Genomic DNA, 115,343 nt, shown 5'->3' with positions numbered 1-115,343 from the left:
CAGATGAATGTTTCTAGGGCGTTGTTTATCGTCAACACTTTAAAGATATTAATAGAGGAACCCTGTATTTTGTTATGAGTAAATTTACTGAGCCAAGATTTATTAAATCATTATTACATCCTCGTTACTGGCCGGTACTAATGTTAATGGGAGTGATGTATCTGCTTAGTTGGCTACCATACTTCATCCAATTTCGATTAGGACAAGGTGTCGGTCGATTAGCGATGAAGGTTATGTCAAGTCGTCGTGAAACAATTAAGCAAAATATAGAACTGTGTTTTCCTTCTTTACCTGTAGATGAGCAGCAACAGTTAATTTCGCAAAATATGGATAATACTGGGTTAGCGTTGTTTGAAACAGCGATGGCGTGGTTTTGGCCTGATATTCGAGTAGAAAGACATGTTGAGGTTGAAGGACTAGAGTATGTTGAGCAAATACAGCAGCAAGGAAAAGGTATTTTATTAATAGCTGTGCATTCTTTGAATTTAGAGTTAGGTGCACGTGCTTTTGGTTTGAAAAAACCTGGCGTCGGTGTATATAGACCAAATAATAACCCCTGTTTTGATTATTTTCAGTTTAAAGGTCGTGTACGCTCAAATAAATACATGCTTGATCGTAAAAATGTTAAAGGTATGCTTAAGGGTTTAAAAGACGGAGAAATCCTATGGTACGCTCCCGATCAGGATTATGGTCGTGGCCGTAATTCAACCTTTGCACCATTATTTGCGGTAAAAGATGCTTGTACGACAACGGGAACCAGTTTATTGATTGACGCATCTGGTGCTGTTCCATTGCCTTTTGCGATGATCCGTAACAGTAATAGTGGCAAATATACGTTAAAGATATTTCCACCGTTAACTGATTTTCCACATAAGAAGCCTCATGATGCTGCTGTTTATATTAATAAAGCAATAGAGCATTCAATTATGGCGGCACCAAGCCAATATATGTGGTTACATCGGCGCTTTAAAACCCGTCCAGAGGGCGAACCAAATTTATATTATTAGTTAATAGTATTACTTTATTAGAAAAAAACCGAGTGTGATATCTCGGTTTTTTTATACGTGCTAATTAAAAATCATAGGTTAAGCTAACGGTGCTATAAATTTCGGAATGGCTTTTATCGGAAGCGACCTCTGTGTTATAGATATATTTAGAATCGAGTAATAATGAAACATTACCGATAAGTTTATTTTTAATATATCCATCAATAGAATAGTTAGTATTTGAAACACCGTAGTCAATACCACTATTAGCACCGACTGATAATGTGGGAGTAATGTGCTTTTCTGCATTTAGAAAGGCATTAGCAATGATATTGCGCTCAATTTGATTAGGGTGCTCAGGGTCATTTAGTTGGCGTTTGCTGTAACGGAAACCAGGACCACCACCGATCGTTAATTTGGTCGTCTTTGTATCATAAATTTTATAACCTAAACCTGTTGCAATAATATATTCATGACGATAGGTTTCAAATTGGTCATGATTATATTCATTACGTAAGTAAGTAAATTTATGTGCATTAATCATATAGCGGGTATCTAACGCAATGCTATATTTATTGACACCATCTTCTTCTTTTGTTGAATCAGTGTAATAAGAACTAAATTTAAGTTTGTTACTCCAATCTTCTGTGCTGTGCTTCAACGAGGCGGCAGAATTCATCGACATCGAAGTATTTGTCGTTTTAGAGTAAATAAAACCTAACTTTGCCGTGCCTTTAAAATCAGAAGAAGACTCTTCAATTGGTTGATTATCTATGTTTGTGGCGTAGGCGGCGTGGCAAAATAAAGTTGTAATGGGTACTAACAGTAATGCTTTCATTGTTTAGCCGTCGAATGTAATTTGAGGCACAATGTAAGCAATATAGCAGTATAAAATGTCATGGTTCTGTATGGTTGCTGTAAAGTGCTTGTGATGATGTTTAATGGGGTAGACGGCAGGTAACTAAAAATATTTATAACGATTTGGTTTAAATAAAAAAGGCTAGTGGTTAGTTAGCCTTTTTCTATAGTTTGTATAATTGTTATTTACTGTATTAATGAATAAAAAATAGCAGAGATAGACATTAAACCAATAATAGTTACGAATACATTACTGATAGCCCCTGAATACTTTTTCATAGCAGGTACTTTTTTTATTGCATACATTGGCATAATAAATAACAACATTGCAATAATTGGTCCGCCTAAGTTTTCAATCATGCCTAAAATACTTGGGTTGAGTGTTGCAACAGTCCAAGTGGTAATAAGCATAAATAAGGCAGTGAAACGATTAAGCGATTTGTCTGAAATAGTTTTATTCTTATCACGTGCGACTTTGTGAATGATGCCATTCAAACCTTCACTTGCGCCTAAATAGTGACCTAGGAAAGATTTTGTTATCGCGATAATTGCAACAATCGGTGCGGCATAAGCGATAACGGGTGTATCAAAATGGTTTGCAAGGTAAGTCAGAATAGAAGCGTTTTGTGCTTTAGCCTCTATAAGATCGGCTGGTGTTAAGCTTAATACACAGCTACATACAAAAAACATCACGGTAATAACCATCATAATATGAGCGCGTAATAAGATACGTGAGCCTTGACGCTCAGCATTAACGCCATATTCTTTTTCTTTAGCAACCGCGAATGAAGAGATAACGGGTGAGTGGTTAAAAGAAAAGACCATCACAGGTAGTATTAACCAGACAGCCATCATTACGGTATTAGTACTGCCACCTTGAGGAATGATGTCAGTGAAAATAGCACTGTTCCAATGAGGGACAAGGTATAACGCAAGCATCAGTAATACAGCAACAAAAGGGAAGACTAAAATGCTCATCGCTTTTACGATCAGTTGCTCACCTAAACGAACGATTGCCATTAATGCAATAATTAGGATTAATGCCAAAATTGCACGTGCTGGTGGCTCGATACCTAATTGAAATTTCATGAAGCTTTCAACGGTATTGGTTAAAGCCACGCTATAAACTAATAAAATCGGATAGATAGCAAAGAAATACAGTAGAGTAATAATTTTACCCATATTTTTACCAAAGTGTTCTTCAACCACATCAGTGATATCGGCACCAGGATTAGCACTAGATAATACAAAACGCATCATTGCTCGGTGAGCAAAAAATGTCATTGGTAATGCTAAAATCATCATGACGATGAGTGGGATTAAGCCGCCAACTCCAGCATTGATAGGTAAAAATAAAGTGCCAGCACCAACTGCTGTGCCATATAAACCGAGCATCCATACGGTATCACTTTTACTCCAGCCGAGCTTTTGAGTATTTTCGGTTGTTGTTGCAGCTGTTTTTTGTTGTGCGGTGCCCATTATGGACATCTCCTCTATTTTATTTCAGTCAATGTGTACTGAATAAGTTGAGTCACACAACAAGCGAATAAATATTTACAATAATTGTTATTGTAAAAAGTGAACGTTCCATGACCGTAATAAGCATATCCATGCTAGTTATCGTTGTTGCTGCTCTTTATCCTATTATGTTAGTAACAGAGAATGAAAAATAATTAACCATTATTGAAGTGGGTGAATTATAGGGTATAAGCATGCTGCGCAACAATTTTTGCAATTAAAAAAAATTTGTTTGCTTAAAAAGTATTCTTGGTTGTGATTGGGGTGTTAATAGTGTTGTATTACGGTTTTTTGAATGGTTTCAGATGAGGTGTTATTGTTTATTTAATGTGTTATTCTGCATTTGTATGACGTATTTCAATATAACAGTAAAGTATAAACTTAATAGTTACAGTTTAAATGTTATCATTATTTTTAAAGTTACTCAAAAATAGTTGAATATTTAAATCAAAAAAAAGGAAGCGTTGATACGCTTCCCTTATGATATTAATAGTGATTAATCACGAAAATTATCAAATTGGAATGGTTGACCAAGATCTTGCGCACGAACTAGTGCCATAGTAGCTTGTAAATCGTCACGCTTTTTAGCTGTTACACGTAATTTTTCACCTTGAATAGCCACTTGAACTTTTAATTTGGCGTCTTTAATCGCCTTAACTAGTTTTTTAGCATTAGTGGTTTCTACACCTTGCTTAAATTCAATGTTCTGTGATGCTGTTTTACCTGAGAAGTTTATTGCTTTACGCTCAAGAGCATTGGCATCAACACCGCGCTTAGCAAGATTACCACGTAAAATCGCCACAATCTGATCGAGTTGAAATTCTGATTCTGAGGTGATTTTTACGATTTCTTTGTTTAATTCTACGCTGGCTTCAACACCACGAAAATCAAAACGAGTGCTAATTTCTCGGATTGAATTATCTACCGCATTTTTGATTTCTACGGTATCGACTTCGGAAATAATATCAAAACATGGCATGCTATTGGCCTCTAATCTGAATGTGGGAAATATATCCCGTTATAAATTAACGCGTATATTATACCGTTAATTGAATATGAGGAAAGGAGCAACAATGTATTGAAGCTCCTTTATTGTATTAAGATGTTAAGATGAAATTACGCGTTGGCGTCTTTAATGGCATCAGCAAGCATATTAAGCATCACAACTGTATCACCCCAATCGATACATGGGTCTGTAATCGATTTACCATAAACCAGTTCAGTTTCCTTACCGCTAATTACAGTCTGGTTACCTTCTTCAATAAAGCTTTCGGCCATAATGCCAGCAATAGACTGACTGTCATTGCGAATTTGCTCACAAATTTCAGCTGTAACATTAAGTTGGCGTTTATGTTGCTTTTGGCAATTACCGTGGCTGAAATCAACGATTAACTTAGGTGTCAATTTAAATTCAGTTAAAGTAGCGCAAGCCGTCGCAATATCTTGTGGGTGGTAATTTGGCATTTTACCACCACGAAGAATAATGTGACCGTATGGGTTACCAGAGGTGCGATAAATCGTCATTTGACCATTTTTATCTGGTGAACAAAATAAATGTGATGCGCGTGTGGCTCGAATAGCGTCAATAGCAATTTTAATATTGCCATCAGTACCATTTTTAAAGCCAACAGGGCACGACAAAGCCGAGGCCATTTCACGGTGAATCTGAGATTCTGTGGTACGGGCACCAATGGCACCCCATGTGATTAGGTCAGCAATATATTGACCAGTGATCATATCTAAAAACTCAGTCGCTGTTGGTAGTCCTAACGCGTTAATATCAATTAATAGTTTACGCGCTTTATGCAAACCAGCAGCAAGGTCGAGGCTACCATCTAAATGAGGATCTGAGACTAGACCTTTCCAACCTACAACGGTACGCGGCTTTTCAAAATAAGTACGCATAACGATAAAAAGTTGGTCTTTATATGTTTCTTGTACAGCAACAAGGCGTTTCGCATAGTCAATAGCAGCATCGGTGTCATGAATTGAACATGGACCTACGATTACCAATAGACGTGAATCTTTCCCTGATAGGATCGCTTCAACTTGCTTACGTGCGTTATCAACATGCGCAGCAATAGCATCTGTCATTGGTGAGGCTGTTTCTACTTCTGCTGGTGTCGGCATTCGGCCGAGACTCATTGTGCGAAGTTCATCTGTTTTCATTGGCATAATAGTTTGCCTACCTTGGTATCTCTGTAATAACCCCGTTAAGATAGCCCAAATCACTGTTGGAATAAACCAAACTTGTGATAACAAATAGGTTTTTAGTAAGTAACTATAGATATTGATAGCTAAAATGGCGATTTTGCATCCAATTATTAATATTCATAAACCTAGTCGCATATGTCAGTGATGTTGAATAATTGTTGTTAAATAATGTTTTGTTCTTGCTTGAAAATTGAACACGCAGTAAGGTCATAAATAGTTATTTAATGGATTGATATTTATAAGCATCAGTCTTTTTAACACGGACGTATAGGTGGTGTATGACAACACAAACAGAATTAACGCTTACAACAACAACCGTATTGCGCAATACGCAACAATTAGCGACTATCTGTCATCAAGGGATAGGATTGGTATCATTAGATGATCTCATCGCAACCGCAATTGGTATTCATCCATTAGTTTTTACTCAGCAAAGCGCTTTATCAGAATTAACTCAGCAAACATTGCAACAAAAAATAGCTGATCAATATGGACAGCAATCCGTTGCTTTAGCTGAATATTATGTCGCTATGTTGACAGAGTTATTAGTGTCAGCGGCAAGGCAACAAGGGGCTTCGCCATTAAAAGTGCAATTGGTGGGCGCTGATTCTGGCACTCGACATCAATTATTAGGTGCGGAATTAGAAATTGCAGAAGTGAATCCTCAATTAGGGGTACGCGGTGCCAGTTTTTGTGCTGATGTAAATTACAGACCGAGTTTTGCGCTGCAATGTGAAGCGATTAAGCGTGCCCGTGCTGCCGCAGGCGGAGAACAGATTGAATTAGTGGTGCCGTTTGTACGTACATTCAGTGAAGCCGCAACCATGATTGATTTGTTGGCTGAGCAGGGGTTATGCCGCGGTGCTAATGGCCTGAAAGTGCATATGCTGTGTTCTGTACCTGCAAATGCATTATTAGCTGACACCTTTATTCATTACTTTGATGGTTTTGTGGTAGATGTTGAGCAACTGGCACAATTGGCATTAGGGCAAGATTTTTCTAATCCAAATCTTACTTACCGAGTTGATACCCAAAATGATGCAGTGGTGCAGCTATTAAAAATGTTATTCGCCACGGTGAGTAATACCTCTAAAGATTGTGATATTTATTATAATAAGATTACTCAATCACCACGTTTACAACGATGGTTGATTGATAATGAAGTAACGACTGTCATTTGCTGATAATACAAACCAGCCGTTATTATGCTAATAGCGCTGGTTTATTTTTGATTAAGGATCCGTAATTGAAGAATAAGTGCATCGAGTTGACAGATAAACTGGCGGGTTAGCCAAAAATAGCCATAAATGCCTAAAGCGTTGGCTGTATCATCAGGCGATATTTCTTCGGCCATTGTTGATAGAAGTTCAATATTGGGTAACTCATCGATATTGACTAAATTACTATGATTAACCGACGCCAACTCTAATTGATTTAAAATAGTAATAATATGTTGTTGATACTGCTTTAGATCTGTCTGGGCTAATAATTGACGACGGCTAATATCTGAACTCCAGTGGGTTTCAATTAATTGCTCTGTAACACTAATTAATGTGCGTTGTACCGTAATAATGGTTCGATAATGGCCTGCTAATTTGTGTCTTTCTTTTTGCACGTTAGGTAATAGGATTATCATTTTCATATGGCGTTCTAATACTTCACGTTTCATCGAATTAAGTTGTTTAATACTGAGCATATGAGCTGAAGCGTGAGCTTGATAAAGCTGACGTAATGCGCGTAAATTTTGATTAAACAGTGTATTCCAACTGGTTACAGCACGAATAGGTAATAACAATGAAAAGGCAATCGCAATTAAACTACCAATTAAAATATTAGCCACACGCCATAGCGCGACACTCACTTCTAAAGCAGTATCACCTTGATAAGAAACTATAATTAGCGTCATTACTGCTAAAAAGAAGAAATAAATATTCTTCCCATAAGATTTTAGTGACAGTAAAAAGACCCATGCCAGCATCCATACTGGGATCAGATAATTAAGCTGGTGGGGGAATAAAACCGTTAATAGTCCTAATAAAGCGCCTAATAAAGTACCGCCAATGCGTTGAAAACCTTTATAAACAATAGCTCCAGCATAAGGTTGCATCATAACGACGACTACGGTAACAGGCCCCCACATCGAATGCGGTACATGCACAATAGAATAAAAAGCGAGTGTAAAAGCAATAGCCAATGTTACCCGTAAAGCATGAGAGAATTGTGCATGCGATATTAATAATGCTTTAAGACGTAAATACATGGCGTAGCCTATAGCTATTTAATAAAAGAATATAAATATGAGTTATCTCGTATTTTTCCATTATTGTTATTATTCCGCAATAGAATAATAGTAAAAGTGTTAGCGATGAATAACTTGGCGCGGGATCACCTCTATATTTGGCTCATAAGTCCCTTTTATTGCATTTAACGCGAGTGTTAACGCATGTTCAGCAATAAGCTCAAATTGCTGTGGTAATGATTGTATTTTATTCGGCAAAAAATCGAGTAGACGATTATCACCAAAAGTTGCTAAACAAGTGTTACTCATCAATTGAGGATTTTTAAGTAGGCAATCAAGTACGCCCTCAAATAAAGTATAAGACGTGGCTAAAATAGCATCAGGAAAACAGTCATTATCAATCCATTGTTGAACAATTTGTTGGCCGTTTTGCTGACTAAAATGTTCACCATATCCAATGAGAGTTGTGATGGCGTTGGAATGATGATCTATAGCAGCGATAAAGCCTTGCTGACGTTCTTTAGATACCCCGAGCTCCGCTACAGCACCAACTAAACCAATGCTATTGATCGGTTGAGTTAATAGTGATTGGGTTAGCTGATAAGCACCTTCTAAATCTTCGCTAATGATTGATATAAAAAACTCATCATCTAAAGCGCGGTCGATAGCAATAACGGGCACACCATTAGCTTGAATTTTACGATAAAAATCATTATCGGCAGCTAACGCGCTGGCCACAATTAACGCATCAATGCGGCGACTAAGCAGAATATCAGCAACCTTCATTTCAGTTTCAGGATCATCATCAGAACAAGAGATGATCATTTGATATCCTGCTTTACGCGCATTACGTTCAAGTAGCTTAGCGATTTTGGCGTAACTGGTGTTTTCTAAATCAGGAATAATTAGCCCAAGAGAATAGCTATTGCCGATACGAAGAGAAGTTGCAGCATGATCGGGGCGGTAATTGTGTTGTTCAACAACTGCCATTACCTTATGTTGGGTTTTTTCGCTGATACGGTATTGTTTAGCTTTACCATTAATAACGTAACTAGCTGTAGTGCGAGAAACCCCTGCAAGTTTTGCAATATCATCCAATGTCATGGTGTTTATCCGTTGTTTATTTATATAAAGGGAAGCTTAAAAATGGTTAATTAGGCTGTTCATTATTTAACTGAATCTAATTTTGTGCGCTTGATCATATATTCATATGGCGTATGCTTAACAACGTTTGCAATTCTAGCTGAAACGATTCAGTATGCAAGCTGAAAGGTTTCAGCAGAAATTAAATGTGCATTTATTGGGTATAGAATGTTGTGTTAAGCATAACATTTTTATTTTCCTTTATGCTGAAACGATTCAGCTATTGATAAGAAAAGATTCCTATTAAAAAATAGATAGGGCTTATCAATAGTTATTAATGAATAGCACCATAAATAGCGATGATCTCACAGAGCATTGAATCGGAGAGTTAAATGTTATCACTGTCTAAAAATGATATTGCGATGCAACAAATCGCATCCAACAAACAAGACGCAATCAAATCGTTGGCAGCTGATCTTGAAGCAACAGGGTTAGTACAGACAGGGTATGTCAATGGCATGCTTGCTCGTGAACAACAAAATTCAACCTATCTTGGTAATGGTATTGCGATCCCTCACGGTACAACTGAAACCCGTGATTTAGTCAATCATACTGGCGTTAAAATTCATCATTTTCCACAAGGTGTGCCATGGGGCAATGATCAAACAGCTTATATTGCGATTGGTATTGCGGCTAAATCAGACGAACATTTAGGTATTTTGAAACAGTTAACCAAAGTGTTATCAGCTGACGGTATCGAAGACAAACTACGCCATTGTGAATCAGAGCAAGCTATCATTGCGTTACTTAATGGTGATGAACAGCAAGAAGCTGAATGTAACCCTGAACTTATTTTGAAGCAGTTTCCCGCACTAGATTTATTACAATTAACGGCAGTTGCCGCAGGGTTAATTAAATACCAAGGCTTTGCTGATACAGCTACCGTCACTGATGCGATAAGTCAGGGTCCGACTTATTTAGGCCAAGGCTTGTGGTTAGTGAGAAGTAATAAGCAGGTTAAGCGTACTGCGATTGCTATTGTGACGCCTCAAGTACCTTTTGAAGAATTAGGTCATCCCGTTGCCGGTATGATTATGGTTGCGGCTAATGATAACGCTCATAAAGCTAACCTTGAGTATTTAACGAACTTGATCTACCAAGGGAAAGTTAGCCAATGGTTAGCATCATCAGCTGTTGAAATGGTAACTGCATTGACGCAAGTGAGTTTAGAGGGGCATCAAGCTACATTCGCAATTCGTAACCCTCATGGTTTACATGCTCGTCCAGGCGCAATGCTAGTTAATACGACCAAAAAATTCGATGCAGATATTCAAGTGGTTAATGTTACTAGTGGTAGTAAACCTGTTAATGCCAAAAGTTTAATGAAAGTCATTGGGCTGGGTGTGAAATGTGGTAATGAACTGCAATTTACTGCGCAAGGTAGTGATGCTGAAGCGGCCTTAACCGCTATTGGTCAGGCGATTGCTGATGGTTTAGGTGAGAAATTATAAAAGGACAGTACTGATGACGATTTCAACCAATAATTCAGAGACAAACAACATGCAACAAGTGCTAAAACCGAAAGTCGTGACTGTCACACTTAATCCTGCATTAGACCTGACCGGAAGCTTACAGACCATTTCGCTAGGCACTGTCAATGTGGTTGAACAAGGCAATCTGCATCCTGCCGGCAAAGGTGTTAATGTCGCTAAAGTATTAGCAGAGCTTGGTGCTGATGTTACCGTGACTGGTTTGTTAGGTGCTGATAACCAAGAACCTTTTTGCCAACTGTTTGAGAAAATGGGCGCGACAGATAAATTTGTACGTGTCGCTGGTGCGAGTCGTATTAACGTTAAATTGGTTGAGAAAAACGGTCAAGTTAGTGACATTAATTTCCCAGGGGTTGCGGTTACAGCAGCCAATATTTTAGCGTTTGAAAAAACATTATTTGAGTTAGCGACAACCCATGATGTATTTGTGATTGCGGGGAGTTTACCGCAAGGGATCACTCCAGAAATGTGTGCTAATTGGTTAGAAAAATTACATCAATTAGGCAAGAAGGTGTTATTTGATAGCAGCAAGTCAGCATTAGATGCAGGCTTAGATGCTCATCCATGGTTAGTTAAACCTAATGATGAAGAGTTAGCCGAGTGGGCAGGACAAGTATTTGAAACCCCACAACAATGCATGGCTATTGCTGAAAAAATTGCAGCGAAAGGCATTACTAATGTCGTGGTATCACTGGGTGCGAAGGGTGTGATGTGGCTAAACCATGAAGGTTGGTTACAGGCTCAACCACCGAAAATGGACGTTGTCAGTACTGTTGGTGCAGGCGATACCCTTGTTGCTGGTTTGTGTTGGGGTGAGATCAATCAATGGTCAAAAACACAGTCGCTACAATTTGCTACTGCATTATCAGCTGTGGCTGTTACCCAAGTGGGTGTTGGCGTTGATGATATCAATAAAGTAAACAACATTGCTCAACAAGTCATTTTAACTCAATAACTTAATCGCATAATAATAAGAACGTGAAGCGATATTGACCAAGGTGTAAATATGAAAATTGCATTAGTAACAGCTTGTCCTAGCGGCATTGCAACCACCATTATAGCTGCAGGATTATTAGAAAAAGCCGCAGCAGAATTACAATGGCAAGCAAGTATAGAGTGCCAAACATCACTTAATAGTACTAAGATTTTGACACAACAGCAGATCGATGATGCTGAGGTGATCATTATCGCAGCGAGTACAGCGGTTGATACTACTCGTTTTGTAGGTAAAAAAGTTTATCAAGCTGATATCACTGCTTGTTTTGAAGCGCCAAAAGTATGGTTAGCTGATGCTGCAACCCATGCACAATTATTAATAGAAGCAAGTGCACCGTCTGTTACTGATGCAACTGACAATGCAGTTAAAAAGATTGTAGCTATTACTGCTTGTCCAACAGGGGTTGCTCATACCTTTATGGCGGCAGAAGCGTTGACAGAAGAAGGTCAACGTCAAGGTTATGACATTAAAGTTGAAACCCGTGGTTCTGTTGGAGCTAAAAATCAATTAACTGATGCTGAAATTGCGGCGGCAGATTTAGTTATTATTGCTGCTGATATTGAAGTCGATTTAGCGCGTTTTAATGGTAAAAAACTTTATAAAACCAGTACTGGTTTAGCATTAAAGAAAACTAAATCAGAGCTTGAAAAAGCCTTTGCAACGGCAGCGGTATATAATCATTCTGGTAATACCAACGCACAAAATACAGATGCTAAAACAGAAAAAGCTGGCCCATATAAACATCTAATGACGGGTGTATCTTACATGTTGCCATTAGTCGTGGCTGGTGGTTTATCTATTGCATTATCTTTTGTCTTCGGTATCGAAGCCTTTAAACAAGAGGGTACGTTAGCCGCTGCATTAATGACCATTGGTGGTGGTTCTGCATTTGCGTTAATGGTGCCTGTATTGGCAGGTTTCATTGCGTTCTCAATTGCAGATCGTCCAGGTTTAGCGCCAGGTTTAATTGGCGGTATGTTAGCAAGCTCTACTGGTGCAGGTTTCTTAGGCGGTATCGTTGCTGGTTTCCTCGCTGGTTACTGCGCTAAGTTCTTGGTTGAAAAGATCAAATTGCCACAATCAATGGAAGCGTTAAAGCCGATTTTGATTGTGCCATTACTGGCGAGTTTAGTAACCGGTTTGGTCATGATCTACATTGTTGGTGGCCCAGTATCAGCAGCGATGGCAGGTTTAACCACTTTCCTAAACAACATGGGTTCAGCTAACGCAGTATTACTGGGCATTATCCTTGGTTGTATGATGTGTTTCGACTTAGGTGGTCCAGTAAACAAAGCGGCTTATACTTTTGGTGTTGGTCTATTAGCTTCGCAAACTTATGCGCCAATGGCAGCAGTTATGGCAGCAGGTATGGTACCAGCAATGGGCATGGGTTTAGCGACATTCCTCGCTAAGCGCAAGTTCTCTAACAGTGAGAATGAAGCGGGTAAAGCTGCATTTGTACTAGGTATGTGTTTTATCTCTGAAGGTGCGATTCCATTTGCAGCTCGCGATCCAATGCGTGTTATTCCAAGCTGTATGATTGGTGGTGCATTAACGGGTGCATTATCAATGTTGTTTGGCGCAAAACTTATGGCACCACACGGCGGCTTGTTTGTATTGCTCATTCCAAACGCAATTTCACCAGCGTTACTTTACTTAGTCGCTATTGCAGCGGGTACGATAGTAACAGGCGTATTGTATGCATTCTTAAAGCGTCCTGAAGAAGGCTCTATTGCCGCTCAAACGGTAGCTGCTAAAGCTTAATTAACAGCTACAAATTATTAATTAAAAGCCGACTTAATTGTCGGCTTTTTTATGGGGAAAGGGAGGGAATAGGTTATAAGGGACGAGGGAGTAACAAGAGGGCATTAAAATTCCAAACAGTGAATACAAAACCCATCCGTCATTCTCTACAGTGAGGTTACGAACGCCGATAGGGAATCTAATTACAGCACGTTGAATCGTTATTATTTTGCGAGATGTATTTCTTTATGTATATAAGAAAGATAGACGCCATATCGTACCTTTTATACTGTTAATACATACAGAAATTAGTATTAGTAAAAAAGTGGCAATTAAAAGGCAGATGCCCGATTTTGTGACTTCTATCGGGCAACCAATGTAATAATGTTTTTGATTTATAATGACGAATGAAATACGGGCGCAGGTTCAAAGAACAAATTCGGGCAAGTTGTTAATATAATAAGTTGTTAGTAATTTATGGATATAATATGGATATTCCCAGAGCAAAAAGAGTTCGAAGGAGAGTCAAAAGAAGTCGCTTTCAGTTCAGTGATAAACTATCTATAGGAGCACATTAGCTGCTTTTCTATTCACCTTGTACTCTTTTTACTACTCTAATCTGCGCGTTGATAATGAAGTTGTAATTACCAATCCCTTAACTAGGTTTGTGAATACAGGAGCATTTGAATTTGATGTTTTATTTCACAATATAGGTAATAAAGATCAAGCTGTAGTGAGACTGTAAGCAGAAATAACCCATAGCGGTAGCAATGGAAATATTTTCGACAATGAAATTGAGCCTTTTATAGTTAAGGCGAATGAGATTGTTCAAAGAAAAGTTAAGCTCCAAGTGCCGGTTAATAAAGAAACACCAAAACCATGTGTTATTCCTCAACCGAAACAAGGGAGTTATAAGCTCAATTTAACTATTTTGACTTCTGATTCTAGTGTTATGGAGAAAGAGCAAAAGATAAAACTAGGCTCATTAAAAATTGATGGCGCACTCTTTGATTACAACAGCTATCCAGTCCATGATGATCTACATAAGCCACAAGGCGTTAAGCAAAAAACAAAAACGGGTATGGCTATACACATGTCTGGAATTAGCGGTATCGAGGAGCGCCCAGACTCATGGCGCATTATAAGTAGCCTTCCTGTCATTCTTGAAATGACATATGGTAATTCTATTTCGGTTAAAGACTGGATCGAACAGTGTGCAAAAAATCACTAATAAACTGTTTAAGAGTGATTCGCAGCGGGTGGTGTTTTCCCTATGCGTTGCGTTTGGTGTTTAAGGTGGTTGCGGCACAATCGGTATTGCGTTGCTTACACCTTAACAGGGCGTTATGCGCCAAAATAGAAATGGAGACAGCAATTATGGAAGATTTAGTAGGGGCATTACAGAGCGATGGTTTCAACGCCAAGCTTAAAAACAGCAAAATGGTAGTTAAGCTCGAAGGGCTTTCGAATTTTGTATCAATAAGCAAAGATATAGCTGCCGATGAGTACAAAATTAAAACGAATGACACAGCACTATCGATATTAGCTAGTTTCTTTTTGCTATTTGGCTTATACGGCATCAATCAAACTAGTGGCGGTAATTTATTAGACTTTGTACTAGTAACATTTTCTGTGTTGAGTTTCGTCATAGTGATACTCACGGAGGTTAAAGTAACCAAATTACGTGCTGCAATAGATAGATTGAACCGTGGAACAAGCGCATAACAAAATGTTTAAAAGGGATTCGCAACGCGTGGCATTTTACTATGCGTGCGTTTAGTGTTTAAGGTGGTATGCGGCGGCTTCAGTATTGCGTTACTCACCCCTTAACATGGCGTTATGCACTAGTGTTTTTCGATATCAGAGGTGTAAATTGGAATTACTTTTTAATAATTACTTATCAGAATTTATTGCAGTTTTATCTATTACTGTTTTGACTATTATTACCCCTGGACCAGACTTTTTCATCGTTGTCCGTAATAGTCTAACTTACACAAGACGCTCCGGTATTTTTACTACTCTAGGTGTCTCTTTTGCAGTTTGGATCCATGTTATATATACCCTTGCAGGTATCGGACTTATTTTGTCCAAATCTATTGTTTTGTTCACTATTGTGAAATATTTAGGGGCTGCTTATTTAATGTATTTAGGCTGGCAGTGCTTAAAAAGTAGACCTTTAAACTCTGAACAATATATTAAGCAAGAGAGAAAAATTTCAGATTATTCTTCTTTCAAGATGGGGTTTATTAATAACGCGTTAAATCCTAAAGCAACTTTGTTCTTTCTGAGTTTATTTACTCAAGTTGTAAGTGTTGAAACCCCTTTTGCGATTCAGATTATTTATGGCGCTACAGTTTCCTTATCTTGTTTAATTTGGTTTAGTTTGGTTGCTGTTTTTTTAAATCAGAAAAGCGTTAAAAATACCTTTGAATCTATTCAACATTATTTTGAAAAACTCATGGGGGTAGTGTTAATTACTTTCGGTATAAAAGTAGCGTTGGCATCGAAGTAAGCGCATAACAAGTTTCTTAAATGGACTTGTAACTTGTGTGATTAACACTGCTCGTTATTGCTGCACACATTAACTCCCCCTTAAGTGGCGTTATAGTCAAGGAGATAAAATGGAACTTATTTACCTAGAACGTACAGATGAGCTATATCAAGATGCATTAGATCTACGGTATGACTTGTTCTTTAGAACTCCCAGCCTTCCGCGAAAAATAATGTTTGATGAGCTTGAAAGTAGCAGCTTTCATATTGCAGCAGTAGATAATAACTCATTGTGTGCATATGGTAGATTAAGCGAGGAAAGCCCTCGAATATTTAAGATTTCGCAGATGGTCGTCCGCCCAAACATGCAAGGTCAAGGCTTAGGTACTCGCGTTCTAACAAAACTGACACACGAAGCTCTCGCAAAGGGAGCAGATGAAATATATTTAAATGCTAGGCTTCATGCCGTATCAATGTATGAAAAGTTGGGCTTTAAGACTTCAGGTCAATCTTATGTGGCTAATAGCACTGGCGTTCCTCATATCAAGATGATCAGGCGCGTCTAAATTGTCTATAACACGAGTTAAAGACGGATTTTCATACCTGATATTTTTGTGCTAAAACAAAGGGAAGCCATAACTTTGCACATCAACTATGCGGTATTAAAATTGATCTTGTTATTATATTAAAATACTCACTAAAAATTCTGATAGTGACTGTAAAACCCGTCCCGTCATTCCCTACAGTGAGGAACGAACGAGATAGGGAATCTATTATTAACGTGTTGTATCTTATTGTTTTCCACTCGTATCATTGATGGCCGATACGGAGAATAGCTCACGGTTATTTCATTACTGACTAATTTTGATATTAGATGTTGGAATTGAACAACAGGCTAATACCATTCCTTGTTGTTTATCATGATCATTTAATGCTGTGCTTGGTTGTTGTAAGACTTCACCTTCAATGACTTTAACCTTACAACGGCCACATAAACCTGCACGACAACCGTTTTTTATGGGTAAATCTGCGGCTTCAATTTGATCAAGTAAGCTAGCCTGGTTATTTCCAGTAAATTGTTGTTGATTAAATTGGATGTTAATTGAGTGCTGTTGTTCAGGTACTGCTAATTGTTGACTAAATTGCTCTTGGTAAAAGTGAGCGGCAGGTAACCCTTGATTTATTAACAACTCTTGTGTTGTTTGGCTAAAGCGTGCATTACCACAGACATAGGCATGATAGTTGGCGAGGGATTGAAGTGACACAAAGTGCTCAGCACAGATACGGCCACAAAAAGAATGAGTCGAATCCTGTTGTTGGGTTAAACAGATAAATATTTTTATTTCTGGATGCTGGCGTTCTATTGCTGCGAGTTCAGTGGCAAATGGAATATCAGCCTGTGTTCGACAGTAATGATAAAAAATGAGTCCCTGAGTGTTTTTTTCGGCGATCAAGCTACGTAGCATCGACATCATCGGTGTGATTCCACTGCCAGCAGAGATGAGCAATGTATTTTGTTCTTTTTGTGGTTCGAGATAAAAACTCCCTGATGGCGTATCACTCCATATGTTGTCACCGACCTGTAAATTATCATGAAGCCAATTAGAAACCATGCCTTGATCAACTTTTTTCACAGAAATAGTGTAATGCTGGTGTGTTAGCGGTGATGATGAAAGGGTATAGCAACGCTCAAAAATCTGATCATTGATCGAGATATGAATAGGTAAGTATTGCCCCGGAGAGTAAGAGGCCAAAGTTTTTTTTTGCTGCGCTTTAAAAGAAAAAGAAACAAAATCCTTTGCGATGGGCTCACGTTTGATACACGTTAAAGCGATACGTTGATCTTTATATTGCTCTGGTGTGCGATATGATAATACTTCAACGCTATCACCTTGATGTATGATTCCTTCTTTTACGACGATAGCATTCATACCAAAATTAACATTTGTTGGGATTGCATTGTCAGAACGAAAGGTCATCAGTGTTGCAAGCGGTTCGTTATTGACGGCTTTTTGTGCAGTTTGAGGGTCGTAGTTGACTAATACACAACGGCTGCATGGTGCTTTAATTTCAAGCTCTACTTCGCCAATTCGAATTCTTTTCCAACTATCTTCTGCAAAAGCTTCAACACCTGAAACGACTAAGTTGGCACGAAACTTATCTATTGAGTGAATTTGTTGGGTACGTGCATTAAGGTTATCTAAAGATGCTTCAGAGATAATCATGACTGGAAAATTATCAGCAAAACTGACCTTTACTTGTGCTTTTCCTCCTGTTCTTTGACTTTCAATGCCGTTATACAGTAATTGTGCAGGTTGGCCTATAATCTCACTAACCCATTGATTTGCTTCTTCTGATGTTGTGTAGGCTTGAAAGGAATCATTCCATACGACAGTTGATGTTTGTGTCTGCGTTAATTGTGTAAAATCCAAAGATAGTGGTGCTTTATTTGGAAAATTAAACAGTAAACCATGAGGTTGAATAACAGTAGTGAGCTGAAGTAATTGAGGATAACGTCGAGAGGTGATCATTGAACCATCAGTTAATGCGATCATAAAACGACGATCAATATCAATACCTGCGGATTTGACGATAGCGTGAGATAAAGAGAGTTTTTGAGTTGATTTAATAGGGTATATATTAATTTGAGAAAGCATTTTATTCACTGAGAATATCATCCTATGAGGTTAAATCGATACTTATTGCTTGAATAATGGAATTTCAGTGTTAGTGAAATGTCAGCTAATGACTGTTTATTAGTAAACTGTCTGTTTTTAGTGATTAAATGGGCGAAAAAGTGGATCTTATAATAGCTAGTGGTTTGTTGCTTTTATAAACCATTCTCTGTTGATTTTTTCTGGTTTTTATTAATTTTGTACTTATATGAAATTATATTGTTAGTTTGCATATAAATGTAGAAGTTATATGTGGAAAAGAATTGCTTGATGGTCAGTGTTATAATAATCCAGAATAATGTTAATTTATTAAACATTACTAAGAGTAATTTAAACACAAGGTATTTTATGTTTTCAGTGAATGACTATTAAGAATAGAAAATATGAGCTCGCGCTTTTAAGTGACATTTATTGATGTAATGATTTTTATTTTTTAAATCGTGATAAAGGAATATTTGGGTTGTATTTATATCACTTTCTACATTGTTTTTATTCTTATTTAAGAATTTACAGTGAAGGTTTATTTGGTTGAGTGTTATTTAGGGTAAGGTTATACCATTTTATTATTTTAAGGTGTTGATGTTTATTATTAGTCGGGTAAATTCGTTTAACTGATTTCATTTATACAATATTCAATAATAACTAATTTTATATTGATTCAGCTATCAATTTATTATTTTAAAGCTTGCACGAAAAAGATGACACCTTAATAATCGGCTGATTTTTTATTTTAAGGTATTGATATGATTAACTCTTGTCCTCCGCATTGTGGAACACCGACATACTTAAGTGATACATATTGCCCTATTTGTGGTGATACTCTCGATGAAAAGCGTGCGTTGAATAATGTGCAAGACTTGTACCCAGATGCTTTTAATAGGCTTAAAGCACATTATCCAAATGCACAGTTAATTACTGGCCAAATTACTAAAACGCATTTCTACAAGCGAACAAAGCATACCAAGAATAATACTAATAGTTGTGCATTATGGTTTCTGACGGTTGAAAGTACTGATGGTATTCAATATCTATTTAATGTTGATGCTGAGAATAAGATCCTTGTTAACTTGAAAGTCGGTGATGTTATCACGTTTGCTGAACCTTACGCGGTTAAGGTACCAATGGCGCGTGATAATAATATCCCAGATGCGATCACCAATGATATTTTGCTTGATGCTGTTGTTTTACATACTGGTGAGGGACAGTTTTTACAACATGTGGGTATTCACCAACCGATTAATCCAATCGAGAAAATCATTACATACTATTTTTTTGCTCTTCTTTTTGCGGTGATTTTGGGTGGGTTTATTACATTGGCACCACACGGTCTTAATTTTTTCAAAGGAAATTTTTGGATATCGGTACTGCTCATTGGGGCGCCTGCCTTGTACTTTTGCCATCGTAAGCACCGTGAATTTTCTCAGGTGTTTGAAGATGAAAAACGGGTATATCAGTCATTCCTTGATATTTTGCCATTGATGCAAGGTGTTAGTTTGACGGATCTAGGCTATCACCAGAAAGTACGTCCAAAGGGAAATGATGACATATTATGTGACTATTGTGATCATCGCTTATCTACGCAAGCACATTATTGTCCTCATTGTGGAAAATCTCAGCACAATAATGAAACGGATGTCGATACTGTGATAGTTGATGCCATGGTGGCGTCTCATGATGGTGAGCTGGGGGCGGAAAGTGCGTTAATGACAGCGCCTAGCGGGGAGAATGTCGTTACAACAGAGAATATTGTTATGGCACACGCTGCCACGGCAACTCTGGCTGTTGAACCATCGGTTACCGTTAAGCCTCGCCGAACTGTTATGGATGTCATTCATGCCAAAATGGCCGAGTTTCGTTACGATCATGAAGATAAGATAATATATCGACATGCTTTGGTTCCTAATGAAGAACTTAAAGTGACGGCTTGGTGTTACATGGCGCGAGTGATTGAGCGTGAAGCGAGTGTGGATATTAATCGTACTTCGGTGACGACGACGACGACTCGAACAGATCGTTATGGTGATAAAGATACCTGTATCTCTACTCATCATACGCGTGATGTTAGTTTCAATTCAAAATTGTTGATGCGTACCGAGCTGGGTCATGAATTTGAGTTGTGGTTACCCGAAAAAATGCGCAGTTATACTGATGTGGGTGACATCCTGATGGTGGAGGGAGTGAAACTTGAGGACAAGTCTGGTAAATCACACTATTACAACCCACATTATTTAAACATAACGAAAAAACGATATAACCGTGAGGGTTCAAATCTTGGTAGTTATAGGAATAAACCGATTTTACCTCAACTGATTCAGCTTTCTTTAGCTCTAATCTGTCTATGGGGATTTATTGAAATTGAACCGCAGATGTTGGCGATATTTCATCAGTGGGCGTGGAGTAGTGCGCTTATTAATCACTTAGGTTATACCATTTTTACGGCGTTACTTACTTTTGTTCCTTATATGCTGTTCTGTATCGTGATCAAGTGGCTGGATTCCCGTTCTCGTGATTGGTACAAAAATGAAGCTATAAGGATATATCAGCCAGTGTGGGCATTAAGAGATAAAGCGCTAGATGATATTGATGAACTACATGATTTGTTTACAAAGCTAAACTGATCGTCACTATATATGCCAAGTGTACTAAAGGTATAACAAAGTAATCTGTACGATACTAATGGCACTCATTGTTTAGAGTGTCATTGGTTAAAGAATTAAGTTAATAACAAATTTGTATTTCGTTTAGTCGGTATTATATGCTTGGAAAGGTTGTAAATTTAAGCAAACATCAAAGCAGAAAAGAGAAGCGGATCCTTATCTTTTCTGCTTTAATTTCACATTACTTATTTGCTACACTTTTTAAATAAGCTAAGATTTCATCTTTCAGTAAAAGCTTTTCTTTTTTTAATTTATCAATTTCTACTTCATCAAAACCATCTTTTGACGTCATTTTTTCAATTTCAACATCTAATTCATTATGCTTCTTGTATAAACGGTCAAAAGCAATATCTTTACCTTCTAATGAATCGATTAATGCGCTGTATTCTGTAAACATGATTTTATCCTCATAATTAGTATGTACTTAGTTATACGCATTATCTGAATGAAAAATAAGAGATATTTTACTCTATTTATGAAAACGAATTTTACTTTTTACGACTATTGAAATAAAACTTGGCAGCCATAATATTGCAGGTTTTGACAACAATGTTTATGCTCATCTCAGATATATTTATATTAGGATTTAATGTTACGTGATACGGTAAGTATCCTCATGAATTGAAACAATGCGTATTAGATTTATTTTGAGGACATAATGCAATTATCAAAGAAACAAATTGGTGTATTGAAAGGTATGGCGTTAGCAATGCTAATTTCTATTATTGTCATATCGCTAACAATTTTTTTAGATCCTTTTCATTATTCGACTATTAATCAACTATCACAAAAGTTGACGGTATTAGGGCTTTCTTTGATATTACCGACATTATTTTTAATCGTTTCAATTGGACGATTAGCTAAGTTTAGATTTTTTAGCCCAGAAGATATTGATGGCAGCGGGTTAACCTCGGCTACAAGTGAAGCAACTGTTTTACAAAGCTTACTTCAAAATACCTTAGAACAAATTGTTATCACATATGGTGTATATACTGCTTGGTGTCTATTAATGCCAGCGTCTTGGTTATCAGCTGTACCTTTGTGTTCAGTGTTATTCGCTATTGGGCGTATATTCTTTTTTAGAGGTTATAGCCAAGGTGCCCCAGCAAGAGCGTTTGGTTTTGCATTAACATTTTATTCAACAGTGCTAATGTTTTTGGTGCTTGTAATATATCAACTGATGGTCGTTATTAGCTAAAATCTTACCTATGACTGTTTATTATTAGAATAGGGTGTCATTGACATTGTTTTTATGACTGCCTATACCTAATAAACAGGGATGAATAATAGGTGGAATATATGACAAGTTTAAAGTCAGTGATTAAAAATATTATTCCTCCATGGGTTGTCACATATAAAACCGCTGAAAAGGGGATTTTATTAACCTTTGATGACGGCCCTGATCCAGATATAACGCCTCTCATATTAGACTTGCTTGAGCAATATCGAATCCATGCTGTTTTTTTTGTGTTAGGTAAGCAAGTGGCAAAGCACCCTAAAATTATTCAACGCATCGTCGCGAATGGACATTGTATTGGTAATCATTCTTTTAGACATAAAACTGCAGATGAGTTGAGTTTTAGTGATTATTCTGATGATCTCAATAAATGTCAGAATATTTTGAAACCGTTTATTACGTCAAGCCCAACATTATTTCGCCCGCCTGAAGGTCGGCTTTCATTTTTGGTTTGGTTTGTCATTAAATATCATCGTATGCAGGTGATGCTATGGTCGATTGAGTCGGGGGAGTGGGGGAAATATTCTCATGAAAGTGCCGATCAAATGTTCGACCGTTTAGTTAGTGATATTAAGCCACATGATATTGTTCTTATGCACGATAATAGCCGTAAGGTTTTATTATTACTAGAAAAACTATTGCCGGTGTTAGTTGAGAAGGGAGATGAATTTATTAATCCCAAACAGGCTTTCCCGTATTTACATCATCATTAACTGAACAGTACTGAGTATGTATCAGTTAGAGGTTTTATCTCAACAAGATTTACGACAAGCGCTTTGTTTACCTAATGAGGTGCGACAGGCCTTTATTTTAGGCCAAACTGTTATAGATAACTGTTTTAGATATTCAGTCTTGCAGTGGGAAGAGCATTGCACTGAATGTGCGATGCCTGCCTGTTATAAGACATGTGATCTGTATGAACCGCGCCGTGATGGTCATTGTCGACGATTTGTGAAAGGTATTGTTCCTCTTTCAATTGCTGAGCGTCAATATCCGGTAGTTCAAGTTGACTTCAAACGTTGGGGGGCATTGATGTCAACATCATATATTGGCGTATTTGATCCTCAACAGGCTGATATTATTAATCGCAAGGCATCACGTGCTGAATATATTGCTCAACATGCTGAATTTTCAGATGGATTATCTATTGCTGGACGACGGGGTATTGTTGTTCGAATGGCGACTCGGTATAAAAATTATTTAAGTCAGTCTATGATGCCTAAGCAATGTGCGGATGCTTTTCTCATTGAAATATATTGTGAAACGGAAGTAGATTTGAGCATTGTTATTCGAGCTATAAAAGGTAAATTGAATAAGATCCCATTTCAATATCGTCTACAAAAAGCGGCGGGTTATCATCAAGTTTTTATTCCTTTTAAAAGTATTGCTCCACATGTTGATTTTCAAGAAATGCACTTTATCAATATTATTCCTAATAGAAGTGAAGCCGAAGAGGAGAATCCATTAACCGTTGTTTTTGGGTTTGTCGGTTTTATTCAGCAGAGCTCTCAGTTACAAGAAAGAATATCGTTAGATGTATTACCTAATAAATCTATTAAAGTATTAGTTTGGGATTTGGATAATACATTATGGGATGGGGTTCTTGTCGAAGATGGCGAAGATCGAATTCAACTGAAAAAAGGTATAACTGATGTTATAAAAACCCTCGATGCTCGTGGCATTGTTAGTTCGATTGCCAGTAAAAATGATCATGATAGAGCTTGGGCGCATCTTGGTGCTTTAGGCCTTGCTGCATATTTTGTTTTTCCTGAAATTAATTGGGGGCCTAAAAGCCAATCAATTCAACGAATAGCTGAAAATTTTAATGTTGGTAAAGACACTATTGCTTTTATTGATGACTCCGCATTTGAAAGAAATGAAGTAAAGAACATACACCCTGAAGTAAGTATTTTTAAACATAGTGATTATATGACGTTAACTGAATTAGCGGCATTTAGTCCCCAGACTTCATCGGAATCAGCATTAAGACGTTCTTTTTATGTTGCTCAACAAAAACGATCAACAGTGCGCTGTGGTTTTGATGGGGAATATGGTGAGTTTATAAAGACGTGCAATATACAATTACAGATTAGATGCGCGCAACTGACATTTATCGATCGGATCCATGAATTAGTACAACGAACTAACCAAATGAATTTTTCAGCTACACGCTATGATCGTGAAATGTTGATGCAATTAATTCAAGATCAATCAGTAGCAACATTTTTTTTAAACGCAACGGATAAGTTTGGTGATTATGGAACGGTTGGTTTTTGTATCATTGATTTGAATCAGCGTCGAGTAACGGATTTGATGTTCAGTTGTCGTATTCAATCTAAACGGGTGGAACATGCTTTTTTAGGTTGGTTGTTAAATACGGCTTATTTGTCGGGTTGGGATTGTTTACAAGTTGAATATAAAGCGACAGCAAAAAATAGCCAATCTGAAAAAGTATTCTCTGATCTAGAATTTAAAAAAATCACTCAGCACCAAGGTGTAGCTGTTTACGGTAAAGAAACAACGAGTGAGGATATAAGTGATGATTTTATAACCATTGACGCGCCTAATATTGTTTTTACTGATCGTTAATCCTACGTTTTATATTATAGCTAACATAGTTGTATCGCTTTTTTTTACTTTTAATTATTATGATAGCAATGATGATTATTGAGGCTAGGGAATGGCGACATTATTTTTTAAATGTCTATTGGGTGCCGCAGCAGTATTACTGATTGCGTTATTATCGAAAAGTAAGAGCTTTTATATTGCAGGATTAGTGCCTTTGTTTCCGACATTTGCATTAATTGCTCATTATATTGTGGGCTCAGAGCGCAGCATGGAAGATCTTCGTATGACAGCCTTGTTTGGATTGTGCTCGTTAATACCTTATGCCGGATATTTAATGGCAGTGTATGTCTTGAGTTATTACTATAACTTAACCGCAACGTTATCGTTAGCAACGGTGGTATGGTTAGGTTGTGCTGGATTATTGTTAGTAGCGTGGACGCGTTGGAGTCCATTACTGATTGCTAATTCGCTTTAATAATGACGATCGCCATCTTAATGTCTTGCGCTAAGATGGCGATGTTATATTAATTACGCAGATTTAGGCTTGCGTGTACCGCGTGGAATACCGGTATCACGATCAGTGATTGGTTTACGGTTTCTTGGCTTCTTTGCCTTTGGTTTATCTGTGCTTGGTGTGTTGCTACGCGGCTTATCATTGCGACGTGGCTTACCATCAGTACTATTTTTATCTTCAGGTTTATTGTATTTAGGTTTGAAGTTTAAAATAGAAATTGGCACTTCTTTTGTTGGTACAAAGCCTTCAATTTCTTTACGAACGATTAAGTGACCTAATAGACGCTCAATCATGCATAAGTTTTTAAAGTTATCGCGTGATACAAATGAAATCGCTTCACCTTTAGATCCTGCTCGACCTGTACGGCCAATACGGTGAACATACTCTTCTGGTGGGAAGGGTAGATCATAGTTCACTACGCGGGTTAACTCATCAATATCTAGACCACGAGCAGCAACACCGGTTGCAATTAAGTATTTCACTTTACCCGCTTTAAAATCTTCTAAAACTTGTGCGCGTGCGCCTTGACTACGACCACTATGAATAGCTTCAGCAGCAATACCACGTTTTTCAAGTTGGCTAACTAATTTAGCTGCACCATGCTTTGTTTCAATGAAGATTAACGCCTGATCCCATTGTTGCTCATTAATTAAATGGCTTAATAGGGATGACTTCATGTCTTTATCGACAGTGATCAGGCACTGATCAATTTTAGGTTGTGATGCTTCATCTTTGGCAACACTGATCTCAACTGGATTACGAACTGCTGTTTTTGCCAGTAAACGCACTTGAGCAGATAGCGTTGCTGAGAACAACATGTTTTGACGATCAAGAGGCAAGCGTTCGATGATCTTATTAATGTCTTCGATAAAGCCCATATCTAACATACGGTCGGCTTCATCAAGCACTAAAATTTCAATGGCGTCGAAATGAATAGCACGTTTAGTGTACATATCCAATAAACGACCTGGCGTTGCAACCAGAATATCAACACCCTCAATAAGGCGGCGTTTTTGTGGTTCGTAATCGACACCACCGTACATTGCCATAGAGGTTAAATTGGTGTGTTTGCTGTATTGGGCAATATTTGCCTCAACCTGAACAGCAAGTTCACGTGTTGGCGCGAGAATTAAAGCACGCACTCGTTTAGCTCGTACTTGCTGACCATCATCAAGCATTTGCAGAATTGGAAGCACGAAACTGGCTGTTTTACCTGTACCTGTTTGTGCTGCTGCAAGTAAATTTTTGCCGGTTAGTGCCACCGGAATGGCTTTTTCTTGAATCGGCGTAGGAGTGGTGTAACCCATATCGGTTACTGCTTTAACGATAGCGTCGCTTAATCCAAGCTTAGAGAAAGGCATGTAGAATCTCAGATAAATAAATCAAATAACGGCTCTCCCTAGTGTTAGGGTAACAGCCGACGAACAATAATGCGGATTATAGCACGGGCGACATTAGCTCATTATATTATTTCGTATTAAGCCTCGGCGAACATTTTTACACAGTTTGCCAAACTGCCTAATTTCATCAAACTGTGGAGTAACCCCACGTTCAATCGCGTGCTCCCAATAACTGACTTCAGTATCGACTAACTCTAATAATTTTTTAGGACAGCCAATGCATTTGTTATCAGGACCACAAACAAAGGTTTCAGGATCATAAAGTGGAAACGCCTGCTTAACATCGCTTAGAAGTTGACGCATGGCTGTTTGACGATCAGGTTTTTTATTCATGGTGTGTATGTACCTGTGCTAAATCAGTATTCTAATTAAGCACAGTGTAAATAACCATATTTATATTATATCTGATATCACTTGATCTTTATTTGGTTGAATTAACACATGTTTCTTTTTAATCCGCTCATTGATAGTAGTCGAGTTGATATTTCTTCAACGGATAATGACGAGGTGTTTAAATAAGGAATGGCTTCACGGCGAAACATAGCTTCCACCTTATGCAGCTCGTCTTGACATTGTTCTAGACTGGCATATTCACTGTCAGCAAAACGCTCATTTCTAATTGCAACTAATCGTTCGATATCTATCGTTAGACCAAAAGTTTTAAAGCGGTAAGGCTCAATAGCTTTGGGGAGTTTTAATGCTGACATATCATCGGCAATGAAAGGATAATTGACCGCACGTAACCCAAACTGCATTGCTAGATATAAACTCGTGGGGGTTTTACCACAACGAGACACGCCCAATAAAATAATATCGGCTTGTTCTAAGTGGTTGAGTGATACGCCGTCATCATGAGCTAGAGTATATTCGATTGCTGCAATACGATCATGATAACTAGCAGAGTCTTTATTTATACTGTGTGAACGCTGTAATTGTGGTGTTGCTTTCATGGCTAAATCACGCTCTAAAGGTTCAACTAAAACCTTTAGGACATCATAAAAAAGCGCATCAGCTTGTTCTATGATCTGTTTTATTTCAGGTACAACCACAGAATAAAACACGAGAGGTTGTACGCCATGCTTTTCATTTGATTGATTTATAAGGTTTTTTACTTGTTTGGCGCGTTCAATTGACTCAACAAAAGGCAGGGTTGTTTGTTTAATATCGAGTGAAAATTGACCTAAAACGGCATGGGCGAGAGTCTCTGCCGTTATCGCTGTACCGTCTGAAATGTAAAACACGTCACGAAAATTGGTTTTATTTTGCATTGTATATTGAATCCTTCAAAAAAAGTTGCAATTCTGTGCTTCATAGGAATAGCGAAGAGATACGTTAACATAAAATGGCATATCTTTAACACCGTTCACGCAAACGATTGCTGGTGTCGCTCGTTTTAGCTAATGATCAAGGAGAACTACCGTGCAGCAGAATGTTATTTGGTACAGTGATCTGTCAATGAATGATGTTGATAGAGTTGGTGGCAAAAATGCTTCCCTGGGTGAGATGGTAGCAAATTTGTCTAATGCCGGGGTGAAAGTCCCTAATGGTTACGCGACAACCTCCTATGCTTTTAATCAATTTTTACAAGCTAATGGATTAAGCCAACGTATTTACGCTTTGTTAGATACACTTGATGTTGATGATGTGAATGCACTAAAACAAGCGGGTGCAACTATTCGTAATTGGGTACTTGAAAATCCATTACCAGCAGCGCTAGAAGATGATATCCGTACTTGTTACCAACAACTCGGAGAAGGTGATGAGATGCTATCTGTTGCGGTCCGTTCATCTGCAACAGCTGAGGATTTGCCTGATGCATCGTTTGCTGGACAGCAAGAAACATTTTTGAATGTACGCGGTATAGATGCAGTTATTGAAGCAACTAAGCATGTATTTGCTTCACTATTTAATGATCGTGCAATCTCATACCGAGTTCATCAGGGCTTTGATCATGAAGGCGTAGCATTATCTGCTGGCATTCAACGAATGGTGCGTTCTGATAAAGCCTCCTCTGGCGTGATGTTTACATTAGATACTGAGTCAGGTTTTGATCAAGTTGTCTTTATTACTTCTTCATGGGGACTTGGTGAAATGGTCGTTCAGGGAGCTGTAAACCCAGATGAATTTTATGTCCATAAACCAACTCTAAAGGCAGGAAATCCGGCGGTTGTGCGCCGTACTATTGGCTCTAAACTTATTAAGATGGTTTACGCTGATGGTAAAGATCTTGGAACCCAAGTTGAAATAACCGACACTACGGTCGTAGAACAAAGCCAGTTCTCATTAACTGATACTGAAATTATGGAGCTGGCTAAACAAGCACTGATTATTGAGCAACACTATGGCCGTCCAATGGATATTGAATGGGCAAAAGATGGTAATACCGGTGAGTTATTGATTGTTCAAGCACGCCCAGAGACAGTACGTTCGCGTGATGATCAACAAGTAATGGAACGTTTTCATCTTAATGATCAGGGACAAACCTTGATTGAGGGACGTGCGATTGGACAACGCATTGGTAGCGGTCCAGTACGCATTGTGTCTGATTTATCACAGATGGACCAAGTACAGCAAGGTGATGTGCTGGTGGCTGATATGACCGATCCTGATTGGGAACCGGTAATGAAAAAAGCGTCAGCGATTGTTACTAACCGTGGTGGGCGTACTTGTCATGCTGCTATTATTGCGCGTGAATTAGGTATTCCTGCTGTTGTAGGCTGTGGTGATGCTATGGCACTTCTACAAGACGGCCAAAATGTAACTGTATCTTGTGCACAAGGTGAAACGGGATATGTTTATGATGGCATTCTTGAATTTGAAGTACGTCGCTCTGAGGTAGAACAATTACCAACATTGCCATTAAAAGTGATGATGAATGTGGGTAACCCTGATCGTGCATTTGATTTTGCTTGTATTCCTAACGAAGGTGTTGGTCTCGCTCGGTTAGAATTTATCATTAATAAAATGATAGGTATCCACCCTAAAGCGTTACTAAATTATGATCAGCAAAGTGTCGAAATAAAGGCTGAAATAGACAAGCGAATTATCGGTTATGCAAATCCAGTTGAATTTTATATTGAGAAATTAACGGAAGGTATCTCAACATTAGCTGCAGCATTTTGGCCTCAGCGAGTAATTGTGCGGTTGTCAGACTTTAAATCAAATGAATACCGTAATCTTGTTGGTGGTGTTAATTATGAGCCAACAGAAGAAAATCCAATGCTAGGATTCCGTGGAGCATCTCGTTATATCGCACCACATTTCCAAGATTGTTTTGCACTTGAATGTGAAGCGATAAAGCGTGTTCGTGAAAAGATGGGATTGAAGAACGTAGAAATTATGATCCCATTTGTGCGTACTGTCAGTGAAGCTGCATCTGTGATTGACTTATTGGCTAAATTTGAACTGCGTCGCGGTGATAATGGCCTTAAAGTGATGATGATGTGTGAATTACCTTCAAACGCGATTTTGGCTGAAGAGTTCCTTAAATACTTTGATGGTTTCTCAATTGGTTCTAATGATATGACTCAGTTAACACTTGGTTTAGATCGGGACTCTGGTGATATTGCGCATTTATTTGATGAACGTAATGATGCTGTGAAAGCGATGCTATCGTTAGCCATCAAAGCAGCCAATAAAGCGGGTAAATACGTAGGTATTTGTGGTCAAGGGCCATCAGATCATGAAGATTTTGCTCGTTGGTTAATGGATCAAGGTATTGATTCAGTGTCATTGAACCCTGATACGGTATTAGAAACATGGACTTTTTTAGGTAAGCCTCACTAAATTGATGCTTAAAATAATACGCTAAATAAATATTAAGCCTGACTTTTATGTCGGGCTTTTTTTACGTTCTTTGCTACGCTTAATAAATACTATTATGAAACTGATGGTACTAAGTTTTACTTATAGCATTAGCAGGGATGAAAACATGATTAAAAATATAACGACAATATTCTATGTTGTAATTCTATTTTTTATCGGCTTAACAAAAGCTTATGCTAGTGAACGTCTGCATCAATGGGTGATAGATAGCACTTGGTTACAGCAACAAATTATTCAACAACAGCCAATTATTATTTTTGATGCTAGAGATAAAGACCTGTATCAGCAAGGGCACATAAATACTGCAATTAACTTTCCTACTGCATTAACCTATGTTGAAATTAATAATGCTTATTATGTGAAAAATATAAAAAAAATAGCGCCATTATTACAACAAAAAGGAGTAACGATCTCACAACAAATCATTATTTATGATCAAGGCGATCTCAAAAATGCAGCGCGTTTATTTTGGGTGTTAGAATTATACGGTATTAAAAATATTGCTATTCTTAATGGGGGGATTGATGCTTGGTCTGAGCATTATCCACTTACTGAAAAAAGTACAATAGCTCAACCGTCGCAGTATTTTCCTGTATTAAATCCCGCAGTTTATGCCAGTACAACAGTTGCTAAAGTGGCTGCTTATAGTGATTTATACCAGCTATATGACAGTCGAACATTAGCGGAATTTATGGGTGAGCGTTCAGCAACGAAAAAATTTGGTCATATACCGACAGCCAAAAATATCCAAAATAGTGTGTTTTTTAATACAACGACTGAGGGGACTAAAATACTGAAGTCCCCTAAGCAGCTTGAAAGTATCTTTGCCACCTTAGATAAAAGTCGTAAAAGTGTGACTTATTGTAATAAAGGTAGAGCCTCAACGTTGACGTATTTTTTAATGAAACAAGCTGGATTTAAAGTGTCTCATTACGATGGTTCATGGTTAGATTGGTCAGAGAAAGGATTACCCATAGAGAAGTAGATCGAGGGGTACTTTATGCAAGATACATCTGAGATTTATTGTATTAGTCAGCAACTCAAATCACAAAAAGGGTTGTTTCATAAAATTGCTTTAATGATGAGTGGCGTATTAATTTGTGTCATGTTAACAGCATTAACACTCAGTTATTATAGTAATACTCAGCGTTTAGTTAAAAACGTAAAAGTCATGATGAATGCACTAGCACCTGTGTTTATAGATACTATCGTATTTCAAGATACGGAGTCATCATTAGAATTTAATCGCTTAATTAGTCAGTATAAAGAAATTCGTTCATTATCTGTTTATGATTTTAATAATAAACTTCTCCATTATTATCATTCAGATGATGCCCAAGATCTTAATTTAAGGCCATTTCTTTATATATCAGGATTATCTAGATATAAACAGGATTATCTATTAAGTTATCCTGCTTATTTTAATGGGGACCCAATTTTCAAATATGTCGTTTATTATAGTTCTAGCAATATTATTAAAACGATAGTGATCCAAATATTGATTTATGTTTTACCTTTTTTGTTTTTTATTGTATTTATTCTTTTTTATATGTATCACAAAGTTACCCAACCATTAAATTATCTCATTCGTGAATTAACGAAGATGGGATCTGGTCGGTTAGATATTTCAGGATTGAAAAAAGATGATAGTGAAGTATCACTATTAGCGATCAAACTCAGTAAAGTTGATAACTATATTTTTGATAATGAAACCAAGCTACAAGGGTTGAACAATAAGTTACAGCAGCAAACTAACCAACTCAATGAAGCATTGCGAATAAAAGGTAATTTTATGGCAAATATGAGCCATGAAATTCGAACGCCAATGAATGGTGTTTTAGGGTTTGTACAATGTTTAGAGGATAAAAATTTAGATCATCAATCAAAACAGCAGGTTGAATATATTAAGCAATCAGCAAATGCGTTACTTATTATTATTGATGAAATATTGGACTATTCAAAATTAGAAGCGGGTAATGTTGAATTACGTTTTAATCATTTTCATTTAAAAACGTTTATTCACGGCTGTATTGCTCCTTTTGAACACCAGTTACGAGAAAAAAATATTCAGTTATACACGGATATTGATGCCAATATAGCTCCTTATTTTGATGCTGATGAAGGACGAATTCGGCAAATTTTAACGAATTTGTTAGGTAATGCTGTTAAATTTACCCATCGTGGAAGCATTGAATTGAGGGTGGGGTTATTAGACGATATTGATAGAAGCTCAACAACACCTCATGATCAGCTAGGGTTACACCAACAGCTATGTTTTAGCGTTAAAGACTCAGGAATAGGTATTGCTCCTGAAAGTATTGATACTATTTTTGATTCTTATACACAAGCAGATGGTTCTATCTCGCGTCAATTTGGTGGAACAGGGCTAGGTTTATCCATTTCGAATAGTTTGTGTCAGTTAATGGCGACGACATTAAATGTCACTAGCGAACTAGGTAAAGGTACAACATTTTGGTTTAATGTTAACCTTAAATGTTGCGATCATCCACAAGCGATGAGTTGCAGCGAAAATTTTAAAAATGATTTAAGTTTTTATGCAGATAAACGCATTTTGGTTGTTGAAGACAGTAAAGTAAATCAACAGTTAATCAAGGCGTTTTTAGGTTCTTTTGGTTTATTGGATATTAATATTGTTAGTGATGGTGTGTTGGCGATTGATTACATTCATGGTCATGTTACCGATGTGATTTTGATGGATTGCCAAATGCCCAATATGGGCGGTATTGAGGCAACGCAACGTATTCGTCGTATGGATATCGTACAGCCATATATTATTGCGTTAACGGCTAACGTGCTTGAACAGGAAAAACAACATTGTCTTGACGCTGGTATGGATGATTATCTATCAAAGCCAATAGATAAGAAAAACCTATCTCGAACATTAGAACAGGCCTTTTTACAAATAGGCACGCTACCATTACTACAAAAAAACCAGCAATAAGCTCTGTACTTACTACTGGTTAATATTAATTATTGATAACTATTGGCGACAATTAATTATAGCTTGTCCCAAGCATCAGCCCAGTATTGAGATGTACCTGGAGCATAAGATGCGTTAGCACACCAGCCAGTGTAAGGCCATGGTTTACATTGGTAAATATTACCATCGTTAGCTAATACTTTATCTCCAGCAAGATAGGCTTTACCTGCTTCATACGCAGGAGCATCAGTTACTGGCGGCTCAACGGTGCCTTTATCTTCAAGTGTAAAATCTAAACGTTGTTCTACGTTTTCATTGTTTGATGTTGCGATCATACGCAGTGAATATTTACCTGCAACGACATCGTTAAGTACCATATTAATCGTTTTGTTGCTATCTACACTATCGGTAAATTGCCCACCTGAAACAGGGTAGCCCATTGTATCAATAACATCGATCTGTACTGAACTCGCTTTATTAGCGTTGTAATTAAGGGTTAATTTTGCAGTGCCGTTAGTGATAGTGTAATTGCCATTAACACCGGTTAGGGTTGCAGTAAAATCAACATTAGGTTGCTCTGTACCGCCACCACAATCGGTATCACCAACTTCACGCCATACACCCCATTCGCCAGTTGTGCCTGGTTCATTACCTTGTGTCCACCAACCAGCTTGCCATTCTTTACCATTGTGACTTACAACATCACCTTCAACATAAGTAGCATCGGCTTGCCATGCTGGAGTACATACGATAGAGCCATCGTTAACAACCACAACACGTTTTACAGTTACGGTTTGGTTAGCACTGTCAGTAATGCTATAAACAAGCTCATATTGACCCGTAATTGCAGTGTTTACTGTGCCAGAGACTAATATTTTTGCCGTTAGATCGCCGTCTTCAGCATCTGTTGCTACAACGCCTGCCATTGGGTCAAAGTTTTCACCGACTTTAATAACGCTATTTGCTACGCCAGTGAAGGTTGGAAGGGCGCTAAATACAGTTACTTTACGTGGTGATACTGTTTCGTTGTTATCAGAATCTGTAACTGAATAAGTCAGTACATATTCACCAACACGTTGAATATCAACAGAACCCGTTACGGCAATAGACGATGTTAGATCACCATCTTCTTTGTCGTTTGCGGTTACGCCTGACATTTCATTAAATGTTGATTTATGTTGCACTCGAACATCAGCGATACCAGTAAAACTTGGTTTACCCGGTTGGACTACTGGTGGTGTTTGATTATGAATAAATGGACCATAGGTATCAATAAAGCTGCTGTTGTATGCTTTACCTGATGCGTCAGTGCCGATATCCCAGTTAATTGACCATGTCATTACACCACGAAGAGGTTGAGCTTGGTTCTCTAAACGTTTAAACGCATCAAACAGATCTTGAGGCTCTTTAATAAAGCCTGTCGCTGCAGCATCGATATTAGTTGGAATACCAAAAACTAACTTATCATGCGGAATTGTTGTAAAGCCGCGGGTACCGTTAACTAATGAATCAGCAATGTAATAGATGAATTCTTCTTTTAGCGCATCGTTGTTTTGCGCAATCCAGCCTGGGCCTTCAACATAAACACCGTCGCCACCTTGGTTATAAAACTGCGGATTGATCCAATCATAGTAACCGTCAAGTCCTGTGATATAAGGAACATACTTACCAGCAGCCGTTAAGTATGGGAATTCAGGTGCCATTGTGATCAGGAAGTTTTTACCTTGCTCACGGTAGTGATCTTTTACGATACGTAATGCTGCAGGGATAACAGTTTGGTTATCTTTAGCATCAATTGCCGCTTGCTCAAGATCGATATCTAAACCATCAAACCCGTAAAGATCGGTTAGACGAATAACTTCAGCAGCGAAAGCATCTTCGTCGCCTTTTTGTAATTCAACATGCGCATCAGCACCACCAAGCGCCAGTATTACTGCACGGCCTTGATCGTTAAGTAGCTTAATTTGAGCGATAAATTGTGATTCAGTTAAACCTGTTGCAGGATCTAAATGAAAAGTAGGGATACGGCCTTCAGCAAGGTCGTAAACTTTCATGAAAGAAACAGCAACCACATTATACATTGGGTTCGTTGCTTCTAGGGTCATTGCCGGGGCATTACCTGCTTTATAACCTCGGCCATCAGCCCAGTTATGCCAGTAACCTACAACAACACCGCCTTCAGGGTTAACCATCTTTTCGCCGGCATTAACGGCAAAACTCATCGAGGCTAACGCTAGAGCTACAGTGTTTAATGTTAAGACTGTTATTTTTTTATTCATTTATTTGACCCTGATATAAGGAGGAGTTGTTATAATCTAAGAGCGAATAAATGCTATCACAATAGGTATTGATTAGAAGTGTGATTTTGTAACAAAAAACTTTTAAAACAGATGCTTACAGTGTCAATTAATTGTCGAGGCAGTGTCAATATCTGACTGAATTTTGTCATTATTCAATCGTAATTGAACGGTGGGTTATTTGGGGTGAGGTTTTGAGCAGAAATAATATATAAAGTAAGCGCAAATATAAAAAACACTACACTTAAAGAGGAGATAACATCGAGATCAGTTATTACTAGATTATGAATACATATTAATAAAACGGTCTTTTTTTATTATGGTTTTAGTATTGAATTAGATTCACTTATTAGATTAATTGTTATTATCAATTGTTGCTGAGGCCATTTTCTAGGTAAAATAGCACCATCAACAGAATATACGTTGGGATTATGATCCTGAGCGTTAATCTGATAAGTTACTGCAAAGTAACCTAAATACTAGATTAAGTAAGAGATAAAATGGCAGTTTTAGAAATTTTAACCGAACCAAATCCAAAGCTACGCGTTCAAGCTGAAGAAGTAACAGATGTAAAAGCTGAACATATCCAAACGCTTATCGACGACATGCTACAAACCATGTACGAAACGGGTAATGGTATTGGTTTAGCAGCTCCTCAAGTAGGCCGCAAAGAATCTATTATTGTTATCGACTTATCTGAAGAGCGTGATGAACCACAGGTATTCGTTAACCCTAAGATCGTTCGTGGTGAAAACCCAGTGATTGGTCAAGAAGGCTGTCTATCAGTACCTGATTACTACGCAGATGTAGAGCGTTTTGAAAAAATCGAATTAACTGCGCTTGATCGTGATGGTAATGATATTCACCTTGAGCGTGATGATTTTCTTGCTATCGCACTCCAGCATGAAATTGACCACCTAAAAGGTATTCTTTTCATTGATTATCTTTCACCTCTTAAGCGCCAAATGGCAATGAAGAAAGTGAAGAAATTCTTGAAGACGCAAGCGAAGTAACTATTTAAACCGTAGCTATCGAAAGGCTGTTGAGAACTACTCAGCAGCCTTTTTTATTGGTAAATGATGACGATTTATTTACTGTGAAAGGGAGTTTGAATACATGTTGCGTATTCAGTCATGTCTAATCCCGTTGAATCTTGGTTACGTTGTAACGTGATACTTTCACCGAGAATAAAAGGTTGGTTATATTTTCCATGGCCAAAGAAAGGGAAGTAATAAACCGGCTTATCGTATTGCGCTGCAAATTGTTGTAATACCGCTTTATACATCATGCGTTCTTGGTCGGTTGGGTCTATGGAATAATATTGACCAAAAATAATTGCTTTTAAATTATCATCTTTTAGAAATAATAATTGTTGTAAATATCTATCTAGCTGACGAAAGGTGACCCCAATATCTTCAAGTATTAAGATCTTATCTTCAAAATCAGCTTGGTAGTGAGTACCAAATGTTGCAGCCACAAGCGTATGATTACCACCGATTAACGTACCACTGATAGATGCAGCCTGTTGTGCTAATGCATTAAGTGGTAAGACATTATCGTAAACAACGCCTCGCGTCATTAACGCTGTTATATCAGGCAAAGGCTGTAGATTCGTTGCACCCATCTCAAGATGATTATTAGCATTTACACCATGAATAGAGCGCCATCCTAGCTCGTTATTTAAAAAGCCATGAATAGCTGTCACATCACTGAATCCTACAATCACTTTTGCTGGAATTGCTAATAGCTGTTGTTTATAACGATGTAGGTATGGCAATAGGTTTAATGCACCGCCACCACCTCGATAAAACCATAACACTTCAATTGTCGGATCAAGGAGCGCTTGAATTAGGTTATGTGCTCGTGCTTGATCGGTATCAACGTAGCCAAAATCAGAGATATTTTGTTGTAAATACTGGCAACTGACTTGATAACCGTGTTGCGCCAAAATAGCCGTTACTTGTGGCACTTGTGAAGGCTCATATTGAGTAGAGCAAGCGATAAGGGTTAGATTTTTATATGGAATGTTTGCAGCTTGTTTATTCATGGCTAATTCTCATCAAAGGTAAATAATCATCGATAGATACGATGTTTAGTCTGCAGGATAAATAGCCCCTAATTGCGCTAAGCGACGAGCTCCTGTGACTTCGGGTAAATTACCAGATTGATGATGCATAGTACGGTATGCCAGCCATGCAAAAGCCATTGCTTCCATGTTATCAATATCGACACCCCGATCTGCGGTTGTCATAACACACCAGTTTGGGAGTAACTCTGTCAGGCGCTGCATTAAAATAGAATTATGAGCACCGCCACCACAAACTAAGAGTTCATTTGGATTAACGGTTGCTGTTAAGCCCGTTTTTTTAACCTCATTAGCGATGGTTTGGGCGGTATATTCAGTGAGTGTTGCTTGAATATCGCAAGCAGAAAGTTGCAGTTTCTCAATAGCAGGATCAGTTAAGTATTGTTGTAACCATGTGAGGTTAAACAACTCACGACCAGTACTTTTAGGTGCTGGTTGCTCTAAATAGGGTTCTGATAATAAAAGTGTTAATAATGGAGTGCTAATGCTGCCTGAACGTGCCCAGTTGCCGTCTTCATCATAATTTTTTTGCTGGTGGAGGTTGATCCATGCATCCATCAACATATTACCAGGGCCTGTATCAAACCCTGTTACAGCTTTATTGGGTTCTAATACGGTAATATTTGCAATGCCGCCAATATTTAAAATAACACGGGTACATTGGGTCGAGCTAAAAAGTTGTTGATGGAAAGCGGGCACCAGTGGCGCGCCTTGCCCACCAAATGCCATATCTTTACGACGAAAATCAGCAATGGTAGTAATGCCTGTTTTTGCGGCAATTATATTGGCATCACCAATTTGCATCGTAAATGCATATTCAGTATGTGGCGAGTGAAATACCGTTTGACCATGGCTGCCAATAGCTGTGACATCAGCGGCTTGAGTATTGGTTTTTTTTAGTAGTGCTAATACGGCATCAGCAAAAAGGTGACCTAAACGATGGTCGAGTTCACCTAATGTTTGTAAGTTAGTTGGTTGGCCTAAACAGATATCTAATAAAGATTGTTTGAGGTTATTACCCATAGCAAAGGGATGCGATCCAAGTAACTGAATATTATTGTTGTTAATTTCAACGAGAACAGCGTCAACGCCATCCATACTCGTACCTGACATTAAACCAATATATTTTTCCATCGCGATTCCCACTATATTTCAATTTAACAGCAGTGATTTTTACACTCGTTAAACCAGTTAATTATACTGATCACAGTATAAGGTATGCAGTCACTTTAATCAGAAGTGACTGAGAAATAAAGCGTAGATGGAATATTTAGTTTATTGCGATCAATGCATAACGGCACGTGAAGCTGCTAGGCTTTGAGATCCTTGCTGTTGAACAACACTGTTCATTTTATTTGCAAATTCAGCTAGTTCATGACTAACCGCAGAGCTGGCAATGATCGCATCATCAAGATCAAATATTTCAATCATGTGGCCGGTTGTACCATCGTCATAAGTACCTGAAACAAAATGAATCGCGGTATCAGTTAGAATCGAACGACCATACGTATTCTCGACTAAACGCATCCAGTGGATTAATTCATCATGATTTTCTATGATTTTTGAGTGCATGAACACTTATCCTTTTATCATTGGAGGCATACATTGAGAGGACCGATTGTCCTTTATTTTGTGATGACCTTTTATGCGTTAAGTCTATCAGTATTGTCAAAATGATAACTTTAGCATCACGACAAAAATGAGGCTTAAAAAAAACTAAAAGTGACAAAAACGCACATTTTCCTAATTAATCAATGATTTACGAGTTAAAATTTGCTATCACGTAGTCGATAAATGCTCTTAATCGTGCTGGCATAAATTTAGTTGGCGCATATTGTAGTGCAATATCACCGTGATAATTACCGCGGATTGTCCATGTGGGTAGCACTCGAATAACGCTGCCTTGTTGTAATGCATCCTTGATCACAAAATCAGGGAAGATACCAATACCTAAATTATCTTTTACCCCATTAAGTCGCATTTGAGAGTGATTAACCGCATAGCGACCACTGACTGTCACTCGATGTCGCGTTTGTTGTTGCTCAAATTCCCAAATATTGTCGGTGCTGGTTTCACCTAAATATAAGCAGTCATGATGGATAAGATCCAATGGTGTCGTCGGCGTACCACGCAGAGTAAGGTAATCAGGGCTAGCACATAGCATAAGATCGACTTTGCCGATCTGTTTTAAAACGAGATCTTCACTGGGTTTTTCAGTCAACCGAAACACCACATCAATCCCTTCTTTAAGGATATCAATTTCACCGTCGCGGGCTTTAAGCTTTAGTTGAATATCAGGATATTGAGTCAAAAATGGCGTGACTAGAGGTTGTAATACAATCGATAAAAATGCTTTTGGGGCAGCAACCGTTATCATTCCAGCTGGCACTATCGGCTCTGAATGTGATATTTCAATAGCCTTTTTGGCGGCATCAAACATCGTTGTGCATTGAGTATAAATGCGCTTGCCGGATTCGCTGATCATTAGTTTGCGTGTGGTTCGCTCTAATAATTTAACTGAAAGCGCAGTTTCTAAACGAGAGATTTGTTTACTCAATGCGGAAGGGGTGACATTAAGCTTTTTAGCTGCGGCGGTATAACTGCCTTCATCAACCACCACGATAAAAACAGCCAGATCTGGCATTAGTGCGATGAGCTTATTAGTTTCCATTCATTTGTGCCTAGGGGTCAATAATCATTTTCCATGGTATGGGATAATACTGTGATTGAGTTTGAATTAGAATGTTGAAAAGTAACCAATCAAGTTCTAGTTCAAAGAGTTGATAAAAAACACCAAATAATTGACGATTTTCAAATAAAAAAGGTGTAAAAGGAATTCTATCTACCTAGATTCCAATATTTAATGCTGCGATTGTAGTGTGCTATTGGTCTAGGAGAGTAGCTTTTAGGTTTTATTAGCGATTTAGCTTTCTTAACCATTCAATAAATCTGTGAGGAACACATGTCTTCTGCATTCTATAAGCAAATAAATCAGCAAATTGAAGATGTTAAAGCTGAAGGTTTGTACAAATCTGAGCGTATTATTACATCAGCGCAAAAAGCTGCAGTTTCAATTCAATCGGGTGAAGAAGTATTGAACTTCTGTGCTAACAACTATTTAGGTTTAGCAAACCACCCTGAATTGATTGCAGCTGCAAAAGCAGGCATGGATCAACATGGCTTTGGTATGGCATCTGTTCGCTTTATTTGTGGAACACAAGATGCGCATAAAGAGCTAGAGAAAAAATTATCAGATTTCCTAGGAATGGAAGATACCATTCTTTACACCTCATGTTTTGATGCTAATACTGGTTTATTTGAAACGATTTTAGGCGCTGAAGATGCGATCATTTCTGATGCACTAAACCACGCGTCTATTATTGATGGTGTACGTTTATGTAAAGCAATGCGCTTCCGTTACTCAAATAACAATATGGAAGAGCTTGAGCAACAACTGATCGCTGCTAAAGAAGCTGGCGCACGTAATACATTGATCGTTACTGACGGTGTATTCTCAATGGATGGTGTCGTCGCTAATCTGCCCGCTATTTGTGATTTAGCCGATAAATATGATGCACTTGTGATGGTTGATGACTCACACGCAGTAGGTTTCATGGGTGCTAATGGTCGTGGTACTCATGAGCACCATAATGTGATCGATCGTATTGACATCATTACAGGTACATTAGGTAAAGCAATGGGTGGCGCATCAGGCGGTTATACGTCTGGTAAGAAAGAAGTGATTGATTGGTTACGCCAGCGTTCACGTCCGTACCTATTCTCAAACTCAGTTGCTCCTGCGATTGTAGCCGCATCAAACCGTGTTATTGATTTATTGGCTGAAAGTGGTGATTTACGTGATAACTTATGGCTAAACGCAGCTCATTTCCGTACCCGTATGACAGATGCTGGCTTTACTATGGCTGGTGCTGATCACGCTATCATTCCAATCATGCTGGGTGATGCGAAAGTTGCGGCAGAATTTGCAGAGCGCGCATTAGCGAAAGGTATTTACGTAGTAGGTTTCTCATTCCCAGTAGTACCGAACGGCAAAGCACGTATTCGTACTCAAATGTCAGCAGCCCATACTCGTGAGCAGCTTGATAAAGCAATTGATGTCTTTATCGAAGTGGGTAAAGAGATGGCTATTATTTAATTCGTTTTTCGTTGTTAACATCGGCACGGCCTTAGCAATCTGTTAAGGCTATTGTATAGAACGCCTACAGTGGTTGTTCTAGCTTTATGGAATAAGTGTTATGAAAATCAAAGCTCTTGCTAAGTTAAAGCCTGAAGAAGGTATCTGGATGACGGAAGTAGATAAGCCGCAAATGGGGCATAATGATCTACTGATTCGTATCAAGAAAACAGCTATCTGTGGTACTGACGTGCATATCTACAACTGGGATGAATGGTCACAAAAAACCATTCCTGTTCCTATGGTTGTTGGTCACGAATATGTTGGCGAAGTTGTCGGCATGGGGCAAGAAGTACGTGGCTTTAACCTTGGTGATCGTGTTTCTGGTGAAGGTCATATCACATGCGGACATTGCCGTAATTGTCGTGGTGGCCGTACCCATTTATGCCGTAATACTATCGGTGTCGGTGTAAACCGTGAAGGTGCATTTGCAGAGTTTTTGGTTATTCCTGCATTTAACGCGTTTAAAATCCCTGATGATATTTCAGATGACTTAGCATCGATTTTTGACCCGTTTGGTAACGCTGTTCATACTGCTTTATCTTTTGATCTTGTTGGTGAAGATGTATTGATCACTGGCGCTGGTCCAATTGGTATTATGGCTGCGGCTGTTGCTAAACATGTTGGTGCTCGCCATGTTGTGATCACTGATGTGAACGAATACCGCTTGAATCTTGCGCGTGAAATGGGCGTAACTCGTGCGGTTAACGTTGCCAATGAAAACCTAACGGATGTTATGGCTGAATTAGGCATGAAAGAAGGCTTTGATGTTGGTCTAGAAATGTCAGGTAATCCAATGGCATTTAACAGCATGTTATCAAGTATGAACCATGGCGGTAAGATTGCATTACTAGGCATTCCACCATCAGATATGGGTATTGATTGGACTCAGGTAATCTTTAAGGGTTTGATCATTAAAGGTATCTACGGTCGCGAAATGTTTGAAACTTGGTACAAAATGGCAAGTTTAATCCAATCAGGCTTAGATCTAACGCCGATTATTACGCATCATTATAAGATTGATGATTTCCAGCAAGGTTTTGACGTAATGCGTTCAGGCATGTCAGGTAAAGTTATTCTCGATTGGGAATAAGCATTATTTAAATGATAAAAAAGCGAGCTTGATGCTCGCTTTTTTTATGCCTATATAAATAAGCGTTAATGATGGCGACTAAAACTTAATAGCGCGCCTGCACCAATAAATAATGAACCAAAAATTTGATTTTGTAATTTCATTCGACGCGCATCTTTTACAATTCGCATTAAACGGGTTGCTAATAATGAATAACCAATCATGACAACTAAATCAACAGTAATCATTGTTGAACCTAATAAGGTCAGTTGGTACCAGTGCGAACCTGTCGGTGTTAAAAACTGTGGCAGTAGGGCAACCAAGAACATGATGCTTTTAGGGTTGGTAATATTAACAATAACCGCTTTAGTAAACAATCGAGAATAAGAGGCGGTAACACTATTGGCTTGATCTAAATTAATGGTGCCAGCCTCTTGGAATTTTTGATAACCAAGGTAAATTAAATAGAAGACCCCGCCCCATTTTATGACGCTAAAAGCTGTTTCAGATTCTGCCAATAAAGCCCCGAGTCCTGCACCAACAATGATAATATTAATTAGATTGCCTGTTTGTAGACCAAGGTTACCGACCAATGTCGTTTTAAAGCCATGTTTAATGGTGTTTGACATGGTTGAAATAGCCCCAGCACCAGGGATGAGGGATAATAAAATAGCGGCACATAAAAAGGTTAACCAAATATCCATGCTCATTGTCGACTCCTGTAGCGTTGTATGCATAACGACTGATTGGTATTGTTTATGTGGTAAGGGTATCTTAAGCTAGTTAAATCATCAATATGAATGACAATTGAGCGTCAACAAGAGAAATCTTGTCTTTTTTATTGATGCGTAGTCAGTTATTACCAGTATAATAACCTTAGCACTCAGCCAATACCTGCTAGGAATAATGATGTCAGAGTTAGAACAACAACCACAACAACAAAAAGCGCCAAAAGAATTGACGCTAGAGCAGCAATTACTACAAAATAATCCATTACATGGTCTTAGCTTAGAGAAAATGATAACGGAATTAGTTGATCATTATGGCTGGGAAATTCTTGATACTGCAATGCGCATGAATTGTTTTAATACCAAGCCTTCAATTGCAAGTAGTGTGAAATATTTGAAAAAAACAGAGTGGGCGCGTGAGAAAGTAGAGGCATTTTATCTGTCTCGTTTTAAGCGTATGCCACGCGCATCAGCGGCTGAATTTGAGTTACCACCACGCATGCGTACTTTTGCTCATGGTATTACGCCAAAAACGCCAATGGAACTAACCGTTGAATCTATTTTGCTATCGCAAGCAAAAGCAGCATCAGCGCATAAAGAACGTTCAAATAATGGCCGTAATCGTCGCCGTTAAGCATATTGATATTTGATTAATATGATAATAAAAACACCTTAAATATTTCGTTATCAGCGATGTATTAAGGTGTTTTTTTATTTATCAATTAACGACGGCAATACAAGAACAGACCGGTATATTAGTCGCATTAAGCCCTGGCTCAGTACGATGGAAATCAAAACTAAGATTAACGTGTGGGCCAAAAATAAGACAGTGTGTTGAGCCACCACAGTGAAACATACCGAGTTGCTGACCTTTATCTACATGTTGCCCTTGAGTGACTGTGACTTCACAAGATGACACTTCTGCGATCCCTACAGCGATAAAACACATTAATCTAATATAGGGATTATCTGACTCTATAAAAATAATCGCACGGGTTGCGACCGCTGTGAGAAATGGTAGCGACGAGCTTGGCGCATAATCATAGCTGCCATTAACAATATCAATTTTTTTTATGGTGCCTGAAACGGGGCTGTGCCAGCGGTGATAACTTAATGCGTTTAAGTAAGCTTGGTATACGGTACCGCCAACAAACTGTTCAGCGAGAGGATCAAAATTCATCATATTTTTCAGTGAATAAGGATGTCCCTTCAGCCAAAATTTCGCATTTAGTTCTACATTCTCTACGACTTGTAATGGCGCTGATTCACACGGGTTAGCAATAATATCCTCACCTGCGGCGATAGGGCGAATACTTGAAGTAAATTTTCGAGTAAAAAAGTCATCCCACGATTTGAAACCGTAGAATTCATCATTTGGGTCACATTCAAAATAATGCTCAAATGGAAATGCTTTTAACGCGGGATCAAAGCTAGCTTGACAAGCAATGTCTATTATTTGCTCTTGAACGATTGGATTTAGCCATGCCAGTATCTGAGGCTCTTGATTAAGACAATCTTGTACCAACACATCACGTGATGCTTCACTTGTTAAATAAACCGACCAATAGGCCAATATTTTCTTAAATTGTTGACAGACTAGCTGGTTAGAAAAAAAATGCCGACTTGCAGTTGATGTTATAGCTGCCGTGAGCAAAGCATTAATCGGTAGACCTATAAAACCGCTAGGGTTAAATGCTTCAGCTGTGAGGTTATTAGAACGAATATAGGCTGGGGCTTGTGTCATGACTGCGTTGAGTAACACAATAAACTCATCAAAAGATTGAAGCACCAGCGTACTAAGTTGTAATTGTTGTGTTTGCTGAGGAGGACAAAACATCTGCTTTGAAAGTAACAGTAATTGTTTGTCTTGCTTAACCAATTCAAGTAATGCCTTGATCGGTGGTACTAAGAGGATTGGATTGTTATCTGCACGTTGCTTGAGGTGCTGTATCCAAGTATTTATTTGATGTTGATTTTGCGGCAACCCACTATCCAAAGACTGTCTGTGCATAAAAGTATCATCTTGATAAGTATAAACTTAAATCAATATACTATTTGGGCGACTTTTATCATCTAGTATTATAATAAAATCAATTTTCATTATTCTTATTTCGCCATCGTGGTTGGTTAAGTTATCGGTTATGTGTATATGGCTGCATGATGAAATAGCAGTAGACTGACTCGTTGCAGTATTATTTAGCTGATAATTTTGAGGTGATGTGTGTCACGAAAGCTGCTATACTATACAACAATTTAGAGAAAAGTCGCTTGTAAGAAGCGGCTTTTTTAATGCTCGATATATTCACAAATTTTGGAAACAGTACATTGATTTCAACAGCTAATATCACAATGCAATTTGGCGATAAGCCATTATTTGAAAACATCTCAGTTAAATTTGGTGGTGGCAACCGTTACGGCCTGATCGGCGCAAATGGTTGTGGTAAGTCGACATTCATGAAAATCTTGGGTGGCGAACTAGAGCAATCTGGTGGCACTGTTTCTCTTGATCCTAACGAGCGTATGGCTAAGTTAGGTCAGGATCAATTTGCATTTGAAAACTACAGTGTTGTTGACACTGTAATCATGGGCCATAAAGAACTATGGACTGTGAAAGAAGAGCGTGACCGCATTTACGCAATGCCTGATATGTCAGAAGACGACGGTATGCGTGTTGCTGATCTTGAAGTTGAATTCGCAGAAATGGACGGCTACTCAGCAGAAGCACGTGCTGGTGAACTTCTTCTAGGTCTTGGTATTTCAGAAGATCAACACTTTGGTCTAATGAGTGCTGTTGCTCCAGGTCTTAAAGTGCGTGTGTTACTTGCTCAAGTATTGTTTGCTAACCCAGACATTATGCTTCTTGACGAACCAACGAACAACTTGGACATCCATACAATTGCATGGCTTGAACAGCTTCTTCTTGCGCGTAACTGCACAATGATCATTATCTCGCATGACCGTCACTTCCTAAACAGCGTATGTACTCACATGGCTGACTTAGATTACGGTGAAATGCGTCTGTTCCCTGGTAACTATGACGAATACATGATCGCAGCAGAGCAATCTCGTGATCAGCTACAAGCAGATAATGCGAAGAAAAAAGCGCAAATGGCTGAACTACAAACGTTCGTAAGCCGTTTCTCTGCTAACGCATCTAAAGCAAAGCAAGCAACATCTCGTCAAAAGCAATTAGATAAGATTCAGCTTTCTGAAGTTAAGGCATCTAGCCGTCAATCGCCATTCATTCGTTTCGATCAGGAAAAAGAACTGTTCCGTAACGCACTTGAAGTTGAGAACCTAAAGCAAGGTTACGGCGATAATATTCTTATCAATGGTGTTAACCTATTGGTAGAAGTGGGTGAGCGCATTGCGATCATCGGTGAAAACGGTATCGGTAAATCAACTTTCCTTAATACGCTTGCTGGTCAAATGGAACCAATGGCAGGTATGATTAAGTGGTCTGAAAACAATAATATCGGTTTCTACGCACAGGATCACAGTGAAGACTTCGCTGAAGACATTACGCTATTAGAGTGGATGGGTCAGTGGAAGAAAGAAGGCGACGACGAGCAAGTTGTTCGTGGTATTCTTGGTCGTATGCTGTTCTCACAAAACGACATTAAGAAATCAGTTAAAGTGATTTCTGGTGGTGAGCAAGGTCGTATGTTGTTTGGTAAGCTAATTATGCAACGTCCAAACATTCTATTGATGGATGAACCAACCAACCACATGGATATGGAATCTATCGAAGCCTTGAACCTTGCACTAGAGAACTTCAAAGGTACATTGATGTTCGTATCACACGACCGTCAGTTTGTAACATCAGTTGCAACACGTATCATTGAGATCACTAAAGATGGCGTTGAAGACTTCCACGGCACGTACGATGAGTACATTGCTAAGAAAGGTCTTGTTGGTTAAGTTTCATTATAATGAAGCGGCCTAAGCCAAAGAATTAAATAAAAGCCGCCTTTATATAAGGCGGTTTTTTATATAAAATGAATAAAGGAATGATCAATGAAAATTTGGGTTGATGCAGACGCATGTCCAAACGTAGTGAAAGAGATTCTTTTTCGCGCCGCCGATCGCGCTAAAATACACGTAACGCTGGTGGCTAATCAATATATTCGTACACCGCCATCACCCTTTTTACGCTCGATTCAGGTAGAACAAGGCTTTGATGTCGCAGATAACTACATTGTGCAGCAAGCCGAAGTAGGGGATTTAGTGATCACTGCTGATATTCCCTTAGCTGATGAGCTCATCACCAAAGGCGCACATGCCCTAAACCCTCGTGGCGAGCTTTATACGAAAGACACCATCAAACAACGCCTACAAATGCGTGACTTTATGGAAACCATGCGGAGTAGTGGAATTCAGACAGGTGGACCGTCTGCATTAACGCAAGCTGACCGCCAAAATTTTGCTAATAAACTCGATGCTTTCTTAGCTAAAAACCATAAGATACAATAAGTTATAACTATGGAGGTGAACGCTGTTTTACCTCCTTTTCTCCCTTCAGTTGTATTCACATTTCTTCTTATTTTCCTGCTAAATCCCAATTGATAACGTTTTGCTAATATGAATTGCTAATATAAATGATTATTTTGTGTTTTTTCAGAAAACACGAATGCATAATTATCTAAAATAAGTGAATTTAATATGGTGGGGTTTAGCGATTTATTCTGGCTGTAATAGTCGAAATTGTTTATTTAGATAGGAGGGATTAATATGAAGTATTATAGTTTTTAGAAATGTAAGTCTATGGTATAGGTTAATAGGCTTGGTAGTTACAATACGACAGAATCGCTTAGTGATCACACTTAACTGATGCCACTTCGTAAATCAGAAGTGCCCCAAAGTTACTTAGAACAAATACCCATTCCTATCTTATTAACTCGTTTGGGATTAGTTTTATTTACTGTTTATTTGGACAGTTATAACGAGCTATGATGATTATAGCACTTGAGTTTCGTTTTTAATAAGAAATATTTATTATTGAAAGCGAAAGTTGCCTCATAAAAATATGAAAATTAAACAATTCTATTTTCAATTTTTGTTTAACAAGACTGATTAAGTAGATTTCTTGCTTTCTATATTTCTCATAAACACTTTGAAACATAATAATGCAATTAAGTTCATTATGCTTATGAGTCAAATGGAATATAATTGGAGAAATACATGAGTGTATTTAAGTAAGAATACTTATTAATATTCTGTTATATAAAATGGAGGCATAGGCGTTATAAAAGCAGTTAGATGTGATTTTTGATGATTTAGAGAGCGCGATATTATTGGAGTTATCAAAAGCAACTAAGTATGAAATTAATTATTTTGACTTGATAGAAAAAATTGAAAACGAATGAGAGCGGAAATAAACAAATATATAAAAAATATTTAAGGCAGATTCTCAACGTAGCATTTTCAGTTCAAGTTGGGGATAGTGATTACAAGTGGTAGTGTTGCTCATCACTTTAATTCGAAGAAGTTGGAAATATGAAATATACGAAAAATCAACATATGTTGTCTCAGTGGTTTTTAAGAAATTTTCGTAGTGATGACACGGCAAACTCACCAAAAGATAAGCAAAGAGTGTGGTGTCACACAGTTAATATATCAGATGATGGTGAGAATGATATTAAAGAAATTCCGTTACCAATATCATCAATAGCAATTAATAAAGATTGTTTTATGTTAATTGACGGTGACTCTAAAAAAAAATTTGATATAGAGGATGAATTATCTGAATACGAGAGGGATACCTCTGTTCTATTCAATGAATTAGTGCACAAGCATAAATTCCACAAACTACTTGATGTTAGTCAAAAAGGAAACGCATTAGAGAAAATGGTTAACTTCATGGTTATCCAAATGTTACTTGGTTTTTTTAATCCTCAAAATAAAATGGATGATAAAGAAGATCTCTTAGAGCATATTTTGCTCGATATAGTAAAAAATTATGAAAACATTAGAGAGCTAATCATTAATCCACCGAGCCACGTCCAACCATTTTTTACTCAAAGTATTTTTAGGAAAATGCTAAGAGTTATTGAATCTGACTCGGAAGTGTACGTAAAATGTAAAGCTATACTTTTTCTTTCTATGATAGCTGAAGCTAAAAATATTCCCTCACCACTAGGCTATTTAAATAGAGTTAGAAATGAAATGTTCTCAAAAATTCATATCACTGGTATTTACCATACGGGCTATGAATTCGATAGTACTGAAGTAAGACCCGTCTTTACAACAAGTCCTAATGTGGTAATGATCAATCAGAACAATAACTTCAATTTATTACCAATATCTCATAATTTAGCAATAGGGTTCTCTCTTGGAGTCGCTGAATATTATAACTCGCACTTGAACATATTTAGTGTTTATCCAAATCAGTTAAAATGCAAAAGTAGTAAAAATGTTAATATTTATCGTGTATCTCATGATTATATGGATAACATCACTGGTTGGGTAAATATGATTGGTGTAAGACAAACAAAAACAATGTATACGCCTTATGAACTGAAAGACATTCAGCATTACCTAAAGCATCAAAATGATAATTACGATCATCACTATTCACCTGAAGAACCAGAGTTAGTCGAAATATAAGCATAACAAATTGTTTGGTAGTGATTCGCAACGCGTGGCATTTTTACTATGTGTTGCTTTAAGTGATTAAGGTGGTATACAGCGGCTTAGGTATTGCGTTGCTTACCCCTTAACTGGGCGTTACCCTTACTTTTTCTAATATCTACCAGTCTAAATAGAGCAAGTAATCTAAGTAGTTTATGTCCACTAATAAGTTAGTGATCAGCTAACTCATTAATGCCTTAATATGATTGAGTATAAATACTCATTTACGGCTAGTTAATGTGTTTGCATTATTAAATGTTTATTAGCTGATATATTCAAAATAGTTAAATTTCGCAAGGAAAACTCATGAAACTAGATAAAGTACATAATAAATCTAAGCGTATAATGAAGAAGCTCTATTTAGGCGAATTTGCTGTATTTGGATTCGAGGTTACATTTAAAGTAAAAGTCGCTAATGATGTTGAATTTGATGCATTTATAGATGATATAATCGAAGTTGTTGAGAGTCGAAATCTCATAGCAGGAGGAGGTGGTACTTTAAATGATTATTCGCTATTTCTATGTGGTGACGGACGATATTCCTCAGCGTCAGAGAGTGATAGAGCTTATATGAAAAATTGGCTTGAGATAAATGCTTGTTCTAATTCTATAGTCATCGGAGATCTTGTCGACGGTTACTACGGAGTTTAATAAGTCAAAGCACTCTGGTGAGTAAGGTTGCATCTGCTATTGCAACAGTACCCATAGTTTTTCTAATATCAATTCACCGAAATAGAGTGAAACGTCTAACTTACTTTTGTACACAGATGAGCTAGAGTTAACGCTATAACCTCAACGCAAAAAGCCCTCACTTCAAGCAGGAGGGCTTTTTGCTATTGATCACTCTTTGGTTTATTAATACTTTTTAGGTTGAGTGGTGGCACCATATCCACTTTACGATCATAGGTATTAACTTGAGCGAATTCTTTATGGCCAGAGAACCGTTGTTTGTCTGCCATGGTCCCTTCGTAATCTGAAATACCTTTAGCTTTTAAATCATGAAACGTGAAATCCGTATTAATGCCATATTCTAAAGCGGCTTTCTTTTTTGCTGTTTGCCAATAATCTTGTAGCGAACGATCGTGAACTTTTTGACCATTAGGGCGACGAAGTACAAAGTTAGTTTGTTTTTCAGCTAAGGTTTCAGATAGGGTAATGGCTTCACGTAAGCGTTGTGACCACATCTTAATTTGTTTCTTGCCAGTTTTAGACTGAGTAATGAAAATACCATCTTCTAATAAATGCGAGTACTCAAGTTTTAATATGTCACCTTTACGAGCTGCACATAAATAGGCCAGTTCCATTGCAACTTTAGTGATGGCATTAGCGCATTGGTAAACAGCAAGATACTCTTCATCTGTAATATAACGATCACGTTGATTGGCTGAGAACTTTCTTACTCCACGACATGGATTTTTATTTATCTTGCCACGTTCGTATGACCACTGCATAACTTTGGAAAGTAATGAAAAGTCATTATTTGCCGTTGATATTGAATGTTCACCACGTTTATCCATAAATGCTCGAATATGTTTAGGTAATAAAGCGTTAGGATTCATGTTACCAAACACTTTTATTAATATTGGTACTCGTGCCAAATTAGAACGTTGTGTTGATGGTGCAAGTGCTTTAAATTGCGGTGAATCAAAATATTCATGAAATAATTCAGCGGTATTTCTTCTATGTTTATTAATCAGCTTTTCATACTCAAGCCATACTAATGATAAAGGGGATTCAATAGGGCATATAGCAATCGAACCACCTGATTTAGGATGCCAGCGGTATTTTTTACCATGAGCATAGACACGAGGTGGTAGTTTTCGATCGCCTTTGTTATTACGTTCTCTCATGCTAATGCCTCTAAGTTAAAGCCATCATTATTATTACTGTGCGAAGCTGGATGGTTAATGTGATACCAGGTTGTTCTTATACGACCATCTTTCCCTTCAACATAAAAGATGCCGTGGCTTCTTAAACAAGAAGCTTGATCTGCAGCGCGGCTATAACCTGTTAGTTCTACTAATTCAGGGGAGGTAATAATTAGATTCTGCATGATTAAATCCTTTTATTTGATGGTTGAGAAAGACGAACACGATTCATGGTGTGCCAGCAACGGGCATCACCTTTAAATAAGCCCCCCGCCTTTAATTTTGCACATCCTTCCGGTAATGACTCACCACAATGTTGGCAAGTACCAAGTGATTGTTTGATTTGTTCCATCTCGCCATGAATACGATGGATCATTAGTTGTAATGCTTCGGCGCTATCACAAGTTGTATTGGGATAAGAGAAAAATTTACAGATCTCATTTAGCCGTTCGATCTCCATATTATTTAATGGGAGAGGAAAACTGGTCACGCCATTGGTTTTGCGGTTATCTCTCAAACGTTGGGCGCGTTTACGTGCTTGTTCACGCTTTTTATCGCTGGTATTCATTGATCACATATCTTAGTGAAAAGTAACTATTGGTTAGTTTAGTTAAAATAAACACATTGTCAATAACCATTAGTTACTTTTGTAACTATCGGTTAGATAATATTTAATAGTGATTATTATTTGGAAATAAAAAAAATCCACGATAATTCGTGGAAAATTAGGATTAAGTATGAGTTATAGACGGTTATTCAGGATTATAACTACCGATAACAACTCCACAAATATGAATATCTTTTTCAAAGATAGGGTGATGCGCGGGGTTCAATGGTTTTAAATAAAGCTCACCAAATTCATTATGAGCTAATTGTTTAAATGTTTGTCCTTTAGCTGTTCGTGCGACTACACGTTTGCCTACTGATGGCTCTTTATCTGGATCTACAAAGATAATAGTTCCTTCGGGATAGGTACGCCCAAAAGGAGCGGTCATAGAGTCACCGACCACACGTAAAGCAAAGGTTTTATCTGATGCTGAAGGCTCTGGACATAGAATCATGTCACAGTCATAAGGTAATACTTGTGTTTCTGACGAACAAAAATCGCCAGCTTGTACCCAGGAGATGATAGGAACAAAACGTGCTTTGACTGGTGTAGTGTTTGTATCTGGTTTGATTGGTGTAACTGAAGGAGTTATGTTATCTCCTTGATTTCCTGATATTAACTCTTCAACTGTGCTATCTAGTAGAATAGCAATATCTGCGAGTTTTTTTGTGTCAGGAATTGATTCACCTATTAGCCATTTCCTAACGCCAACGAGTGATATGGTAAATGGAAGTCTTTCCTTTAGATAACCGGCGCGACCACGAACAGGAATCCCATTCCTATCGCAGATGCTATTCAGCCTATCTGCAAATTCTTTTGCTTTATCTTCACCGTAAACCATAGAGCCACCGATTAATTAACCAAAGGTTATTTTACATCTATTGACTATAACTATCAGTTAGTGTTTAATTTAATAACCAATAGTTACTTTTGAGGTTATTAACTTGGAAAATGTAGTTACTCACGTTAAGGCAACGTACTTTGATGGTTCTCTAAAAAAAGCAGCTGAATTTTTTGGTGTGTCTTCTGTTGCATTTCGGAAATGGGAATTAGAGAAAGAATTTCCTGCTAAATCAGGGCGAATGCAGCAAGCTCATGAATTAACCAAACTGGATTATGTTGTTTTAGCACCATCCATTTTTAAGTTACCAGCACTGAAAAATAGTAACGAAACAATCTGATTATAGATGATTGTCCATCTTCTGGTTATTTATACAGTTAAGGAAAACCCGCATGTCAATTCAGAGCCTAAAAAGCGTTATGCGTAACGCTGTAGAGGGATGGCGTACTGAAGTCAGTAAAGAGTTCATTGCTCAAAAAGTTGCTCGTCAATATCACAACATGGATTTACCGTTTGAAGTTGATGCACAACGAAAGCAATTGCTTAAACCGGTAGGGGCTGATGATAAGAACAACCAACAAAACTTTTTCCGTTATTTAGAACGAACCAGTATTGAAGCCAAAGCCACCATGATGGATTTGTTACCGGCTATTTTGGTTGCCTTACCCAAACAGCGAGCTTCTGATGCGCTCAATGCGTTTTTAAATCCACTCGGGTTTTCTGTAGCTGTAATAGGAATGGGGAGTGAAACACCTAAACGTGATCAGCTACTGGCGATGTTTAATAAAGAATCATCCGAAGCACTGTCATCGTTATTGTTGCTACCTGATAACGCCACCGTAGAACAGCTTCGTGCTGCTTACCGAGAAGTACAAGAAAGTGAAGGATCTCATAAACCTTTACTTGGGTATTTAGAGACTTTAATGACTGCTAAAAATCAAAAGGTTGGCAGCCATGAATAAGTGTTATCAAGCAATCAACACTACATCAATACAGGTACGGGGGCGGTATGTCAGGGTTATTTAACGCAATACGAGAGCTGTCAGGTAATGAAGCCAATATCAGTATTCCGCGTGTTTATATTCGCTTTTGTAAGGGTGATTTAAACCAAGCTGCAGTGCTGTCTCAGTTAGTGTTTTGGTCTGGTCGTACAACCAGAACAGATGGTTGGTTCTATAAACGTCATGAGCAATTGGCGGATGAATTAGGCTTCTCTATCGATCAAGTTCGCTATGCATTGAAGAAACTAAAAACACGCTTAAATGATTGCTTAGAGACGGCCCGTAAGAAGGCTAATGGTGTACCGACAGTGCACTACAAATTTAACGAAGCAAAGCTAATGGAAATCATCTTTTTTAGCCAATATTCCGATTCGGTAAATTTACCGAATGGAAACGGGAATATTACCGAATCCATTCGGGGATCTCACCGAAACCTAGGAAACGGGAAAATTACCGAATCCATTAACAGATCCAATACAGATCCGATAATACAGATCAATAACCCTATAGTCCCTTGTGAGGATGCTTATCAAGATTCTGAAATTACTGAGCAACCACTATCCGCACCACAGGAACGTAACACCAAGCCTGTTCGTACTCAGCGTAAATTGAAAACTGAACTGGCAGATGATTTCACCATCACCGAGTCAATGCAGCAGTGGTACTCAGCACAAGGTTTTACACTCGATGCACAAGCGGCAACGTGTCAGTGGGCGGATGCGATGAAAGCCCGTGATTGTAAATATTTAGATTGGGTAGCAGCTTGGCGTAACGGTATGCGCAATGCCAACAAATGGGCAGCAGAGCGTACTAACAAACAAATTTCAGCCACACAACGAATGGGTGCCAGTGATGGCAAATATGGTCCACCGGAGGATTACCTATGAACATCATGCAACGTTTAGCGCAAGCTATGCCAGCCCATGTGAAGCCATACACCTATGAGCAAATGCAAGCCATTCATCAGCGTGAAACGAGTGAGTTAGGTAGGAATGTCTATGAGCAAAATCAACAAACACGAGTATCAAAAGCATTAGGGCGTTCAGGTATCAAGAAGCGTCACCAACACTGTAGCTTTGATAACTTCGTGATTCAGAATGCAGGTCAGCAACATGCGTTCAATGAATCAAAAGTGTTCATGGATAATTTACTGAATGATCGTGCTTGTGGCGGTTTTATCTTTGCGGGTACATCAGGCACAGGTAAAAACCATTTAGCGTGTGCGATTGCTAATCAAGCACTTCAGCAACGCCGATCAGTAGTGGTGATCACCGTTGCCGAATTGATGCTTAAATTTCGTGATACTTACCGTCAAGACTCAGCAACCAGTGAAACAGCACTGATTCGTTTTCTGAGTAATGTCGATTTGCTGGTGATAGATGAATTGGGCGTTCAGCACAACAGCAATAACGAGCGAGTAATGATTAATCGCATCATTGATGAACGTTATACCCTAGAAAAACCAACAGGGGTGATTACTAATCTTCAGAGTGATGAACTTATAACAACTTTAGGCCGCGCAGCTGTCGACCGTATTATGGAAGACGGTAAGTGGGTAACGTTTAATTGGTCAAGTTTTAGAATTAACAAAGGAACACAACCAGCATGAGAATCGAAACCCTGTTGAGTAAATTTGCGATTAAAGGAATCAACTACGATCCTCAGTCTGGTGGCGGTAAAGCATTATTGTCTGCAGAAGAACAATTAGCGGTAGTCGGGCTATGCTGGCATGAATCGCCAGTAGGGTGGTTGGTATTGTTTGTTGAAGGGCTAAGAGATGTCCATGCACTTAAACAACTACAAATAGCGACCAGGGGTGAAACATTACGGTTAATGGAAGATTGGCGCGGTGTTTATCCTGATAAGGCATTAATAGCTTTATGTGCAACTGCGATTGCTGAAGCGACCCAACAGAACGGCCAAGTGTGTCCTGAGTGTAATGGTAGTGCAATTGTAGTAGATAAAAATCGCAATCGTCGTAAGTGCCAATGCTGTAAAGCCGGCCGTATCGTATGGACTCAAGAAACTCGATTTGCCTATTTTGCTCAAGTTTTGCCTGTGACTTATAGCCGCTTTAAGCGTTATAACATGGTGTTAAATCAGTTGGGATTATGGTTGGTAAAAAATAGGACTGTGGCAGTTATGGCAATGGAAGAGCAGGTTAAGAGGGAAGAGGGTAGGCTTGTGGCGTAAATTTATAGAGAATACAGTAATCCAATAAAGTTACATCGTTATTGGATTACTGATGTGATATTTTATGGCTAACAATAAAGATAGTGACGCTGGTTGTTATTTGATATGTAAGATATTATAGATAGAAAATTAATTAATAATACTTTCAATTATTTTATCAACTCTTTCTTGATTAAACTCTTTAAAGTCAATTAATCTTCCCATCAAAATTAATTGTTCTTTATGAGGGTATCGAAGTGTTCTTAAATCAGTTGCATTTACTTGAGTATGACCGTTCATTTGTCGGAAGTACTTATCTACAAGAGAACTATTTAAAAATAACCATAGTCCTTTAGCTAAGTCATCATCTAAAGGCTGACCTAGTGCATGAAAATAATTTGTTTTATTTTCGAAGCCAACAACGTCAACATCAGCTATATCAGCAGTATAGATTGAAGCGACGATTCTTCTTTTTTCTTCTTTGGCTGTTAATCTTCGAGTTAGGACATAAGTGCCATTTGGTACCATTAAATTAGCTGTATTATTATTATTTAATAGTGCATTAGGTTTTTTTGCATTTTTAATAGGCCAATTTATAGAGCAGTTCTGTAAGTGTTGAGGGTAAATTAAAGGCACAGAATCAGTAAGATAATCAGTACATAGATTATCACGTGTACGGAAATCAACAACTTTACCGGTACTAGCCTGAATGCCTAGATCTGCAAGAGAGCAAGGTAGTCCTCCTGCTTTAATGGCTATCTGTCTTTCATCTTCACTTGTAATGACATGAATAAATCGTTCAGGATTATTTTCACTGACGATTTCTTTAAAAGGTACTTCAAATACAATTGGATTAGGATCTTCAGCACAAGCGCTAGAAGTGACTATTACTGTTTTACGCTGAGGTTCACCTTTTGTTAGATGATAAACAATATTTTCCTGTAATACTTTATCTGCTTTAAATGCTGATTTGCGACTGTTAAAAACATGAATCTTGTTAAGAGAGCAGTTATTTAAAATTAATTTACGGAAATCATTAAAATATGGTCCATTACAGAATGAACGAGGAGTTATGGCTACTAACTCGCCATGTTCTTCTAATGATTTGATAGCTAAGCCTACAAAAGCAGAGTATAGATTACCTGTTGAAAATTTGACCTTATTCAGTAATTGTCTTTCGTTACCTTTAGCCGCTATCTTTAAATATGGAGGATTAATAATAACCTTATTAAACTTTGGAATATAATTATCTTGCAGTAAAGTCTTCACTGTATGCTCAATAAAATCATCTTCAATTACCTGCTGTATCCAAGTAATATTATTCTGGTTGCACGTATTTGAACAATTTTTTAATGTATCAGAAAGATAATGATTCATTACATTTGAAAGCTCGTAGCAAGTTGAGTCAATGCTGCTTGCATGTTCTCTTACACGCTCTACAAAAGCCGCAGTCAATGAACCAACACCAGCACCAGCATCGAGTAATCGATGTTCGCCATCTACATTTTCAAACATATTAGCTAGCAACTTCGAGACTGAAGAAGATGACATAAATTGCCCAAGTTTACCTCTTAGTTTTTCATCAAGTTGCTTGTTTGCTTCAAGCCTATTTGCATCTGCAATATCATTTAGGTTAAGAGATAAATTTCTTGTTAGTTCAGTCATACTTGATCATTTATACAGTAATTAATTTGTAGGGAGTATCGCAAAAAAAATGTTTAAAAGAAAGAAAGAAGCTGATGCTTGGTGTAGAGTAAATCAAGAATTATTTTAGTATCAGTAAATCATGATAAAAATGAAGACATTAAAACTGGAACAAGCTAAAGAAATCCTCAAAGCACTTGGGCTTCCAAGTCAACAATATAACGATAGATCTGGTTGGGTATTCTTATCATTAGCAAATGTTAGAGCTGAGGATGATTGGAGTGCTGCTACGGCTCCTCTATTACCAACTGTAAGCATAATGGATTTCATCCGTACGGAATATGATAAGGATTACAAACCAAACTCACGCGAAACTATTAGGCGTCAAACTCTTCATCAATTTGATCAAGCACAAATAGTTGATCGTAATAGGGATGATCCTGCACGAGCAACGAATAGCAAAGATAATAACTATTCACTTAATCAACCTATTATTGATATTTTGCACGCATACCCTAACGGTAATTGGAAAGAATTGGTAAAAGTATTTTCTGATGCTGTACCGACTCTACAAGCACAATACGAACGCACAATAGAAAAAGAGAAAATTCCAGTTAAGCTACCAAATGGTATGGAAATAAAGTTGTCTCCAGGGGCTCACAATCAACTTCATGCAGATATTGTTCATGAGTTCTGTCCTCGTTTTGTAAAAGAAGGAGGTAAGGTGCTTTACATCGGGGATACAGCTAGTAGCCGTAATGAAGGGGGCAAGCACATGATTCTAGAAAAAGAATATCTTGAATCACTGAATGTTCCACCTATGTCTCACGATAAACTACCAGATGTTGTTGTTTATGATGTGGAACGAAAATGGTTATTCTTAATTGAAGCAGTAACTAGCCATGGTCCAGTTAGCCCTAAACGTTGGTTGGAACTAGAAGAAGCTTTAAAAGGATGTAAAGTAGGGCGTGTTTATGTAACAGCTTTCCCTCATCGAAATGAGTTCAGAAAAAATGCAGCTGATATTGCATGGGAAACAGAAGTATGGATTGCAGATAACCCTGATCATATGATCCACTTTAATGGTGATCGTTTTATGGGACCGCACGAATAGCATAAAAAAGAAGAGAGGATAACCTCTCTTCTTTTTATAATAGATATTATTCTTCAGGAGGAAATATCTTATTTAATTTTGTTTTAATGTTATTCGAAACTAAATTAATATGAACTAGTTTTTTATCTTCGTTTTTTTGTAAATAAAACTCGTTTTCTGCAAAAATAGATAATTCATCTTTTATATAATCCATAATTAAAAATATTAAATCTCTTAACTTTAAAATACTGTCTCTATTGAGATTGAATGCTACTGATTCTGGATCTATTTTATTTCCATGACTAATTGCATTGCGTTGCGCTAATAATGTTTCATTTATATAGTTTTGTCTGCTTGCAATAAAATCAATATTACCTATACCAACTATTTTACAAAATGATCTTAGTGTTTTAAAGTTTAAATTATCATGAGTGTTAATGAATGTTTTGTCTTTTTCTGCAAGAATGGTATCAGGGATATTAAAGTTTTTATATATATTCCCATTTATTTTCTCAAGTAATGATATTTCATTTGATAAAGTAAGAGCATTATTACTATTTATTACTTCATTAACATGACCTTTCACCATAATAGCTTTGAAATTTGATGTTAATAAATTTGTTTGTATTTTATTTTTGGAAACATATAGTAAATATTGTTTGCAAGAGTTTTTTATATAGCCTTCCCAGTGAGAATAAATCATTAAAATCAATGATTTATTTAAGATGAACTCATTTGCATCTGAATGGCTAAGAAATAACATAGTTAGTTCTTGCTTTCTCCATGATAAATCATCTTCTAAATGATTAGTGAAAATATCTAACTTATCCATTAGTTTTCTTTTTATTCAAAGTAAGTTTTAGAAAAATTAGTAACATCTTTAAATCTTTTTATAGCTCTAACTCCGCGACCAAAACTAGTTTGAATTTCATTTGTAACATAGATTTCTTTAATTTTCGCAATTAATAAATCATTACCTAACTGTTCTACTTGAGTTATATTTGATGATATTCCAATTGTAAGCATTTCAAATACAGAAACATTAAACCCACCTTTGAATCGATCTTTTTGAATGTCGTATTTATGGAATGATTGATCAGCAAGGCAGTTTTTTAGCTTATCAAAAGTTCTTTTGAATATATCTTTGAATTTTTCTGTATCTGAATTTTTCATTAACCTTATAGTTTCTTTATCAATAAAATCACCCATAATAATAGAATGAAGAGAGCCATATTCTTCATATTTAACTTTATTTTCATAACCAATAAACATTCGAAGAATAAGTTCCATATGATTTTCTTTTTTATAATCATCTTCATTTAGTTGTAAACATTGCTTGAAGTTATCATAATCTTTCAATTCATTGATTACATCAAAGAATTCTGGATTAATCATTAACATTAAACAATTACGAACTTCTTGTGGAGATAGAGCACTTCCTCCCGTATTTAATCGCTGGAATAATTCATACTGTGCCTCATCGCTATTCTGAGTAAGAATAATACTTATTTTTATTTTAGAACGACGAAATGCTCGTTGAATTTCTATCGGCAAAGTCTTCCAAGATTGCCCTTCTAATGATGGGATATATTTACATGTTTGAAGTGTTAAAGGAGTATAAGTATCTAGTACGCCAGCTAGTTGTAATATTGTAGATAGGCGTTGAACACCATCAACGACATGCCATGTATTATCTGCTTTTTGGGCTACGAATATTTCAGGAATTGGGATTCCTATTAATATGGATTCTATAAGTTTAGTTTTTTGCTCATCTTCCCATCGGTATAATCTTTGAAAAGCAGGGTCGAGAATTATATCGCCATCACGATATAAATTGATAATTTCACCAATAGACATTGGATAACCATCAGTTTTTATATTTTGTTTGGCATGTTCTATTTCGCTAATTATATTGTCTTGTATTTCAGCTAATTGTACTATTGGATTGGTCATTGCTGTGCCTTTTTTTATGTATATTGTTGTATGGAATTATAGCGTATTTCGTTTTTTTTTAAATGACTAGAATTGACATTATTCGTTTTATGTTGCAATCTTTCCACATTGCAGAACCTCACCTACTCGGTGGGGCTTTGTCGTTTTAGGATCCCATTAAATCCATAACCGTCCTTTGAGGCGGTTTTTTTATGTCTGAAATTCGCCTATGAGAGAGAAAGTTATTAGCTGGTTTGCCTACCTGTGGGCAGGTTTAACCGGTGTAGCCTCTGGTCTTTCCATGAACGAAATAGGGGTGCTCATCTCTATTTTTGCCACCGTATTTACCGCGTTTATTAACTGGTTTTATCGACATCGAACCCTCAAAGCCCTGCAAAACCATCCAGAGGTGAAGAAAATTTATGAGCAAATTGAAGAAGACTAGTGGCGTTATTGGCTGCTTGGTCGCGAGTGTGCTGGCGGTTGTTGCTGGTACTCATCACGATTTAAAAACAAGCCCTGATGGATTAGCGTTTATCAGTAATTTAGAGGGGTGTTCATCATCCGCTTATCAATGCAGTGCTGACCGTTGGACTGCAGGGTTAGGCCATACCAAAGGAGTAAAACAAGGAGACAAAGCAACCACCGAAACCATTGCGGATTGGTACATTGAAGATATCAGTGCGGCGGAAAAGGTGGTTGATAGGCAAGTGACATTACCTGCTGGTCCTCAATACGATATGGCTGTGTCATTCGTGTTTAACCTAGGGGCTGGCAACTTTCGCAGTTCCACCTATCTTAAGAAACTTAAAGCAGGGCATTTAACCGCTGCTTGTAATGAGTTTCCACGCTGGGTGTATGTGAATGGTAAAGATTGCCGACTTGATAGCAGTCACTGTGCAGGTATTGTTAAACGCCGTTTAGCAGAGCAAAAGGTTTGCTTGTATGGCTATCAGTAAGTTTAAGCTAATCGGGGTTGTTGGTGTATTAACTGTGGTATCGATGTTGATGTGGAAGTATTCACATGTGGTGCAAAAGCTGGAAGCGGCTCAAGTACTGGTTGTGGAACAACAAACCAAATCAAATCAGTTAGTGGAAGTTAATCAGTCGATGCAATCTACCATTACCCGTTTAGAGCAAGCATCTCACCAAGAACGATTAGCCGCCGAGCATAACGAGCGTCAACGTCAGCAATGGCAACAACGGGCGTTAAAAGCGCAACGTCAAATCGATAAGGATATTGCTCATGAAAAGTGTGCTGATTTGCCTATCCCTAACGCTAGTCAGTGGTTGTACTACACCAAGCCCGCAAGTGGTGACTCAATACAAAATTGAATACATCAAACCACCTGCTGCGTATTTGATTAGCTGCAAACAACCATTTCATAAACCGCCCATGACTTGGGGTGAAGCTGCTAAACGTGATCCGGTGTGGTTACACCATTTCTCGCTGTGTGCTGCACAAATTGAAAATCTACGCCGTTGTTATAACGATCCAATACAATGTGCGGCGTTACCCATTACAGAGGGAGAGCCATAACCACGATTGAGAGTGCCATGAATAATGAAAAACGTTTTTGGAATACCACCGAACTTGAACAGTTTGGTAAACACCGTTCAACCATTCGTAAGAACTTAAAAGCGGCAGGGGTTTCTCCTGTCGCTTATAAGGGCAACACGCCACTTTATGATGTGGTGCAAGTCGCGCCATACCTATGCCAACAACCGCGTAAAGAATCAGATGCACCCGATTTAATGGGGTTTAAAACGGCAGCTGAATTACGGGCGTATGTACAAAGTGAACGTGAAAAGCTGATTTTGATGCGGGAATCTGGTGAGAGTGTCACCAAAGAAGATTATGAAAATGAAATTGCTGTCTGTATTGCCAGTGTTAAAGGCTTTAAAGACAAGGTGATCACCCGTATTGAATCCGCTATTCCTACCGCGACACCGCAACAACTTGAAGATTTAGAAACTCTGCTTAATTTTGATTTAAAGGCGGTCGCTGATGAGCTTGAGACAGTTTGATGCCCGTTTAGGGATTGAGTTTGCTAATGCCAAAGCTATTCGTCGCAGTTTTGCTTACTTGTGTGCACCCACGGATAAAACACCGGTGGAAGCAGCTGATGATGAACTGTGGATCTCAGATGGTACCGATGTGACTAAGTTCTTATCGTCACAAGTCCCGTATATGCGAGAGCCGTTAAATTGTTTGGCTCGACGTATTTATGAAGCAGTGATTGTGGTTGGTCCTGCGCGTTCAGGAAAAACCAAAGCGATGGTGGAAGGTTGGATAAATTATACCGTCACCCAAGCCCCTGGTGACATGCTGCTTATCTACAGTACCAAGACTAAAGCTACCGATATGTCGAAGGTTGATTTAGAACGAAGCTTTTCAGCTACCGTAGGCATTGCCAAGCTGCGAACAGGGCGTAAGGCTGATGACAATATCACCTCGAAGAAATTTAAAAATGGCATGATCTTAAAGTTGGATTCTGCCACTGAAACCAGTTTATCTGCATCTACGTATCGTTATGCCGGCGCGACCGATTACGATCGTGCTGATGATGCGGTAGGCCAAGAAGGTTCTAAGTTTGAACTGATGCTGATGCGTGTTCAAAACGCAAAATCATCCGGTATGGTGATGGCTGAATCTTCTCCTGGTCGTATTGTGCGTAACCCTAAACGGGTTGAAGACTTATCACCGCATGAATCTCAGCCTTGTGGTGGTATAGCTGACTTATATAACCAAGGTGATCGCCGCCGTTTCTATTGGCTATGCCAAGACTGTCATAGCTATTTTCGTCCTGATTTTGAAACCCTCAAATGGGAACAACATCCTGAGCCTTTAGAAGCCGCTAAAACCGCTTGGGTGGAATGTCCTCGTTGTTGCCATCGCCATACTGAATCACAAAAACAGACAATGAACCTTGAAGGCCGTTGGTTTCGTGATGGTGAAATTGACCAATATGGTGATGTTGTCACCGATGAATCAGCCATTCGAACCAGTAAATGGGCAACGTTTTGGTTTGAAGGCATTGTGGCAGCCTATGCCAGTTGGGAAAACTTGGTGTATCGCTTTCTTAATGCGGATGCCTTGTACAAAGACTGTGGTGATGAAGAGTCATTAAAAACCTTTATCAACGTCCGTATGGGGCGACCTTATGTGATGCAGTCGCGTGGTCAAGAAGTCGGTGCGCATCAGTTAATGGCGCGAGCTGCTGATCATGAACGTGGCATTGTGCCATTAGGTGGACGCTTCTTAATGATGTCCATCGATGTGCAAGGCGGCAAACAGAACCCACGTTTTGTGGTGCAAGCCCATGTTTATGGTGAAGGGCTGCAACGGTGGGTGATTGACCGCTTTGAAATCCTTACTAATCCCTATCGTAACAATGACCGTATTAACCCAATGGTGTATGCCGAAGATTGGGATTTATTGATTGAGCAAGTGATCAAGAAAACCTATCCCTTAGCGGATGGTTCAGGACGGGTGATGAAGCCGGTATTAACCCTATGTGATTCCGGTGGCTCAGGTGAGAAGAAAAAAGGTAAGCAGAAAAGCTCATCTGTTACCGATCATGCTTATCAGTTTTATAACCGCCTCAAAGGGCATGGCTTATCGCATCTATTCCGATTAGTGAAAGGGGCAAGCCGTGATATCGATGATCTTGTTAAAGAAACCTATCCCGATAAACGCAGTAAGTTGGCCAACGGTGAAATCCCATTGTTAATGCTGCATACCAACCGTTTAAAAAATCGTGTTGCTGCCAGTTTTTCACGATTAGAGTTTGGTGCGCGGTTCTTTCATTTACCGGGTTGGGCGGATCGGGTTTGGTTTGATGAACTTACCGTTGAATATATTGATGAGCTTGGCCATTGGCAAAAGCCTGATGGTGCACGTAATGAATCCTTTGATTTATGTGCCTATGCCGAAGCCGGTATGCATTACAAAGGCGGTGATGATATCCATTGGGATAACCCGCCAGCATGGGCTGCTGATTGGCAATTTAATAGCAATGTGGTTGATGCAGACCAAACGCCGAAGTTTGAGCGGGTGGCGCGTCGACGATATAACCACTCAAAAGGAATTTTTGGATGACAACCCAACGTGAACGGCTGCAGTGGTATCTCGATGCCGAGAAAAAGATCTTGATGCAACAAGCGGTTGAAACAGCAGAAGGGGAAAAGCTGACCTTTGCGAGTTTGGCAACGGTTCGCCGTGAAATAGAACGTCTGCAGCAGTTGATTAGCCGTGAAAATCAGGGAGGACGCCGCAGTATGATCCGGAGAAACTACCTTGAGTAAATTGAATATAGCCGATCGTATCATTTGTTATTTTAACCCTAAGTCGGGGGCTGAACGGCTTTATAACCGTAACCTGATTAATAAATACCAAGCTGCATTGCCTGCTAATCCTCATACCAAAAAACGTAATGCTCGTTCTACTGGCAAAGCCAACCAAATCAATAAAGATGCGAAATCTTTACGCGAACGTGCACGACATATGGATGAAAACACGCCTTATGTTACCGCCATCCTTGATGAACTGTGTGCCAATGTCGTAGGACCTAACGGCATTATGATTGAACCACAGCCGTTAGACATGAACGGTGATGTTCACACTGACTTTGCCCGTAAGATCAGCGAATGGTTTGAACGGTTTTCATTGCAACAAAACATTGATGGTGAGTTATCACGGGCTGAAACCGAATGGTTAGCCTGTCGAACGTGGCTGCGAGATGGTGAAGTGTTTGCCCGTTATTACCTAGGACGAGATGCAGGGATTGAATACCCATCAACAACGCCGTTTGGGGTGCAGCCATTTGAGCCTGATTACATTCCCCTGAATATCAACGAGCCTGAAAAGGGTATGTACGAAGGTATTCGTCGTAATGGTTTAGGTCAGATGGTGTCATTGCTGATCCAGCGTGATGCGCATGGTTTTTCCTTTACTGAAGTCGATGCGCGATTTGTGGCGCATTTAAAATTCACCCGTCGATTTCATCAAAACCGAGGGGTAACACTGCTGCATTCGGTTCTAGATTTGATTGCTGATATTGAAGATTACGATCAATCAGAGCGTGTTAGTGCACAGATTGCCAGTCGCTTTGCCTATTTCATTAAACGAGATACGGGCTCAGGTGAGGCTGATAACTTTGAACGTGGCGGCGATATCTTTCTAGGGATGGGGAACAGTTTTGAACTCGCCCCAGGTGAAGATGCCGGCATTGTTGAAAGTAAGCGCCAAGAAGCCATGAGCAGTCCATTTCGTGATGCTCAAATGCGATTAGCGGCATCCGGTGCAGGTGTTAACTGCTCAAGTGTCACCCGTCATTACACCGGTTCTTATTCAGCACAACGGCAAGAGCTGATTGATTCCTTTGCCCGTTATCGAATTTTACAACGTAAGTTCGTTACCAGTTGGACCCGTCCTCAATATCGAATGGCACTACAGATGGCGATTTTATCGCGGGAATTGGTAGTGCCTAAAGAAGTGGATGCGGTTTCAGTACTTAATGCTATTTATCAAGCGCCTGTGATGCCGTGGATTGATCCCGCTAAAGAGATGAGTGGTATTGAAAAAGGGACTCGTCTAGGGCTGCAATCACTCAGTCACTTCCAACGTGAACGCAACTATAACCCTGTTGCTGTACGCCGCGAGATAAAAGCCGAACGCCAAGCCATGAATGATGATGCCATTGTGAGTACGGCTGATCCTGCGCATAACGTTCAAACGAAGATCCAACACACAACCAAAGAGGCACAACATGCCAAAGACAACTAAATCGTGGTTCACGCTTAATAACCAAGGCGAAGGCCAACCGGTGAAGGTGTGGATCCATGGTGACATTGGTAGTTATGACATTGAAGCCATTGATTTAATCAAAGCCCTGCAGTCAGTTGGCTCGCAAGATGCTGAGTTCCGTATTCAAAGTTATGGTGGCTCGGTCTATGAAGGGCTGGCGATGTATAACGCCATTAAAGCCCATAAAGGTAAAACCATTGGCATCGTTGATGGGTTAGTAGCATCGATTTCTAGCTATTTCTTAATGGCTTGCGATGAAATTCAAATGCCCGAAAACGCTAAGCTGATGATTCATGATCCTGCTATTGGTGCTTGGGGTGGTGAAAATGAAATAGAAAGTGCGTTAACCCAACTAAAGAACGCCAAGCAGACCATAGCAGAAGCCTATGCCGAACGCTGTGGTAAGTCGTTAGATGATGTGCTGCAAGCAATGGCAAAAGAAACCTGGTTCACCGCCAACCAAGCGTTGGAGTTTGGTTTGATTGATGCGGTGATTGATGCTGTGGATTTATCCAATTGCCTTAAAAAAGTCTCTGCCACTGAGCTGCAAGCCAAAGCCTTTAAACATACCCCTGATGATTTATTGAATCAGCTTGTGCAACCGCCAGCAACACCGACACCTGAACCTCTAATAAACCAACAAAGTGATCCTATGCCTAAACCTATCGATAACGATGCATTACAAAATGCGTTAAAAAACGAGAACCAACGTCAATCGACTATTCGTGCTTTGTGTGCAACCCATAAGGTAAGTGACACGCTGCGTGATGAAATGCTCAATGATTTAAATTGCAGTGCTGAAGATAGTTCGCTCAAGATATTGCAATACTTGGGTTCGATTTCCATTAATGGCCAAGAGCCCAATGCAGAACAACCATCAACAGGGTTAACCAATACCCATATTCATGTGGGCAACGGTAATACTATTAAAGATGCGCTGCAAAATGCCCTAAATGCCCGTTGTGGTACGGGAGAAATTGAAAAAGATAACCCGTACCGCTTAAAAACCTTACTTGATATGGCTGAAATCGCGGTGGGTAAGGATGCTAAATATTGCGGTAACAAGAATGAATTAGTCGCTCGTGCGTTTAACAGCGGCGATTTTGCTGACATCATCACCGAAAGTGTACGAACGGTGATGCGAGATGAAGCACAAGTACGTGCACCATTATGGCGAGACTTGGCGAATACTGAAAACCTGCCTAACTTTAAAGAAACCGATTTAATTCTGATTAATGATGCGCCTGATTTAATGGCGGTATCAGAAGACGGTGAATACAAATCAGCCACTATCAAAGGCAGTGGAGAGAAAATTCAGTTAGCCAGTTTTGGTCGTGAAATTGCCTTTACTCGTCAAGCTATCATCAATGATGAGATTGCCTTGATCTCAAAAATCCCGCGTAAGTTCATGCAATCAGCTTATCGTTTGTCGGATAAGTTGATGTTTAACGCCATTCTGAGCGGAAAAATGGGAGATGGTAAGAGTGTGTTCCAAGCGGGTGGTGCCAATAAATGGGGTAACTTAGTCAATGATATTCCAGCTGCTGATTATCAAACCTTAGTGATGGCGCTGCATAAAGCCTTTGCGACCGCGACCACCTCTGAAGGGGATGCATTAGATTTACGCGGTGAAATCCTGTTAGCCAACCCTGACCATGCTTCATTCTTAGAAGCGGTACTTAATACGGCCAGCAAACCTGATACGTTTAATCCTGCCTATAAGAAGTTTGCCAAGGTGGTTGAAACCGCACGATTAGCAATGATTAATGGTGCGATTGCGTTAACCGGCAAAGATTTTGATTCGGTGGTGATGGGCTTTCTTGATGGCGCACAAGATCCTTGGTTAGAAACGGGGGATGGTTGGAGCAGTGACGGTGTGAAGTTCCGTATTACTTATGATGTGACCTCGAAAGTGCTCGATCGTCGTGGCATCGCTCAGGCAACATTTGCCGCCAAATAATATCTATTCTTATAGGGTGCTTCGGCATCCTTTTTTATAAGTGAAATAAACAACAGGGACAGAGAACACTATGCGTATTGCTGATGGTTCAAAGATTGATTTAAAAGCGCCAGTGGGTGGTTTTGTGAAAGATGTGCCAGTTAAGTACGGTGCGTTGATTGTGATACCGAACTATTCTGCGCAAGAAGGCCAAGTGGTGAGCTGTACTTACCGTGGTTTGTTTGATGGACCAATTAAAGCCGGCGATTCTCCATCATTTATCGGTGAGGCAGCTTATTTTGATAATGGGGTGTTTACTAAAACGTTACCTACGGGTGAAGGTGCTGTCACCGTACCTGTTGGCTCATTCATTGATAATTGCGTGTTGCTGATGGGTGTAGCTTTAATCAGTTAACTCACATGATAGGTGATCAATGAAGAGTGTATTTGATGATGCTCGGCAGTTGATTCGAGCCTCTATTCAGCAGTGTTTTGGCAGTGAATTAGTGGTGATGTTACCCGATGGCCAACAACGGAAAATTCAAGGTTATATCAAACACCAATCATCAGAAGGTCATGCTATTAAACGGTTATTAACGGCCAGTTGTTTGCCACCGTTATCAACCATGATGATAAAGGGTAAGCGTTATAGCTTGGCGTTCTCTGGTCATGAACAAGGCAAGGGTAACAAAGACAGTCAGCTGCAGCGTGAATATGTTTTAAATCTGTCTCAAGCAGGGATTAAACATGACTTCTCTGAATACTAACATGGTGTTGGACACCCGTTTTCTTGCCCGTCTTTCTTACCTTCCCGATGAATTAGCCAAAGCGGCTAAACAAGCGATGATCAAAACCAATCGCTGGTTAAGGGCGGCTTCAATGGCCGATTTAGGTTATGAACTCAGTATTGATTCAAAAGCCATGACCACCCGTTTTAGAACTTATAAAAACGGCGGTATGTCAAAGCTGTGGGTGGGGGTAAGAAGCCTTGGTGTGCATCGATTAGGGACACCGATTCAAAATGGTAAAGGGGTGCAAGTGGGTGGCCATTTCTATGATGGTGCGTTTATTTCACCAATGGACAGTGATCAACTGTTGGTCTTTCGTCGTGAAAATAAAGGTCGAAAATCCATAAAGTTAGTCACCATTGATATTAGTGAAGAAGCAGAAGATATCATTGATTCTTACTTACCCGATTTAAACCGTAAATTTGAGGAGTTTTTTCATCGTGAGTTCCAATTCATTCTTTCGGGCTCCAAGTGAATGGGTGATGACTGTCATTGAACGATTAGAACAGCGTTTACAGCTCGGCAAGATAGAAACCGCTTATCAACGTGAAGAAACCGAGCCAAGTGCACCTATCGTGCGTTACCAATGTGGTGAATGCCAATCCATTAATCACACTAATAATGATGGTCGTAAAATCCATGAAATTGAGCTGCGATTCTTGGTAGAAGTGCCGATTGCTCAAGCTAACTTTGATGTGGTGGCGCTGGACTTATCTAGCCGTATTGAGCGTGAGTTATTCAATCAACGCTTTGGTTGTGTGGATGATGTTGAAGAGGCGCGGTTGATTTCAAATCTTCCGCGTCGTTTTAATCCTGATAATGGGGTGTTCTTACGGGTTGTCACCATCAAGCAGCGTATTTTTATGGGGCAGATTGAACACGATTGGCATGAGATTATAGGGACGCAAGCCAATGTTGAGGGCATTAGTTGAACGGATCCGTTCGTTAGAAAAAGAAGTGATGGCTTTGCGTGAAGAAGTGGAAGAAAACCGCCGTTCTTCGGGCAATATTATTCGCTTAGGCGTGGTGGCTGCGACCTCGAATCAAGCCGTTGATGTTACCGCTGGCCAGAATAAGGCAACGCGGGTGCCGTTCTTTGTTCATAGTGCTGGGCGAGTCAGTCATTACCGCCGTCCTAGTGTTGGTGAACAGTGTATTCTAATTAACTTAGGCTGTGGTGATAACCTCAATAATTCCGTTGCTCTGATGGGATTACCTTCAACAAACTTTCCTTGTCCGACGACCGAAGAAAACCAAGTGATGACCGATTACGGCAACGGTATGACTGAGTGTTATGACTTAGATACTGGTGCATTAACGGCGCATTATCCTGGTGGTGTCAAAGTGGTGGGTGATATAGAACAAGAGGGTAATTATCGTGCTTCGGGTGATGTTGCTGATGGTACTCGTTCGATGGCTGCGGATCGTAAGATTTATAACGATCATATCCACATGCATGGAAACCCTAACACCAGTAAAACGGAGCAACAACAATGATAGGGATTGATCCTAAAACAGGGAAAACCGTCACGGGTATGGCTGCGTTAACCTGTCGGTTTGAACGGATCCTGACAACACAAATGACCTCACGCGTTAAGCGCCGCCAAATAGGCAATAAAGCCATTGCCCGTTTAGGTCGAATGCAAAACCCAACTGAAGCCATGATAGTGCAAAACCTATCACTCGAAGCATTGGCTAATCCAGCTAATGGCTTAACTCAATTTAAAGCCAAACAGTGCCAAGCGATACCAAGTGATGCGGGGTTTTCAGTGATGGTGAAAGGCGTGTGGCGAGGCAATGATATTGAATTACAGGTGCGGTTATGAGTTTACCTAAAGCGTTTGTGGTACCTGAATTTGAAACCTTACTGAATGAGTATATTGAAGCTGCAGTGGCGTATTGTGCTAAGTCAGATACCGATAAGGCGCAATTATTACACCAAGCCATGACCAACGATGGTGAGCTGCTGGCACAAGTGACTCAGGCGTTTGTGTTAAAGCGAGTGGCTGAAATTAGAGAGCAAAACCACCAAGCCTTACAGATGTTTCGTAAGTTCGTCACTGAATCCGACATGGTGGATTTGCTGGCATTGCAATATGGCTTAAAGCGGCAAGTATTAACGCCGAGTGATAACAGTATTTTTCCACCTAAACCCGCCATCATGGAATCAGATGCAAGCCTACTGCAGCGGTTTGATTTAGCGCCTTATCAGTTCCATACCACAGGTACGCGAATGGGGTATAAATTCCATGCACTGACTTTAGATGAACGACCTCTGATAAAGATTGAATCAAAACCCGATGCGGTGGTGATGCGGTATGAGTTTCAGCATTTAAACAGGCCGATGCCGGTGAAAGATGCAATTCCTAAAATGTTAGCGCCTAACTCTGGCAAAGTGTGTGTGGCAGTGCTAAGTCGAGAACATCCACAAGGCATTGCCAGTGCTGCGTTATTAAAGCGGGTGGCTGATTACCTTCAACGTGATGATATAGCTCAAGAGTCTGATGAAATCACCACGAAAAGTGCGGCTCCAAAGCTGTATCGAATTGTGGCCACAGTGTATACCGGCTCTGATCCAAGCTCGCATGTTGATAAAGCCCAAGCCGAACAAGCAGCATGGGCGTTAGCTGAAAAACGCCATAAGCTCAATGGCATTGTTGATAGAGAAGAGGTGGCACACATTCTTTATGAGTTAGGGGCAAAACGCGCCAAAGTCCACGAACCTGCAGCTGATGTTATTTGCCAGTGGGATGAAGCGCCGTATTGTACGGAGGTGATCATTGATGTTCGAGGTGACTGAGCCTTTTATTTCTGTTCAACCTGAAAATCGCACCCTGATTGAAGAATCCTTAGAGTATGCCTGGCATACCTTACTGGCTAACCAACGCGATCCCTTTCCAGAACTGAAACAACCACGATTAACCTCAGAGCACTTTGTTTCCTTACTCGCTGGTGAGCGAGGGGTAACCGATTGGCGACCTGAAGATTCATTAGAACAACAGCGTAAAACGGCAGATAACGCCTTTGAAATCCACCGAAAAGCGGGGACGCGTCATGGTTTAGCGGTGGCTATGGATGCGTTGGATTGTGATATTGAAGTTACCCCTTGGTATCAGATGGAAGCGCCGCCGGGTTCTTATCATATTGAGGTGGTAGCTTGGAAACGTAATGAGCCAGTGAATCAAAAAACCGCTAAACGAATGCTGACACGGATTGAAAACACCAAGTCTGAGCGTGACACCGTTGAACTGATTTTAGCCTTTGGTTTAGACACTGGGCTCACGTTCTTAGGGGCAAAACAGCCATCCGTTGTTGATTACGATGATTCAGCGACCGGCATCATGCCACCATCACCGTTGGTATTGGCTCCCTTTGGTGTTTCAGGTGGTTACTTTCATACCACGGTCGGTGATGAGTCGTATCAGGGATGCATGCCTAATGATACGTGGTGTACAGGAGGGAGCTATTTTGCAGGCGGTATGCGTATGGTGATGAGTACCGATATAACGTTAGGAGCAAGAACATGAGTTCACCCGTTGTTCAATTTACTAAAGTGGGATTGGCCGAGCTAATTAGCGCCAAAAACAAAGGCATTAAAGGGGCGATTAAATGGATAGCGGCAGGTGACCGCAGTTATCAGCCAACACCTGAACAAAAAGCGTTGTACAACGAAAGGCAACGTGAACTGATTTCAGATTGGGAAGAGTTGAGCCTAACACAACTACGTATGGCGGCGGTATTTAAAGGCAATCTGGAATATGAAGTGCGAGAAGTCGGATTCTTTTTAGAAACCGGCACCTTATTAGCGGTCTATTCAGTGCCTAATACTTTATTGGCGTATAAATCAGCCAATGCCAGCTGGTTGCAGAAGTTCACGCTAGATGTCTCTCCGTTACCGTCAAATAGCATCACGATTGAGGTCGGTAATGACAATATAAATCTGTTATTGGGTGAAGAGTTAACCACTATGGCAACGGCTCAAATTGGCAATATGTCGCGCCATCTTGAATTGCTATTTCGTTTTAATGAACTAGAGAAAAGAGTGTGAGGGATTATGGCATGCACAATGGAGGGACCGCTGTTACTGAGCATTATTTCCGGCACAACCTTTGGTTTTGATGTGAGTTGGACAACGGGGGATGACAGTAACCCTTATGTGAAATTGTTTGGGTGTACCGCTGTTTTTGTTGTTCGTTCGATTGAGGGTGAAGTGCTGGTACGGGGTACCACAGAATCTGGACATATCACCATTATTGAACACCCACAGCAAAGCGATGCACTTGATATCAAAGTGACTCATGATCAAACCCAAGGCCACCAACCAATAGCATGGGAGAACGCGAGTTATGAAGTGCGGGTAACCTTTCCGAGTGGTGATCCTTACAGCATATTACGCGGTCCTGCTGTACTGATAAAAGGGGCGGTTGATGATTAGCGCGAATGCAAAAGTGTTGGTCACGCTCAATACTGACCGCGTGATAACAGTGCGGTTACCTCAAGGGATTGCTGTCGTTCGAGAGCAAGTGAAACCCAACATTCAGGTGGTAACGGTTGGTCAGCAAGGGCCAGTGGGTACAGTTAGTGAAGAAGTCTTAGCGACAGCTGCAGAAGCCAAAGCATTAGCAGTAGCGGCTTCTGAAGTTACCCAATCAACCGCTTTATTGCTAGATAGCGTCATTAGTAATATCACCAATGGCTTTAACTTTCATGCGGGGGAACTTTCTGCTTAGGAGTGAGGGTGTTAAACAATAAAATTGACCAACTGATAGCGGCACTCAATAACGTGATGGGTGTGATTAATGGCAAGTTGCGATTAAAAGCTGACAAAACAGAAATCTATCCACGTTCTTATCTTGATGATCCGCTTTCTACCTTAGGCGCTAACACCGCAACGGCGAATAAACTCAAAGTCGCTCGCACCATAACCCTTGGTCGTGATGCTAATGGCTCAGTGTCATTTGATGGTTCAGGCAATGTCACACTGCAGGTCACCATTCCTGCACTTGATGATAAAGCTGACACGATTGATACCTTAACACCGGCACAAATTGATGCCCGTATTAAGCAATTGATAGGTGTGGCACCTGAAGTATTAGATACCTTTGAAGAGTTGGCCAAGGCACTGGGTAATGATCCGCATTTTGCTGCCACTATGACGGCAGAGCTAGCCAAGAAAGCCAATGCCTATCAGGTCTACAGCATCACGGCGGCGGATGCACAATTTCTAACTAAACGAGGTAAAGCGGCAGATACCACGCTGTTTGGTGGTAATGCGCCAGCTCACTATGCAACCTCAGGCCAAGTATCCATATTAGAGCAAGAGATTGCGGATGGTTTTACACGACTTGCAGCATCGTTTAATGATGCGGCGAATACAATTAATGGAAGTTAATCAATGAGTTTAGAACAACAAATAGGGGCATTAGTTAAAGCCTCCGAAAACTTAACTGGTGCCGTGAATGGCAAGATTGGGGAGATTGATAAAAAAGTTAATGTTGCGACTTCTGCAGTACCAGAGCAAATAAGAAAAAGTATGTATGTTACATGTTATGTTGATGCTATTAATGGGGATGATTCTCGAAGTGGTGATACACATGCAGCAGCCAAACGAACGATACAAGCTGTATTAGACTCTGCACCTTCTGGAGCTATTATTTGGTGTTCTCTGAAAGATGGACAAGAGCATTTAATTAATACAAAAATTAATGCTTCAAATAAAACGATTATTTTTTCATCGTGGAATTACTCGTCAAATAAGCCAACAATTCGAGTTGTATCTTATATAGATAATAGCAAATGTATGATTGGGACTATTCAGCAGCCGATGAGTGTTCATTGTTATTATGTGCATATTACAATCGATGATTATCTGGATACAGATAGCCCACTAGATATGTATGCTCGAGGGTTTGTATCAAATGGTGATCGTCCTGCTAATCCTACAGTTACAATATCTTCTGGCAATATTACACATTCTGGTTTTCCGTTACTGCATTCAGCTGGCCGACCAACTGAAGCCTCTGTTTTACTTTCTCGTTGTAGTTATATACGAAGGGAGAGTAAACGAACAATGCCAAAATTGATTGAATGTGCTGGTGGAGGACTGTATTTATATTCTGTCGGTCTATCCAATGCTACTCACAAAGATTTAGTTAATTTAAATAGAGATCGTAATGGGGTTGTTATGAATTGGAATAGTAATTACGATCTTGCTGCGACAGCTGATGGAGTTTAATGATGCATTCTTTTGTTAGTTTTATAAAAGATGGAATTCAGTATATCAATATTAATATTGATGAATTAGATAGTTACAGTTTAGAACCAGCTTATCAAGAACAACTAATTAGAGACGTAATATGGGAGCCTATTCGTTTAAAGAGAGATCGATTAGTTCGTCATACTGATTGGACACAAATGCCTGATGCGCCATTAACCTCCGAGAAGAAAGCTGAATTTACTGCGTACCGCCAAGCATTACGCGACATTCCTCAAACTTACGATAATCCTGATGACATTGTATGGCCAGCAAAGCCAACCATTTAGAAACCGCTTTTAGTCAGCGGTTTTTTTGTATCTAAAATCTGAATAATAAAGGAATAACATGGCAACCTTGAATCAAATAGGGCTGCAAGATCATCCGATCTTGCAGCCTTTTCGTTTAAATGGACGTTGGTATTTACCTGCAGATAACACCATTGCTTTACATCCAACACAAACCGCCTTTTTGCTGATGAATGGCAAGATTGGTAAACCGGCACAACTTCCTTCCCAACAAAAAGCCCAAGGACAGCAATAATGAGTTCATTAGCACCTATTCAAGATTTTGAATTAAATGGGGTTGAGGTTCGCACCATTGAGCCGCAACCAAGTATGGGGCCATTAGCACAACAAGTCGTGCACTTGGTAGGTACGGCTCCCGATAAACGCGGCACCGTTGCCTATAACGAGCCAACACGGTTATGGAATTATGCTGATGCAATGATGGCATTAGATTCAACCGGTAACCGTCAAGGTTCGTTACCTACCGTGGTGCGTTATTTATTTGAGTACGTGAAATGTGCGCTCTATGTCACGGTGGTTGAAGTCGGTGCAACTACTGCAGCAACCGAAGCCAATGTGATTGGTGGTGTGGATTCGGCAACTGGTGCCATTCGTGGTTTGGAAACCGTTAAGGCTTGCCCTGAAATACCCACCATTATTGCCGCCCCTGGTTTTCATTCAAAAGCGGTAGGACAAAAGTTAGCGTTAATTGGGCGTGATGTGCGTTGTCGTCCTGTGCTTGATGGTCCAAACACCAATGATATGGCTGCGGCTGAGTTTGCTGCAGGGTTTGGCGCTGAAGGAACGGGCGAAGATAAACTGTGCATCATCGATCCTTGGTTTCTGAAAACTTATGACGGTGTACAGGTATTAATACCGGCATCCATCGCTTTAGTCGCGGCAATGGCTTCGGTATCGGGTTGGGAAAGCCCACAAAATCGCTCAGTGGTGTGTGATGAAACTGCCCGTAACATTGCTTATAAAATCAATGATAAAACCACTCAAGCGAATTTTTTGAATAAACATGGTGTGGTGACGATAGCGCATACACGGATGGGTGGTTATTCGATTATTGGTAACCGTACTAATACAGGGCGTTTTATCTCTCATGTTGGTTTAGAAGACTTGATGACACGTAAGTTAGAAGAAACTAGCCAACCGTTATTGGGTAAACAACTGACTGAAGAGTTCATGCAGCAAGTTGTTGATCGTTTAACCAATTGGGGACAGGACTTAGTCGCGCAGACCGTCATTCCTGTGTTTAAAGCCTTTCTTCATCCCACCAAGAATAATCTAGAAAACTATACGGCAGGTCGATGGTTCCTATGTGTGAACTATGGCCGCTATTCGCCTAATGAACACATGGTGTATGAAATGAGTGTCGATAACGGGTTAATTGCAGCATGGCTTGATGAGGTGGTAAATGGCTGATCGTATTCGTATGCGTATTACGGCGCAGGTTGAATCTGTGCCATTGATGAATGAAATCGTGGACTTTACGCCACCGGAAGTGAAAGCCAAATTAGCCAATAATGAAGGGGCATTTGTGGCTTCTGAAGATACGGTAGGCTTAGAAAAGCTCAGTTGGTCATTAAAAGTGAAAGGTGAGCATGGGGTGTTATCGCGTTCTTTGGGTAAGTACACCATGGGTAATGCCCAGATTAACGTGGTTGAAAAAGGCAAAAGTACCGATGGTGTTCCTTATGTGGAAACCTATTCGATGTATGGACCGATTACGGCCATTAAGAAAGAAGCGGTGAAGATGGGCGAGAAGCCAACCATTACTATTGAAGGTACCTGTAAAGCGTATACCCAACATGATACGGGCATTGTGGTTCATGACATCAATGTGAATACCGGTAAAACTATTATTGGTGGTGTCGATTTGATGGGATTAGCCGGCATCATTTAAACCATCTTCTATCGATGTATGACTGATAGCGCCTATGGGCGCTTTTTTTGTGAGAAAAATCCATGAATAAAGAAACTACGCTACCGTTTTTTAACCGTTCAGGTAGTCATAAATTAACGATTAATACCATTACCTTAGGTGCGTTTCGCAAGCTGCCTTTTGTGATGAAAGATGATCTGTCTGCAGCTGAACAATTTAAACAGTTTAAGGCGATGATTTTAGCTTGTACGGACTTAACGCCGATCGAGTTTGAAGAGCTATCGGTGCCTGATTTCACCCAATTACATCAAGATATTCGCGCCTTTATTTTAACGCCATCTGATGAAATGAATGATCATTCATTAACGGGTAAAGACTTTGAATTTGATTTGGTATTTCCGTTTACCAATGAGCTGGGAGAAACAATTAGCCACATTAAATTTGCGGTACCTAAGGTGAAACATTCTGAAGCATTGGCTGATATTGATGATCATTATGAACGTGAAGAATTTATGTTTCGGGTGGTATGTCATTTAGATAAACAAGATATGGACGCCATGGCATTGAATGATTACTTAGCCATTAAACCGCAGGTGGGCGCTTTTTTTCAACTTGCGGGGGATTACTTTCGCCCCGTGACGTCGAAGCTCTGATTGATTTGATCCCAATGCACCGTAATACCACTGAAAGTGAACTCAGGGAGTGGTCACAAGACCAGGCATTACGGCGTTATGAATTGATCTTATCTAAGCTCGGAGTCAAACAATGACGGAAAAGATTAGTTTTGTCTTAGATGCGTCGGTAAAAGGCGTTAAAGACATTGTTTCAACCACGACCGCGACAGAACGATTAACTGCAGCACTGGCAGCACAACGGGGTGAGGTTCAGTCATTAAATGGTCAGCTAAAGGGGATTAAAGGTTTTGAAGCTGCAGAGCTTAGAGCTGAAAAGCTATCGGCTCAATTAACTGAAACCAAAAGCACCATGACTTCTCTTAGTGCTGCGATAGCTGAGAGTAAGCAGAAAACTACCCAATTACGGGGTGAATACAATTTAACTCAGAACGAAATTCGTGGGTTAAATCAGGAAATGCAGCAAGCCTCAAAGGAAGGGGCACAAGCCTTACAAGTTAAGCTAAAAGAAGCCCAACTTCGACTTGAATCACTCAATACTGAGATTTATCAGAACAAAGCTCAAACCAATGATCTCTCTGTCGCTTATAAACGTGCCAGCGGCAAGTTAGGTAAGTTAACCGACAGACAAGAGAAGCAACATAACACCTTAAATAAGTTAAAAAGCTCATTACAAGCGGCGGGTGTGAGTACTGATAAACTTGGTGATGAACAAAACCGATTAAAGCAACAAGCTGATAAAGCTACCTTAGCCCTTGAAAAGCAGAATGCTCGATTAAAAGAGATGCAATCAATCCAAGGTCGGATTGATAGTCGTAAAGCTAAGTTAGGTGAAATAGGCAGTGAAGCAACAGGATTGGCGGCAGCTGCAGCCCCGATTGTTGGATCGATATGGACAGCGATTAAAAATGAAAGCTCATTTGCTGATGTGAAAAAAGTCGTCAACATGAGTGATGAGCAGTCCACAGAATTGCAATCGTGGGCACTGAAAACCTCAACCACCACACCCATGAGTGCCGATAATATCAATGCGATGTTAGCTGCAGGTGGTCAAAGTGGCATTAAAGACATCAATGAACTGAAAAGCTTTGTACTTGATTCCTCCAAGATGGGGGTTGCCTTTGATATGGATGCGGGTCAAGCCGGTGAAACCTTATCTGTGTTTAAAGCGGCATTAGGTGTTGATCAACAAGGCGCAATGAATGTCGCTGGTCTTGCTAACTACCTCTCAAATAACTCGAATGCCAAAGCGAAAGATATTGCGGGTGTGATGGCGCGTGAAGGGGCATCAGCTAAGACGGGTGGTTTTAAGGTCAATGAGTCCACGGCATTATCAGCTTCATTATTGTCATTAGGTATGGGTGAAGAGCGTGCGGCAACGGCTTTGAAGAATATATCAGGTCGATTGACGTTAGGTGATGCAGCAAGTGGTACTCAACAAAAAGCAATGGCCTCAATTGGCTTAGATGCTGATGATATTGCCGCCAGAATGCAAGACGATGCATCAGGTACCTTGATTGAAGTGCTTAATGCCGTTAATCAGGCACCAAAAGAAGATAAAAGCGCCATATTGAGTCAGATATTTGGTGAAGAAGCTAAAGGTGCGGTGGCATCCCTATCGGGCAATATGGCGAATTTCACCAAGCTGTTAACGCTATCAAAAGAAGATTCTACCGTTCATCTTGATTCTCTTGACCAAGAATACAATGCCAGAATCAGTACCACAGGCAGTGGCATTGATATGTTCGTGAATAAGTTAAATCGACTCAGCGTGGTGTTTGGTACCGCGTTATTACCAGCCCTTAATTGGGTACTTGAACCGTTAGGTAAAGGTGTTGATTTACTGGCTAACTTTGCTGAAGCGAATACCGGTGTCACTCAAGCCGTGGGTATTGGTGTTGCAGCGTTTATTGGTTTAAAAGGGGTGTTGTTAGCGGGGAAAGCGTTATCGCTCGTCTTTGGTAATTCGATGGATAAAACCCGTTTATTTACGAAAGGTTTAAATTGTGAAACCCAAGACGGTGGACGGATTGCAGCATTGGCTGCTAAACGTTGGCGAAGCTTAAATGCTGCCGTTTCATCTAGCCAAGGGCCAGAAAGTAAAGGCAATAGCAGTGTAGGTAAAGAAGCCCGTTCTCGTAAAAAGCGTAAAGGTCGTCGCCGTGTTCGTGGTCGCCGTAAAGGGTTAGGTGGGTTACTTAGTTCTGTTATGGAAAGTCGAATGGCTCAAAAGGTGGGTTCTGGTGCTCAGTCTTTGGTGAGTAATGTTACCCCTAAAGGTGCAGCTATGGCCTTAGCGGGTTCTGGATTAGCTTTAATGCCTATGGACGCGATGGCATCAGATGCAATGGATGTGATTGGAATTGGTGGTGATATTGCAGAAACAGCGGGCAAAACAGGACTTACCAAGGTATTGAAACCATTGGGAATGATGATGAATGCTTCTTCCGTTGTTGAAGGTGTCATTAATGGCGATATGGAACAAACAGGTGGTGCATTGGGGGATATCGGTGGTTCTATGGGCGGTGGTGCGTTAGGTGCTGCTATTGGTACTTTCATTTTACCTGGTATCGGTACCGCTATTGGTGGTCTGTTGGGTTCTATTGCGGGTGGCATGGGCGGTGAAATGCTCGGTGGCTGGTTTGGCAAGAAACTTGATTCACCTGAAGAAACCGCTAAAAAGGTCGATGAAGTTCAAACCAAAGAAGCGATGGCTAAGCAAAGCCCACCAATATCATTTTCACCTACCTTTCAAATAACGGCTGCAGCTGGCCAAGATGAAAAGCTGATAGCGCAAGAAATTACCCGTCAAATGAACCAACAATTATCGTCATTAATGGGCGAGAACACTTTATCAACCCAATTTAGTTATGCCGCTATTGATAGAGATAGCTAAGGATCGTTATGCATCACTTAGTGATAGGTGAATTCGTTTTTTCTGTGGGTGACAAAACACCGATTATGAAGTTTGAGCGAACATCACCAGGCGCGTATTCAGAAGTCAGTTTGATTTATGACGCCCGCTCTGAAATGACCGGAAAACCGCTTGAAACCCTCGATATAACCGCCAAATGGTTGCAATACGGGGCGCAAGAGTCAGTTGAAAAGCTTCGAACGTTAATTGAATCTCCACAACAAGTCAGTGATGGCCAAGGTATTAACTTAGGTAAATGGACGATTCAACAACTGAAAGAAGGTAAGTCGGCATTGATCCATAACGGCCAAGCCATGGTGACAGATGTCATGCTGCAATTGAAGGAGTACCGCGAGTGAAGGTAAGCGCCAAAGCCGATGAGTTGATCACTGATTTACTCTATAAGCACACTGGCCAAGATAATGACCAATTAGAACAAGCCTTTTATCAATTAAATCCTCACGTTCGGCGTGAGGTTTTTTTTGTCGATACCGAAGTGGTGTTACCTCAAGTAAAGCAGGTACCTAAAACTCAACGTGTTACTAAATCATGGGATTAAGGAATGTTTCATTTAATAGGCAATAATGCTGATTTGATTTTGGATCGTTTAAAGTCATGGCGGTTGAATGATGGCAACGGTACCGAAGGCGATAACGTAACTTTGGTGGTGAGCTCTGATGATGTTGATGGACTGCCACCCAAAGGTGAACGTTATTCGGTGCGATTGGGGGATGTTGTACGTGATAGTTTTCAGATATCAAAACGGTCAGTGAGTTTATACCCACGAGAGATCACGTTAGTCCTCACGGTTGCGCCTTTCTCTATCAAGGATGAAAGTGGTTATCGTGAACGTAAGTCGTGCAGTTGGGATAAAACAACAGTAGGACAAGTAGTGTATGACTGTCTTACCCCTCATGGCTTTGATGTTTTTGTCCATCCGCGATTACAAAAAATTGAAATCGAGCATATAGATCGTTCTGATGAAAGTACGCCGGCATTTATGAACCGCTTGGCCAAGTCTTATGACGCAATAGCGAAACCTGTTGAAGGGCAGTTTATCTTTGTGCCAATTGGTGAACAACGTAGTGCTTCAGGTAAGAGTATTGAAAGCGTTACGCTGTCACTCCCTGTGGTTAATCATCCGGGCAATAGTGACTTTGTTAATGTGTCTGCAGAATTAGATGGTCGCCAAGATTTTAATGGTGTTAAGGTTTTTTATAGTTCAACTGCAGATGGAAGCCGGCAACAGGTCAAAGTGGGGAGTAAACCGTTTAAGTCATTAGGCAAAGATAAGAACACCAAGAATGAAGCAGAACAAGCGTGTGCTGCAGAGCTTCGGAAAATGCAACGCCAAGGGCGGAAAATCAGCATTGAAGCACCGCCTAATCCCACCATTTTTGCGGAAGGGTTAGTGCTACTTGATGATACTTTCCCTCGCGCCTTCAAAGGTCAATGTTCTGTTGATCAAGTGTCGTTCTCTGGCCAAGGATTACAACCAAATCGAATGAGTATTCAAGCTACGTTAATAGGTGAGTAATGATCACAAACAGTAAAATTCGCTTTAATCAACATGCCTTCTTTTCTGCAACCCTCCCCGTAAAAATCTCTGATGCTCAAATCAAACGTCATATTAATGATCAACGTGTTCGCCAGTTAAAAGATATTCGATGCCCACTTTACTTACGGTTTAACGCATCTCGAACCGGTGGAACGTGGTGGTTTTATCGTTATGAAGCCGGAAAACAATACCCGTATCGTATTGCGAAATATCCTAGTACTCAGGCCAAAGACATTATGGATGTGGTGAGTGCGGTATCAGTCCAAATAGCTAAAGGTAAAGCCATTGAATGTAATCGCTTTGAAACAGTAGATCAGCTGGTTGATTGGCATGTTCAGCGGCAATGTACCTTAAAGCGTTCCACGAAAGAGCGATTGAATAACCTAAAAAGTATGGCTGAAACTCATGTGATGAGCCTATTTCATGGGGTTGCTATCACGGATATGGACCATCAAAAGATAGACAGTGCCTTGATTCAGCCTATGTTTGAGCAAGGTTATTCAGTGAGTTATGTGAGGGCAAATTTCTTCTTATTGAAAACGGCTTTCTCTATTGCTAGACGACTCAAACACATCACTGCTAATCCGTTATCAGAAGTGCAATTTAAGACGTTTTTCCCTGAGACTTTCTCCGTTACAGAAGCTCAAATCAAAGGCTGTCGAGTGAATACTGAAGACCTGATTGATATCTTGCCGGCGATTGGCCAACAGCAACCACCACAACGATTATTACTGATGATGATGTTAGCGCATGGCTCTCGTATTGGTGAAACCAGAAAGGCTTTATGGAAGAACATCAGTTTTATTGAAAAGCGGTGGTTAATTCCTAAAGAAGACGCCAAGAATGGGATAGCAATGAGCTATCCACTTACCATTGAGATGATTGAACTATTACGTTCATATCAAGCCTGGCAACGTGCGCTAGGCTATAACAGTGATCACTTGTTCCCGTTATCTCGTTGGAATAATCAGCCAATCCATAGTGCTAAAGCCAGTGAATGGGTGCGAGGAGTATCTAAGAAGGCGTGGAGTGCACATGATCTTAGAAAGCGAGCACGATCAATATGGGCGGAATTAGGGGTTGATTACATTGTCTGTGAATCTTTGCTTAACCATGCTCGAGATAAGTTAGATCAAGCTTATATCCATACACATATGGAATTACAGAAGAAAGAAGCGTTAGAAACGTACCATAAATGGCTTAAAAAAGGATGGTGTACCTGTCTAGCACCTGTCTCGATTCAAAATCCAATCATCGATAAACCCTTATCCAGACTGGCTTGAAGCCACTTTTCATTATAAACCTCAGCGGATGATAATAAGAATGCAGATTTGTACGAAAAACGAACAAATCAACGCAAATTTGATGGGAGCTGCACGTGTAGTTCCTCACCAAGTTGGCTTAATCAAATTGAGTAAAACCCAGTTGAAAGTTCTGCAGTCGATTATGCCTGGTGAAAAGGTAACAGCAGAGCAGATAGCCGAGCGTTGTGAATTGTCCTGTTCGTGGGCCAGTACTTTATTGAAGACGGTTTGGGAGAGAGGGTATTTGGTGAGAACGCTTATTATTAGGAAAAATGGAGGGGTGAATTTTTTGTATAAAATACATACTAGTATTAAGTTGTAACTGTTTTTATATACAGTATAATAATGTGGTGTGATTCATATGTGCAGCAATTTTAATAAAATTTATTTCATATAATTGTATCTGCGAGTAATATTCTGCTTAATTTGTTGATGATTAAAGGAATATTTTGTGATGAGTTTTATTGATGACAACTTTACGGTTCATTATGACGGCAAGGGTGAACGAATAGCTTTGCATCAGATGGATGGTGGACAAGTATCACGAAGTATTTTAGCACTAGTTACACTTTATGATGAATCATTTAAAGAAGCGAATAAGTTATATAAAACTAACATCGTGTCTCAGGTCTATGTTGAAGGAGGTATGCAACCAGGATCAATTAAGTGGTTAATGAGGTTGATAGCTAATGATGAAGGCTCTCAGATTTTATTAAATGAAAATACACCATTAAAACAACGAGTTCTTAATTCAATTAGTAAGACGATTGAACTTATCCGAAATATGGATTTAAGCACAACAGATATTGTTATTCATGAAACAGATTCTGGGTACTCAGTTGTTATTGATAGCGACTTTGTCGAAGTTGATGAGATGCAATGTGCTATATTGACTAATGAAAAGATACGAGGTGCATTAGCAAGTCTTGCATCTCCACTGGACGGCACAGAGCTTGATACATTAACAATATCATCTAATCATGAATCTATATCAGCATTTCAAATTACGGCCAAGGATCGTGCTAAGTTTGTCCAAAAAAGAAAACATACAAAAATTGTTGCTGAAGGTGATTTTAGTGGTTTTTACTATATAGATACGTTGTCATATTCACCAAAATCGAAGTGGTTATTGATCAATAAAGATAAACCAAAAGAGTCAATTAATGGATTAATAATAGATACCGCATTCTTAGTTCGAGTATCTGAGAATAAAGAAAAGTTCTCTAAAGATGATTTGCTTGAAGTTGAAGGGAAATGGTATGAAGAAAAAAGTAAATTAACAGCTAAACCTAAGAGAACTTACCATATTACGACTGTAAAACAGCATATATCAGCAGGTGATAATCAATGGGATCTTATATTGCAATAGTATTCCTAATGATTGGTGGAGTACTGTTATTCTACTTATGGCCACTTATCAAACACCGATTAGAGACTAGAAAAGTTCGATTAACTTATGTTAATAAGGCTGGGAATAAAAAATCAAAAGTACTTTATTTAAGTAAAGATGATCCATTGTGGGACGTTGTTAAGAACCATAATGAATGGACTGTTGTTAAAAGCCATAAGAATACGAAGGAGGTTTAAGTGGAAGCACCGAAACCTTCAGTTCAAAGTTCTGATATGGCAATAGCGAGTTCTTGTTGCGCTATTCTTGGATTGCTTGCCATACAATGTGTGAAATTATTGCCGGAAGGGCATTTATTACAGAAACTATTTAGTGATCAGTCGTTGTTAGTACCATTGAGTGCAATTACTACATCAGTTCTTACTTTTGCTTTAAGTCGTTTAAAATATTATGTGGAAAGAAGGCAGTACCGATTAGAGTATTTAGATATATTAAATACTTTCGATGAGCTTATTGAGGCTGCTAATTTAGAAGACACTAAAGTTGATTTAATGGCAAAGAAGGAATTTTTTCTAATGCAAAGGGCTGATGAATTACTAAAAAAAATGGCAGCATCAAGTATAAAAACAATAAAAGAGTAGGTTCTTTTGAGTACGAGTAAGGCTCAAACGAGTGCAACTCTCGGGAAATAAAAATTTTCGGGCCTTCTTAGCCACCACCACCGAGGTTGGCGATTTAGACCATTTTCGGTGGTGAAGGGCAGAGCGTGATGCGTAACGTTTATTTTATTTATTATAAATTGTATATATTTCTTTTAGCTCTTCTATTGAAAGTGCTGGTTGTTTACGATGGAGCATTGCATGACAGTTAGGACAAACTGGCCTTAAATCTTTCACTGGATCTATATCATATTCTTTATTTATTTCAGAAAGGGGTTTTAAATGATGAACATGAATGTAATTTTTTCCTAGTTGTCCATAAGTTTTCTCAAAATGAAAATTACATACACCACAATTATATTTCCAGTGTTCAATGCACAACCTTCTTGCTTTTGTATTTCTTTCATAAGCGTTAACCGTTATAACTTTTTTTCCCCCTTCTTTTAATTTTGATGATTCTGCTTCATCTGGACCACTAAAGTCCTGCTCATTTCTTTCAATACGTGAATTCCAAAAATCAAATAGACCGTCAGCAATGTCAGCTGGAATTGTTTTACCGGAACCTTGCGAGTCCCAAATGTTACTAATAAATTCGGGGGCATTTAATTCATCTCGTGAAATTGGAGTTTTGAATTGATTGTTTGATAAATGATCAAATTTCACGTCTACGTATAAAGATTCTTTACCTTCTTTACGTTTTTCTTCTTGATAATGTGGTGCGTAATATGGAGCAGCGGTAACTACCCCTGAACCAATAAGACCTTTATTTCCTTTTCCTTGTTTTAATAAAAAAATATTATCACCAACAAGGATTTTTTTTGTTGTACCACAGCTCCATTTCAATATTTTACCTTGTGTATATTTTTGATAATAGATCTCAAATTGTTCTTTAGGCCATACACGAGGATTCCATGTTAAAAGATATGTGCTCATATTAATCCTTGAGGTAATAAGATTAGTTATCAAATAGTACTGCTTCTTTTTTGGAACTAGACTTCAAATGATCATTGATTTTAGATATGTTCATTTTTCTGAATGAGATGTATTTGGTAAAACTAGTAGAAATTATAGCTTTGCCAGCAGAAGAATAGCCAAGATGACCAACAATAATAAAATCAGAACCATCAAGCTCAGAAACATCTTTAAGTCTAAAGTTCTTTATTAATTCTTGAGATAGCTCAGGGTTTAGACGAATGCTAGGCTCTGTTCGATAATCACCATAATTTAGCCAAAGAACACCTTTTTTATCTATATTTAGGTTATTAATTGGTCCCCAGAAAATATATTCTTGTCTCATATGGTCTTTTGATACATGTTTAATGTTTACAATATTGTCTTTTAATTTTCCGTCTATAATTGTACGGCCACCATTCGAAACGATTTTAATTTCTAGACCATTTTCACCATAATTTGGGTTGCGGATAAGATTAGTTAGAATTCCTCTTAGTGATTTATTTAAAGGATATCCGCTAGAGTTGCCAAGTGGATTTTTTATTGCTGGTGATGGGCGAGTTGATTCTTCATCACCATGTTTGTCATTATCCTGTGAGACATAAATATTAGATGTCGCTGATTTATCTAAATTTACATATAAGCTAGAGCCAGGGCTATTTGGGTCATCAATGTTTTCATCTGTTGCTTCTGATTTTAAATCTACAGTAGAAGCATTACATCCATCTAAATGCCTTGCACCAAAACAAGCCATACGACTCATTTTTTCTGTTTCAAATCCTTTTATAAACCAAGCTTTTTGGGAGCATTCGATACAGTCTATTAGTCCTCGATATTTATCTGGGTTTTGTGCGTAGTCTTCAGTACTACATTCTGAGCCATTATCTCTAAATTTAGCTTTAATCATAATATACTCAATAACTTATATGTAATATATAGTTAGGATATTCTTAGTATTTATTTACTCAATATGTTTTGGTGTGATGTGTGATAAGAACAGCATTGTTAGTGCTAAATGTTTTAAAAAGCAGTACTTAGATCTGCAGAGGAGGCGATAGAACATGCTAAGATTTAATGATGGAATAAATAACTTTGTCCCTGAAGTGTCCTCAGTAACAAAGAAAGTAATTTAGCTATTTTATATCAAATGGTTACAAGTGACGTATTAGAGTCAATCCAATAAAGCGAAATTATTCTAGAAAATAATAAAACCGCTTTATTTTACATACATTCTATACATTCTATAAATTCTATATTTTATGTATAAAAAAGGCCGTCAATGACGACCTTGTAATCTCATGAAAATATAGTGATTAACTATTTCCAGCTTTCACAGCCAGGCTTTGATTTATCTATTAATAGATTACCTTCGATTTTATATTTCACATAACCGACTAAAAACGAAAAGAATTCACTATCAGCAGCTACATCAGTTAATCCGACGGCACATCGGTCTTGTTCAATTGCGTTATCAGAAGCTTCTTTTATAGAAGGAACGCCAAGAGGAACAATAAAAATAGCCTTTGTATCTTCACCAACTACTCTCGGACCTTCTACAAAATGACCGTTATTCAAATTAACATTTTTTGTAGATGCTAACGTAAAGTCAGCAATTCTTTGAGCACAGCCCGTCAATAATAAAGTAGATGCAATAAAGCTAATCGTAACTATTTTCTTCATAAAAAGTATCAATTAAAGTCAATTGGGAGCGGATACTAGCATCTAAGTATATTGATTGCAAAAAAACACTGCATATCAGTAAGTAAAGATATGTATTGAATATATAACCTAGTCCTTTAAGTTGTGCTAAGAAGCTACTTTAAAGCTATATAAACGAGTTAGGTGAAACTTTTCCATTAAAGGCTGTATTTAACATATTGAACCTTATGTGATCCGATACCACATAACGTCCAGATACAACAAAGGCCACCAATGGCGACCTTTATGGAATTCGTATAACAAATATTATGACTTACTGTACGTAATTCAAATCACCATCAACAAATCCTACAGTAAGTGCCTTCGCTAATTTTAATTTATTTACATTTTTAGAATTTGAAGAAAGATAGGATTCTGTAAAAAATATAATATTTAACTCAGCTTTTTGCCATGAATCTTCAAATAACTCATCAGAAATCTGTGAAATCCTTTTAACTGGAATCCAATCCTCATTACACGCCCAATCATCATCATCTGGTGTATATTCACTCGAACCAATTATTTCGATGTTAAATGGTGACTCATAAATATTTATATTGAAGGCAATAATATCATCTGGGATTTCCACATCTAATTGAAGATCAATCCATTCAATAAAATCTGTTTTATTTTTAATCATGCTGATTTCCATACTTATAAATACAACCACCGATTACGAGTCGTTACCTCACTTATTATACCTGTCAAATAGCCCCAAGAAACGATTTTAAGACCACAAAGGCCATTCACTCGACAACCTAGTATGACTTTTCTCTAAAAACAGCTCTATTTAACAATATGCATCTTTCACGCACTAACAGATACTCGATAACGTTCAGATATAACAAAGGCCGTCTTTCGGAGGAGATCATCTAACTGTCACATTAAACGCGAAGATAAATTCATGGAAAAGTATACTTTTACTTTATATGCAATTGTTTGTGCATTGTATCGTTGGTCACAGTTCGCATTATCTAAATAACGTAATGTCAACATGTCGTTGAAGTCATATTGACATCACGAAATATTTTATAGGCTGGTGAAAAATGAAACTAAATTCTTATGTTATCGCGGCGATTCTTTGCGGGTCATCATTGGGAGTTACACAATCAGTTATTGCGAGTGACCTTACGTATTCGCCCGAATCGACACAGCATCTTACTATGCCAGTTCTTACCGCAAATATGAATGTTATCCCTTATTCTTATTTATTATCTGGTTTTACATTATATATCGATATCGATGGTGCTACCTTTAATACAACGAATGCAAACGATTTTCGTAATGCAACAACGTTATCTACTCCAAATCGTGTCACTCCTTATGGGGCTACAGAGTCAAGTATTCGCTATCGAATAACAGCCCTAGATGATCTTCGAGCCGTTAATTCTATTACACTAACTATTGATCAAAGCGTTTTATCTGTACCTAATTCTGTATCTATAACGATTCCTGTATTTCATGATATAGCACCGCCAGATACTCCCCATGAAGAAGCTAATACTGTAGCCTCACTGACTGTAGATTCTGTTGATGCAGCTGATTTCTTAATCCCCAAAGGGACTGTTTATACAATAATCTTGAATGATGGTGAGTTTGTTCCAGGATGTTCAGATGTTATAAAGCATAGCATTATGAATACCAGTAATATTCGGGATATGGTAACAATTTGGCATAAGTCAAGTAATGAAGTTCAATTTGTTCTTAGTGGAAGTAATCACCTTCCGAACAGTGCTAATTGGAATTTTGAATTAACTCCCGATACAACGACATTAAATAATACGTTGTATATAAGTACTCCTATTAATCACTAATTTTATATTAAAAAGAAGAGCTGTAAATAATTATGGCTCTTCAATTCATAGCAATCCCTTCAAGTGATTTTGGGATTAGCTTTATTTACTGTGTATTTGATCAGTTATAATGAGGTATGATGATTTGAATCTTCTATTTGTATTAAATAAGACTGATTAAATACATTTCTTACTTTCTACATTTTTAACAAACACTTTGAAACAAAATAATGTAATCAAGTTTATAATATTTATTAATTAAATTGATTATGATTGTGGGAATTTAGTGGCATTATTTTTCGTGAAAGTAAGAATGCTTATTAATAAGCTGTTATGTGCTTAAGTTTTATTCTGTGAGTTATTTGGTCGGTTATATGCCAGGTATGCATACAAAACAATTGGTTAAATATGCTGAAGTCGTGAAAGATAATATATACAATGCTTTATTTGAACGTCCATCAACGATGGCTTTGTTGGATAATATTGAAGGTAAAGACGTTATTGATATGGGGTGTGGCTCGGGGGCTTACGCTGAGTGGTTTATACAGCAATCAGTAAATCAATTAACCTGTACCGATCTATCCAATGAAATGGTTTCTTTGGTCAAAGACAAATATGACTCAAAAGTTCGAGCATATGTGCAGGATATATTTGTTGGATTACCTCTGGAGAAAAATGACAGTGCGGACATTATTGTTTGTCCATTAGTGCTGCATTATGTTGAAGATTTAACGGTAGTGTTTAAGTCTGTATATCGAGTGCTGAAAACTGGTGGTTATATGGTTTTCTCTACTCATTATCCATTGCCGATTTTGAGTGTTCTCAGTCGGATAACTATTTTAGTAGAGAGCGCGTTGAAGAGTGGGATACAGTTGGTGTTCCAGTTAAAGTAAACTTCTATCGTCGATCGTTGGCTGAAATTACTTCGTCAGGTCTAATGATCTCAAGGATCAGCGTTGATGAAAGAGCAAAAGATTTATCTGAAGCAACGTCTAGCAATCTTAAAAATAAACCAAATTTTATATTTATTAGGTGTGAAAAAGTACGCACATAACAGATAAGGATATGTGTCGCGCAGCTGACGCCTATCTGAATCGTTGGACAAGCCCAAATCACGTTATATAAGTAAATATTGGAAATATCATGAAGGGTGATACCTAAAAGTTGAGTATCACCAATACTTTTTAAATCGAGTGGTGGCACCATATCTACTTTACGATTATAGGTATTAACTTGAGCGAATTCTTTATGGCCATAGAAGCGTTGTTTGTCTGCCCATTGTTCCTTCGTAATCTGAAATACCTTTAGCTTTTAAATCATGGAATGTGAAATCAGTATTGATGCCATATTCTAAAGCGGCTTTTTTTTACTGCCTGCCAATAATCTTGTAGTGAACGATCGTGAACCTTTTGGCCATTAGGGCGATGAAGTACAAAGTTAGTTTGCTTTTCAGCTAACGTTTCAGATAGGGCGATGGCTTCACGTAAGCGTGGTGACCACATCTTAATTTGTTTCTTACCTGTTTTAGACTGAGTAATGAAAATACCATCATCGAATAAATGTGAGTACTCAAGCTTTAATATGTCACCTTTACGAGCGGCACATAAATAGGCCAACTCCATTGCAACTTTTGTGATGGTATTAGCGCATTGGTAAATTAGGCCGCGCAGCTGTCGACCGCATTATTTTCAATATAAGAGAAATAGAACAATTTGTTAGATCTGATTACATAGTGGTTTGATAACTTATTGGTTAGGTTCTTCTGTACGCTCAGAAACACCAAACGAGCCCAGCTATCGGGAAAAGAAAACTTCTCGGCTCTATTATCCACCATCACCGAGGTTCGCGATTCTGCCCATTTTCGGTGGTGAAGGGAAGAGCGTGATGCGTAACGTTATATAAAAACACCACTAATGGATGTATTGGATATCAAGCTTTATTTATGTTTATAGTGAATAACTTGCATATTAATGATTGATTTTTATGCGCAAGTTGTTGCATTCCTTTTAGGAATACATACAATATACTACTTCATTCATAATACAAATAAAGCTTAGTATGCCATTTAATAAATCTATCCTTGCAACCGTACTTATTTCTATTTTTTCACTTTCAGGTTGTAACGGTGGCAGCAATGACTCAACGACAGTACCTGTATCTTCAACAAAAACAGTCACCGTTATTGACGGAGCATTAGAAAATGCACAGATTTGTATCGATCTAAATGACAATGATCAATGTGACAAGTCAGATAAAATTCTACCGCAACTAACTAATAAAGAAGGTAAAGTTGAAGTATCGCTTGATGATGCAAAGCATTCTTTAATTGCACTGATTATTGCAGGGCAAACAAAAGATAGCGATGAAATTACACCAGTTACTCACAGCTACTCAATGATCACCGATGCAAATCAATCTGTAATTACACCGTTTACTACACTCGCAAAAGTTGATCCTATAGCATTATCTGAGATTGAAGAAGGCTATGGTTTAACAAAGCAAGAGCTTCTTGGTGATTTATCAAAATATCCTAAAGCACGTATTCTTGCTCGCTCTATTACACCAGTGATGACAAATAACATTGTGAATGTTACTCAGCACAAAGATACAATAACTAAAATAGTTAGCTTTATTCAAGAAGCAGAAAACAATGACAAAATAAATCAATTAATGGATAGCCGTATTGTTATTAATAATGGTAAAGCAGAAGCCCAACCATTAGTTAATATCGCCAATCTATTAGCTGGTAAAACTTGGTTTATAGCAAGCGTAAACAGTGATGAAAATAAAGATAGTGGTGTAGCATCAATAAATTTTAAAGATGCTAATCATTTGGAATTTACAGATAGTGACGGTGTCACAGAGACTGTAACTTATACAATAGATAAAGATAAGAATTTCATTTCAACGGATAATGAGAATAACGTTGATGCACAAAAATTCCTTTATGTATCTTCGGATTTAATTATCAGTGTGATGAACGATCCTGATGGGACTCATGATTTGATTGTTTGGTCGACAAAAAATTTAAAATCAAATCAACCATTACCTGTTACTGCAAGTCAATTTGTTGGTAAAACATGGTACATGTTAACGGATGACTCTGATAACAGCACTCCAGAGCCTAATGTATTTGGTTGTACTTTCAATTCAGATAGTTCACTAACAGTAACAGAGCCAAATGAATCGAGTGAAAGCTTCAATGCTGGCTCGTGGGCGATCAAAAATAATGTATTAACAATTAATATTATTGATGGTAATACAACTTACGTAGACACTAGTACTGTATTAGCACAAACCTCAGATTATATCGTGATTAAAAATATTGAGACTTCAGATGATTCTAATGATTCAAGAGTAGGTTTTAATGTTTTATTCAATGATAAAGTACGTCCGATGAGTATCCTAAAACAGTGGAAGACTATATCCACTGGTGAAGTAACAACACATGTAAATGTTGGTAAGCATAAGGAGATTACAAAGGTAAGTATTGATAAATCAGAGGCTGAAGCAAAAGATCCTGATGCTATATCAACAACGATTGAGATTCACAATGGTCAAGTTGTATATTCTAATTCAATATTTAGTGATGGAATTTACTATGTAATGGGCTATAAGCCTGATCAAATCGGTGATGATTATTATGCATATGGACCACTAAAAGTAACTGTAACTGATGGCCGTATTCAAAATTTAGACTTCACTCATGCACCTATTTTTCATGCTGTAGATAAAGACTAGATAAATTAAGGTGACCTATGGTCTATACCTTAATCTAAATCCCTGGACTATGTTCGGGGATTTTTTTGTTGTAAGGAAGTTCAACGGAATAATAATGTTTAATTTAAGTATATTGGTGGCAAAAAACGCTACACGTCAGTAAATAAAGATATGTATTGAATATATAATCTAGCTATTAAAGTTGCGCTAAGAAGCTACTTTAAAGCTATATAAATGAGTTAGGTGAAACTTTTCCATTAAAGGCTGTATTTTACATATTGAATCTAATGTGAACCGATACGCTATCACGTCCAGAAACAACTAACTCCCCCTTTGTAAATCACCACGGTGTTAACGATGTTTGGGCAAAAAAATATTTCTGGATACAAAAGTAGAGCGGCTGAAAATCCGACTATGGCTCTTAGTGTTAATGGACACAAAGCAGCACATAGAGCAGGAAATGATTATTTAAAAGAAACTATGGGATCTGTACGGAGTCAAGCTAAGAACCTTTCGCCTAGACAAATGCAAAAAATGGCGGAGAGGCGGTTCGATGCTGCGAATGTTCCGATGGCGGCTAGACAGAATTTCTACAATAGTTTTAATAGATATACTTACGGAAAATAAATATGAATTCGTTACTAGAGAAAATTAGAAATTCAAAGAGTTGTATTGTTTTCCCCCTATCAGGTTTACCTGAAATTAGTGGTGAACACTCTTTACCTGAAGATTTAAAAGAATTTTATAGGGAGTGCGGAGGTATTAAGTTCTTTGTCGGTACCGATTATGCGATGGAAATCGTTAGCCCTGATAACCTAGTATCATCTAACCCAGTAATACTACCTGAAGGCTGGGAAGAATACATACCTGAAAATGACATATCAAATGACTGGTACATCATAGCCGAAGCCGGATCTGAGCAAAGAATATCGATTGGCCTCGGTGAGAATCGTATCGGTAAATGCTACGACAGTTTTTGGGATATACACGCCTCGCCAGGTGAATGTCCCGTTCTAGCTCTTTCCTTTAGTGAGTTATTGGAAAATATTTTTAATTGTAAAGGTGGATACTGGTTTTGGTTAGCTGACGATTTTTCTAATCTTGATGACGCTTATGATTAATACAAATGTAAGTGTAGTAAGTAGAAAGTGATATCGTTGGCTCAATGTAATACACCCTAATTTTCTATACGTGAAGGTTCTTCGTATCATTTCAAGGATATTCCTATATAAACATATTTTTTAATATTCATTTACTAATCCACCTTTAAAATCGTCCCTAGGAACGATTTTAAAGGCTTAAAACCTATCATTCGACACCTAGTATGACTTTTCTCTAAAAACAGCCCTATTTAACATATGCTATCTAATAAATGCGAGTACTCAAGTTTTAATATGTCACCTTTACGAGCCGCACATAAATAGGCCAGTTCCATTACAATTTTGGTGATGGTATTAGCGCATTGGTAAACAGCAAGATATTCTTCATCTGTAATATAGCGATCACGTTGATTGGCTGAAAATTGTCATTGCCGAACACTTATTGAGTAGGTTCTTAAAACAGGTATACCTAAGGGGATAGTAGTGTGATTCATCGAGAGGTTCGTATCATTGGTGCAGACATTTTTGTAAGTAAAAAAGCAACGCTCATGAGATCTAAATCTATAGATGTTAATCTAATTTCATCTTATGTATGATTGTTGATGTTTCAATAGGAATGATTTTTTTTCTTCATCTAGAGTGTCTAGTACATCATTAATAGATAATTCAGTGTCACCACCTAGTAAAATTTTCTTTGATTCAAATGCTTCCAACATGTGATTCATTGCTAATAGTGCGCCGTCGCTTTGATTAAGTTGTGCAAGACGTATTATTCCTTTATTTTTAACTGTGAAGTCCGTTGTGGTGAATTCTTTTTCTATATCATTGCCATTAATACTTAACGCCTGTCTATGTGGTAATAATTCTCCCTCTGCTTTATTTTCCATTACATCAGCTATTACATTACCCATATTTCTAATTATTTTTTGTGTATGTTGATTAGGTTTAATGCCCATTTAATTTGCCATTTTTATATTAGTTTCTTTATAACCGGCCACGAGTGTAGTGGGAATATTTATTCTGTGTCGAAATGACGAGAAATACCGTATGTATCTATTAAATTAAAGATAAAATCTACTTTTTTTGAATTTAACGCAACACAATTTAACTTACATGTATCTATTATCATTTGTATTTTATAGAGCTCAATTGCGGTTAAATTATCTTTCGGTCTTAATATACGTTTATCACCATTACTGTGAACAATGGTTAATTCAGATGGTACTTGAATTGAATCAGTATCAGCAGGTGTATACTGACTATGAGCATGTATATGTTTAGGAGTGACTTTTTTATTTATTTGCATGTTGTTAATTCCTCAATATTAAAAATGGTACCTATATCATAAGATATAAAATTGGATATTTCTTTTTTTTCTGTCGTTACTAACATTTCTAAGCTTATGTTTAAATCCTTAGTTTCTCCCTTATAAGTTATTGAGTATTTGAGCGTACTATCTTTACCTAAGTAGTGATCCATTGCATCGGGTCTATTGCATTCGATATATTCTGGATCTATAGCTCGTTTAATCATAAAAGCTACACTGCTAGCCATTTTGTTTATATCATTATTGTCGAGTATTGTTTTTCCCACTTAAAACACCTTAAAATTTATATCTTGAACGGTTACTTTCTTTAATCATTTTCTCCTGGAAATTTGCTGAATAATGAATGCCAACGTTAAGCAAAATTGCTGCTAACAGTGGAATCCAAGAAATAAGGCCATACGCATAATAAGACGCGATTAATAAAATCCACGTGTATACAAATAAAATATAATCTTTAGTCTTGAAGACTACGCCGATAAGATTTAAAGCTAAAATCACATATGACGCTCCAACTGAATAAACTAATACGTGCATATGTTACCCCTAAAATTTAACGAATTATTTAGTTGTTTTTAGCAATGCTCATATTTCCCCTTTAAGTTATCTGCTATAAATTGAACAATTTATCTTAACTCGTAATACCCTAAAAAAGGCTAGAATCTTGTGCCACTATCTATTTAAGTGCTACATGGAGTTGCGAATTATGTACTTTTCACTACTTATAACATCCATAATAAACCTTAATATTTTTCTATTTCACAACATTTTTTAAAAAATTGATTTTCATTTTTAATTACTTTAATTTTAAGAAAAATTGAACTTCCATGTTTAATATCCAAATTTAAGGTTTATTTTCTTTTACTTAAAGCCCTTTAAGTTCAATTTAACTTTCACCAAATAATATTTTTGAGCATAATCATTTAATTTGATGTTTAAAAAATAAACGATCTATAACATAAATACTACAAAGTAATTCTGCATCTGGATTTTCTGAAGGTTCTGTGATCACAAGCATTTGCTATTAGTATGTTAAAAAACGCTAAGGTCTCTTAGCCACTGTTTGATAATTTAGTCCATTTTTGGTGGTGAAGGGTAGAGTGTGATGCGTAACTATGAAGAATTAATGTATTAAAAATCAATTATCGTATGCAGAAGGTTGTATTCCTTTTTAGAATACATACACTGTCTAACTTTATTCATAATACAAATAAATTTAGCATGCCATTTAATAAAACTATCCTTGCAACCGTACTTCTTTCTATTTTCTCTCTTTCAGGTTGTAACAGTGGCGGTAATGATTCAACAACAGACTCTGTAGTTTCAACAAAAACAATTACCGTTATTGACGGTACGTTAGAAAATGCACAGATCTGTGTTGATTTAAATGATAATAATCAATGTGATAAGTCAGATGAAATTTTACCTCAACTAACTGATAAAGCGGGTAAAGTTGAAGTGTCGGTTGATGATGCAAAGCACTCTCTAATTGCACAAATTATTGCAGGGCAAACAAAAGATAGCGATGAAATTACACCAGTGACTCATAGCTACTCAATGATCACCGATGCAAACCAATCTGTAATTACACCGTTTACTACACTTGCAAAGGTTGATCCTCAAGCGTTATCTGAAATTGAAGAAATTCTTGGGTTAACAAAACAAGAGCTTCTTGGTGATTTATCAACATTGCCTGCAGCATGTATTCTTGCTCGTTCTATTACACCTGTGATGACAAATGATATTGTCAATGTTGCTCACTACAAAGACACAATGACAAAAATAGTTAGCTTTATTCTAGATGCACAAAACGATGATCCAACATTAAGCCAATTAACGAATAAGCGTATTATTGTTAGCAACGGTAAAGCAGAAGCCCAACCATTGATTAAGAACATCACCGATCTACTTGTTGGTAAAACTTGGTTTATAGCTAGCGCAAATAGCGACGAAAATAAAGATAGTGATGTTGGATTATTGAAATTTCAAGATGCTAATCATCTTGAGTTTACAGACAGTGACGGTACAGAATCTGTAATTTATACAATAGATAAAGATAATAATTTTGTTTCGACTGATAGTAACAATAACATCGATACACAAAAATTAGTTTATGTCTCTTCTGATTTAATTATTAGCGCAATGAAAGCTCCTGATGGAACTTGTGATTTGTTTTTTTGGTCGACAAAAAATTTAAAACCCAAGCAATCATTACCCGTTACGGCAAGTCAATTTGTCGGTAAAACATGGTATATGTTGGATAACTCTAATAACGACACAAAAGAACTTACTGTATTTGGTCTAACTTTTAATCCAAATAACTCATTAACAATAATAGAGCAAAGTGAATCGAGCGAAGGCTTTAATACTGGTTCGTGGTCGATTAAAAATAATGTGTTAACAACTAAGATTACTGATGACAATAAAACTTACGTGAACACTAATATTGTATTAGCACAAACTTCAGATTTTATTGTGATTAAAGGTATAGAGACTTCTGATAATTCTAATGATCCAAGAATAAGTTTTAATGTGTTATTCAGTGACAACGTTCGCCCAATGAGTATTCTAAAACAGTTGGGATCTATACAAGGCGATACATCTTCTTCTGGTGAGGTAACAACGCATGTAAACGTTGCTAACCATAAGGAGATTGCAGAGCTGAGTATAGATAAATCACCATTTAACGTTGAAAATCCTGATGCTCATTCTCTAACGATGGCAATTAAAAATGGTCAAGTGACTTACTATAATTCAATGTTTAATGATGATGGTACTTACTATGTCATGGGCTATAATCCTAACCAAGCAGGTAATGATTTCTATGCATATGGTCCACTCAAAGTAACAGTAATTGGCGGTCGTATTAAAGACAAAAATTTAGACTTTACTCATGCACCTATTTTTCATGCTGTAGCTAAAGACTAAACAAATTAAGTCAATGGTTAGTTCTTATATAAATCCTTGAGCTATGTTCAGGGATTTTTATTAAAAGAGGTTCTAAAAGAAAGACTAATCATAATTAGAATATCTAAACTGTCTGTAGTTATGAAGTTAGTTTATGCACAAAATCGAAAATAAGTGGATAAAAATTCTAAGAAAATATAAGTATGCTAAATATAAAAATACCGTCTCAATCGACGGTATATAATATCAACTATATTTTCGTAATCACGACGAATGATAAGGAGCTGAGTGTTCTGATTTTGATTCAAATTCTTTAATAGAACTAATTTTACCATCAGCTGAAAATTTAATGATAGAAACTCCATTAAAATCATTAACGTTTAAATTTTGTTGCTCTTTAAAGTACCACTCAACCACCACAGTATTAGTATTCTTTTCATGTATGAATTGCTTTATTTCCCAAGCTAATACTTGTTGTTTTTCTAACATATCATCGATCCAGCGATAAATTTCGGACAATCCAAAATACTCAGGTCCATAGCATTCACTGTAATAGATATCTGCAGAGAAGATCTTATCTAGTGATGAGAAATTTCGGTCAACCCACATATGAAAATAAGTCTTAATAATCAACTCTCGTTCAGAACTCGTCACTTTAATCACTCCTATATTTATAGATAACGGGTTCAATCTAACATATTGGATGTTTTATGCATTAAGTGATCAGTCTCAGGAGAATTAATCATTTTTAGATTGATGGTGGAAATATATTCACTTCGCTCATTGGCATTAGGGCTGTTAAGAACACCATTAGTTTGTTTCTAGTGTGATTGTTTTACATAGGCGAGGTGATTGAGTAATGATTTACCTATTTTTATTTTTATATGTTTACATTGCTATTTTTGTTATGTTATAACATAACAAAGAAGGGGGTGTGGGAGAATAATTTACAAAAGTAGCTATACATCCTGAATACCTACAGTGGCATTTCATGATACGGGTGCTGATAAATAGATTATGGCTCGTTCCACAATACAGACATTACGCACTATTGAAGGGGATGGATGGGCGTGTTGCACGTTTTAATAAACAATTTGTTCTTTGTGATTTTAAGGTTGAAAGTTTATGCAGGTTCTTAGTTCGTTAAAAAGCGCAAAAAAGAGAAGTAAAGATTGTCAGGTAGTTAAACGTCGTGGCCGTATTTATGTTATTTGTAAATCTAACCCAAGGTTCAAAGCTGTTCAGGGTAAGAAAAAATAATCATTTAATATAAGAGCGGTAGTTATCCGCTAGTCAGCACTTTCTTATAGGTAGTGTACTGTTAGACATTAAAGATAATTTAGAGTAGGAATTTAAAGTTTTATACAAAAAGCCCTTATTTCAAGATGAGGGTTTTTTACTATTTATTACTTTCTTTCTAAGTTTATTTGAATGAATTTGTTATGGTTGGAAACTCGTTGTTTGTCTGCCATTGTTCCTTTTATAAACCTCACCAACCCAACCCAACTTAATTAAATCGGCTAACATCCAGTTGAAAGCTCTACTGTCGATAGCACTTTGTGAAAAGGTAACAGTAGGGAAAATTACTGAGCATTGTGAATTTCTTGCCCGTGGGTGAGTACAGTATTGAGGTGGATATGGATACGGGTCTTTAGTGACAACAGTATTTATGATTCATGGAAAATATAAAAGGAGGGTTTTCTTACCGAAGTTGATGTTACTTAAATGTAACACTAGGCTTAATTAGGCTTAACGGAGGTTTGAACATGAAAAAAACGATACTGGCTATTATTCTATCTAGTACTCTATTTGGGTGTAATGATAATAAAGCTGATGTAAGTAATTCAGAAACAGCCACATACGAATTAACACTTAATAGTAATTGGAGTGCCAATAATTTTAGTACCAACTTTCCATCAAATAGACATTTCTCTGGTGTAATTGGATTAACACATAATGCTCATGGTGGAATATTTGAGTTAGGTGAACTGGCATCAGCTGGAATTGTTGAAGTTGCTGAAACTGGAACTAAAACGGTTTTAACAGCTGAAATTAATAATTTGCAAAATCTAGGTAAGTCATTATCAACGATTGATGGGAGTGGCATTACAGTTGAGCAACAGTCGATTACTGTTACTTTTGATATTAGCCAAGATTATCCTTATATTTCATTTGTAACAATGCTTGCTCCAAGTCCTGATTGGTTTACTGGCTTAAATAGCTATCAATTGTTTGTTGATGGTAAGTGGGTTGAGTCAGTAGATGTGTCTCTAAACACTTATGATGCTGGTAGTGATGGTGGATTAATTTTTACTTCAGCTGATGATCCAATAACGCCTCCTGATGTAATTACACTTCTAACATCAGACCGAGCTAATACTGATTTTGAAAAAGGTATACATTATCTAAATTCATTGCCAGTGACGACAATTACTATAAAGCGACTAAATTGAATGAGTTAGGATCTCCTAGGGTTGATATATGTTTATCACACACTACGAGATTACACATCGGCCTCAAAAGAGGCCGTAACCCTGTTTTATACACTTTTATTGTCTAAGGCTGTTTAACTTTATGATTTATTAATGTATATCGATATAGAGTTAATCTATTTATCTAGGTGTTACTTTATCCAAATCTTTTCTATCGTAGATAAAAGCCATGTAGGATTATCTAAAGCTATATCATGGCCATCAATTCTATTAGTAATTATCGGTATTTTCCATGCCTTAGGAATAGCCATGGTTGCATTATAACTCACTAATTGGTCGTGCTCTGATGCGATAAAATGTAAATCACATTCAGGACAAGATATTCGAAACTTATTAGCTGCATATAATTGCCTCCAGAAGTTACTGATTTTCATTGGATGTAATTTACTATAAGTAGCCCACTTATTTATGGTATTCAGATTTATTGGCTGGTTAGATACCATTTCATAAATTACTTTTTCTCTCTTAAATGAATCTGACGTTAGTGCTATCAGTATTTTTAGGTAATTTTTAGGCAGTAAACGTTCATAGAAAGGACTAAATTCTTTTGCCGTTGTATTTATGCAAATTAATGACGCAACTTCATTTGGATATAATTCCGCCCATTTTAGTCCTATCATTCCTCCCATAGAGACCGCTAGTATGTATACTTTGCAATTGCCTTTACGTTGTAGCCTGACACTTTCAACCATACCTTCAATTGTATTTGGAGATATTTTTGATGAAAGATAACCATTGCCAGGAATATCGACACAAGTGATAGTATGCTCTGGGAATGCCTTTTGAATGAGATTAGGAAAATCTCCCCAGTGGTGGCAACCTCGAAATAAACCTCTTAATAATATTATCTCATTTTCCATACTCTATAACTCCTTAGCTCTAAGTCCACAAGATATGGCTATAGCGATTTATTCCATAATTTGCTATCAATGTTGTACTCGTTTTCTAAAAACAAGAGTGCCAGATATCATCAGGTAGTATCTGTTTTTTATATGTATTAAAAAGTATCTCATAAGATAAAGTTTATCCACTTAAAATAATCGAACCTAAAATGAAAGTAAGTAAAATTAATAGAAAGAGAAGAGAAGTTAAATCTTGTAAGATTGAGGTAGATCTTTCGTTTATGTGATAGACGGCAACTTATGCGTATTAATGGCTATCTAATAGATTAACCTTGTAGTATGTATGGTTATTTAAAAATAACGATAGATAATAAACATATGAGTTCAGCTGTTGATTATATTGATCTATGGATAGTTGCAGGACAATCAAACACAGATGGTCGTATTGAACTATCAAAACAAAGGCCTAGTTGGTTACCATACTCGAATATCGTACCTAATGTTAAATGTTTCAATAGTTCTAACAATAGATTTGAATTGTGGAAATATTCAGATAGTTCAGTAGTCCTTAATAATAACGAAGATAAATGGGCTTATGATAGTACTGCTATATTTAAATATGCAAATTTAGTCAATAAAGAACAATATGTTATTAAACATTCATTAGGCGGTAGTTCAATCGGTTTAAATCCTCCTGCAGGTAATGGTCAATGGAATAGTAATTATCATTTAGTCACAAGATCTTTATTGCGAGAGTTAGAAGATAAATATCATTCTGCTATGAAGGTATTAAATCAAAAAAATAAAACAATTGTTCTAAGAGGAGTGTTATGGCATCAAGGTGAAAGTGATAGTAACAGTAAGGAAAATGAAAATGCTTACTATCATAATTTATCTTCGGTAATAAAAAAAATACGAGAATTTACTCATTGTAGTAATTTACCTTTTATTTTTGCAACTATACCTAAACAGTCTAAACAGTCTAAACAGTCTAAACAATTTAGTATGATAATTAATATGGCTCATTTTAAATTATCGAAAAAAAAATACTCCTACATCGTAGACTTACATGATGGAACTACATTTGATGGCATACACTTTGATGGCACTACTGCAGAAAGGTTAGGTAATGATATGCTAAAAATCATGGCAAGTATAAGATCGTAAGATAACAAGCTTATTTAGATCATTACCTTACATGTCTTAGTCAGCAAGAGTGTAAGTCTATTCCACAAGTTATTGTAGAGCATTTTTACGCTGATGAGTATAATACGAATGAGTGTACGTATTTAATTTATATAAGGTATAAAAAAGCTTCTTGTATCTTAAAATAATCTTATGAAATAGAAGGTGAGTCTTTCCCTCTACATGTTCGATTGAATATGTTAAATACTCCTATACATGTTTTCTTTTAGTTAGATTATGACGAGTTATGGAAATAGTTAGATATGTATCATTTGTTATTGATACATATCTAAGTGTTGAATAGTGCAATATTAATGATAATTAATTAGGTTGTTCAATCTGTTTATTTTGGGTTAATAAATGAGGTAATAATTGCATCACAGCAACAGATCCAACAATAACAATAATACCAATGATTGATAATGAACTTAGATGGTGTGCTTTGATAAGATTTGGCCACCATCCCATTGCAACAACAAAGGCTGTCGATGTAAAACTGATCACCGGTGCTACGGCAACGACTGCACTGACTTGAGCAGCAGGCCAGAAAACTAACGCTTTTGCTAATGCACTATAAGCGATTAATGTATTGAAGGCGCAAAATAGAGCAATACTCCAATCAAATCCCGTTAATGTTGTTAAGCGAGTAAAATCAGTCAATGGGGTGAGTAAAACCATACCAATTCCAAATACACACAGTAAAACGTTAGAGGTGGATAACTTAGCCATTAGTGATTTTTGTAGCAAGGTATAACATGCCCAAGATAGCGCTGAAAATTCAATAATGCCAACCCCAATTAACACTTTACTTCCTGTGTTGATATGGCCACTTATATTGGGATGGAAGAAGAGAATAATGCCGATAGCTAAAGTGAATAAACACGAAAGTTGAATGGCACTTAAGCGTTCTTTAAAAAACAATAGGCTGCCAAAGGCGAGAAAAAAGGGGGCGACTTGAAAATTTAGCTGTGCTTCTCCTGGCGATAAGTATTTTAATGTTAATACAAACGTAACATAGTTAAGCGTTAAAAAAACACCAGCAAATAAAAGTTTTATTGCCTCAATTTTTGTTATTTTTCTAAACTGGTTTAAATTATTAGAGGATAATTGAATTATAAAAATAATAATAAAAGCGATAAAAAAACGGAACCAACTGAGTGAAGTTGCATCAATGAATTCTTCAGAAAGTTTTAATGCAATAGGTAATATTCCCCAGAATAAAAGTGTAATACTACTGTAAAGTAGGCCAAGTTTATTGTTTTTCATGATAATTATTCTTTATGTAATGATATAAATCGTAAGCAATATAAATGAAGTATTAAAAGTATTGTATGACAAATATCAAACGATAAGTTGTTGAACTTATATCTATATTTATTTCATTTATCTATATATTTATAAAAAGAGGTTTTTGGTTTTAGATCTCGCTTTATAAGATTATGTTATAAAGAGGAGCTATGATTGTAAATATTATCCCATATATTTTATGTATGATGCTATCAACGCAGTTGGTATTGAGTATAATTGCGAGATAATTAAAACGTGTGCATGTGTTAGTTTAACATGATGTATATAAGTAGTATTTAAAGGGTCGTTATGTCTAAAAAATATGAGTCAATGGTTGGTGATTATTGCATCGTTGTGAACGCAATTGAGTGTTATGTATCATCTAAAATTGCAGATTTTGAGTATTGGGATGCAGAAGTCACTAAATTTTTTATTGATACTGAATCTGCAAGCTATATGTATGATTATGTTGAAGCCGCTAATATTTTGGATGTTTCAGAATTGCAAATGCAACATTTCTTAATCGTACATTGCTGTTTAGGCGATTATTTAGATGGGCTTATTGGTGATAAAGATCCAGAGGCTTGGGATATGAAAGATCAACAATTAGTCGTGGCTTACAGTGACAGTTCAGAAGATGTATTCCAGATCGCTGATATTTGTGGCCTTATGGCTAAAACTGAAGCTGTAGGTTGGACTTTTGAGGATTTAGTGAAAGCGGAAAAAGAATTACAACAACAAGCCAAGCATTTAGCATAACAATAATGAGATATGTGCCGTGATGTGGCACATATCTCGTAACCATTGAAATCAGCTAGCGTTAATTAGTGATGGGCGCTAATAGCAATTTCGATACTGTTGTATTCGGTTTTTTGACCTAACATCGTCAGCAGGTTAGTGGTTTCAACCAAACGTCGAAATCTTGGATGTTCAATATTAACAAAGACTAATGTGACGTTACGGTGCGTCAGTTTTTGACTTAATACCTCAATCTTATCAACGGCCGTTAAATCCATATCACTGATACTACTGGCATCAATAATGATCAAACGCAGCAGTGGGCGAGTATTGGCGAGTTGTAAAATACGTTCTTCAAAATATGAAAAGGTCGTAAAATATAACGGTGCTGAAAAGTGAAGCACAGCAACATCTTCTTCAGTTGATAAATTATCTTCTGGATTTAAACGAGAGCGGTGTCCCCAATGGTCGCAGTTAGGCTCACGGAACAGTTCTTCACAGTTTGGGCGAGTGATAATAAATACACTGTGTAGTAATGATAATAAAACGCCAAACATTACCCCAATATCAATTCGAAAAGTGACTATCATCAACATAGTCGCTAAACATAAGTAGAACTCTTGACGATTCTGTTGATAGATCCGCTTAATCTCAGTCCATTTGAAAATACTCAAGCCGACATACATTAAGATCCCCGCTAAGGTTGCTTTAGGGATCAAATGAAAAACGTTTTGAGCATAGAGTAATACCAGACAAATCACTGCTGCTGAAAATAGTGCTGCCCATTTTGAGTATGCTCCAGTTTGTTGAATTAACATGCTGCGGGGGGGACTAGCATTACCTGGAAAGCCACCAATTAAGCCTGATAAAACAGAACCTAAGCCGATACCTGCAAAGTCACGGTTAAAATTAGGGGTCGTATTACGGTCTTTAATGGTGTTAGAAACCGCCGATGTTTGGACAATACAAATCATTGCAATCAATAACGCTAATGGAAAAATAGTTAATGCTTGTTGCCACGGTAATCCAATAATTGCCCAATGCAGTTCAAACCCGGCAGGATTTGATAATGTTGGTATATGAATGTTGTTAGCATTTAAAGCCATTTCAATTGTTATGCTTACCGTCAAGGCAACCAGTGCCGCGGGGAAGCGTTTATATTGGCGACTAAACCAAAAGATAAAGGCAAATACGCCACCACCAATTAAGGTTGTGATGACGTTAAGCTGTCCTATATTTAGTACTAAATGATATAGGGCTTGAAATGGTGATGCCAAATCATGCGGTAAGCCTAAAATAGAAGGCAGTTGGCTGACAATAATATGAATTGATACGCCAGCTAAAAAGCCTAATGTTACCGGGTAAGACAGTAAATTGGCGACCCAACCGAGTTTAAAAATATAAACTGCTAATAAGATCCCCCCAACAAGTAATGCTAATAATGAGGCGAGTGCCATGTATTGCGCACTGAACAATGCAGCATAACCTGCAAGACTCACGGCAAAAATAGGTGCAATGGTTGAATCTGCCCCACAAGATAAATAACGATTGCTGCCAAAAAGGAAAAAACCAACACTGGATACAACAAAAACGTATAAACCATAAATAACGGGGAAGCCTGCTAAATGTGCTGTTGCCATTTGAGCGGGTAACGCAATGGCTGCGACGGATAATCCTGCAAAAATATCCTGACGCCACGCCATCACATTATGTACTTTACTATGCATTTGATCGTTCGCTTTAAGATGACGTTATAAATTACGAGCATAATCGCATTCTTTATACGAATATCAAAATGTTAATGCATAAAATAGGTTGTAACATCTTGAATAGTTACAAGATGGTGATGATGTTACAACCTTTTATTAATATAGAAAAAGCTAAGCTAACGCTATTGGTGTTGTTGATTTCATTCTAATCATTAATGCGATCAACGGAGCAACGATAGCGAGCACTAAAACGCCGTTCCATCCTACGTGCTGATAAAGGTAGCCACCCGCGGCAGATCCTATTGCCATACCAATAAACATAAACGTGAATAAAATTGAATTAAGGCGTCCTCTTGCTTCAGGTTTTAAACTATAAACAATCGTTTGGTGTGACACTAGTGTTGCGTTGATACCAAAGTCAAAAAGTATTACACATAAAACCAGCCATCCAATTTGAAGGTGTATAGTGAAGAGTGGAATAAATAGCATTGCGATAAATGATAAAATAACGATGCTAATACTGACTAAGAGTATTTTATGGGCGCCAATGCGATCTGATAATCCACCGATTAACGGTGCCGAGATAGCACCTGCTGCACCAGCTAAGCCGAAAGCGCCAGCAGTAGCGCTACCTAATCCATAATTATGCGACAAAAACAGTGCTAGGGTTGTCCAAAAGGCACTAAAGGCAATTGATACGAAACATTGAGCAATAACGGATTGTCTTAACTGTGGGAATTGTTGCCATAGCGGCTTTAATGAAGCCATTATTTGTTTATATGTCAGCGTGTTTTGGGATGGCATCGTAGGTAATGAAAACCAAAAATAGATAATTAATACCATGATAATTGAAGCGGCAAGTTGGAATATTATCTCCCAACCCCAAAATTGACCAATAATACCGCTAAATACGCGGGATAAGAGTATTCCTGATAATAACCCGGTCATTACAATACCGACTGATTTTCCTCTTTGATTAGGCGGTGATATTACTGTACTAGCAAGGACGATATCTTGCGCGGATGTAGCTAAAATTCCAACACACAAACTCGTTATTAATAAGATTGGAAAGGTAGAAGAAAGGCTGCAGAGCCACAGTGCACCACAAAGAAGAACTAATTTAGAAATGATCAGTTTTTTTCGATTAACCATGTCTCCCAAAGGTACGAGAAAAAAGATCCCGAGTGCATAACCGATTTGAGTGAGCATCGCAACGAGTCCTGCTTCGCTGACTTTTACTTGGAAGGCATGTGATAATAATCCGATGATAGGCTGGTTATAATACATGGCAGAGACACTAAATCCAGCACCGACAGATAAGCCAAAGAGTTGCTTAAGAGGTAATGTTTGCTGTTTAGTCAGTGTGTAAGCTTTAAAAGTCATCGTGTGTCCGTTTTCGGAAAAATATGAACGGAATATGCCTGAACGAATACCAATTTTATAGATGGCATAATCGTAATACTGTTATACACTCAGCGTATGAACATACAGACTCTAAAAAACCTCGACCGAATATTATTACTTAAAACATGGGTAAGAATTGTTGAAGCTGGAAGTTTAAGTGCTGCGGCTATCCAATTAAATACAACGCAACCGACGATCAGTCGACGCTTGAAATCATTGGAACAAATTCTTAATTGCAAGTTAATGCTGCGCACTACGCATCAATTAAAATTAACCGATGAAGGGGACAGTTGTTATCAGCAAGCTAAACAATTATTGGCGCAGTGGTTAATACTAGAAGATTCGGTAGTGAACGATACGGCTACCCTTAAAGGGCGATTGAGAGTAAGGGTACCTCATGCTTTTGGTCAGAAACAGTTAGTTAAGCCGTTAATAGAATACCTTACGATGTATCCAGAAATGCGTGTTGATTGGTTGTTGAATGATACCTTACCTGATTTTCTTTCAGATAATATAGATTGCGCTATTCATGTAGGCGCTGTTACAACTCCAAATGTAGTCGCTAAACTCATCGCGCATGTTCCTCGTATTGTGGTTGCTGCTCCTTCACTGATTGAGAAATACGAGAAAATTAACAATATTACTGAATTACAGCAATGGCCATGGATTACGATCAGTAGCTTTTATAATCATGAGCTAACGTTAAAGAATACCGCTTGCAACACAACCTCTATATTAGAATTAGATCCTATTTTATCGACGGATAACCTTTATTCTGCTGTTGAATGTGTCAAGGATGGTTTAGGGATCAGTACCGTCTCTTCATGGTTAGTTGAACCTTACTTACTAACAGGTCAACTTGTACATATTGCTGAAGGGTGGCAAGCTGATCCATTACCGATTTATTTGGTATATCCCTACTCAAATTATTACTCAAAAAGACTGCGATTATTTATGGAAATAATGACCGTAGGGATTCAAAGTATGGTAGAAATAGATCAAAAAATTTCATAATAACAATATGATGATTTGTTATTTAGGCATACGCACCATGACACTGAAATCGCCATTGACAGATTGCGTTATCGATAATCGATAGTTATTTATTTTACAAATGTTACTAACGATCGATAGCCCTAGACCATAGCGGCTATCGTTTGATCTTGAGCTGTCATATTGATACAACGGTTGGATTAACTTTTCGAGTTCAGTTGTTGAGTAGTGAATGGTCGCGATATTAACGACTTCGATACTGATTTGTTGTGTATTGTCTAAGACATTAATTTTAATATTATCATCGGGTAAGCTATAAAATAAGGCATTATCAATTAGGTTTGTTAAGATTGTTTTTAGACTAAATTCATCGGCAATAATTGCTGATTTAAGCTGGATATTTATTGTCATTCTGCTCGTAATATTAGAATATTTAAAGGCTAATCTTTGTTGAATTTCATCTAATAATACCATCATATAAAGCGGTTCTTTGTACAGCTCAATCGTTGACGATGTACGTTGAAGTAATAATAAATTTTCGACAATTATTCGCATTCTATTAGATATTTGCAAAATATCATCAGTAAATGTTTTAGCTAATCGCTCATCATCAGGAAAGCGCTGGTGGACTTCTGTTAGTGTAATCAGCTCGGCGATAGGGGTTTTTATTTCGTGGGCAATATCTGATGTGATGCGTTTTTCATTTTCAATACTATTACGATTAATGGCTAAGAAATTATTTAATTCGTTAATTATTAGATCAATTTCAGAGTAATGTTTATTGCCATCAAAAATAAAATGCTTATTTGAATCGTCATTATTGTTATTGAAGGTTTTAATTTGTTGGTTTAATGAATCTAAAGGCAGCAAGCCTTGGCTAACAATTTTTTTAGTCACAATTCGAATGATGACCATTGATAATAAAAAGCTGCCAATCAGCAAAAGATCTAATATCCCTGTTATACGATTAAGGCTTTTGGTTGAGGTTGCGACGGTGATATACATATAGTCACTTGATCCATCTTTGTTTCGATGAACATATGACGATAAAAGCGCTTGCCCTGGTGTATTATTTGGCATGGTTACTTGAACAAGCTGATGTGAGTTAGTTGCAATTTTAGTGTGGCGTAGGTTTAGTTCAGGGTAGGGGTGAAGATTGGCCGAACGTTTGATCGTTTGATTGTTTTTCCAGATTTGATAGAAATAATGGCTACTAGAATTATCAACAATGGGAGTGGCATCATCATGGAGCAGGACTTTTATCTGCTCCATTTTCTCTTTTAGTCCAGTTTTGAATTGTTGTTGAGCCCAATCATCAATACTAGTATCAATAAATGTATACACAATGATGATAAATAATCCAAAAATAGCGGAAATGGTATTAATTAAGTTTCTTTTTATTGAGCGTGCTTTAATCATTATTAACTCTCAATATAGTAGCCAAAACCACGTTTGTTTTTAAGTGGAAAAGTCGCTGTAATTGGATGGGACTTTATTTTTTTCCGTATAGTAGAAATATGCGCTTCAATGGTGTTTTTAGAAATATAATCGAAATTATTGGCAATATTATCGCTGATCATGGCTGTACTCATCACTTGATTCGGATGATTAAAGAGGTATTCAATAATTTTAAATTCATTAGGTGTGAGATCAATATCGATCGCTTCATAACGTAAACTCATCGTGTTTGAGTCTAAAATAAAGTTATTAATTGTTATGGTGTTGGTGAAATTATTAATAATACCGCGCCGAGAAATAGCAACAACTCTGGCGTGTAGTTCATCAAAAGAAAAAGGTTTAGTAAGGTAATCGTCTGCACCTTGGAGTAATCCATTAATACGATCTTGACGTTGGTTGTTGGCAGAAAGAATAATCACCCTTGTTTGTACGGTAGACTTTCTTAATTGTTTGAGTATATCCATGCCATCAATACCCGGCAGCATAAGATCTAAGATGATAATATCGTAAGGATTATGAAGAGCTAAGCTGAGTCCATCAGTTCCATTACTAGCCTCATCGGTTGTGATCCCTAAGTTATTGAACCCAACAACTAAACTACGGCGCAACGGTGAGGAATCTTCAATAATCAATAGTTTCATTATAAACTCAGCGTAAAAATGTATACTCATACAGAATGTATAAGTATACATTAAATCATAATGTTACCTTAGTCGTTTATGGTTTAACTCTACAACTCGCACTAATATCAAGTGCAGGGTTGATAACTTTAGATTGCACACCATAAAGGCCTAATAAGCTATGGAACAAATTATCTTGTGATAAATGACCAACGTCTTCTTTCGCTTTTAAGCAGCTAATATTAATACCTTTTTGCTGAGCATATTGAGTGGGGATCCATAATAGCCATGGCACATGTTTTTGTTCTTTCGGTGCAATAGGGTAAGGCGCGCCGTGAAGATAAAATCCATTTTCACCAAGTGATTCACCATGGTCGGACATATATAACATGGCGACATTGTATTTATTTTCATTTTCCTTCAATAGCTTAATGACTTGTTCGTCTACATAGTCAGTGTAGAGAATGGTATTGTCATAAACATTTTTGATTTCTTGGTCGGTACAATTTTCAATATCACTACGATTACAAGATGGTTTGAAGCGATCAAACTGTTTTGGATAACGTTGGAAATATGTCGGGCCGTGGCTACCGATAAGGTGTAAAACCAGCAATTTATTTTTATCATCTTTGTGTATAAAGGCTGCTGCTTTACTCAGCATTACGCCATCATAACAACTGGTGCCGTCACAATATTGGTTATGTTTTGATGTATCAGTTGTAACATAAGGCATTCTATCTGCAACGCCTTTTGAGCCACCATCATTGTCTATCCACAACACCTCTGCGCCTGCACGATGAATAATATCAACGGCGTTATCTTGACTATAAGCACGATCTTGATTGTAGTGAGCGCGAGTTAGGTTAGAGAACATACAAGGTACTGACAATGCCGTATACGTACCACACGACTGAACATTTTTAAATGAAATTATTCCTTCATTTTTAGTATAAGGATTGGTATCTCGATCATAACCGTTATAGGCATAATCATAGGTACGAGCCGTTTCACCTAGCACCATTACAAACAATGTTGGCTTGTGGTTTTTCGTAGAGGGTAATGTTGCATCTAAGCCTTGTTTTTTATAAGGCAAAGGTTTGTAGATGAATTCTTTGTATAAGTATTTACCACCGGCATAAACATGGCCTGGTATGATCATTCGGTTTAAATAATGGTTATTACGCCCAACGGCAGCATAACTTTTGTAGTTAGTTAGCGCGATAATAAGTAGGGCTGTGGTGGCAATACCAATAAGTATAATACGAGCGATGATTTCTTTAATAAATGATTCACGTTTAGTGATCTTAACGCAAGCAATCCAAATACTTGGTACTATACCAAATATCACAATATAGGTTATAGAATGCAAATTAACATATGACATTGCTTCATCAGAGCGTGTTTGGAAGATGCTTTCGATAACCGCATTATCAAATAAAGTGTGGTAATTGACTTCAGCAAAGAATGCCATTGATGACGTTATAACTAAAAAGATCATGATGGCTTTAAAAATATACGGCCAGCACAAACAGCTAAAAATAATGATAAAAGCGGCAATTAAAACAATGGGTGCAGTATAGGGAAAAAGTGGGTTTGATACTGTATGGCTTAACGAAAATATCTTTGCTAATGTCGGGAAATTAAAGCATAGAGTGAAATAAAGAGACAGCCATACAATAAAGCTGGTCATTTTTAAGTGAAAAATTTTGCGCATTGTTTATTCTTTATTAGTTAACGGATGACGCTATTATCTACAGCATAACTTAAGACTTACTTAAGATTATTCACTTGGTAGTATGAAAGAATAGTGCTGTGTTTACTAAAGAATGAAGTTAGTAGGATATCAAATGAAAGGTCTTAATTTTTATTATGGTACGTAATGATTTTATTTATACTTTATGCATAATCAAAAATATTAGGCAGTAGTTTTAGTATAAAAAGTTGTAAAATGAAGATATAAAAGATGCTTTTTGGGTATTAACACGTGTTATTGGATGCCATTATGGCTTACGGTGCTTTTTTGTTAAATTTTATGTATCAGTAGGTTAAAGCACCGTAATTGGTAAAATATTAGTTATT

Annotated in this window: 117 protein-coding genes and 1 pseudogene (1 of these 118 only partly in view); 76 read left to right on the top strand and 42 right to left on the bottom strand. The window is 38.0% G+C overall.

Annotation, left to right across the window (positions count from 1 at the left end; all coding sequences use genetic code 11):
* The first annotated feature begins 74 nt into the window (after positions 1-74).
* Entirely contained in the window at positions 75-1,007 is a 933-nt protein-coding gene (gene lpxL / locus PPBDW_RS09255; RefSeq protein WP_036795015.1) for an LpxL/LpxP family Kdo(2)-lipid IV(A) lauroyl/palmitoleoyl acyltransferase, read from the top strand.
* A gap of 64 nt (positions 1,008-1,071) precedes the next feature.
* Here lpxL and PPBDW_RS09250 read toward each other — a convergent pair whose 3' ends face one another.
* The 4 genes from PPBDW_RS09250 to PPBDW_RS09235 all read right to left on the bottom strand — a co-directional run bounded on the left by PPBDW_RS09250 (position 1,072) and on the right by PPBDW_RS09235 (position 5,537).
* A complete protein-coding gene (locus tag PPBDW_RS09250) occupies positions 1,072-1,824 on the bottom strand; it encodes a DUF481 domain-containing protein (protein WP_036795014.1) in 753 nt (250 codons plus the stop codon).
* Positions 1,825-2,030: 206 nt separating this feature from the next.
* Positions 2,031-3,323 carry a serine/threonine transporter gene (locus PPBDW_RS09245; protein WP_036795012.1) on the bottom strand — a complete coding sequence of 431 codons (1,293 nt, stop codon included), beginning with the start codon at positions 3,321-3,323 and terminating at the stop codon, positions 2,031-2,033.
* A 535-nt stretch (positions 3,324-3,858) separates the two neighbouring features.
* The gene (locus PPBDW_RS09240) at positions 3,859-4,341 is read right to left on the bottom strand and encodes a YajQ family cyclic di-GMP-binding protein (protein WP_036795011.1); all 483 of its coding nucleotides are present in this window, start codon (positions 4,339-4,341) and stop codon (positions 3,859-3,861) included.
* A 137-nt stretch (positions 4,342-4,478) separates the two neighbouring features.
* Complete coding sequence (locus tag PPBDW_RS09235) at positions 4,479-5,537, bottom strand: 3-deoxy-7-phosphoheptulonate synthase (protein WP_036795010.1); 1,059 nt, start codon at positions 5,535-5,537, stop codon at positions 4,479-4,481.
* 317 nt (positions 5,538-5,854) lie between these two features.
* Here PPBDW_RS09235 and PPBDW_RS09230 point away from each other — a divergent pair, with 317 nt between their 5' ends.
* Positions 5,855-6,760, top strand: a complete 906-nt coding sequence (locus PPBDW_RS09230) for a putative PEP-binding protein (protein WP_036795009.1) — start codon at positions 5,855-5,857, stop codon at positions 6,758-6,760.
* Positions 6,761-6,798: 38 nt separating this feature from the next.
* Here the strand turns inward: PPBDW_RS09230 and PPBDW_RS09225 are convergent, their stop codons facing one another.
* Positions 6,799-7,836 carry an FUSC family protein gene (locus tag PPBDW_RS09225; protein ID WP_036795008.1) on the bottom strand — a complete coding sequence of 346 codons (1,038 nt, stop codon included), beginning with the start codon at positions 7,834-7,836 and terminating at the stop codon, positions 6,799-6,801.
* Between the two features lie 99 nt (positions 7,837-7,935).
* Complete coding sequence (gene cra, locus PPBDW_RS09220) at positions 7,936-8,919, bottom strand: catabolite repressor/activator (protein WP_036795006.1); 984 nt, start codon at positions 8,917-8,919, stop codon at positions 7,936-7,938.
* Between the two features lie 371 nt (positions 8,920-9,290).
* Between cra and fruB the strand changes: the two genes are divergently transcribed.
* The 7 genes from fruB to PPBDW_RS09180 all read left to right on the top strand — a co-directional run bounded on the left by fruB (position 9,291) and on the right by PPBDW_RS09180 (position 16,244).
* Entirely contained in the window at positions 9,291-10,409 is a 1,119-nt protein-coding gene (gene fruB / locus PPBDW_RS09215; RefSeq protein ID WP_036795004.1) for a fused PTS fructose transporter subunit IIA/HPr protein, read from the top strand.
* A 49-nt stretch (positions 10,410-10,458) separates the two neighbouring features.
* Positions 10,459-11,403, top strand: a complete 945-nt coding sequence (pfkB, locus tag PPBDW_RS09210) for a 1-phosphofructokinase (protein WP_036796411.1) — start codon at positions 10,459-10,461, stop codon at positions 11,401-11,403.
* 51 nt (positions 11,404-11,454) lie between these two features.
* Positions 11,455-13,209, top strand: coding sequence for a PTS fructose transporter subunit IIBC (gene fruA / locus PPBDW_RS09205; protein WP_036795002.1), 1,755 nt, complete (start codon positions 11,455-11,457; stop codon positions 13,207-13,209).
* Positions 13,210-14,038: 829 nt separating this feature from the next.
* The gene (locus PPBDW_RS09200) at positions 14,039-14,419 is read left to right on the top strand and encodes a hypothetical protein (RefSeq protein ID WP_036795000.1); all 381 of its coding nucleotides are present in this window, start codon (positions 14,039-14,041) and stop codon (positions 14,417-14,419) included.
* 146 nt (positions 14,420-14,565) lie between these two features.
* On the top strand, positions 14,566-14,913 hold the full coding sequence (locus PPBDW_RS09195) for a hypothetical protein (protein WP_036794998.1): 348 nt from the start codon (positions 14,566-14,568) through the stop codon (positions 14,911-14,913).
* A 148-nt stretch (positions 14,914-15,061) separates the two neighbouring features.
* Positions 15,062-15,700 (top strand): LysE family translocator, encoded by a 639-nt coding sequence (locus PPBDW_RS09185; protein WP_036794996.1) that lies wholly within the window; start codon positions 15,062-15,064, stop codon positions 15,698-15,700.
* Positions 15,701-15,809: 109 nt separating this feature from the next.
* On the top strand, positions 15,810-16,244 hold the full coding sequence (locus PPBDW_RS09180; RefSeq protein WP_036794995.1) for a GNAT family N-acetyltransferase: 435 nt from the start codon (positions 15,810-15,812) through the stop codon (positions 16,242-16,244).
* Between the two features lie 285 nt (positions 16,245-16,529).
* On the opposite strand, the gene PPBDW_RS09175 is transcribed toward PPBDW_RS09180, so the two are convergent.
* Complete coding sequence (locus tag PPBDW_RS09175) at positions 16,530-18,335, bottom strand: MOSC N-terminal beta barrel domain-containing protein (RefSeq protein ID WP_243423020.1); 1,806 nt, start codon at positions 18,333-18,335, stop codon at positions 16,530-16,532.
* A gap of 761 nt (positions 18,336-19,096) precedes the next feature.
* Here PPBDW_RS09175 and PPBDW_RS09170 point away from each other — a divergent pair.
* Positions 19,097-20,971, top strand: a complete 1,875-nt coding sequence (locus tag PPBDW_RS09170; protein ID WP_036794992.1) for a hypothetical protein — start codon at positions 19,097-19,099, stop codon at positions 20,969-20,971.
* Between the two features lie 220 nt (positions 20,972-21,191).
* Here the strand turns inward: PPBDW_RS09170 and PPBDW_RS09165 are convergent, their stop codons facing one another.
* Positions 21,192-21,407 (bottom strand): DUF465 domain-containing protein, encoded by a 216-nt coding sequence (locus tag PPBDW_RS09165; RefSeq protein ID WP_036794990.1) that lies wholly within the window; start codon positions 21,405-21,407, stop codon positions 21,192-21,194.
* A gap of 261 nt (positions 21,408-21,668) precedes the next feature.
* Between PPBDW_RS09165 and PPBDW_RS09160 the strand changes: the two genes are divergently transcribed.
* The 4 genes from PPBDW_RS09160 to PPBDW_RS09145 all read left to right on the top strand — a co-directional run bounded on the left by PPBDW_RS09160 (position 21,669) and on the right by PPBDW_RS09145 (position 25,290).
* Positions 21,669-22,208 carry an MAPEG family protein gene (locus tag PPBDW_RS09160; RefSeq protein ID WP_036794987.1) on the top strand — a complete coding sequence of 180 codons (540 nt, stop codon included), beginning with the start codon at positions 21,669-21,671 and terminating at the stop codon, positions 22,206-22,208.
* Positions 22,209-22,309: 101 nt separating this feature from the next.
* Complete coding sequence (locus PPBDW_RS09155; protein WP_054262046.1) at positions 22,310-22,960, top strand: polysaccharide deacetylase family protein; 651 nt, start codon at positions 22,310-22,312, stop codon at positions 22,958-22,960.
* Between the two features lie 16 nt (positions 22,961-22,976).
* Positions 22,977-24,836: an HAD-IIIC family phosphatase gene (locus PPBDW_RS09150; RefSeq protein WP_054262045.1), complete on the top strand. Its 1,860-nt coding sequence runs from the start codon at positions 22,977-22,979 to the stop codon at positions 24,834-24,836.
* 91 nt (positions 24,837-24,927) lie between these two features.
* The gene (locus PPBDW_RS09145; RefSeq protein ID WP_036794986.1) at positions 24,928-25,290 is read left to right on the top strand and encodes a GlpM family protein; all 363 of its coding nucleotides are present in this window, start codon (positions 24,928-24,930) and stop codon (positions 25,288-25,290) included.
* 53 nt (positions 25,291-25,343) lie between these two features.
* On the opposite strand, the gene PPBDW_RS09140 is transcribed toward PPBDW_RS09145, so the two are convergent.
* From PPBDW_RS09140 to ppsR, 3 genes are all read right to left on the bottom strand, one after another.
* A complete protein-coding gene (locus PPBDW_RS09140) occupies positions 25,344-26,690 on the bottom strand; it encodes a DEAD/DEAH box helicase (protein ID WP_036794985.1) in 1,347 nt (448 codons plus the stop codon).
* A 93-nt stretch (positions 26,691-26,783) separates the two neighbouring features.
* The gene (locus PPBDW_RS09135) at positions 26,784-27,062 is read right to left on the bottom strand and encodes a hypothetical protein (protein ID WP_036794984.1); all 279 of its coding nucleotides are present in this window, start codon (positions 27,060-27,062) and stop codon (positions 26,784-26,786) included.
* A 101-nt stretch (positions 27,063-27,163) separates the two neighbouring features.
* On the bottom strand, positions 27,164-27,997 hold the full coding sequence (gene ppsR, locus PPBDW_RS09130) for a posphoenolpyruvate synthetase regulatory kinase/phosphorylase PpsR (protein WP_036794982.1): 834 nt from the start codon (positions 27,995-27,997) through the stop codon (positions 27,164-27,166).
* Between the two features lie 151 nt (positions 27,998-28,148).
* On the opposite strand from ppsR, the gene ppsA reads away from it, so the two are divergent.
* The 3 genes from ppsA (at position 28,149) to PPBDW_RS09115 (ending at position 33,516) form a co-directional block, all read left to right on the top strand.
* Complete coding sequence (gene ppsA, locus PPBDW_RS09125; RefSeq protein WP_036794981.1) at positions 28,149-30,515, top strand: phosphoenolpyruvate synthase; 2,367 nt, start codon at positions 28,149-28,151, stop codon at positions 30,513-30,515.
* A gap of 145 nt (positions 30,516-30,660) precedes the next feature.
* A complete protein-coding gene (locus PPBDW_RS09120) occupies positions 30,661-31,539 on the top strand; it encodes a sulfurtransferase (protein ID WP_036794980.1) in 879 nt (292 codons plus the stop codon).
* A gap of 15 nt (positions 31,540-31,554) precedes the next feature.
* Positions 31,555-33,516 carry a response regulator gene (locus tag PPBDW_RS09115; RefSeq protein WP_054262044.1) on the top strand — a complete coding sequence of 654 codons (1,962 nt, stop codon included), beginning with the start codon at positions 31,555-31,557 and terminating at the stop codon, positions 33,514-33,516.
* Positions 33,517-33,572: 56 nt separating this feature from the next.
* Here the strand turns inward: PPBDW_RS09115 and PPBDW_RS09110 are convergent, their stop codons facing one another.
* A complete protein-coding gene (locus PPBDW_RS09110) occupies positions 33,573-35,774 on the bottom strand; it encodes an immunoglobulin-like domain-containing protein (protein WP_036794979.1) in 2,202 nt (733 codons plus the stop codon).
* A 518-nt stretch (positions 35,775-36,292) separates the two neighbouring features.
* Here PPBDW_RS09110 and def point away from each other — a divergent pair.
* Positions 36,293-36,805 carry a peptide deformylase gene (gene def / locus PPBDW_RS09105; protein ID WP_036794978.1) on the top strand — a complete coding sequence of 171 codons (513 nt, stop codon included), beginning with the start codon at positions 36,293-36,295 and terminating at the stop codon, positions 36,803-36,805.
* A 74-nt stretch (positions 36,806-36,879) separates the two neighbouring features.
* On the opposite strand, the gene PPBDW_RS09100 is transcribed toward def, so the two are convergent.
* The 4 genes from PPBDW_RS09100 to PPBDW_RS09085 all read right to left on the bottom strand — a co-directional run bounded on the left by PPBDW_RS09100 (position 36,880) and on the right by PPBDW_RS09085 (position 40,549).
* Positions 36,880-37,839, bottom strand: coding sequence for an LD-carboxypeptidase (locus tag PPBDW_RS09100; protein ID WP_081045054.1), 960 nt, complete (start codon positions 37,837-37,839; stop codon positions 36,880-36,882).
* 45 nt (positions 37,840-37,884) lie between these two features.
* A complete protein-coding gene (locus PPBDW_RS09095) occupies positions 37,885-39,012 on the bottom strand; it encodes an anhydro-N-acetylmuramic acid kinase (protein WP_036794976.1) in 1,128 nt (375 codons plus the stop codon).
* 150 nt (positions 39,013-39,162) lie between these two features.
* On the bottom strand, positions 39,163-39,450 hold the full coding sequence (locus PPBDW_RS09090; protein ID WP_036794975.1) for a hypothetical protein: 288 nt from the start codon (positions 39,448-39,450) through the stop codon (positions 39,163-39,165).
* A gap of 187 nt (positions 39,451-39,637) precedes the next feature.
* Positions 39,638-40,549: a LysR family transcriptional regulator gene (locus PPBDW_RS09085; protein ID WP_036794974.1), complete on the bottom strand. Its 912-nt coding sequence runs from the start codon at positions 40,547-40,549 to the stop codon at positions 39,638-39,640.
* Between the two features lie 291 nt (positions 40,550-40,840).
* On the opposite strand from PPBDW_RS09085, the gene PPBDW_RS09080 reads away from it, so the two are divergent.
* Positions 40,841-42,034, top strand: coding sequence for a glycine C-acetyltransferase (locus tag PPBDW_RS09080; RefSeq protein WP_036794973.1), 1,194 nt, complete (start codon positions 40,841-40,843; stop codon positions 42,032-42,034).
* 100 nt (positions 42,035-42,134) lie between these two features.
* Positions 42,135-43,166, top strand: a complete 1,032-nt coding sequence (gene tdh / locus PPBDW_RS09075) for an L-threonine 3-dehydrogenase (RefSeq protein WP_036794972.1) — start codon at positions 42,135-42,137, stop codon at positions 43,164-43,166.
* Positions 43,167-43,231: 65 nt separating this feature from the next.
* Here tdh and rhtB read toward each other — a convergent pair whose 3' ends face one another.
* Positions 43,232-43,855, bottom strand: a complete 624-nt coding sequence (gene rhtB, locus PPBDW_RS09070; protein WP_036794971.1) for a homoserine/homoserine lactone efflux protein — start codon at positions 43,853-43,855, stop codon at positions 43,232-43,234.
* 199 nt (positions 43,856-44,054) lie between these two features.
* Between rhtB and PPBDW_RS09065 the strand changes: the two genes are divergently transcribed.
* Positions 44,055-44,507, top strand: a complete 453-nt coding sequence (locus PPBDW_RS09065; RefSeq protein ID WP_373455513.1) for a VF530 family protein — start codon at positions 44,055-44,057, stop codon at positions 44,505-44,507.
* An 84-nt stretch (positions 44,508-44,591) separates the two neighbouring features.
* Here PPBDW_RS09065 and PPBDW_RS09060 read toward each other — a convergent pair whose 3' ends face one another.
* The gene (locus PPBDW_RS09060; RefSeq protein WP_036794970.1) at positions 44,592-45,884 is read right to left on the bottom strand and encodes a phosphatidylserine decarboxylase family protein; all 1,293 of its coding nucleotides are present in this window, start codon (positions 45,882-45,884) and stop codon (positions 44,592-44,594) included.
* Positions 45,885-46,198: 314 nt separating this feature from the next.
* Between PPBDW_RS09060 and PPBDW_RS09055 the strand changes: the two genes are divergently transcribed.
* The 4 genes from PPBDW_RS09055 (at position 46,199) to PPBDW_RS09040 (ending at position 51,154) form a co-directional block, all read left to right on the top strand.
* Positions 46,199-47,794 carry an ABC-F family ATPase gene (locus PPBDW_RS09055; protein ID WP_036794968.1) on the top strand — a complete coding sequence of 532 codons (1,596 nt, stop codon included), beginning with the start codon at positions 46,199-46,201 and terminating at the stop codon, positions 47,792-47,794.
* A gap of 96 nt (positions 47,795-47,890) precedes the next feature.
* The gene (locus PPBDW_RS09050; protein WP_036794967.1) at positions 47,891-48,346 is read left to right on the top strand and encodes a YaiI/YqxD family protein; all 456 of its coding nucleotides are present in this window, start codon (positions 47,891-47,893) and stop codon (positions 48,344-48,346) included.
* A gap of 1,023 nt (positions 48,347-49,369) precedes the next feature.
* Positions 49,370-50,479 carry a DUF4238 domain-containing protein gene (locus PPBDW_RS09045; protein WP_036794965.1) on the top strand — a complete coding sequence of 370 codons (1,110 nt, stop codon included), beginning with the start codon at positions 49,370-49,372 and terminating at the stop codon, positions 50,477-50,479.
* A gap of 330 nt (positions 50,480-50,809) precedes the next feature.
* Entirely contained in the window at positions 50,810-51,154 is a 345-nt protein-coding gene (locus PPBDW_RS09040) for a 50S ribosome-binding protein YggL (protein ID WP_036794964.1), read from the top strand.
* 182 nt (positions 51,155-51,336) lie between these two features.
* Here PPBDW_RS09040 and PPBDW_RS22790 read toward each other — a convergent pair whose 3' ends face one another.
* The 4 genes from PPBDW_RS22790 to PPBDW_RS09020 all read right to left on the bottom strand — a co-directional run bounded on the left by PPBDW_RS22790 (position 51,337) and on the right by PPBDW_RS09020 (position 53,819).
* The gene (locus PPBDW_RS22790) at positions 51,337-52,353 is read right to left on the bottom strand and encodes a tyrosine-type recombinase/integrase (RefSeq protein WP_036794962.1); all 1,017 of its coding nucleotides are present in this window, start codon (positions 52,351-52,353) and stop codon (positions 51,337-51,339) included.
* On the bottom strand, positions 52,350-52,556 hold the full coding sequence (locus PPBDW_RS09030) for a DUF4224 domain-containing protein (protein WP_036794961.1): 207 nt from the start codon (positions 52,554-52,556) through the stop codon (positions 52,350-52,352). Before PPBDW_RS09030 ends, PPBDW_RS22790 begins: the two co-directional genes overlap by 4 nt.
* A gap of 2 nt (positions 52,557-52,558) precedes the next feature.
* Positions 52,559-52,939, bottom strand: a complete 381-nt coding sequence (locus PPBDW_RS09025; protein ID WP_036794960.1) for a hypothetical protein — start codon at positions 52,937-52,939, stop codon at positions 52,559-52,561.
* Between the two features lie 184 nt (positions 52,940-53,123).
* Positions 53,124-53,819 carry a S24 family peptidase gene (locus tag PPBDW_RS09020; RefSeq protein ID WP_054262043.1) on the bottom strand — a complete coding sequence of 232 codons (696 nt, stop codon included), beginning with the start codon at positions 53,817-53,819 and terminating at the stop codon, positions 53,124-53,126.
* A gap of 103 nt (positions 53,820-53,922) precedes the next feature.
* Here PPBDW_RS09020 and PPBDW_RS09015 point away from each other — a divergent pair, with 103 nt between their 5' ends.
* The 5 genes from PPBDW_RS09015 to PPBDW_RS08995 are packed head-to-tail and all read left to right on the top strand — an operon-like array spanning position 53,923 to position 57,013.
* Positions 53,923-54,159 carry a hypothetical protein gene (locus tag PPBDW_RS09015; protein WP_036794958.1) on the top strand — a complete coding sequence of 79 codons (237 nt, stop codon included), beginning with the start codon at positions 53,923-53,925 and terminating at the stop codon, positions 54,157-54,159.
* 52 nt (positions 54,160-54,211) lie between these two features.
* Complete coding sequence (locus PPBDW_RS09010; RefSeq protein ID WP_036794957.1) at positions 54,212-54,781, top strand: toxin YdaT family protein; 570 nt, start codon at positions 54,212-54,214, stop codon at positions 54,779-54,781.
* 47 nt (positions 54,782-54,828) lie between these two features.
* Positions 54,829-55,707, top strand: coding sequence for a hypothetical protein (locus tag PPBDW_RS09005; RefSeq protein ID WP_054262042.1), 879 nt, complete (start codon positions 54,829-54,831; stop codon positions 55,705-55,707).
* The gene (locus PPBDW_RS09000) at positions 55,704-56,429 is read left to right on the top strand and encodes an ATP-binding protein (RefSeq protein WP_036794956.1); all 726 of its coding nucleotides are present in this window, start codon (positions 55,704-55,706) and stop codon (positions 56,427-56,429) included. Before PPBDW_RS09005 ends, PPBDW_RS09000 begins: the two co-directional genes overlap by 4 nt.
* The gene (locus PPBDW_RS08995; RefSeq protein ID WP_036794954.1) at positions 56,426-57,013 is read left to right on the top strand and encodes a hypothetical protein; all 588 of its coding nucleotides are present in this window, start codon (positions 56,426-56,428) and stop codon (positions 57,011-57,013) included. The genes PPBDW_RS09000 and PPBDW_RS08995 overlap by 4 nt, the downstream gene beginning before the upstream one ends.
* A 129-nt stretch (positions 57,014-57,142) precedes the next feature.
* Here PPBDW_RS08995 and PPBDW_RS08990 read toward each other — a convergent pair whose 3' ends face one another.
* On the bottom strand, positions 57,143-58,657 hold the full coding sequence (locus tag PPBDW_RS08990) for an Eco57I restriction-modification methylase domain-containing protein (protein ID WP_036794953.1): 1,515 nt from the start codon (positions 58,655-58,657) through the stop codon (positions 57,143-57,145).
* Between the two features lie 121 nt (positions 58,658-58,778).
* On the opposite strand from PPBDW_RS08990, the gene PPBDW_RS08985 reads away from it, so the two are divergent.
* Entirely contained in the window at positions 58,779-59,750 is a 972-nt protein-coding gene (locus PPBDW_RS08985) for a BsuBI/PstI family type II restriction endonuclease (RefSeq protein ID WP_036794952.1), read from the top strand.
* 46 nt (positions 59,751-59,796) lie between these two features.
* Here the strand turns inward: PPBDW_RS08985 and PPBDW_RS08980 are convergent, their stop codons facing one another.
* The gene (locus PPBDW_RS08980; protein ID WP_054262040.1) at positions 59,797-60,561 is read right to left on the bottom strand and encodes an MAE_28990/MAE_18760 family HEPN-like nuclease; all 765 of its coding nucleotides are present in this window, start codon (positions 60,559-60,561) and stop codon (positions 59,797-59,799) included.
* A gap of 11 nt (positions 60,562-60,572) precedes the next feature.
* A complete protein-coding gene (locus tag PPBDW_RS08975) occupies positions 60,573-61,682 on the bottom strand; it encodes a DUF262 domain-containing protein (RefSeq protein WP_036794949.1) in 1,110 nt (369 codons plus the stop codon).
* 208 nt (positions 61,683-61,890) lie between these two features.
* Between PPBDW_RS08975 and PPBDW_RS08970 the strand changes: the two genes are divergently transcribed.
* The 34 genes from PPBDW_RS08970 (at position 61,891) to PPBDW_RS08805 (ending at position 87,025) form a co-directional block, all read left to right on the top strand.
* Positions 61,891-62,106 (top strand): HP1 family phage holin, encoded by a 216-nt coding sequence (locus PPBDW_RS08970; protein ID WP_036794948.1) that lies wholly within the window; start codon positions 61,891-61,893, stop codon positions 62,104-62,106.
* On the top strand, positions 62,084-62,620 hold the full coding sequence (locus tag PPBDW_RS08965) for a lysozyme (RefSeq protein WP_036794946.1): 537 nt from the start codon (positions 62,084-62,086) through the stop codon (positions 62,618-62,620). The genes PPBDW_RS08970 and PPBDW_RS08965 overlap by 23 nt, the downstream gene beginning before the upstream one ends.
* Positions 62,607-62,996, top strand: coding sequence for a hypothetical protein (locus PPBDW_RS08960; RefSeq protein WP_036794945.1), 390 nt, complete (start codon positions 62,607-62,609; stop codon positions 62,994-62,996). The genes PPBDW_RS08965 and PPBDW_RS08960 overlap by 14 nt, the downstream gene beginning before the upstream one ends.
* Positions 62,908-63,201 (top strand): Rz1-like lysis system protein LysC, encoded by a 294-nt coding sequence (gene lysC, locus PPBDW_RS08955; RefSeq protein WP_243423006.1) that lies wholly within the window; start codon positions 62,908-62,910, stop codon positions 63,199-63,201. Before PPBDW_RS08960 ends, lysC begins: the two co-directional genes overlap by 89 nt.
* 17 nt (positions 63,202-63,218) lie before the next feature.
* Positions 63,219-63,689: a hypothetical protein gene (locus tag PPBDW_RS08950; RefSeq protein WP_036794941.1), complete on the top strand. Its 471-nt coding sequence runs from the start codon at positions 63,219-63,221 to the stop codon at positions 63,687-63,689.
* Positions 63,670-65,763: a terminase gpA endonuclease subunit gene (locus PPBDW_RS08945; protein ID WP_036794939.1), complete on the top strand. Its 2,094-nt coding sequence runs from the start codon at positions 63,670-63,672 to the stop codon at positions 65,761-65,763. Before PPBDW_RS08950 ends, PPBDW_RS08945 begins: the two co-directional genes overlap by 20 nt.
* Positions 65,760-65,969: a hypothetical protein gene (locus tag PPBDW_RS08940; protein ID WP_036794937.1), complete on the top strand. Its 210-nt coding sequence runs from the start codon at positions 65,760-65,762 to the stop codon at positions 65,967-65,969. The genes PPBDW_RS08945 and PPBDW_RS08940 overlap by 4 nt, the downstream gene beginning before the upstream one ends.
* Positions 65,962-67,449 carry a phage portal protein gene (locus PPBDW_RS08935; RefSeq protein WP_036794935.1) on the top strand — a complete coding sequence of 496 codons (1,488 nt, stop codon included), beginning with the start codon at positions 65,962-65,964 and terminating at the stop codon, positions 67,447-67,449. The genes PPBDW_RS08940 and PPBDW_RS08935 overlap by 8 nt, the downstream gene beginning before the upstream one ends.
* Complete coding sequence (locus PPBDW_RS08930) at positions 67,433-69,430, top strand: ClpP-like prohead protease/major capsid protein fusion protein (protein ID WP_036794933.1); 1,998 nt, start codon at positions 67,433-67,435, stop codon at positions 69,428-69,430. Before PPBDW_RS08935 ends, PPBDW_RS08930 begins: the two co-directional genes overlap by 17 nt.
* A 70-nt stretch (positions 69,431-69,500) precedes the next feature.
* Positions 69,501-69,824, top strand: coding sequence for a hypothetical protein (locus tag PPBDW_RS08925; protein WP_036794930.1), 324 nt, complete (start codon positions 69,501-69,503; stop codon positions 69,822-69,824).
* 19 nt (positions 69,825-69,843) lie between these two features.
* Positions 69,844-70,176: a hypothetical protein gene (locus PPBDW_RS08920; RefSeq protein WP_036794928.1), complete on the top strand. Its 333-nt coding sequence runs from the start codon at positions 69,844-69,846 to the stop codon at positions 70,174-70,176.
* Positions 70,157-70,672, top strand: a complete 516-nt coding sequence (locus PPBDW_RS08915; protein WP_036794926.1) for a hypothetical protein — start codon at positions 70,157-70,159, stop codon at positions 70,670-70,672. Before PPBDW_RS08920 ends, PPBDW_RS08915 begins: the two co-directional genes overlap by 20 nt.
* Positions 70,638-71,129, top strand: a complete 492-nt coding sequence (locus PPBDW_RS08910) for a hypothetical protein (RefSeq protein WP_156312890.1) — start codon at positions 70,638-70,640, stop codon at positions 71,127-71,129. Before PPBDW_RS08915 ends, PPBDW_RS08910 begins: the two co-directional genes overlap by 35 nt.
* Positions 71,110-71,694: a phage baseplate assembly protein V gene (locus PPBDW_RS08905; protein WP_036794924.1), complete on the top strand. Its 585-nt coding sequence runs from the start codon at positions 71,110-71,112 to the stop codon at positions 71,692-71,694. The genes PPBDW_RS08910 and PPBDW_RS08905 overlap by 20 nt, the downstream gene beginning before the upstream one ends.
* The gene (locus tag PPBDW_RS08900; RefSeq protein WP_036794923.1) at positions 71,691-72,023 is read left to right on the top strand and encodes a phage baseplate protein; all 333 of its coding nucleotides are present in this window, start codon (positions 71,691-71,693) and stop codon (positions 72,021-72,023) included. Before PPBDW_RS08905 ends, PPBDW_RS08900 begins: the two co-directional genes overlap by 4 nt.
* On the top strand, positions 72,020-72,997 hold the full coding sequence (locus PPBDW_RS08895; protein WP_036794920.1) for a baseplate J/gp47 family protein: 978 nt from the start codon (positions 72,020-72,022) through the stop codon (positions 72,995-72,997). The genes PPBDW_RS08900 and PPBDW_RS08895 overlap by 4 nt, the downstream gene beginning before the upstream one ends.
* Complete coding sequence (locus PPBDW_RS08890; protein ID WP_036794918.1) at positions 72,981-73,724, top strand: phage tail protein I; 744 nt, start codon at positions 72,981-72,983, stop codon at positions 73,722-73,724. Before PPBDW_RS08895 ends, PPBDW_RS08890 begins: the two co-directional genes overlap by 17 nt.
* Entirely contained in the window at positions 73,721-74,245 is a 525-nt protein-coding gene (locus tag PPBDW_RS08885) for a phage tail-collar fiber domain-containing protein (RefSeq protein WP_036794917.1), read from the top strand. Before PPBDW_RS08890 ends, PPBDW_RS08885 begins: the two co-directional genes overlap by 4 nt.
* A 6-nt stretch (positions 74,246-74,251) precedes the next feature.
* Positions 74,252-74,632, top strand: coding sequence for a hypothetical protein (locus PPBDW_RS08880; protein WP_156312889.1), 381 nt, complete (start codon positions 74,252-74,254; stop codon positions 74,630-74,632).
* Positions 74,625-74,927, top strand: a complete 303-nt coding sequence (locus PPBDW_RS08875; RefSeq protein WP_036794912.1) for a hypothetical protein — start codon at positions 74,625-74,627, stop codon at positions 74,925-74,927. Before PPBDW_RS08880 ends, PPBDW_RS08875 begins: the two co-directional genes overlap by 8 nt.
* Before the next feature lie 8 nt (positions 74,928-74,935).
* Entirely contained in the window at positions 74,936-75,589 is a 654-nt protein-coding gene (locus PPBDW_RS08870; RefSeq protein ID WP_036794910.1) for a hypothetical protein, read from the top strand.
* Positions 75,590-75,592: 3 nt separating this feature from the next.
* Positions 75,593-76,432, top strand: a complete 840-nt coding sequence (locus tag PPBDW_RS08865) for a hypothetical protein (RefSeq protein ID WP_054262039.1) — start codon at positions 75,593-75,595, stop codon at positions 76,430-76,432.
* On the top strand, positions 76,432-76,740 hold the full coding sequence (locus PPBDW_RS08860) for a tail fiber assembly protein (RefSeq protein ID WP_243423005.1): 309 nt from the start codon (positions 76,432-76,434) through the stop codon (positions 76,738-76,740). Before PPBDW_RS08865 ends, PPBDW_RS08860 begins: the two co-directional genes overlap by 1 nt.
* 58 nt (positions 76,741-76,798) lie before the next feature.
* On the top strand, positions 76,799-76,993 hold the full coding sequence (locus PPBDW_RS08855) for a hypothetical protein (RefSeq protein WP_036794907.1): 195 nt from the start codon (positions 76,799-76,801) through the stop codon (positions 76,991-76,993).
* The gene (locus PPBDW_RS08850) at positions 76,993-78,168 is read left to right on the top strand and encodes a phage tail sheath protein (RefSeq protein ID WP_036794905.1); all 1,176 of its coding nucleotides are present in this window, start codon (positions 76,993-76,995) and stop codon (positions 78,166-78,168) included. Before PPBDW_RS08855 ends, PPBDW_RS08850 begins: the two co-directional genes overlap by 1 nt.
* Positions 78,161-78,649: a phage major tail tube protein gene (locus PPBDW_RS08845; RefSeq protein ID WP_036794904.1), complete on the top strand. Its 489-nt coding sequence runs from the start codon at positions 78,161-78,163 to the stop codon at positions 78,647-78,649. Before PPBDW_RS08850 ends, PPBDW_RS08845 begins: the two co-directional genes overlap by 8 nt.
* Positions 78,650-78,711: 62 nt before the next feature.
* Positions 78,712-79,281, top strand: a complete 570-nt coding sequence (locus PPBDW_RS08840) for a hypothetical protein (RefSeq protein WP_036794902.1) — start codon at positions 78,712-78,714, stop codon at positions 79,279-79,281.
* A gap of 112 nt (positions 79,282-79,393) precedes the next feature.
* Positions 79,394-82,156: a phage tail tape measure protein gene (locus tag PPBDW_RS08835; RefSeq protein ID WP_036794901.1), complete on the top strand. Its 2,763-nt coding sequence runs from the start codon at positions 79,394-79,396 to the stop codon at positions 82,154-82,156.
* Between the two features lie 8 nt (positions 82,157-82,164).
* Positions 82,165-82,533, top strand: a complete 369-nt coding sequence (locus PPBDW_RS08830) for a phage tail protein (RefSeq protein ID WP_036794900.1) — start codon at positions 82,165-82,167, stop codon at positions 82,531-82,533.
* On the top strand, positions 82,530-82,733 hold the full coding sequence (locus PPBDW_RS08825; protein ID WP_036794899.1) for a hypothetical protein: 204 nt from the start codon (positions 82,530-82,532) through the stop codon (positions 82,731-82,733). The genes PPBDW_RS08830 and PPBDW_RS08825 overlap by 4 nt, the downstream gene beginning before the upstream one ends.
* A 3-nt stretch (positions 82,734-82,736) precedes the next feature.
* Positions 82,737-83,711, top strand: a complete 975-nt coding sequence (locus PPBDW_RS08820; RefSeq protein WP_036794897.1) for a contractile injection system protein, VgrG/Pvc8 family — start codon at positions 82,737-82,739, stop codon at positions 83,709-83,711.
* The gene (locus PPBDW_RS08815; RefSeq protein WP_054262038.1) at positions 83,711-85,015 is read left to right on the top strand and encodes a site-specific integrase; all 1,305 of its coding nucleotides are present in this window, start codon (positions 83,711-83,713) and stop codon (positions 85,013-85,015) included. The genes PPBDW_RS08820 and PPBDW_RS08815 overlap by 1 nt, the downstream gene beginning before the upstream one ends.
* A 475-nt stretch (positions 85,016-85,490) precedes the next feature.
* Positions 85,491-86,405: an LAPAL motif-containing putative phage structural protein gene (locus PPBDW_RS08810; RefSeq protein WP_036794893.1), complete on the top strand. Its 915-nt coding sequence runs from the start codon at positions 85,491-85,493 to the stop codon at positions 86,403-86,405.
* Between the two features lie 218 nt (positions 86,406-86,623).
* On the top strand, positions 86,624-87,025 hold the full coding sequence (locus tag PPBDW_RS08805; protein ID WP_036794889.1) for a hypothetical protein: 402 nt from the start codon (positions 86,624-86,626) through the stop codon (positions 87,023-87,025).
* Positions 87,026-87,169: 144 nt separating this feature from the next.
* Here PPBDW_RS08805 and PPBDW_RS08800 read toward each other — a convergent pair whose 3' ends face one another.
* From PPBDW_RS08800 to PPBDW_RS08785, 4 genes are all read right to left on the bottom strand, one after another.
* Entirely contained in the window at positions 87,170-87,976 is an 807-nt protein-coding gene (locus PPBDW_RS08800; protein ID WP_036794887.1) for an HNH endonuclease, read from the bottom strand.
* 22 nt (positions 87,977-87,998) lie between these two features.
* Positions 87,999-88,901: a hypothetical protein gene (locus PPBDW_RS08795; protein ID WP_054262037.1), complete on the bottom strand. Its 903-nt coding sequence runs from the start codon at positions 88,899-88,901 to the stop codon at positions 87,999-88,001.
* A gap of 410 nt (positions 88,902-89,311) precedes the next feature.
* A complete protein-coding gene (locus PPBDW_RS08790; RefSeq protein ID WP_036794885.1) occupies positions 89,312-89,674 on the bottom strand; it encodes a hypothetical protein in 363 nt (120 codons plus the stop codon).
* A gap of 292 nt (positions 89,675-89,966) precedes the next feature.
* A complete protein-coding gene (locus tag PPBDW_RS08785) occupies positions 89,967-90,332 on the bottom strand; it encodes a hypothetical protein (RefSeq protein ID WP_036794883.1) in 366 nt (121 codons plus the stop codon).
* Positions 90,333-90,786: 454 nt separating this feature from the next.
* Here PPBDW_RS08785 and PPBDW_RS08780 point away from each other — a divergent pair, with 454 nt between their 5' ends.
* A complete protein-coding gene (locus tag PPBDW_RS08780) occupies positions 90,787-91,506 on the top strand; it encodes a hypothetical protein (RefSeq protein ID WP_240000639.1) in 720 nt (239 codons plus the stop codon).
* A gap of 353 nt (positions 91,507-91,859) precedes the next feature.
* Positions 91,860-92,539 (top strand): annotated as a pseudogene (locus PPBDW_RS08775) (class I SAM-dependent methyltransferase).
* A gap of 277 nt (positions 92,540-92,816) precedes the next feature.
* On the opposite strand, the gene PPBDW_RS08770 reads toward PPBDW_RS08775, so the two are convergent.
* Entirely contained in the window at positions 92,817-93,143 is a 327-nt protein-coding gene (locus PPBDW_RS08770) for a tyrosine-type recombinase/integrase (protein ID WP_341534699.1), read from the bottom strand.
* Positions 93,144-93,543: 400 nt separating this feature from the next.
* On the opposite strand from PPBDW_RS08770, the gene PPBDW_RS08765 reads away from it, so the two are divergent.
* The 3 genes from PPBDW_RS08765 (at position 93,544) to PPBDW_RS08755 (ending at position 96,326) form a co-directional block, all read left to right on the top strand.
* Positions 93,544-95,226, top strand: a complete 1,683-nt coding sequence (locus PPBDW_RS08765; RefSeq protein ID WP_036794879.1) for a hypothetical protein — start codon at positions 93,544-93,546, stop codon at positions 95,224-95,226.
* 336 nt (positions 95,227-95,562) lie between these two features.
* Positions 95,563-95,832 (top strand): hypothetical protein, encoded by a 270-nt coding sequence (locus tag PPBDW_RS08760; protein WP_052671574.1) that lies wholly within the window; start codon positions 95,563-95,565, stop codon positions 95,830-95,832.
* Positions 95,833-95,834: 2 nt separating this feature from the next.
* Positions 95,835-96,326, top strand: coding sequence for an SMI1/KNR4 family protein (locus PPBDW_RS08755; protein ID WP_036794878.1), 492 nt, complete (start codon positions 95,835-95,837; stop codon positions 96,324-96,326).
* Positions 96,327-96,886: 560 nt separating this feature from the next.
* Here the strand turns inward: PPBDW_RS08755 and PPBDW_RS08750 are convergent.
* Genes PPBDW_RS08750 through PPBDW_RS08740 form a run of 3 tightly spaced genes read right to left on the bottom strand, consistent with a single transcriptional unit; the run spans position 96,887 to position 97,898 of the window.
* Positions 96,887-97,261: a hypothetical protein gene (locus PPBDW_RS08750; protein WP_036794877.1), complete on the bottom strand. Its 375-nt coding sequence runs from the start codon at positions 97,259-97,261 to the stop codon at positions 96,887-96,889.
* A 59-nt stretch (positions 97,262-97,320) separates the two neighbouring features.
* On the bottom strand, positions 97,321-97,611 hold the full coding sequence (locus tag PPBDW_RS08745; RefSeq protein ID WP_036794875.1) for a hypothetical protein: 291 nt from the start codon (positions 97,609-97,611) through the stop codon (positions 97,321-97,323).
* The gene (locus PPBDW_RS08740) at positions 97,602-97,898 is read right to left on the bottom strand and encodes a hypothetical protein (protein ID WP_036794874.1); all 297 of its coding nucleotides are present in this window, start codon (positions 97,896-97,898) and stop codon (positions 97,602-97,604) included. The genes PPBDW_RS08745 and PPBDW_RS08740 overlap by 10 nt, the downstream gene beginning before the upstream one ends.
* A gap of 952 nt (positions 97,899-98,850) precedes the next feature.
* On the opposite strand from PPBDW_RS08740, the gene PPBDW_RS08735 reads away from it, so the two are divergent.
* Positions 98,851-100,557 (top strand): hypothetical protein, encoded by a 1,707-nt coding sequence (locus tag PPBDW_RS08735; protein WP_036794871.1) that lies wholly within the window; start codon positions 98,851-98,853, stop codon positions 100,555-100,557.
* 243 nt (positions 100,558-100,800) lie between these two features.
* Here PPBDW_RS08735 and PPBDW_RS08730 read toward each other — a convergent pair whose 3' ends face one another.
* A complete protein-coding gene (locus PPBDW_RS08730; RefSeq protein WP_036794869.1) occupies positions 100,801-101,190 on the bottom strand; it encodes a nuclear transport factor 2 family protein in 390 nt (129 codons plus the stop codon).
* A 471-nt stretch (positions 101,191-101,661) separates the two neighbouring features.
* On the opposite strand from PPBDW_RS08730, the gene ykgO reads away from it, so the two are divergent.
* Positions 101,662-101,796, top strand: a complete 135-nt coding sequence (gene ykgO / locus PPBDW_RS08725; protein ID WP_080888836.1) for a type B 50S ribosomal protein L36 — start codon at positions 101,662-101,664, stop codon at positions 101,794-101,796.
* A gap of 506 nt (positions 101,797-102,302) precedes the next feature.
* Positions 102,303-102,989 carry a spondin domain-containing protein gene (locus tag PPBDW_RS08720; RefSeq protein WP_054262035.1) on the top strand — a complete coding sequence of 229 codons (687 nt, stop codon included), beginning with the start codon at positions 102,303-102,305 and terminating at the stop codon, positions 102,987-102,989.
* A gap of 170 nt (positions 102,990-103,159) precedes the next feature.
* On the opposite strand, the gene PPBDW_RS08715 is transcribed toward PPBDW_RS08720, so the two are convergent.
* Positions 103,160-103,888, bottom strand: a complete 729-nt coding sequence (locus PPBDW_RS08715) for an alpha/beta fold hydrolase (protein WP_036794867.1) — start codon at positions 103,886-103,888, stop codon at positions 103,160-103,162.
* Between the two features lie 360 nt (positions 103,889-104,248).
* Here PPBDW_RS08715 and PPBDW_RS08710 point away from each other — a divergent pair, with 360 nt between their 5' ends.
* A complete protein-coding gene (locus PPBDW_RS08710) occupies positions 104,249-105,037 on the top strand; it encodes a sialate O-acetylesterase (protein ID WP_181950644.1) in 789 nt (262 codons plus the stop codon).
* A 339-nt stretch (positions 105,038-105,376) separates the two neighbouring features.
* Here the strand turns inward: PPBDW_RS08710 and PPBDW_RS08705 are convergent, their stop codons facing one another.
* Positions 105,377-106,321, bottom strand: a complete 945-nt coding sequence (locus PPBDW_RS08705; protein ID WP_036794865.1) for a DMT family transporter — start codon at positions 106,319-106,321, stop codon at positions 105,377-105,379.
* A 330-nt stretch (positions 106,322-106,651) separates the two neighbouring features.
* Between PPBDW_RS08705 and PPBDW_RS08700 the strand changes: the two genes are divergently transcribed.
* Positions 106,652-107,101 (top strand): hypothetical protein, encoded by a 450-nt coding sequence (locus PPBDW_RS08700; RefSeq protein WP_036794864.1) that lies wholly within the window; start codon positions 106,652-106,654, stop codon positions 107,099-107,101.
* 65 nt (positions 107,102-107,166) lie between these two features.
* Here the strand turns inward: PPBDW_RS08700 and PPBDW_RS08695 are convergent, their stop codons facing one another.
* The gene (locus PPBDW_RS08695; protein ID WP_054262034.1) at positions 107,167-108,807 is read right to left on the bottom strand and encodes a SulP family inorganic anion transporter; all 1,641 of its coding nucleotides are present in this window, start codon (positions 108,805-108,807) and stop codon (positions 107,167-107,169) included.
* A 153-nt stretch (positions 108,808-108,960) separates the two neighbouring features.
* Positions 108,961-110,172 carry an MFS transporter gene (locus PPBDW_RS08690; protein ID WP_054262033.1) on the bottom strand — a complete coding sequence of 404 codons (1,212 nt, stop codon included), beginning with the start codon at positions 110,170-110,172 and terminating at the stop codon, positions 108,961-108,963.
* Positions 110,173-110,268: 96 nt separating this feature from the next.
* Between PPBDW_RS08690 and PPBDW_RS08685 the strand changes: the two genes are divergently transcribed.
* Entirely contained in the window at positions 110,269-111,207 is a 939-nt protein-coding gene (locus PPBDW_RS08685; RefSeq protein WP_036794863.1) for a LysR family transcriptional regulator, read from the top strand.
* A gap of 18 nt (positions 111,208-111,225) precedes the next feature.
* Here PPBDW_RS08685 and PPBDW_RS08680 read toward each other — a convergent pair whose 3' ends face one another.
* The 4 genes from PPBDW_RS08680 to PPBDW_RS08665 all read right to left on the bottom strand — a co-directional run.
* The gene (locus tag PPBDW_RS08680; RefSeq protein WP_036794862.1) at positions 111,226-112,605 is read right to left on the bottom strand and encodes a sensor histidine kinase; all 1,380 of its coding nucleotides are present in this window, start codon (positions 112,603-112,605) and stop codon (positions 111,226-111,228) included.
* 2 nt (positions 112,606-112,607) lie between these two features.
* Positions 112,608-113,285 (bottom strand): response regulator transcription factor, encoded by a 678-nt coding sequence (locus tag PPBDW_RS08675; RefSeq protein ID WP_036794859.1) that lies wholly within the window; start codon positions 113,283-113,285, stop codon positions 112,608-112,610.
* 76 nt (positions 113,286-113,361) lie between these two features.
* A complete protein-coding gene (locus PPBDW_RS08670; protein WP_230850384.1) occupies positions 113,362-114,978 on the bottom strand; it encodes a phosphoethanolamine transferase in 1,617 nt (538 codons plus the stop codon).
* Positions 114,979-115,334: 356 nt separating this feature from the next.
* A protein-coding gene (locus PPBDW_RS08665) for an EAL domain-containing protein (protein ID WP_036794857.1) crosses the window boundary here: on the bottom strand, positions 115,335-115,343 show its 3' end. 762 nt of this gene lie beyond the right edge of the window; 9 of the gene's 771 nt are visible here — the last part of the coding sequence; its start codon lies off the right edge, out of view; its stop codon occupies positions 115,335-115,337.

This window comes from Photobacterium kishitanii (assembly GCF_000613045.3).
GTDB lineage: Bacteria > Pseudomonadota > Gammaproteobacteria > Enterobacterales > Vibrionaceae > Photobacterium > Photobacterium kishitanii.
Note: the sequence above shows the minus strand (reverse complement) of the source record. Positions and strands in the feature narration are given on the sequence as shown.

Excerpts from the sequence above, each read along its gene's own strand:
- lpxL (WP_036795015.1), top strand. The coding sequence starts at position 75 with ATGAGTAAATTTACTGAGCCAAGATTTATTAAATCATTATTACATCCT.
- PPBDW_RS09250 (WP_036795014.1), bottom strand. The coding sequence starts at position 1,824 with ATGAAAGCATTACTGTTAGTACCCATTACAACTTTATTTTGCCACGCC.
- PPBDW_RS09245 (WP_036795012.1), bottom strand. The coding sequence starts at position 3,323 with ATGGGCACCGCACAACAAAAAACAGCTGCAACAACAACCGAAAATACT.
- PPBDW_RS09240 (WP_036795011.1), bottom strand. The coding sequence starts at position 4,341 with ATGCCATGTTTTGATATTATTTCCGAAGTCGATACCGTAGAAATCAAA.
- PPBDW_RS09235 (WP_036795010.1), bottom strand. The coding sequence starts at position 5,537 with ATGCCAATGAAAACAGATGAACTTCGCACAATGAGTCTCGGCCGAATG.
- PPBDW_RS09230 (WP_036795009.1), top strand. The coding sequence starts at position 5,855 with ATGACAACACAAACAGAATTAACGCTTACAACAACAACCGTATTGCGC.
- PPBDW_RS09225 (WP_036795008.1), bottom strand. The coding sequence starts at position 7,836 with ATGTATTTACGTCTTAAAGCATTATTAATATCGCATGCACAATTCTCT.
- cra (WP_036795006.1), bottom strand. The coding sequence starts at position 8,919 with ATGACATTGGATGATATTGCAAAACTTGCAGGGGTTTCTCGCACTACA.
- fruB (WP_036795004.1), top strand. The coding sequence starts at position 9,291 with ATGTTATCACTGTCTAAAAATGATATTGCGATGCAACAAATCGCATCC.
- pfkB (WP_036796411.1), top strand. The coding sequence starts at position 10,459 with ATGCAACAAGTGCTAAAACCGAAAGTCGTGACTGTCACACTTAATCCT.
- fruA (WP_036795002.1), top strand. The coding sequence starts at position 11,455 with ATGAAAATTGCATTAGTAACAGCTTGTCCTAGCGGCATTGCAACCACC.
- PPBDW_RS09195 (WP_036794998.1), top strand. The coding sequence starts at position 14,566 with ATGGAAGATTTAGTAGGGGCATTACAGAGCGATGGTTTCAACGCCAAG.
- PPBDW_RS09180 (WP_036794995.1), top strand. The coding sequence starts at position 15,810 with ATGGAACTTATTTACCTAGAACGTACAGATGAGCTATATCAAGATGCA.
- PPBDW_RS09175 (WP_243423020.1), bottom strand. The coding sequence starts at position 18,335 with ATGCTTTCTCAAATTAATATATACCCTATTAAATCAACTCAAAAACTC.
- PPBDW_RS09170 (WP_036794992.1), top strand. The coding sequence starts at position 19,097 with ATGATTAACTCTTGTCCTCCGCATTGTGGAACACCGACATACTTAAGT.
- PPBDW_RS09165 (WP_036794990.1), bottom strand. The coding sequence starts at position 21,407 with ATGTTTACAGAATACAGCGCATTAATCGATTCATTAGAAGGTAAAGAT.
- PPBDW_RS09160 (WP_036794987.1), top strand. The coding sequence starts at position 21,669 with ATGCAATTATCAAAGAAACAAATTGGTGTATTGAAAGGTATGGCGTTA.
- PPBDW_RS09155 (WP_054262046.1), top strand. The coding sequence starts at position 22,310 with ATGACAAGTTTAAAGTCAGTGATTAAAAATATTATTCCTCCATGGGTT.
- PPBDW_RS09150 (WP_054262045.1), top strand. The coding sequence starts at position 22,977 with ATGTATCAGTTAGAGGTTTTATCTCAACAAGATTTACGACAAGCGCTT.
- PPBDW_RS09145 (WP_036794986.1), top strand. The coding sequence starts at position 24,928 with ATGGCGACATTATTTTTTAAATGTCTATTGGGTGCCGCAGCAGTATTA.
- PPBDW_RS09140 (WP_036794985.1), bottom strand. The coding sequence starts at position 26,690 with ATGCCTTTCTCTAAGCTTGGATTAAGCGACGCTATCGTTAAAGCAGTA.
- PPBDW_RS09135 (WP_036794984.1), bottom strand. The coding sequence starts at position 27,062 with ATGAATAAAAAACCTGATCGTCAAACAGCCATGCGTCAACTTCTAAGC.
- ppsR (WP_036794982.1), bottom strand. The coding sequence starts at position 27,997 with ATGCAAAATAAAACCAATTTTCGTGACGTGTTTTACATTTCAGACGGT.
- PPBDW_RS09120 (WP_036794980.1), top strand. The coding sequence starts at position 30,661 with ATGATTAAAAATATAACGACAATATTCTATGTTGTAATTCTATTTTTT.
- PPBDW_RS09115 (WP_054262044.1), top strand. The coding sequence starts at position 31,555 with ATGCAAGATACATCTGAGATTTATTGTATTAGTCAGCAACTCAAATCA.
- PPBDW_RS09110 (WP_036794979.1), bottom strand. The coding sequence starts at position 35,774 with ATGAATAAAAAAATAACAGTCTTAACATTAAACACTGTAGCTCTAGCG.
- def (WP_036794978.1), top strand. The coding sequence starts at position 36,293 with ATGGCAGTTTTAGAAATTTTAACCGAACCAAATCCAAAGCTACGCGTT.
- PPBDW_RS09100 (WP_081045054.1), bottom strand. The coding sequence starts at position 37,839 with ATGAATAAACAAGCTGCAAACATTCCATATAAAAATCTAACCCTTATC.
- PPBDW_RS09095 (WP_036794976.1), bottom strand. The coding sequence starts at position 39,012 with ATGGAAAAATATATTGGTTTAATGTCAGGTACGAGTATGGATGGCGTT.
- PPBDW_RS09090 (WP_036794975.1), bottom strand. The coding sequence starts at position 39,450 with ATGCACTCAAAAATCATAGAAAATCATGATGAATTAATCCACTGGATG.
- PPBDW_RS09085 (WP_036794974.1), bottom strand. The coding sequence starts at position 40,549 with ATGGAAACTAATAAGCTCATCGCACTAATGCCAGATCTGGCTGTTTTT.
- PPBDW_RS09080 (WP_036794973.1), top strand. The coding sequence starts at position 40,841 with ATGTCTTCTGCATTCTATAAGCAAATAAATCAGCAAATTGAAGATGTT.
- tdh (WP_036794972.1), top strand. The coding sequence starts at position 42,135 with ATGAAAATCAAAGCTCTTGCTAAGTTAAAGCCTGAAGAAGGTATCTGG.
- rhtB (WP_036794971.1), bottom strand. The coding sequence starts at position 43,855 with ATGAGCATGGATATTTGGTTAACCTTTTTATGTGCCGCTATTTTATTA.
- PPBDW_RS09065 (WP_373455513.1), top strand. The coding sequence starts at position 44,055 with ATGTCAGAGTTAGAACAACAACCACAACAACAAAAAGCGCCAAAAGAA.
- PPBDW_RS09060 (WP_036794970.1), bottom strand. The coding sequence starts at position 45,884 with ATGCACAGACAGTCTTTGGATAGTGGGTTGCCGCAAAATCAACATCAA.
- PPBDW_RS09050 (WP_036794967.1), top strand. The coding sequence starts at position 47,891 with ATGAAAATTTGGGTTGATGCAGACGCATGTCCAAACGTAGTGAAAGAG.
- PPBDW_RS09045 (WP_036794965.1), top strand. The coding sequence starts at position 49,370 with ATGAAATATACGAAAAATCAACATATGTTGTCTCAGTGGTTTTTAAGA.
- PPBDW_RS09040 (WP_036794964.1), top strand. The coding sequence starts at position 50,810 with ATGAAACTAGATAAAGTACATAATAAATCTAAGCGTATAATGAAGAAG.
- PPBDW_RS22790 (WP_036794962.1), bottom strand. The coding sequence starts at position 52,353 with ATGAGAGAACGTAATAACAAAGGCGATCGAAAACTACCACCTCGTGTC.
- PPBDW_RS09030 (WP_036794961.1), bottom strand. The coding sequence starts at position 52,556 with ATGCAGAATCTAATTATTACCTCCCCTGAATTAGTAGAACTAACAGGT.
- PPBDW_RS09025 (WP_036794960.1), bottom strand. The coding sequence starts at position 52,939 with ATGAATACCAGCGATAAAAAGCGTGAACAAGCACGTAAACGCGCCCAA.
- PPBDW_RS09020 (WP_054262043.1), bottom strand. The coding sequence starts at position 53,819 with ATGGTTTACGGTGAAGATAAAGCAAAAGAATTTGCAGATAGGCTGAAT.
- PPBDW_RS09010 (WP_036794957.1), top strand. The coding sequence starts at position 54,212 with ATGTCAATTCAGAGCCTAAAAAGCGTTATGCGTAACGCTGTAGAGGGA.
- PPBDW_RS09005 (WP_054262042.1), top strand. The coding sequence starts at position 54,829 with ATGTCAGGGTTATTTAACGCAATACGAGAGCTGTCAGGTAATGAAGCC.
- PPBDW_RS09000 (WP_036794956.1), top strand. The coding sequence starts at position 55,704 with ATGAACATCATGCAACGTTTAGCGCAAGCTATGCCAGCCCATGTGAAG.
- PPBDW_RS08995 (WP_036794954.1), top strand. The coding sequence starts at position 56,426 with ATGAGAATCGAAACCCTGTTGAGTAAATTTGCGATTAAAGGAATCAAC.
- PPBDW_RS08990 (WP_036794953.1), bottom strand. The coding sequence starts at position 58,657 with ATGACTGAACTAACAAGAAATTTATCTCTTAACCTAAATGATATTGCA.
- PPBDW_RS08985 (WP_036794952.1), top strand. The coding sequence starts at position 58,779 with ATGATAAAAATGAAGACATTAAAACTGGAACAAGCTAAAGAAATCCTC.
- PPBDW_RS08980 (WP_054262040.1), bottom strand. The coding sequence starts at position 60,561 with ATGGATAAGTTAGATATTTTCACTAATCATTTAGAAGATGATTTATCA.
- PPBDW_RS08975 (WP_036794949.1), bottom strand. The coding sequence starts at position 61,682 with ATGACCAATCCAATAGTACAATTAGCTGAAATACAAGACAATATAATT.
- PPBDW_RS08970 (WP_036794948.1), top strand. The coding sequence starts at position 61,891 with ATGAGAGAGAAAGTTATTAGCTGGTTTGCCTACCTGTGGGCAGGTTTA.
- PPBDW_RS08965 (WP_036794946.1), top strand. The coding sequence starts at position 62,084 with ATGAGCAAATTGAAGAAGACTAGTGGCGTTATTGGCTGCTTGGTCGCG.
- PPBDW_RS08960 (WP_036794945.1), top strand. The coding sequence starts at position 62,607 with ATGGCTATCAGTAAGTTTAAGCTAATCGGGGTTGTTGGTGTATTAACT.
- lysC (WP_243423006.1), top strand. The coding sequence starts at position 62,908 with ATGAAAAGTGTGCTGATTTGCCTATCCCTAACGCTAGTCAGTGGTTGT.
- PPBDW_RS08950 (WP_036794941.1), top strand. The coding sequence starts at position 63,219 with ATGAATAATGAAAAACGTTTTTGGAATACCACCGAACTTGAACAGTTT.
- PPBDW_RS08945 (WP_036794939.1), top strand. The coding sequence starts at position 63,670 with ATGAGCTTGAGACAGTTTGATGCCCGTTTAGGGATTGAGTTTGCTAAT.
- PPBDW_RS08940 (WP_036794937.1), top strand. The coding sequence starts at position 65,760 with ATGACAACCCAACGTGAACGGCTGCAGTGGTATCTCGATGCCGAGAAA.
- PPBDW_RS08930 (WP_036794933.1), top strand. The coding sequence starts at position 67,433 with ATGCCAAAGACAACTAAATCGTGGTTCACGCTTAATAACCAAGGCGAA.
- PPBDW_RS08925 (WP_036794930.1), top strand. The coding sequence starts at position 69,501 with ATGCGTATTGCTGATGGTTCAAAGATTGATTTAAAAGCGCCAGTGGGT.
- PPBDW_RS08920 (WP_036794928.1), top strand. The coding sequence starts at position 69,844 with ATGAAGAGTGTATTTGATGATGCTCGGCAGTTGATTCGAGCCTCTATT.
- PPBDW_RS08915 (WP_036794926.1), top strand. The coding sequence starts at position 70,157 with ATGACTTCTCTGAATACTAACATGGTGTTGGACACCCGTTTTCTTGCC.
- PPBDW_RS08905 (WP_036794924.1), top strand. The coding sequence starts at position 71,110 with ATGTTGAGGGCATTAGTTGAACGGATCCGTTCGTTAGAAAAAGAAGTG.
- PPBDW_RS08900 (WP_036794923.1), top strand. The coding sequence starts at position 71,691 with ATGATAGGGATTGATCCTAAAACAGGGAAAACCGTCACGGGTATGGCT.
- PPBDW_RS08895 (WP_036794920.1), top strand. The coding sequence starts at position 72,020 with ATGAGTTTACCTAAAGCGTTTGTGGTACCTGAATTTGAAACCTTACTG.
- PPBDW_RS08890 (WP_036794918.1), top strand. The coding sequence starts at position 72,981 with ATGTTCGAGGTGACTGAGCCTTTTATTTCTGTTCAACCTGAAAATCGC.
- PPBDW_RS08885 (WP_036794917.1), top strand. The coding sequence starts at position 73,721 with ATGAGTTCACCCGTTGTTCAATTTACTAAAGTGGGATTGGCCGAGCTA.
- PPBDW_RS08880 (WP_156312889.1), top strand. The coding sequence starts at position 74,252 with ATGGCATGCACAATGGAGGGACCGCTGTTACTGAGCATTATTTCCGGC.
- PPBDW_RS08875 (WP_036794912.1), top strand. The coding sequence starts at position 74,625 with ATGATTAGCGCGAATGCAAAAGTGTTGGTCACGCTCAATACTGACCGC.
- PPBDW_RS08865 (WP_054262039.1), top strand. The coding sequence starts at position 75,593 with ATGAGTTTAGAACAACAAATAGGGGCATTAGTTAAAGCCTCCGAAAAC.
- PPBDW_RS08860 (WP_243423005.1), top strand. The coding sequence starts at position 76,432 with ATGATGCATTCTTTTGTTAGTTTTATAAAAGATGGAATTCAGTATATC.
- PPBDW_RS08855 (WP_036794907.1), top strand. The coding sequence starts at position 76,799 with ATGGCAACCTTGAATCAAATAGGGCTGCAAGATCATCCGATCTTGCAG.
- PPBDW_RS08850 (WP_036794905.1), top strand. The coding sequence starts at position 76,993 with ATGAGTTCATTAGCACCTATTCAAGATTTTGAATTAAATGGGGTTGAG.
- PPBDW_RS08845 (WP_036794904.1), top strand. The coding sequence starts at position 78,161 with ATGGCTGATCGTATTCGTATGCGTATTACGGCGCAGGTTGAATCTGTG.
- PPBDW_RS08840 (WP_036794902.1), top strand. The coding sequence starts at position 78,712 with ATGAATAAAGAAACTACGCTACCGTTTTTTAACCGTTCAGGTAGTCAT.
- PPBDW_RS08835 (WP_036794901.1), top strand. The coding sequence starts at position 79,394 with ATGACGGAAAAGATTAGTTTTGTCTTAGATGCGTCGGTAAAAGGCGTT.
- PPBDW_RS08830 (WP_036794900.1), top strand. The coding sequence starts at position 82,165 with ATGCATCACTTAGTGATAGGTGAATTCGTTTTTTCTGTGGGTGACAAA.
- PPBDW_RS08820 (WP_036794897.1), top strand. The coding sequence starts at position 82,737 with ATGTTTCATTTAATAGGCAATAATGCTGATTTGATTTTGGATCGTTTA.
- PPBDW_RS08815 (WP_054262038.1), top strand. The coding sequence starts at position 83,711 with ATGATCACAAACAGTAAAATTCGCTTTAATCAACATGCCTTCTTTTCT.
- PPBDW_RS08810 (WP_036794893.1), top strand. The coding sequence starts at position 85,491 with ATGAGTTTTATTGATGACAACTTTACGGTTCATTATGACGGCAAGGGT.
- PPBDW_RS08800 (WP_036794887.1), bottom strand. The coding sequence starts at position 87,976 with ATGAGCACATATCTTTTAACATGGAATCCTCGTGTATGGCCTAAAGAA.
- PPBDW_RS08795 (WP_054262037.1), bottom strand. The coding sequence starts at position 88,901 with ATGATTAAAGCTAAATTTAGAGATAATGGCTCAGAATGTAGTACTGAA.
- PPBDW_RS08790 (WP_036794885.1), bottom strand. The coding sequence starts at position 89,674 with ATGAAGAAAATAGTTACGATTAGCTTTATTGCATCTACTTTATTATTG.
- PPBDW_RS08785 (WP_036794883.1), bottom strand. The coding sequence starts at position 90,332 with ATGATTAAAAATAAAACAGATTTTATTGAATGGATTGATCTTCAATTA.
- PPBDW_RS08765 (WP_036794879.1), top strand. The coding sequence starts at position 93,544 with ATGCCATTTAATAAATCTATCCTTGCAACCGTACTTATTTCTATTTTT.
- PPBDW_RS08760 (WP_052671574.1), top strand. The coding sequence starts at position 95,563 with ATGTTTGGGCAAAAAAATATTTCTGGATACAAAAGTAGAGCGGCTGAA.
- PPBDW_RS08755 (WP_036794878.1), top strand. The coding sequence starts at position 95,835 with ATGAATTCGTTACTAGAGAAAATTAGAAATTCAAAGAGTTGTATTGTT.
- PPBDW_RS08750 (WP_036794877.1), bottom strand. The coding sequence starts at position 97,261 with ATGGGCATTAAACCTAATCAACATACACAAAAAATAATTAGAAATATG.
- PPBDW_RS08745 (WP_036794875.1), bottom strand. The coding sequence starts at position 97,611 with ATGCAAATAAATAAAAAAGTCACTCCTAAACATATACATGCTCATAGT.
- PPBDW_RS08735 (WP_036794871.1), top strand. The coding sequence starts at position 98,851 with ATGCCATTTAATAAAACTATCCTTGCAACCGTACTTCTTTCTATTTTC.
- ykgO (WP_080888836.1), top strand. The coding sequence starts at position 101,662 with ATGCAGGTTCTTAGTTCGTTAAAAAGCGCAAAAAAGAGAAGTAAAGAT.
- PPBDW_RS08720 (WP_054262035.1), top strand. The coding sequence starts at position 102,303 with ATGAAAAAAACGATACTGGCTATTATTCTATCTAGTACTCTATTTGGG.
- PPBDW_RS08715 (WP_036794867.1), bottom strand. The coding sequence starts at position 103,888 with ATGGAAAATGAGATAATATTATTAAGAGGTTTATTTCGAGGTTGCCAC.
- PPBDW_RS08710 (WP_181950644.1), top strand. The coding sequence starts at position 104,249 with ATGAGTTCAGCTGTTGATTATATTGATCTATGGATAGTTGCAGGACAA.
- PPBDW_RS08705 (WP_036794865.1), bottom strand. The coding sequence starts at position 106,321 with ATGAAAAACAATAAACTTGGCCTACTTTACAGTAGTATTACACTTTTA.
- PPBDW_RS08700 (WP_036794864.1), top strand. The coding sequence starts at position 106,652 with ATGTCTAAAAAATATGAGTCAATGGTTGGTGATTATTGCATCGTTGTG.
- PPBDW_RS08695 (WP_054262034.1), bottom strand. The coding sequence starts at position 108,807 with ATGCATAGTAAAGTACATAATGTGATGGCGTGGCGTCAGGATATTTTT.
- PPBDW_RS08690 (WP_054262033.1), bottom strand. The coding sequence starts at position 110,172 with ATGACTTTTAAAGCTTACACACTGACTAAACAGCAAACATTACCTCTT.
- PPBDW_RS08685 (WP_036794863.1), top strand. The coding sequence starts at position 110,269 with ATGAACATACAGACTCTAAAAAACCTCGACCGAATATTATTACTTAAA.
- PPBDW_RS08680 (WP_036794862.1), bottom strand. The coding sequence starts at position 112,605 with ATGATTAAAGCACGCTCAATAAAAAGAAACTTAATTAATACCATTTCC.
- PPBDW_RS08675 (WP_036794859.1), bottom strand. The coding sequence starts at position 113,285 with ATGAAACTATTGATTATTGAAGATTCCTCACCGTTGCGCCGTAGTTTA.
- PPBDW_RS08670 (WP_230850384.1), bottom strand. The coding sequence starts at position 114,978 with ATGCGCAAAATTTTTCACTTAAAAATGACCAGCTTTATTGTATGGCTG.